87 protein-coding genes and 2 pseudogenes are annotated in these 98,021 nt (G+C 73.5%); 56 read left to right on the forward strand and 33 right to left on the reverse strand.

The genetic code is table 11. The features are described 5' to 3' along the window. The first annotated feature begins 190 nt into the window (after positions 1-190). Positions 191-1,219 carry an aminotransferase class V-fold PLP-dependent enzyme gene (locus AB7F12_RS22945; RefSeq protein ID WP_428502365.1) on the forward strand — a complete coding sequence of 343 codons (1,029 nt, stop codon included), beginning with the start codon at positions 191-193 and terminating at the stop codon, positions 1,217-1,219. Here the strand turns inward: AB7F12_RS22945 and AB7F12_RS22950 are convergent. Both AB7F12_RS22950 and AB7F12_RS22955 read right to left on the reverse strand, forming a co-directional pair. After that, positions 1,216-1,686, reverse strand: a complete 471-nt coding sequence (locus tag AB7F12_RS22950) for a ferritin-like domain-containing protein (protein ID WP_428502366.1) — start codon at positions 1,684-1,686, stop codon at positions 1,216-1,218. The genes AB7F12_RS22945 and AB7F12_RS22950 overlap by 4 nt on opposite strands. Beyond that, complete coding sequence (locus tag AB7F12_RS22955) at positions 1,683-2,186, reverse strand: hypothetical protein (RefSeq protein ID WP_428502367.1); 504 nt, start codon at positions 2,184-2,186, stop codon at positions 1,683-1,685. The genes AB7F12_RS22950 and AB7F12_RS22955 overlap by 4 nt, the downstream gene beginning before the upstream one ends. Positions 2,187-2,336: 150 nt before the next feature. Here AB7F12_RS22955 and rimP point away from each other — a divergent pair, with 150 nt between their 5' ends. From rimP to AB7F12_RS22995, 8 genes are all read left to right on the forward strand, one after another. Continuing rightward, complete coding sequence (rimP, locus tag AB7F12_RS22960; protein WP_428502368.1) at positions 2,337-2,867, forward strand: ribosome maturation factor RimP; 531 nt, start codon at positions 2,337-2,339, stop codon at positions 2,865-2,867. Next, entirely contained in the window at positions 2,864-3,910 is a 1,047-nt protein-coding gene (gene nusA, locus AB7F12_RS22965; protein WP_428502369.1) for a transcription termination factor NusA, read from the forward strand. The genes rimP and nusA overlap by 4 nt, the downstream gene beginning before the upstream one ends. A 149-nt stretch (positions 3,911-4,059) precedes the next feature. Further along, positions 4,060-4,293: a YlxR family protein gene (locus AB7F12_RS22970; RefSeq protein ID WP_428502370.1), complete on the forward strand. Its 234-nt coding sequence runs from the start codon at positions 4,060-4,062 to the stop codon at positions 4,291-4,293. 93 nt (positions 4,294-4,386) lie between these two features. Next, entirely contained in the window at positions 4,387-7,422 is a 3,036-nt protein-coding gene (gene infB / locus AB7F12_RS22975) for a translation initiation factor IF-2 (protein ID WP_428516846.1), read from the forward strand. 55 nt (positions 7,423-7,477) lie between these two features. Further along, positions 7,478-7,774: a DUF503 domain-containing protein gene (locus AB7F12_RS22980; protein WP_428502372.1), complete on the forward strand. Its 297-nt coding sequence runs from the start codon at positions 7,478-7,480 to the stop codon at positions 7,772-7,774. Positions 7,775-7,819: 45 nt separating this feature from the next. Beyond that, positions 7,820-8,269, forward strand: a complete 450-nt coding sequence (gene rbfA / locus AB7F12_RS22985; RefSeq protein ID WP_428502373.1) for a 30S ribosome-binding factor RbfA — start codon at positions 7,820-7,822, stop codon at positions 8,267-8,269. Beyond that, on the forward strand, positions 8,269-9,267 hold the full coding sequence (locus AB7F12_RS22990) for a DHH family phosphoesterase (protein WP_428502374.1): 999 nt from the start codon (positions 8,269-8,271) through the stop codon (positions 9,265-9,267). The genes rbfA and AB7F12_RS22990 overlap by 1 nt, the downstream gene beginning before the upstream one ends. Further along, complete coding sequence (locus tag AB7F12_RS22995) at positions 9,264-10,613, forward strand: MATE family efflux transporter (RefSeq protein WP_428517993.1); 1,350 nt, start codon at positions 9,264-9,266, stop codon at positions 10,611-10,613. The genes AB7F12_RS22990 and AB7F12_RS22995 overlap by 4 nt, the downstream gene beginning before the upstream one ends. Before the next feature lie 232 nt (positions 10,614-10,845). Here the strand turns inward: AB7F12_RS22995 and AB7F12_RS23000 are convergent, their stop codons facing one another. Continuing rightward, positions 10,846-12,411 carry an ATP-binding protein gene (locus AB7F12_RS23000; protein ID WP_428500830.1) on the reverse strand — a complete coding sequence of 522 codons (1,566 nt, stop codon included), beginning with the start codon at positions 12,409-12,411 and terminating at the stop codon, positions 10,846-10,848. 34 nt (positions 12,412-12,445) lie between these two features. Beyond that, complete coding sequence (locus AB7F12_RS23005) at positions 12,446-13,888, reverse strand: cation:dicarboxylate symporter family transporter (RefSeq protein ID WP_428500831.1); 1,443 nt, start codon at positions 13,886-13,888, stop codon at positions 12,446-12,448. Between the two features lie 131 nt (positions 13,889-14,019). On the opposite strand from AB7F12_RS23005, the gene AB7F12_RS23010 reads away from it, so the two are divergent. The 9 genes from AB7F12_RS23010 (at position 14,020) to dapB (ending at position 22,957) form a co-directional block, all read left to right on the forward strand. After that, the gene (locus tag AB7F12_RS23010) at positions 14,020-14,679 is read left to right on the forward strand and encodes a response regulator transcription factor (protein WP_428500832.1); all 660 of its coding nucleotides are present in this window, start codon (positions 14,020-14,022) and stop codon (positions 14,677-14,679) included. Between the two features lie 25 nt (positions 14,680-14,704). Next, positions 14,705-15,643 carry a tRNA pseudouridine(55) synthase TruB gene (gene truB, locus AB7F12_RS23015; RefSeq protein ID WP_428500833.1) on the forward strand — a complete coding sequence of 313 codons (939 nt, stop codon included), beginning with the start codon at positions 14,705-14,707 and terminating at the stop codon, positions 15,641-15,643. 10 nt (positions 15,644-15,653) lie between these two features. Further along, positions 15,654-16,580, forward strand: coding sequence for a bifunctional riboflavin kinase/FAD synthetase (locus AB7F12_RS23020; RefSeq protein ID WP_428500834.1), 927 nt, complete (start codon positions 15,654-15,656; stop codon positions 16,578-16,580). A gap of 59 nt (positions 16,581-16,639) precedes the next feature. Beyond that, positions 16,640-17,308: a hypothetical protein gene (locus tag AB7F12_RS23025; protein ID WP_428500835.1), complete on the forward strand. Its 669-nt coding sequence runs from the start codon at positions 16,640-16,642 to the stop codon at positions 17,306-17,308. A 189-nt stretch (positions 17,309-17,497) separates the two neighbouring features. Continuing rightward, positions 17,498-17,767 (forward strand): 30S ribosomal protein S15, encoded by a 270-nt coding sequence (rpsO, locus tag AB7F12_RS23030; protein ID WP_147114551.1) that lies wholly within the window; start codon positions 17,498-17,500, stop codon positions 17,765-17,767. A gap of 272 nt (positions 17,768-18,039) precedes the next feature. After that, on the forward strand, positions 18,040-20,283 hold the full coding sequence (locus AB7F12_RS23035) for a polyribonucleotide nucleotidyltransferase (protein WP_428500836.1): 2,244 nt from the start codon (positions 18,040-18,042) through the stop codon (positions 20,281-20,283). Further along, positions 20,280-21,617, forward strand: coding sequence for a M16 family metallopeptidase (locus tag AB7F12_RS23040; protein ID WP_428500837.1), 1,338 nt, complete (start codon positions 20,280-20,282; stop codon positions 21,615-21,617). The genes AB7F12_RS23035 and AB7F12_RS23040 overlap by 4 nt, the downstream gene beginning before the upstream one ends. 93 nt (positions 21,618-21,710) lie before the next feature. Next, a complete protein-coding gene (locus AB7F12_RS23045) occupies positions 21,711-22,184 on the forward strand; it encodes a DUF456 domain-containing protein (RefSeq protein WP_428500838.1) in 474 nt (157 codons plus the stop codon). Beyond that, a complete protein-coding gene (dapB, locus tag AB7F12_RS23050; RefSeq protein ID WP_428500839.1) occupies positions 22,157-22,957 on the forward strand; it encodes a 4-hydroxy-tetrahydrodipicolinate reductase in 801 nt (266 codons plus the stop codon). Before AB7F12_RS23045 ends, dapB begins: the two co-directional genes overlap by 28 nt. Before the next feature lie 46 nt (positions 22,958-23,003). On the opposite strand, the gene AB7F12_RS23055 is transcribed toward dapB, so the two are convergent. Then, positions 23,004-23,597 (reverse strand): N-acetyltransferase family protein, encoded by a 594-nt coding sequence (locus AB7F12_RS23055; RefSeq protein WP_428500840.1) that lies wholly within the window; start codon positions 23,595-23,597, stop codon positions 23,004-23,006. 95 nt (positions 23,598-23,692) lie between these two features. Between AB7F12_RS23055 and AB7F12_RS23060 the strand changes: the two genes are divergently transcribed. Beyond that, a complete protein-coding gene (locus AB7F12_RS23060) occupies positions 23,693-24,655 on the forward strand; it encodes an EamA family transporter (RefSeq protein WP_428500841.1) in 963 nt (320 codons plus the stop codon). A gap of 41 nt (positions 24,656-24,696) precedes the next feature. Further along, a complete protein-coding gene (locus tag AB7F12_RS23065; RefSeq protein WP_428500842.1) occupies positions 24,697-25,938 on the forward strand; it encodes a winged helix-turn-helix domain-containing protein in 1,242 nt (413 codons plus the stop codon). A 109-nt stretch (positions 25,939-26,047) separates the two neighbouring features. Here AB7F12_RS23065 and AB7F12_RS23070 read toward each other — a convergent pair whose 3' ends face one another. Together AB7F12_RS23070 and AB7F12_RS23075 are read right to left on the reverse strand one after the other, a co-directional pair. Next, positions 26,048-27,049 carry a DUF4097 family beta strand repeat-containing protein gene (locus AB7F12_RS23070; protein ID WP_428500843.1) on the reverse strand — a complete coding sequence of 334 codons (1,002 nt, stop codon included), beginning with the start codon at positions 27,047-27,049 and terminating at the stop codon, positions 26,048-26,050. Positions 27,050-27,054: 5 nt separating this feature from the next. Continuing rightward, positions 27,055-27,621 carry a toxin-antitoxin system HicB family antitoxin gene (locus AB7F12_RS23075; RefSeq protein WP_428500844.1) on the reverse strand — a complete coding sequence of 189 codons (567 nt, stop codon included), beginning with the start codon at positions 27,619-27,621 and terminating at the stop codon, positions 27,055-27,057. A gap of 139 nt (positions 27,622-27,760) precedes the next feature. Between AB7F12_RS23075 and thyX the strand changes: the two genes are divergently transcribed. The 4 genes from thyX to AB7F12_RS23095 all read left to right on the forward strand — a co-directional run bounded on the left by thyX (position 27,761) and on the right by AB7F12_RS23095 (position 32,258). Then, complete coding sequence (gene thyX / locus AB7F12_RS23080) at positions 27,761-28,513, forward strand: FAD-dependent thymidylate synthase (RefSeq protein WP_428500845.1); 753 nt, start codon at positions 27,761-27,763, stop codon at positions 28,511-28,513. Positions 28,514-28,774: 261 nt separating this feature from the next. Next, positions 28,775-29,401, forward strand: a complete 627-nt coding sequence (locus AB7F12_RS23085; protein ID WP_428500846.1) for a TIGR03085 family metal-binding protein — start codon at positions 28,775-28,777, stop codon at positions 29,399-29,401. Between the two features lie 80 nt (positions 29,402-29,481). Next, positions 29,482-30,480, forward strand: a complete 999-nt coding sequence (gene dapA, locus AB7F12_RS23090; RefSeq protein ID WP_428500847.1) for a 4-hydroxy-tetrahydrodipicolinate synthase — start codon at positions 29,482-29,484, stop codon at positions 30,478-30,480. A 110-nt stretch (positions 30,481-30,590) separates the two neighbouring features. Further along, positions 30,591-32,258, forward strand: coding sequence for a ribonuclease J (locus tag AB7F12_RS23095; protein WP_428500851.1), 1,668 nt, complete (start codon positions 30,591-30,593; stop codon positions 32,256-32,258). A 138-nt stretch (positions 32,259-32,396) separates the two neighbouring features. Here the strand turns inward: AB7F12_RS23095 and AB7F12_RS23100 are convergent, their stop codons facing one another. From AB7F12_RS23100 to AB7F12_RS23115, 4 genes are read right to left on the reverse strand one after another with little or no spacing between them, the layout of a single operon-like run. After that, complete coding sequence (locus AB7F12_RS23100) at positions 32,397-33,017, reverse strand: isochorismatase family protein (protein WP_428500848.1); 621 nt, start codon at positions 33,015-33,017, stop codon at positions 32,397-32,399. Continuing rightward, positions 33,014-34,912, reverse strand: a complete 1,899-nt coding sequence (locus AB7F12_RS23105; protein ID WP_428500849.1) for a hydantoinase B/oxoprolinase family protein — start codon at positions 34,910-34,912, stop codon at positions 33,014-33,016. The genes AB7F12_RS23100 and AB7F12_RS23105 overlap by 4 nt, the downstream gene beginning before the upstream one ends. 6 nt (positions 34,913-34,918) lie before the next feature. Beyond that, complete coding sequence (locus tag AB7F12_RS23110; protein WP_428516852.1) at positions 34,919-36,964, reverse strand: hydantoinase/oxoprolinase family protein; 2,046 nt, start codon at positions 36,962-36,964, stop codon at positions 34,919-34,921. Continuing rightward, entirely contained in the window at positions 36,961-37,662 is a 702-nt protein-coding gene (locus AB7F12_RS23115) for a GntR family transcriptional regulator (RefSeq protein ID WP_428499070.1), read from the reverse strand. The genes AB7F12_RS23110 and AB7F12_RS23115 overlap by 4 nt, the downstream gene beginning before the upstream one ends. 123 nt (positions 37,663-37,785) lie before the next feature. Here AB7F12_RS23115 and AB7F12_RS23120 point away from each other — a divergent pair, with 123 nt between their 5' ends. Further along, positions 37,786-38,688: an isocitrate lyase/PEP mutase family protein gene (locus AB7F12_RS23120; protein WP_428499069.1), complete on the forward strand. Its 903-nt coding sequence runs from the start codon at positions 37,786-37,788 to the stop codon at positions 38,686-38,688. 90 nt (positions 38,689-38,778) lie between these two features. On the opposite strand, the gene AB7F12_RS23125 is transcribed toward AB7F12_RS23120, so the two are convergent. Genes AB7F12_RS23125 through fdxA form a run of 4 tightly spaced genes read right to left on the reverse strand, consistent with a single transcriptional unit; the run spans position 38,779 to position 40,619 of the window. Next, positions 38,779-39,147 (reverse strand): cupin, encoded by a 369-nt coding sequence (locus AB7F12_RS23125; RefSeq protein ID WP_428499068.1) that lies wholly within the window; start codon positions 39,145-39,147, stop codon positions 38,779-38,781. Positions 39,148-39,175: 28 nt separating this feature from the next. Then, positions 39,176-39,601, reverse strand: coding sequence for a hypothetical protein (locus AB7F12_RS23130; RefSeq protein ID WP_428499067.1), 426 nt, complete (start codon positions 39,599-39,601; stop codon positions 39,176-39,178). After that, positions 39,601-40,281: a helix-turn-helix transcriptional regulator gene (locus AB7F12_RS23135; protein ID WP_428499066.1), complete on the reverse strand. Its 681-nt coding sequence runs from the start codon at positions 40,279-40,281 to the stop codon at positions 39,601-39,603. Before AB7F12_RS23135 ends, AB7F12_RS23130 begins: the two co-directional genes overlap by 1 nt. Further along, positions 40,278-40,619 carry a ferredoxin gene (gene fdxA / locus AB7F12_RS23140; protein ID WP_428499065.1) on the reverse strand — a complete coding sequence of 114 codons (342 nt, stop codon included), beginning with the start codon at positions 40,617-40,619 and terminating at the stop codon, positions 40,278-40,280. Before fdxA ends, AB7F12_RS23135 begins: the two co-directional genes overlap by 4 nt. 42 nt (positions 40,620-40,661) lie before the next feature. Here fdxA and AB7F12_RS23145 point away from each other — a divergent pair, with 42 nt between their 5' ends. The 3 genes from AB7F12_RS23145 to AB7F12_RS23155 all read left to right on the forward strand — a co-directional run bounded on the left by AB7F12_RS23145 (position 40,662) and on the right by AB7F12_RS23155 (position 44,911). Next, a complete protein-coding gene (locus AB7F12_RS23145; RefSeq protein WP_428499064.1) occupies positions 40,662-41,279 on the forward strand; it encodes a DUF2249 domain-containing protein in 618 nt (205 codons plus the stop codon). Positions 41,280-41,351: 72 nt separating this feature from the next. Next, complete coding sequence (locus AB7F12_RS23150) at positions 41,352-43,883, forward strand: DNA translocase FtsK (RefSeq protein WP_428499063.1); 2,532 nt, start codon at positions 41,352-41,354, stop codon at positions 43,881-43,883. 155 nt (positions 43,884-44,038) lie between these two features. Beyond that, positions 44,039-44,911, forward strand: coding sequence for a YceI family protein (locus AB7F12_RS23155; protein WP_428499062.1), 873 nt, complete (start codon positions 44,039-44,041; stop codon positions 44,909-44,911). On the opposite strand, the gene AB7F12_RS23160 is transcribed toward AB7F12_RS23155, so the two are convergent. The 3 genes from AB7F12_RS23160 to AB7F12_RS23170 form a co-directional block, all read right to left on the reverse strand. Then, positions 44,899-45,372: a tRNA (cytidine(34)-2'-O)-methyltransferase gene (locus AB7F12_RS23160; protein ID WP_428499061.1), complete on the reverse strand. Its 474-nt coding sequence runs from the start codon at positions 45,370-45,372 to the stop codon at positions 44,899-44,901. The two genes, AB7F12_RS23155 and AB7F12_RS23160, sit on opposite strands and share 13 nt — an antisense overlap. 86 nt (positions 45,373-45,458) lie before the next feature. Next, positions 45,459-46,268: a helix-turn-helix domain-containing protein gene (locus AB7F12_RS23165; protein ID WP_428499060.1), complete on the reverse strand. Its 810-nt coding sequence runs from the start codon at positions 46,266-46,268 to the stop codon at positions 45,459-45,461. 9 nt (positions 46,269-46,277) lie between these two features. Continuing rightward, positions 46,278-46,778: an amino-acid N-acetyltransferase gene (locus tag AB7F12_RS23170; protein WP_428499059.1), complete on the reverse strand. Its 501-nt coding sequence runs from the start codon at positions 46,776-46,778 to the stop codon at positions 46,278-46,280. A gap of 44 nt (positions 46,779-46,822) precedes the next feature. On the opposite strand from AB7F12_RS23170, the gene rimO reads away from it, so the two are divergent. The 4 genes from rimO to AB7F12_RS23190 all read left to right on the forward strand — a co-directional run bounded on the left by rimO (position 46,823) and on the right by AB7F12_RS23190 (position 50,648). Beyond that, positions 46,823-48,310: a 30S ribosomal protein S12 methylthiotransferase RimO gene (rimO, locus tag AB7F12_RS23175; protein ID WP_428499058.1), complete on the forward strand. Its 1,488-nt coding sequence runs from the start codon at positions 46,823-46,825 to the stop codon at positions 48,308-48,310. A gap of 13 nt (positions 48,311-48,323) precedes the next feature. Continuing rightward, entirely contained in the window at positions 48,324-48,944 is a 621-nt protein-coding gene (gene pgsA / locus AB7F12_RS23180; RefSeq protein ID WP_428499057.1) for a CDP-diacylglycerol--glycerol-3-phosphate 3-phosphatidyltransferase, read from the forward strand. 207 nt (positions 48,945-49,151) lie between these two features. After that, complete coding sequence (locus AB7F12_RS23185; RefSeq protein ID WP_428499056.1) at positions 49,152-49,523, forward strand: helix-turn-helix domain-containing protein; 372 nt, start codon at positions 49,152-49,154, stop codon at positions 49,521-49,523. Between the two features lie 306 nt (positions 49,524-49,829). After that, complete coding sequence (locus AB7F12_RS23190; RefSeq protein ID WP_428516854.1) at positions 49,830-50,648, forward strand: PspA/IM30 family protein; 819 nt, start codon at positions 49,830-49,832, stop codon at positions 50,646-50,648. Positions 50,649-50,703: 55 nt separating this feature from the next. Here AB7F12_RS23190 and AB7F12_RS23195 read toward each other — a convergent pair whose 3' ends face one another. Continuing rightward, positions 50,704-51,561, reverse strand: coding sequence for a DNA-formamidopyrimidine glycosylase family protein (locus AB7F12_RS23195; protein ID WP_428499055.1), 858 nt, complete (start codon positions 51,559-51,561; stop codon positions 50,704-50,706). Between the two features lie 284 nt (positions 51,562-51,845). Between AB7F12_RS23195 and AB7F12_RS23200 the strand changes: the two genes are divergently transcribed. From AB7F12_RS23200 to AB7F12_RS23230, 7 genes are all read left to right on the forward strand, one after another. Next, complete coding sequence (locus AB7F12_RS23200; protein ID WP_428499054.1) at positions 51,846-52,754, forward strand: ABC transporter ATP-binding protein; 909 nt, start codon at positions 51,846-51,848, stop codon at positions 52,752-52,754. Continuing rightward, the gene (locus tag AB7F12_RS23205) at positions 52,751-53,539 is read left to right on the forward strand and encodes an ABC transporter permease (RefSeq protein WP_428499052.1); all 789 of its coding nucleotides are present in this window, start codon (positions 52,751-52,753) and stop codon (positions 53,537-53,539) included. The genes AB7F12_RS23200 and AB7F12_RS23205 overlap by 4 nt, the downstream gene beginning before the upstream one ends. An 8-nt stretch (positions 53,540-53,547) precedes the next feature. Next, positions 53,548-54,813 (forward strand): sensor histidine kinase, encoded by a 1,266-nt coding sequence (locus AB7F12_RS23210; RefSeq protein ID WP_428499051.1) that lies wholly within the window; start codon positions 53,548-53,550, stop codon positions 54,811-54,813. Beyond that, positions 54,810-55,445, forward strand: a complete 636-nt coding sequence (locus AB7F12_RS23215) for a response regulator (RefSeq protein WP_428499050.1) — start codon at positions 54,810-54,812, stop codon at positions 55,443-55,445. Before AB7F12_RS23210 ends, AB7F12_RS23215 begins: the two co-directional genes overlap by 4 nt. A gap of 23 nt (positions 55,446-55,468) precedes the next feature. Beyond that, positions 55,469-55,780, forward strand: a complete 312-nt coding sequence (locus AB7F12_RS23220; RefSeq protein WP_428499049.1) for a DUF6412 domain-containing protein — start codon at positions 55,469-55,471, stop codon at positions 55,778-55,780. Between the two features lie 109 nt (positions 55,781-55,889). Beyond that, the gene (gene yidC / locus AB7F12_RS23225) at positions 55,890-56,948 is read left to right on the forward strand and encodes a membrane protein insertase YidC (protein ID WP_428499048.1); all 1,059 of its coding nucleotides are present in this window, start codon (positions 55,890-55,892) and stop codon (positions 56,946-56,948) included. Positions 56,949-57,103: 155 nt separating this feature from the next. Then, positions 57,104-57,592 carry a hypothetical protein gene (locus AB7F12_RS23230; protein WP_428499047.1) on the forward strand — a complete coding sequence of 163 codons (489 nt, stop codon included), beginning with the start codon at positions 57,104-57,106 and terminating at the stop codon, positions 57,590-57,592. Positions 57,593-57,633: 41 nt separating this feature from the next. Here AB7F12_RS23230 and AB7F12_RS23235 read toward each other — a convergent pair whose 3' ends face one another. The 5 genes from AB7F12_RS23235 to AB7F12_RS23255 form a co-directional block, all read right to left on the reverse strand. Then, positions 57,634-59,604 (reverse strand): acetoacetate--CoA ligase, encoded by a 1,971-nt coding sequence (locus tag AB7F12_RS23235; protein ID WP_428499046.1) that lies wholly within the window; start codon positions 59,602-59,604, stop codon positions 57,634-57,636. Between the two features lie 31 nt (positions 59,605-59,635). Then, positions 59,636-60,607 carry a hypothetical protein gene (locus tag AB7F12_RS23240; protein ID WP_428499045.1) on the reverse strand — a complete coding sequence of 324 codons (972 nt, stop codon included), beginning with the start codon at positions 60,605-60,607 and terminating at the stop codon, positions 59,636-59,638. Positions 60,608-60,914: 307 nt separating this feature from the next. Next, on the reverse strand, positions 60,915-65,756 hold the full coding sequence (locus AB7F12_RS23245) for an ATP-dependent helicase (protein WP_428499044.1): 4,842 nt from the start codon (positions 65,754-65,756) through the stop codon (positions 60,915-60,917). An 83-nt stretch (positions 65,757-65,839) separates the two neighbouring features. After that, complete coding sequence (locus AB7F12_RS23250) at positions 65,840-65,974, reverse strand: hypothetical protein (RefSeq protein WP_428499043.1); 135 nt, start codon at positions 65,972-65,974, stop codon at positions 65,840-65,842. A 10-nt stretch (positions 65,975-65,984) separates the two neighbouring features. Beyond that, on the reverse strand, positions 65,985-67,340 hold the full coding sequence (locus AB7F12_RS23255) for a CoA transferase (protein ID WP_428499042.1): 1,356 nt from the start codon (positions 67,338-67,340) through the stop codon (positions 65,985-65,987). 38 nt (positions 67,341-67,378) lie between these two features. On the opposite strand from AB7F12_RS23255, the gene AB7F12_RS23260 reads away from it, so the two are divergent. The 3 genes from AB7F12_RS23260 to recX all read left to right on the forward strand — a co-directional run bounded on the left by AB7F12_RS23260 (position 67,379) and on the right by recX (position 69,988). After that, positions 67,379-67,573 carry a DUF3046 domain-containing protein gene (locus AB7F12_RS23260; protein WP_428499041.1) on the forward strand — a complete coding sequence of 65 codons (195 nt, stop codon included), beginning with the start codon at positions 67,379-67,381 and terminating at the stop codon, positions 67,571-67,573. Positions 67,574-67,880: 307 nt separating this feature from the next. Continuing rightward, a complete protein-coding gene (gene recA, locus AB7F12_RS23265; protein WP_098957836.1) occupies positions 67,881-68,924 on the forward strand; it encodes a recombinase RecA in 1,044 nt (347 codons plus the stop codon). A 5-nt stretch (positions 68,925-68,929) separates the two neighbouring features. Then, positions 68,930-69,988, forward strand: coding sequence for a recombination regulator RecX (gene recX / locus AB7F12_RS23270; protein WP_428499040.1), 1,059 nt, complete (start codon positions 68,930-68,932; stop codon positions 69,986-69,988). Between the two features lie 94 nt (positions 69,989-70,082). Here the strand turns inward: recX and AB7F12_RS23275 are convergent, their stop codons facing one another. Continuing rightward, positions 70,083-71,051: a LysR family transcriptional regulator gene (locus tag AB7F12_RS23275; protein ID WP_428499039.1), complete on the reverse strand. Its 969-nt coding sequence runs from the start codon at positions 71,049-71,051 to the stop codon at positions 70,083-70,085. Between the two features lie 77 nt (positions 71,052-71,128). Between AB7F12_RS23275 and AB7F12_RS23280 the strand changes: the two genes are divergently transcribed. The 6 genes and pseudogenes from AB7F12_RS23280 (at position 71,129) to AB7F12_RS23305 (ending at position 78,333) form a co-directional block, all read left to right on the forward strand. Further along, positions 71,129-71,866 carry a succinate dehydrogenase cytochrome b subunit gene (locus tag AB7F12_RS23280; RefSeq protein WP_428499038.1) on the forward strand — a complete coding sequence of 246 codons (738 nt, stop codon included), beginning with the start codon at positions 71,129-71,131 and terminating at the stop codon, positions 71,864-71,866. An 11-nt stretch (positions 71,867-71,877) separates the two neighbouring features. Further along, on the forward strand, positions 71,878-73,824 hold the full coding sequence (locus tag AB7F12_RS23285; protein ID WP_428499037.1) for a fumarate reductase/succinate dehydrogenase flavoprotein subunit: 1,947 nt from the start codon (positions 71,878-71,880) through the stop codon (positions 73,822-73,824). Further along, complete coding sequence (locus tag AB7F12_RS23290) at positions 73,821-74,576, forward strand: succinate dehydrogenase/fumarate reductase iron-sulfur subunit (protein WP_428499036.1); 756 nt, start codon at positions 73,821-73,823, stop codon at positions 74,574-74,576. Before AB7F12_RS23285 ends, AB7F12_RS23290 begins: the two co-directional genes overlap by 4 nt. Before the next feature lie 244 nt (positions 74,577-74,820). Next, on the forward strand, positions 74,821-75,627 hold the full coding sequence (locus AB7F12_RS23295; protein WP_428499035.1) for a hypothetical protein: 807 nt from the start codon (positions 74,821-74,823) through the stop codon (positions 75,625-75,627). Positions 75,628-75,632: 5 nt separating this feature from the next. After that, positions 75,633-77,564, forward strand: a complete 1,932-nt coding sequence (locus AB7F12_RS23300; RefSeq protein WP_428499034.1) for a fumarate reductase/succinate dehydrogenase flavoprotein subunit — start codon at positions 75,633-75,635, stop codon at positions 77,562-77,564. Further along, positions 77,561-78,333: pseudogene (locus AB7F12_RS23305) on the forward strand (succinate dehydrogenase/fumarate reductase iron-sulfur subunit). The gene AB7F12_RS23300 and the pseudogene AB7F12_RS23305 overlap by 4 nt, the downstream one beginning before the upstream one ends. 49 nt (positions 78,334-78,382) lie before the next feature. Here AB7F12_RS23305 and AB7F12_RS23310 read toward each other — a convergent pair. Beyond that, positions 78,383-78,727 (reverse strand): hypothetical protein, encoded by a 345-nt coding sequence (locus AB7F12_RS23310; RefSeq protein WP_428499033.1) that lies wholly within the window; start codon positions 78,725-78,727, stop codon positions 78,383-78,385. Between the two features lie 95 nt (positions 78,728-78,822). Here AB7F12_RS23310 and AB7F12_RS23315 point away from each other — a divergent pair, with 95 nt between their 5' ends. From AB7F12_RS23315 to AB7F12_RS23325, 3 genes are all read left to right on the forward strand, one after another. Beyond that, positions 78,823-79,548, forward strand: coding sequence for a hypothetical protein (locus AB7F12_RS23315; RefSeq protein ID WP_428499032.1), 726 nt, complete (start codon positions 78,823-78,825; stop codon positions 79,546-79,548). A gap of 15 nt (positions 79,549-79,563) precedes the next feature. After that, positions 79,564-79,875 carry a hypothetical protein gene (locus AB7F12_RS23320; RefSeq protein WP_428499031.1) on the forward strand — a complete coding sequence of 104 codons (312 nt, stop codon included), beginning with the start codon at positions 79,564-79,566 and terminating at the stop codon, positions 79,873-79,875. Between the two features lie 222 nt (positions 79,876-80,097). Then, positions 80,098-82,056, forward strand: a complete 1,959-nt coding sequence (locus tag AB7F12_RS23325) for a prolyl oligopeptidase family serine peptidase (protein ID WP_428499030.1) — start codon at positions 80,098-80,100, stop codon at positions 82,054-82,056. Positions 82,057-82,174: 118 nt separating this feature from the next. On the opposite strand, the gene AB7F12_RS23330 is transcribed toward AB7F12_RS23325, so the two are convergent. Further along, on the reverse strand, positions 82,175-83,062 hold the full coding sequence (locus AB7F12_RS23330) for a MerR family transcriptional regulator (RefSeq protein ID WP_428501808.1): 888 nt from the start codon (positions 83,060-83,062) through the stop codon (positions 82,175-82,177). A gap of 69 nt (positions 83,063-83,131) precedes the next feature. Between AB7F12_RS23330 and AB7F12_RS23335 the strand changes: the two genes are divergently transcribed. The 3 genes from AB7F12_RS23335 (at position 83,132) to AB7F12_RS23345 (ending at position 88,204) form a co-directional block, all read left to right on the forward strand. After that, complete coding sequence (locus AB7F12_RS23335) at positions 83,132-83,839, forward strand: M50 family metallopeptidase (protein ID WP_428501809.1); 708 nt, start codon at positions 83,132-83,134, stop codon at positions 83,837-83,839. Positions 83,840-83,858: 19 nt separating this feature from the next. After that, on the forward strand, positions 83,859-84,284 hold the full coding sequence (locus tag AB7F12_RS23340; protein WP_428501810.1) for a nitroreductase/quinone reductase family protein: 426 nt from the start codon (positions 83,859-83,861) through the stop codon (positions 84,282-84,284). An 83-nt stretch (positions 84,285-84,367) separates the two neighbouring features. Further along, entirely contained in the window at positions 84,368-88,204 is a 3,837-nt protein-coding gene (locus tag AB7F12_RS23345) for an efflux RND transporter permease subunit (protein WP_428501811.1), read from the forward strand. A gap of 452 nt (positions 88,205-88,656) precedes the next feature. Here the strand turns inward: AB7F12_RS23345 and ppdK are convergent, their stop codons facing one another. After that, positions 88,657-91,389 carry a pyruvate, phosphate dikinase gene (gene ppdK / locus AB7F12_RS23350; RefSeq protein ID WP_428501812.1) on the reverse strand — a complete coding sequence of 911 codons (2,733 nt, stop codon included), beginning with the start codon at positions 91,387-91,389 and terminating at the stop codon, positions 88,657-88,659. Between the two features lie 333 nt (positions 91,390-91,722). After that, entirely contained in the window at positions 91,723-93,165 is a 1,443-nt protein-coding gene (locus AB7F12_RS23355; protein ID WP_428501813.1) for a protein adenylyltransferase SelO, read from the reverse strand. A 55-nt stretch (positions 93,166-93,220) separates the two neighbouring features. On the opposite strand from AB7F12_RS23355, the gene AB7F12_RS23360 reads away from it, so the two are divergent. Continuing rightward, entirely contained in the window at positions 93,221-93,910 is a 690-nt protein-coding gene (locus AB7F12_RS23360) for a TMEM175 family protein (protein WP_428501815.1), read from the forward strand. 29 nt (positions 93,911-93,939) lie between these two features. Here AB7F12_RS23360 and AB7F12_RS23365 read toward each other — a convergent pair whose 3' ends face one another. Next, complete coding sequence (locus AB7F12_RS23365) at positions 93,940-94,656, reverse strand: hypothetical protein (RefSeq protein WP_428516856.1); 717 nt, start codon at positions 94,654-94,656, stop codon at positions 93,940-93,942. A gap of 155 nt (positions 94,657-94,811) precedes the next feature. After that, positions 94,812-96,233 (reverse strand): type I glutamate--ammonia ligase, encoded by a 1,422-nt coding sequence (glnA, locus tag AB7F12_RS23370; RefSeq protein WP_428501819.1) that lies wholly within the window; start codon positions 96,231-96,233, stop codon positions 94,812-94,814. Positions 96,234-96,429: 196 nt separating this feature from the next. Here glnA and AB7F12_RS23375 point away from each other — a divergent pair, with 196 nt between their 5' ends. Beyond that, positions 96,430-96,903 (forward strand): RDD family protein, encoded by a 474-nt coding sequence (locus tag AB7F12_RS23375; RefSeq protein ID WP_428501817.1) that lies wholly within the window; start codon positions 96,430-96,432, stop codon positions 96,901-96,903. A 23-nt stretch (positions 96,904-96,926) separates the two neighbouring features. Here the strand turns inward: AB7F12_RS23375 and AB7F12_RS23380 are convergent, their stop codons facing one another. Beyond that, on the reverse strand, positions 96,927-97,661 hold the full coding sequence (locus AB7F12_RS23380; protein ID WP_428501818.1) for a DUF4191 domain-containing protein: 735 nt from the start codon (positions 97,659-97,661) through the stop codon (positions 96,927-96,929). Between the two features lie 17 nt (positions 97,662-97,678). After that, positions 97,679-98,021, reverse strand: a pseudogene (locus AB7F12_RS23385) (lipoyl synthase); the annotation flags it as partial.

The following is a 98,021-nucleotide window of genomic DNA, read 5'->3' on the forward strand; positions in this document are numbered from 1 at the left end:
TCGCGGCGGAGCTCAACGGCCGACCGCGGGAGACGTTGGGCTGGGACAGCCCAGCCCAACGTCTCGCTACCGTGTTGCCCACACCGAACTAACAGCAGTGTTGCCACGACCCCACGAATCCACCTCGATCGCGCCACTGTGCCGTTCGTGCAACCCGGGGCGCGCGACGGTGGGCGGTAGCGTCGGGCGGGTGCGTACCGCATTCGGTGAGAACTTCGACGTCCCCGACGGCTACCTCAACTCCGCGAGTGTCGGCATCCCGCCGGTGCGGGTGACCGAGGCGGTGCTGGAGTCGGTGCGGCGCTGGGGGAGCGGGCGCTACTCGCCGCCGGAGTTCGACGCTCCCGTCGCGACGGCGCGGGCCGCGTTCGCCGACCTCGTCGGGGTCGGCGCCGACCGGGTCGCGATCGGCGCGGCGGTGTCACAGCTGCTCGGTCCGATCGCGGCGGCCGTGCCGGACGGCGCGTCGGTCGTCGTCGCCCAGGGGGAGTTCACGAGCGTCTCGTTCCCGTTCGCGATGCAGGCCGGGCGCGGGGTCACGGTCACCGAGGTGCCGCCGGACCGGCTGGTCGAGCGGGCCGCGGAGGCCGACGTCGTCGCGGTCAGCGTCGTGCAGTCGGCCGACGGCCGGATCGCCGACCTCGACGGCCTGCGCGAGGTGCAGCAGCGCCACGGCACCCTCGTCGTGCTCGACGTCACCCAGGCCGCGGGCTGGCTGCCGCTGTCGCTGGCGTGGGCCGACGTCGTCGCCGGCGGCGGGTACAAGTGGCTGCTGGCGCCGCGTGGCACGGCGTGGATGGCGTTGCGGCCCGAGGTGGAGGCGGTGCCGCACCTCGCGGGCTGGTACGCGAGCGAGGACCCGTGGAAGGGCGTGTACGGGCTGCCGCCGAACCTGGCGCCGGACGCGCGGGCGTTCGACGTCTCGCCCGCGTGGACGTGCCAGGTCGGAGCTGCGGGGACGTTGCCGTGGCTGGCCGGGCTCGACATGGCGGCGGTCCACTCGCACTGCGCCGGGCTGGCCGACGCGTTGCGGATGGCCGTCGGGACGGCGCCCACCGGGTCGGCGATCGTGAGCGTGGGTGCGCCGGGCGCGATCGACCGGCTCACCGCGGCCGGGGTGACCGCGTCGGCCCGCGCGGGCGGGGCCCGGCTGGCGTTCGGGCTCTACAACACCGCCGACGACCTGGACCGCGCCGTCGACGCGCTGGCCAGGGCCTAGGTGCGGCCGGGGAACGTCGGCACCACGGGCGTCAGCCCGGCCGAGGTCCGCCACCGCGTGCACCGGGCCGTGCCCGCGACCAGTGCCTCGAGGGCCGCGGCGCGCAGCGGCGTGTCGGAGGTGCGTTCCAGCAGCGACCGCCACGCCGCGAGCGTGTCGGTCTCGGCGACGACGGCGAGCTGCTGGGCGGTGGGGGAGCCGGTGACCGGCGTCGGCGGCTTGTACGACGGGAGCGCCGACACCGGGCGGGCGCCGACGTCGCTGAGGGTCTGCTCGATCAGCCCGCGCAGCCTGCGGTGGGCGTCGGAGTCCTCGCGGGCCCGTTGGGCCAGGTCGGTCGGCAGGTAGGCGACGACGAGGGAGTACGCCCACAGCGCCGCGTGCTCGGTCTCGAGGACGTCCTGCAGGGCGTCGATGGAGGTCTGGTCGATCGAGGTCCGCTGCTGGGCCGGCACGGTTCCGCTCACGACAGCACCTGCATCCACGCGGCGCAGCTGGCCGCGACCTCGGCGACCAGCCCCACCCGCGCCGCCGGGAGGGTCGCGACGAGCGCGCCCGCGTCGTTGGCCGACTTCTTCAGCGCGGCGACCACCGCCGCCGTGGTGGGGTCGGCGGCCGGCGCCGTCGAGGTTCCGGGCGTGGCGGGGCCGGGGCTGCCGCCGGCCAGCCGGGCGACCTCGGCCTCCAGCGCCGCGGCGTGGTCGGTGCGGGCCTGCCGCACGGGGGTGAGGCGGTCGGTCAGGGCGGGTGTCGCCGCGATGACGGCTCCGATCAGCTCGGCGTCGTCGCGGGCGGCGCGGGCCTGCGCGATCAACGGGTCGGGCCCGCTCGCGCCGGACGCGCCGTCGCAGGCCGACAGTGCCGCACCCGCGACCGGCGCGAGCGCGGCGAGGGCGAACAGCCGCCGCCGGGTCAGCCGGACCGGCCGGGCCGGGACGGGCGGTGATACCAGGCCGCGGGGACTCACGGCGGGCCATCCTGCCAGGCCGCCCCCGACAGCCCTCGCGATACCCTTGGCGGCCCGACCGGCATGGCGCGGTCACCGAGCGCAGGCCCGTCCCGGCCGAGCGTCGCCCGCCCCGGCCGAGTCCCCCGATCACGTCAGGAGTTGTCCCGAATGCCCACCCCCGACCAGGTCGGCCGGCAGCTGCACGAGGTGCTGGAGCCGATCGTCGCCGGCGCCGGACTGGAGCTCGACGAGCTCGACGTCCGCGCGACGGGCCGGCGGCACACGGTCAAGGTCGTCGTCGACTCCGCCGACGACACCGCGGGGGTGAGCCTCGACGTCATCGCGAAGCTCAGCCGCGCCGCCTCCGCGGAGCTCGACCAGCACGAGCATCTCATCGGCGGCTCGTACACCCTGGAGGTCACCTCCCCGGGCATCGACCGGCCGCTGACGCTGCCGCGGCACTGGCGCAAGGCCTACCTGCGCCTGGTCGAGGTCACGCTCGCCGACGGTGGCAAGCTCACGGGTCGCGTCGGCGACGCGGGCGAGGACGAGGTCGCGCTGCTCGTCGACGGCGCGGTGCGGTCGTTGGCCTACGCCGAGGTGGCGAAGGCGCTGGTGCAGGTGGAGTTCAAGCAGGCGCCCGACGCCGAGGTCGAGAAGCTCGGCGGGCGTGTGGAGCGGACGGAGGACGAGGTATGAACGTCGACATCGCCGCCCTGCGCGCGATCGAGCGTGACAAGGACATCCCGTTCGACATGGTGATCGAGGCCATCGAGACGGCGCTGCTCACCGCGTACAGGCACACCGAGGGTCACGAGGCGCGCGCGCGGATCGACATCGACCGCAAGTCCGGCCTGGTCCGGGTCATGGCCCAGGAGCTGGGCGAGGACGGCACGGTCGACCGCGAGTGGGACGACACCCCCGAGGGCTTCGGGCGGATCGCGGCCACGACCGCCCGGCAGGTCATCGTGCAGCGCCTGCGTGACGCCGAGCACGAGCGCACCTTCGGCGAGTTCTCCGCGAAGGAGGGCGAGATCATCACCGGCGAGGTGCAGGCCGACTCGCGCGCCAACGCGCGTGGTGTGGTCGTCGTCTCGCTGTCGGGTTCGCAGACCGAGGGTGTGCTGCCCCAGACCGAGCAGGTCCCCGGGGAGCGCTACCAGCACGGCGACCGGATCAAGTGTTTCGTGCTCGGTGTGACCCGCGGCGCGCGTGGCACGCAGATCACGCTCAGCCGCACGCACCCCAACCTCGTCCGCAAGCTGTTCGCGCTCGAGGTCCCGGAGCTGGTCGACGGGTCGGTGGAGATCGTCGCCGTCGCCCGCGAGGCCGGGCACCGCACCAAGATCGCCGTCCGCTCGACGGTGCCGGGGGTGAACCCGAAGGGCGCGTGCATCGGTCCGATGGGCGCGCGGGTGCGCGGGGTCATGAGCGAGCTCGCCGGCGAGAAGATCGACATCATCGACTGGTCGGACGATCCCGCGACGTTCGTGGGCAACGCGTTGTCCCCGTCGAAGGTGGTGTCGGTCACGGTGATCGACGCGAAGACCCGCACCGCACGCGTCGTCGTTCCCGACTTCCAGCTGTCGCTCGCGATCGGCAAGGAAGGACAGAACGCCCGGTTGGCGGCCCGGCTGACGGGGTGGCGCATCGACATCCGCAGCGACGCCGACCCCCGCAACGTCACCGACGACGAGACCGCCGAGGTAGCCGGGGCCACGGGTACGGAGTCGGTCGGCTGATCGGCGACGCGCTACACTCGCAACCGGCCAGCTGCCAGGGGCCGACTCCCGATCGTCCGGCTGCCGGATCCGGTGCTCGCGCCGAACCGGTACGGACATGCGTCGGGTGCCGGTCCAAGGCGCAGGCCTGTGGTCTGTTGCGTGTCACCGTGGTCGACGGGGTTCTCACCCCTGACCCCCGGCGGCGGCTACCGGGCCGAGGTGCCTGGCTGCACCTCGATCCGGAGTGCCTCGACCGCGCCGAGCGTCGTTCGGCGTTCCCGCGTGCGCTACGCGTACCGGGTCCGCTGGACACCGCTGCGGTGCGGTTCCACCTCCAGGCCCACGGGGCACGGGAAACTCCCGCGCTCGACACACCAGGAAGCAAGGTCGACCCGTCATGAGCCAGTCGTGAAGATCGCACCATGAACGTGCTTCGACACTAGGTTCGAGGTCGAGCGGATCCTGCCGCCCGGCCTCCGGAATAGAGGAGTGCAGTGGCAGGCAAGGCCCGTGTACACGAGCTCGCGAAAGAGCTCGGTCTCAGCAGTAAGCAGGTCCTGAGCAAGCTTCAGGAGCTGGGCGAGTACGTGAAGTCCCCGTCGTCGACCGTCGAGGCCCCGGTGGCGCGCAAGCTGCGCGACTCGGTCTCCGGCGGTGGCGGCCGTCGTGGTGTCCCCGGCGGCGGCGGTTCACGTCCGCGCCCCGCGTCCCCGGCCCCGGCCGGTGGCGCCCCCACGCCGGGCCCGCGCCCCGGTCCCGGCCCGCGCCCGGGTCCGCCCGCGCCGCGTCCCGCTGCAGCCGAGCCGGCTGCCCCCGCGGCGTCCGCTCCGGCCGCCGCAGCCGCGGCCGAGGCTCCGTCGCGACCCGCCGCACCCGGACCCCGTCCGGGTCCGCGCCCCGGTCCGCGTCAGCAGCCGGCCGCCGCCGAGTCGGCCCCGGCCGAGTCGGCTCCCGCCGAGGCGCCCTCGCGCCCGGCCGCGCCGGCGGAGCAGCCCTCGGGCCCGCGTCCCGGCCCGCGCCGCCAGGAGGCCCCCGCGCAGCAGCAGCCCGCTGCCGCCGCGGCCACCGAGGGTGCGACGGTCCCGCCGCGCCCGCAGGCGCCCAAGCCCGGCCCGCGTACCCCGCGAGTCGGCAACAACCCGTTCGGTGTCGGCTCCGGCGCCCCGCCGCGCCCGGCCACGCCGCGCCCCGGCCCGCCCCCGCAGCAGGGTGGCGGCTCGGCCCCCGGTCAGGGCGGCGCCCGTCCGGGTGCTCCCGGCCAGGGCGGTCCGCGTCCCGGCCCGCGGCCCGGTGGTGAGGCCGGTCGTGGTGGGCCCCGCCCGCCGACGCCCGGCAACATGCCCCCGCGCCCGAACCCGGGCATGATGCCCGCCCGTCCGGCCGCGCCGCGGCCCGGCGCGGGTGGTCGTGGTGGCCCCGGCGGCGGTCGTCCCGGTGGTCCGGGTGGCGGTCGTGGTGGCCCCGGTGGCGGCGGTCGTCCCGGTGGTGGCGGCGGTGGCTTCCGTCCCGGTGGCGGTGGCCCCGGCGGCGGTGGCGGCGGTGCCCCGGCCGGTGGTGGCTTCCGCGGTCGTCCCGGTGGCGGCGGTGGCGGTGCCCGTGGCCGCGGCGGTGCCGCGGGTGCGTTCGGTCGTCCCGGCGGTCCGGCCCGCAAGGGTCGCAAGTCGAAGCGGCAGAAGCGCCAGGAGTACGACGCCATGCAGGCCCCCTCGGTCGGCGGCGTCCGCCTTCCGAAGGGCTCCGGCGAGACGATCCGGCTGGCGCGCGGCGCCTCGCTGACCGACTTCGCCGACAAGATCAACGCCAACCCGGCGTCGCTGGTCCAGGTGCTGTTCCACCTGGGCGAGATGGTCACCGCCACGCAGTCGGTGTCCGACGAGGTGCTGGAGCTGCTCGGCACCGAGATGAACTACGTGGTGCAGGTCGTCAGCCCGGAGGAGGAGGACCGCGAGCTGCTCGACAGCTTCTCGATCTCCTACGGCGAGGACGAGGGCGGCGAGGACGACCTCGAGGTCCGGCCGCCGGTCGTGACCGTCATGGGTCACGTCGACCACGGTAAGACCCGACTGCTCGACACGATCCGCAAGACCAACGTCATCGAGACCGAGGCCGGCGGCATCACCCAGCACATCGGCGCCTACCAGGTGGCCACCGAGCTCGAGGGCAACGAGCGGCTCATCACCTTCATCGACACCCCGGGTCACGAGGCGTTCACCGCCATGCGTGCCCGTGGTGCCAAGTCGACGGACATCGCGGTCATCGTGGTCGCCGCCGACGACGGCGTGATGCCGCAGACGGTGGAGGCGATCAACCACGCCCAGGCGGCCGACGTGCCGATCGTGGTCGCGGTGAACAAGATCGACAAGGAGGGGGCCAACCCCGCCAAGATCCGCCAGCAGCTCACCGAGTACGGGCTGGTCGCCGAGGAGTACGGCGGCGACACGATGTTCGTCGACATCTCGGCGCGGCAGAACATCAACATCGAGCAGCTGCTCGAGGCGATCCTGCTCACCGCCGACGCCGCGCTCGACCTGCGGGCCAACCCGAACATGGACGCGCAGGGCGTCACGATCGAGGGTCACCTCGACCGTGGCCGCGGTCCCGTCGCCACCGTGCTGGTCCAGCGCGGCACGCTGCGGGTCGGCGACTCGATCGTCGCGGGCGACGCCTCCGGACGCGTCCGGCGGATGGTCGACGAGTACGGCGAGGACATCGACGAGGCCTACCCGTCGCGTCCGGTCCAGGTCATCGGTCTGACGTCGGTCCCCGGCGCGGGCGACACGTTCCTCGTCGTCGACGAGGACCGGGTGGCCCGCCAGATCGCCGACCGGCGCCGCGCCCGTGAGCGCAACGCCGAGCTCGCCAGCCGCCGCAAGCGCGTCAGCCTCGAGGACCTCGATGCCGCGCTGAAGGAGACCAGCCAGCTCAACCTGATCATCAAGGGTGACAACTCGGGTACCGTCGAGGCCCTCGAGGACGCGCTCATGAAGATCGAGGTGGGCGACGAGGTCGAGCTCCGCGTCATCCACCGCGGCGTCGGTGGCATCACCGAGGGCGACATCAACCTCGCGATCGCCGACAACGTCATCGTCCTGGGCTTCAACGTCCGGGCCGAGGGCAAGGCGACCGAGCTGGCCAACCGCGAGGGCGTGGAGATCCGGTACTACACCGTGATCTACCAGGCCATCGAGGAGATCGAGGCCGCGCTCAAGGGCATGCTCAAGCCGGAGTTCGAGGAGGTCGAGCTCGGCCGCGCCGAGGTGCGCGAGGTCTTCAAGTCCTCGCGCGTCGGCACGATCGCCGGTTGCCTCGTGATGTCCGGCGAGATCCGCCGCAACGCCCGCGGGCGGCTGCTGCGCGACAACGTCGTCATCGCGGAGAACCTGCCGATCAGCTCGCTGCGGCGGTTCAAGGACGACGTGGTCGAGGTCCGCGAGGGCTTCGAGTGCGGTTTCACGCTCGGCAACTACAGCGACATCAAGGTCGGCGACGTCGTCGAGACCTTCGAGATGCGCGAGAAGCCGAGGGTCTGACCCGCTTCACCGGCGGCGGCTCCTTCCGGAGCCGCCGCCGGTGCGGGTCGTACGCATGTACGTCGGAGCGCTGGAGCTCGACGTCCTGCTCGGGGACGTCCACTCCCTCAAGGAGAAGCGGTCGGTCGTGAGGCCGATCGTCGCCGAGCTGCGCCGCAGGTTCGAGGTCGCCGCCGCCGAGGCCGGCGACCAGGACCTGCACAGGCGGGCACTGGTCGGGGTCGCGTGCGTCGCGGCCGACCACGCCCACGTCGTGGACGTGCTCGAGCGCTGCGAACGGCTCGTCGCGTCCCGGCCGGAGATCGAACTGCTGTCGGCCCGCACCCGCATCATGGGGCCGGAGGACGAATGAGGTCGCGCGCCGGTGCGCGCGGCACGAGGTGAGGAGACCGGAGAGATGGTCGACCAGGCCCGCGCACGGCGGCTCGCCAAGCGCATCTCCCAGATCGTCGCGCACGAGCTGGAGCACGAGATCAAGGACCCGCGGCTCGCGATGGTGACGATCACCGATGCCCGGGTGACCGGTGACCTGCGGGAGGCGACCGTCTTCTACACCGTGCTGGGCAGCAGCGTCGACGAGGACCCCGACGTCACCGGCGCCGCCGCCGCGCTGGCCAGCGCCACCGGGGTGCTGCGCTCCAAGGTGGGCCAGCAGACCGGTGTCCGGCACACCCCGAGCCTCGCGTTCGTCCTCGACGTCGTGCCCGACGAGGCCCGCCGCATGGAGGAGCTGCTCGCGCGTACCCGGGCGTCCGACGAAGAGGTCGCCCGGCTCGCCGCCGGCGCGACGCCGGCCGGCGAGGCGGACCCGTACCGGGCGCCCCGCGCCGACGACGACGAGGCCTGATGACGGCCACGGCCGGACCGCCGGCGACGGAGGTGGCGTCGGCCGTGTCGGCCGCGGCCGCGCTGCTGGCGACGGCCCGTGACGTCACGCTCGTCGCACACGTCCAGCCCGACGCCGACTCACTGGGCAGCGCACTCGCGCTGGGCGTCGTGCTGGCGCGGCGCGGTGCCCGGGTACGGGTGTCGTTCGCGTCGCCCGCGCACCCGCCGGAGTCGCTGCGCCCGCTCGACGCCCTCGGGCTGCTCGTCGCGCCCGAGGAGGTGCCCGCCGAGCCGGAGCTGCTGGTGATGTGCGACACGGCGGCCCCGGAGCGGCTCGGGTCGCTGCTCGACCGGCTCGCGGCGGCCGGGTCGTCGGTGCTCATCGACCATCACGCCTCGAACCCCGGGTTCGGCGACGTCCGCATCCTCGACCCGGCGGCAGAGGCCACGGTGGTGCTCGTGCACCGGCTGCTCGCCGAGATGGGTGCGCCGATCGACAGCGTCGTCGCCACGTGTCTGTACGCCGGGCTGGTCACCGACACCGTCGGCTTCCGCACCGCGGGCCCCGCGGCGCACCGGATGGCGGCCGAGCTGCTCGAGGCGGGTGTCGACGTCGAGGCCGTGCTGCGGCCCATCAACGGTGACCATCCGTTCGGCTGGCTCGACGCCCTGGCCGGTGTGCTGCACGGCGCACGGCTCGACGTGTCCGCGGCCGGTGGGCGCGGCGTCGTCTCGGCCGTCGTTGCGGCGGAGCTGATGCAGCGATACCGCGTCGAGGAGGTCGACGGCGTCGTCGACCAGCTGCGGGCCACGTCGGAGGCCGACGTCGCCGCCGTGCTGAAGCAGGTGGGGCCGCGCCGCTGGTCGGTGTCGATGCGGTCGCGCACCGTCGACGTGGCGGCCGCCGCCGTGCGCCTCGGCGGGGGCGGGCATCCGCGTGCAGCGGGTGTGACCCTCGACGGGGACCCGGACGGCGTCCTCGATCTCCTGCGCGCCGCGCTCACCGACGCGGGATGAGCGGGCCCGCGCACCGGGTCCCCCCACGCGAGATCGTCAGGCTCGCGCTGCCCGCCCTGCCGGTGCTGGCCGCCGAGCCGCTGTACGTGCTGGTCGACACCGCGGTGGTGGGCAGCCTCGGCGCGCTGCCACTGGCCGGGCTCGCCGTCGCCGGGGTGATGTTCGCGCAGGTGACCAGCCAGCTGACGTTCCTGTCCTACGGGACGACGGCGCGCGCGGCCCGGCTGCACGGCGCGGGCAGACGCTCGGCCGCCGTGGGGGAGGGCGTGCAGGCGACGTGGCTGGCGCTGGCCGTCGGCCTGGTCGTGCTCGTCGTGGGGCAGCTGGTCGCGGCGCCGGTGGCGGGTGCGCTCGGCGGGTCCGACGAGATCGCCGACGCCGCGGTGTCGTGGCTGCGGATCGCGCTGTTCGGGGCGCCGCTGGTGCTGGTGACGTTGGCGGGGAACGGGTGGATGCGCGGCGTCCACGACACGGCCCGGCCGATGCGCTACGTCCTGGCGGGCAACGGGCTCTCCGCGATCGTCTGCCCGATGCTCGTGCACGGCGTCGGTGGCTGGGCGGGCTGGGGGCTCGAGGGCTCGGCGGTCGCCAACGTCGGTGCGCAGGTCGTCGTCGCCGGGCTGTTCCTGGTGGCGCTGCTGCGGGAGCGGGCCGCCGCCCCCGCCGACGATCCGGTGTCGCTGCGCCCGCACTGGTCGCTGATCCGTGCCCAGCTCGGGCTGGGCCGTGACCTGGTGCTGCGCAGCCTCGCCTTCCAGGCGTGCTTCCTGTCGGCGACGGCCGTCGCCGCCCGGTTCGGCGCCCCGTCGGTCGCGGCGCACCAGATCGTGCTGCAGCTGTGGGTGTTCCAGGCACTCACCCTCGACGCCGTGGCGATCGCCGCGCAGGCGCTGATCGGGTCGGCGCTGGGCGCCGGGGGCGTGGACCGGGCCAGGGCCGTGGCCGGGCAGATCGCCCGCTACGGCACTGTCATCGGGTGCCTGTGCGGGGTCGTGTTCGCGGGGCTGTTCTTCGTGCTGCCGGGGGTGTTCACGCAGGACGCGGCGGTGCTCGCGGTCGTGCCGGTGGCCTGGTGGTTCTTCGTCGCGCTGCAACCCGTCGGCGGGCTGGTGTTCGCCCTCGACGGTGTGCTGCTCGGCGCCGGTGACGCGGCGTTCCTGCGGACGACGACGCTGCTCTCGGCGGCGCTGGGGTTCCTGCCGCTGATCTGGCTGTCGCTGGTGTTCGGCTGGGGGTTGGCAGGGATCTGGGCGGGGCTCGCGCTGTTCATGCTGGGCCGGTTGGTGGCGGTGACGACGCGGACCCGCTCGGGCCGCTGGGCCGTCGCGGGCGCTGTCCGCCCGTGAGGGCAGCGGGCGCGGTCCGCCCGTGAGAGCAGCCGGCGCGGTCCGCCGGTGAACCCGCGTGCCCGACGTCCGGCGTGTCGTGAGAGCGGTCCGGCCGCGCTGGTGACACGTTCGCAGTCCGGCGTGTCGTGGGAGTGCGACGACAGCGCTGGTGACACGTCCGCAGTCCGGGGTGTCGTGGGAGTGCGACGACAGCGCTGGTGACACGCCCGCCGGTGGGGGACAGGCGTGCTCAGGGCCGTGGCAGGTGGACGCGCATGCAGGTGCCCGGGTCGGCGTCGGCGACGTCGACGGTGCCGCCCAGGCGCGCCACGACCCGCGCGACCAGCGCCAGCCCGATCCCGCGGGGACGCCCCGGCTCGGCGCGCTTGGTCGACCAGCCGCGGGTGAACACCTCGGTCCGGGCGGACTCCGGGATGCCGGGGCCGGTGTCGCGCACCTCGATCGTCCGGCCCGCGGCGTCGTCGGCGAGGGTGACGGCGATCCGGCGCTGCCCGGCGGGGACGGCGTCGAGGGCGTTGTCCAGCAGGTTGCCCAGGATCGTCAGCAGGTCCTCGGGCGTCCACGGGCCGGGTTCGGTGTCGTCGTCGACGTGCAGGTCGACGCCGCGGTCGGTGGCGGCCCAGCCCTTGTCGGCCAGCACGGCGGCGAGGACCGGGTCGCCGACGGTGACGTCGTCGACCGGGCCCCGCGCGCCGCGGACAGCGGCGGAGCCGGCCTGCAGGGCGTCGTCGGTGCTGCCGAGCTGGACGAGCGTCAGGACCGTCTGCATGCGGTTGGCGAACTCGTGGGCCTGTCCGGCCATGGCCTCGGCACGGCCGCGGGCGTCGTCGCGTTCGCGGACGGCAGCGGCCAGCTCGGTGCGGTCGCGCAGGGTCACCACGGCTGTCCCGGCACCGGCGGCGGGCCCGGCGGGGGTGCGGTTGACCAGCAGCACGCGTTCCCCGGCGAGGGCGAGGGCGTCGCGGACCTCACCGTGCTGGCCGACGATCTCGCGCACCGCCGGGTCGACGCCCAGCTCGGCCAGTCCCCGTCCCTCCAGGGGCCCGGGCGGAAGCCCGAGCAGAGCGCGGGCCTCGGCGTTGACGACGACCACCCGCCCCTCGGGGTCGACGACCAGCAGCCCTTCACGCACGGCATGCAGGACGGCGTCGTGGTGGGCGTAGGCGGCGGCGATCTCCTCCGGCTCCAGGCCGAGGGTCTGCCGGCGCACCCGCCGGGCCAGCACCCAGGCCAGTGCGGCGCCGAGCACCGCGGCACCGGCGGCCGTCCCGATGATCGCGGGCAGCCAGGCGACGACCTGGTCGCCGATGCGCGTCGTGAGCTGGCCGACGGCGACCAGCCCCAGGACCTGCCCGTCCGTGGCCCGGACCGGCACGACCGAGCGCACCGACGGCCCCAGCGTGCCGACGTAGGTCTCGCTGACGGTGCCACCCGCCGCGGCGGGGGCGATGGTGCCGATGTAGCGCTCGCCGATGCGGGCGGGGTCGGCGTGGGAGTACCGGATGCCGTCGAGGGTCATGACGACGACGAACGCGGTGCCCGTCCGCAGCTGGATCTGCTGAGTCAGCGGCTGCAGGGTGGCGGAGGGGTCGGGTGCCGACAGCGCGGCGACGACCGCCGGGTCGACGGCCGTCGCCTGTGCGGTGGCGAGGGTGAGGGCGGCGGCGCCGTCGTCGGCGGCCGCGCGGGCCCCCCACACGCCCAGTCCGGCCAGCCCGCCGACCGTGAGCAGCACCGTCACGACCTGGAGGACCAGCAGCTGGCGGACCAGCCGGGACCCGCGACGTCGGCGCATCAGCCGATCCTCGCAGCGGTCCCGGCCCGGCGGGTCAGCGTGTCCCGCTGCCGACGGCCGCCCTGTCCGGGGCGTCGGCGGTGTCGTTCTCGAGCGGGGCCCTGTCCTGGTCGGACTCGTCGCGGGCGCCGCCACCGTGGTGGTACTCCATGTCCGCGGCCACCAGGGACGGGTCGGCGAGCACGGCGCGCAGCCGGTCGCGGTCGAGCTCGTTCTGCCAGCGGGCGATGACGAGCGTCGCCACCACGTTGCCGATGCAGTTGGTGACGGCGCGGCCCTCGCTCATGACGCGGTCGATGCCGATGATGACGGCGATGCCGATGGCGATCGCCTCGGGGGTGAAGAACTCCCCGCCGAAGGCCTGCAGCGACGCCGCCAGCGTCACGAGCCCGGCGCCGGTGATGCCGGCCGCACCCTTGGACGTCAGCACCATGAGCAGCGCGAGGCCGATCTGCGCGCCGATCGGGAGGGACTCGTTGCCCGCCTGGATGATGAACAGCGCGCCCAGGGTCAGGTAGATGCAGGTGCCGTCGAGGTTGAACGAGTAGCCGGTCGGGATGACGAGGCCGACGGTCTGGCGCGACGCACCGGCCGACTCCAGCTTGGTGAGCAGCCGGGGCAGCACCGACTCCGACGAGGAGGTGCCGAGGATGATCAGCAGCTCGTCCTTGACGAGCCGGATGACCTTGAGGATCGAGAAGCCGGCCCACGCCGACACGGCGCCGAGGACGACGAACACGAAGATCGCGCACGTCGCCCAGAACGTGACCATCAGCAGGCCCAGGTTGGCCAGCGACGCCGACCCGAACACGGCGACCGTGTAGGCCATGCCACCGAACGCGGCGAGCGGCGCCAGCCACATGATCAGCTTGATGATGCCGAAGATCACCTTCGACAGCGCCTCGACGCCGCCGACGAGCCGCTTGCGCAGCGGCGCGGCCAGCGCGCTGATCGCGCACGCCGTCAGGATCGCCAGTACGAGGACCTGCAGGACCTTGTTGTCGACGAACGGGCCCAGGAAGCTCTTGGGCAGCAGGTCGTTGGTCAGGAACGCGATGAACCCGGAGTCGGTCCTGCCCTGCTGGATCTGGCCGGCGGCCTGGTCGAGCTGGGCCTGCGTCGGCTCACCGGTGAAACCCACCCCCGGCTTCACGACGTTCGCCGCGATCAGGCCGAGCGTCAGCGCGACGATCGTCGCCAGCAGGAAGTAGCCCAGCGCACGCAGCGCGAGCCCGCCGGCGCGGGCCAGGTTGCCCAGCGACGCGATGCCCACGATCACCGTGCAGAAGATCACCGGGCCGACGATCACCTTGATGAGCTGGATGAACGCGTCGGCCAGCCACTTGGTCTCCTTCGCCGCGGCGGGCGCGACGATGCCGAGGACGATCCCGGCGACGATGCCCACGATCACCCAGAACCAGAGCTGTGTGTAGAAGCGTCTGCGGGGCGGGGCCGCCTGTGTCGCTGCCTCTGTCATGCCGTCCTCCTCGACGTCGGTGGCTGGAAGGTAGGAATGTGACGCGCACCATGTCGACGACCGCGGTGCCATGATTGAGCAGTTCTTGAGGTTCGGCAGGACGGGACGAGGCGGGCGGAAGGCGGCGAAAGGTGCGGGCACTGCTCGTCGAGGACGACGAGGTCGCCGGGGACGCCCTGCGGCGGGCCCTGGTGGGCGCCGGGTTCCGGGTGCGGCACGTGACCAGCGGCGCCGAGGCGCTCTCGGCCGTCGGTGACGACGAGCCCGACGTCGTCCTGCTCGACATGGGCCTGCCCGACCGCGACGGCCTCGGCGCGTGCCGCGGCATCCGGGAGGTCTCCCGGGTGCCGATCATCGCCGTCACCGGCCGCGGCGCCGTCGAGGCCCGCGTCAGCGGCCTGCGCAGCGGCGCCGACGACTACATCGTCAAGCCGTTCCTGCTCGAGGAGCTGTTGGCGCGCATCGACGCCGTGCTGCGCCGCAGCCGCGGGCTCGGGGTGGCTCCCGCGGTGCGGGCGGGTGACGTCGAGATCGACCTGGCGCGCCGCGAGGTGCTCGTCGGCGGGGAGTCGGTGGCGTTGGCGCGCAAGGAGTTCGACCTGCTCGCGGCGCTGGCGCGGCGGGAGGGCGCCGTCGTCGACAGGGCCGCGCTCGTCGACGAGGTGTGGGGTGGGCCCGGTCCGGGCCTGGAACGCACGCTGGAGGCTCACGTCGCGACCCTGCGCGCCAAGCTCGGCCGTCCGGACGCCGTGCGCACCGTGCGTGGGGTGGGGTACCGGCTCGGCGTCTGAGCGGCACCGGGAAGGATTGCCCGCCGTGCCGTCTCCCGGACTCGTGATCGTCGACAAGCCCGCGGGGCTCACCTCGCACGACGTGGTGGCCCGGCTGCGCCGCATCCTGCGCACGCGCAAGATCGGCCATGCCGGGACGCTCGACCCCATGGCCACCGGGGTGCTCGTCTGCGGGGTGGACCGCGGCACGAAGCTGCTCGGTCATCTCGCGCTCGACACGAAGGCCTACACGGCCACGATCCGCCTGGGTGGCTCCACGACCACCGACGACGCCGAGGGCGAGCCCACCGGCGGTGCCGACGCCGCCGCCGTCGCCGAGGACGCGATCCGCGCCGGGATGGCCGTCCTGACCGGTGCGATCGAGCAGGTCCCGAGCTCGGTCAGCGCCGTGAAGATCGACGGCAAGCGCGCCTACGCCCGCGTCCGCGCCGGGGAGGACGTCGTCATCCCGGCGCGGTCGGTCACGGTGTCGGAGTTCTCCCTCGACGCGCTGCGCCGCGGTGACGCGGTGACCGATCTCGACGTGACCGTCTCCTGCTCCTCGGGTACCTACGTCCGGGCCCTGGCCCGTGACCTCGGCGCCGGGCTCGGCGTCGGCGGGCACCTGACGGCGTTGCGGCGCACCAGGGTCGGGCCGTTCACGCTCGCCCACGCCCGCACCCTCGAAGCCCTGGAGGACGACCCGGCGCTCTCGCTCGGCCTCGACGCCGCCGTCGCCACCGCCTTCCCGCGCCGCGACGCCGACGCCGCCACCGCCGCCGACCTGTCCCACGGGCGTCCGCTGCCCGTCGCGGGCATCGACGGCACCTACGGCGTGTTCGCCCCCGACGGGCACGCCGTCGGTCTCGTCGCCGAACGCGACGGCGCCGCACGCCCCGTCGTCGTCCTGGCCCCGGCGGGAAGCGGAGCACCGGCCGGAGGCGGAGCACCGGCCGGGAGCGTGCCCGCACCGGAGGGCCCGTAGGCTTCGGGCCGTGCAGCGCTGGCGGGGCCTGGAAGCGGTGCCGACCGGCTGGGGCCGCAGTGTCGTGACCATCGGCATCTTCGACGGCGTCCACCGGGGACACCAGAAACTGATCGACCGTGCGGTCGCGCTCGGGCGCGACCGCGGCCTGCCCACGGTGCTGGTCACCTTCGACCCGCACCCGTCGGAGCTGGTGCGGCCGGGCAGTCACCCGGCGCGGCTCACCAGCCTCGCGCGCCGCGCCGACCTGATCGGGGGCCTCGGGGTCGACGCGTTCTGCGTGCTGCCGTTCACCGCCGAGCTGTCCCGGCGCACGCCCGCCGAGTTCGTGCACGAGGTCCTCGTCGACCGGTTGCACGCCGCCGTGGTCGTCGTCGGGGACAACTTCACGTTCGGGTACAAGGCCGAGGGCGACGTCGCGATGCTCGCCGACCTGGGGCGGCGGTTCGGCTTCACCGTCGAGGGCCTCGACCTCGTCAGCGACGACTCCGTGACCCTGTCGTCGACGTTCGTGCGGGCCTGCATCGACGCCGGTGACGTCGAGACGGCCGCCGCGGTGCTGGGCAGGCCGCACCGGATCGACGGGGTCGTCGTGCACGGGGACCGGCGCGGCCGCGAGCTCGGCTTCCCGACGGCCAACGTCGCCTCCCCGCCCTGGACGGCGCTGCCCGCCGACGGCGTCTACGCCGGGCGGTTCGTCATCGGCGAGCGGTCGCTGCCGGCGGCGGTGTCCGTCGGCACCAACCCGACGTTCTCCGGGCGGCAGCGCACCGTCGAGGCGTACGTGCTCGACGTCGACGAGGACTTCTACGGCCACGAGGTTTCGGTCGAGTTCACCCACCGCCTGCGCGGCATGGAGCGCTACGACGGCATCGAGGCCCTGGTCGAGCAGATGCATCGCGACGTCGCGCGCACCCGGGAGCTGCTGGGGTCCTGATCCGGGGGAGTTGTGCGAAACGGCCGCGAGCCGGGGCGCGCGCTGTCACCATCCCGATCATGACCGACGAACGATCCGAGGCCGAGCGCGTCGCCGCCGCGCGGGAACGGCAGCGCGAGCTCTACGGCGCGCCCGTGGGGGAGCGGGTCCGGCGGATCACCGGGGGCCTGGGCATCACGCAGGGCCGCCTCGCCCGCGCCCTCGGGCTCAGCCCCGCGATGCTGAGCCAGCTGGTGAGCGGGCGGCGGGTCAAGATCGGTGACCCGGCGGTGCTCGGCAGGCTGATGCTGCTCGACTCCCGGGTGCCGCCCGTGCCGCCGCCCACCGCGGTCGTCGACGCCCTGCTCGCCGACGTCGGGGCGGCGCGACCCGCGTGGTCGGCTCCGGGGCCCGGCGGCGCCGCGAAACCCGAGGCGTGCGGGGCCGCGGGCCGCGTCGGTGGCCGGCGGAGCGGATCGGCGCGCACCGCCTCCCCGGACGGCGTCGACGTCGGTGGCCGGGTCGGCGCGCTGCGCCCCTGCCCGACCGTCGCGGTCGGGGACGACGGTGCGGTCGCCGTCACGCCCGCGGGGATCGGGATCATGGCCGCGGGGCCGCGACACGTCGCGGCCGACGCGCTGCGTTCGGTGGCCGGGGCGGCCCGGCTCGTCGCTGCCGCGGCGCTGCTCGACCCGGCCTTCCCGGAGCTGGCCGACGTCCTGCGCATCGCGGCGGTGCAGGCCCGCTGACCAGCGCGCACGGCCGGGGTGACCGCCGTCGCTCCGCGGTGGGGTCGGGGGCGGCGGCACCGTCCGCACTGGTAACCTTGCTCGTCGGGTGCGGCTGTGGTTCGTGGCGGCCGACCCGGACCTCCCCGCCGCCGGTCGTCTCCGACCGGGCGAGCACCCTCACGGACAGAACACCGAGGAGTACCACCCGTGGCTCTCGCCGCAGCAGAGAAGAAGACGATCCTCGACGCCTACGGCGTGCACGAGGGTGACACCGGTTCGCCCGAGGCGCAGGTCGCGCTGCTGACCAAGCGGATCAGCGACCTGACCGAGCACCTCAAGCAGCACAAGCACGACCACCACTCGCGCCGCGGCCTGCTGCTCATGGTCGGCCGTCGCCGCCGGCTGCTGAAGTACCTGGCGTCGGTCGACGTCGCGCGCTACCGCTCGCTCATCGAGCGCCTGGGCCTGCGCCGCTGACCCACGTCCGTCCGGGGTCGCACGGCCCCGGACGGACCGGCGGTTCCCACGGAACCGCCCCCACAACTGAACCCGTTGCGCACCCGCGCAGCACGACAACGCACCACGCCATCGCGCCCAGGACGTATCCGCCGGTCCTCGGTAGTGGCTCCCGGACCCGCCCCGACCCGTTCGGGAGGGCGTCCCCGGGGGCTTCGATCGAAGACCGGCTCCGCCGAGGATCGCCCGCGTCGTGGTGGACAGGTGCCGCCCACGAGGAGACACCCCACTTCATGACCGATCCCATCACCGATGACGTCCACGAGACCACGGCCGTCATCGACAACGGGTCCTTCGGGACCCGCACCGTCCGGTTCGAGACCGGCCGGCTCGCCCGGCAGGCCGCCGGCTCCGTCGTCGCCTATCTCGACGACGAGACCATGCTGCTGTCGGCCACCACGGCCTCGAAGCAGCCGAAGGACCAGTTCGACTTCTTCCCGCTGACGGTCGACGTCGAAGAGCGCATGTACGCGATCGGCAAGATCCCGGGCTCGTTCTTCCGTCGTGAGGGCCGCCCGGGCACCGACGCGATCCTCACCTGCCGGCTCATCGACCGGCCGCTGCGCCCGTCGTTCGTCGACGGCCTGCGCAACGAGATCCAGATCGTCGTCACCGTGATGTCGCTCGACCCGCGCGACCCGTACGACGCGCTGGCCATCAACGCCGCCTCGGCGTCGACCCAGCTCGCCGGCCTGCCCTTCTCGGGCCCGATCGGCGGCGTCCGCGTCGCCCTGATCGACGGCCAGTGGATCGCGTTCCCGCAGTACGAGGACCTGCAGCGCGCCGTGTTCGACATGGTCGTCGCGGGCCGCATCGTCGGCGACGACGTCGCGATCATGATGGTGGAGGCCGAGGCCACCACCGAGACGAACGGCCTCGTCGCGGCCGGCGCCCAGGCGCCGACCGAGCAGATCGTCGCGCAGGGCCTGGAGGCGGCCAAGCCGTTCATCCGCAGCCTGTGCGTCGCGCAGCAGCAGCTGGCCGACGTCGCGGCCAAGCCGACCGGTGCGTTCCCGACGTTCCCGGCCTACCAGCCCGACGCGTTCGAGGCCGTCGAGGCCGCCGCGGGCGCCGACCTGGCCGCCGCGCTGACCATCGCCGGCAAGCAGGAGCGCGAGTCGAAGCTCGACGAGGTGAAGGCCGGCGTGCTGGCCTCGCTGGCCGAGAAGTTCGAGGGTCGCGAGAAGGAGCTCGGCGCCGCGTTCCGGTCGCTGAACAAGAAGCTCGTGCGCCGTCGCATCCTCACCGACCAGGTGCGCATCGACGGTCGTGGCCTCACCGACATCCGGCCGCTCTCGGCCGAGGTCGAGGTCGTCCCGCGGGCCCACGGCTCGGCGCTGTTCGAGCGCGGCGAGACCCAGATCATGGGTGTCACCACGCTGAACATGCTGCGCATGGAGCAGCAGATCGACTCGCTGGGGCCGGAGACGCACAAGCGCTACCTGCACCACTACAACTTCCCGCCGTACTCGACCGGTGAGACGGGCCGGGTCGGCTCGCCCAAGCGTCGCGAGATCGGCCACGGTGCCCTCGCCGAGCGCGCCCTGCTGCCGGTGCTGCCGACGCGCGAGGAGTTCCCCTACGCCATCCGCCAGGTCTCGGAGGCGCTGGGCTCGAACGGGTCCACGTCGATGGGGTCGGTCTGTGCCTCGACGATGTCGCTGCTCAACGCGGGTGTGCCGCTGAAGGCGGCGGTCGCGGGCATCGCGATGGGCCTGGTGTCCGACGAGGTCGACGGCAAGGCCACCTACGTGGCCCTGACCGACATCCTCGGCGCGGAGGACGCGTTCGGCGACATGGACTTCAAGGTCGCCGGCACCGCGGAGTTCGTCACCGCGCTGCAGCTCGACACCAAGCTCGACGGCATCCCCTCGGAGGTGCTGGCGGCCGCGCTGAACCAGGCGCGCGACGCCCGGCTCACCATCCTCGAGGTGATCAACGAGGCGATCGACGGCCCCGACGAGATGAGCCGCTACGCCCCGCGCGTCGTGGCCATCAAGGTCCCGGTCGACAAGATCGGCGAGGTCATCGGCCCGAAGGGCAAGATGATCAACTCGATCACCGAGCAGACCGGTGCCGACATCTCGATCGAGGACGACGGCACGATCTACGTCGGCGCCTCCGACGGCGACTCGGCCGAGGCCGCGATCGGCATGATCAACGCCATCGCCAACCCGCAGCTGCCGAAGATCGGCGAGCGTTTCCTGGGCACGGTCGTCAAGACCGCCGCCTTCGGCGCGTTCGTCTCGCTGGTGCCCGGCAAGGACGGCCTCGTCCACATCTCGAAGCTGGGCAACGGCAAGCGCATCGGCAAGGTCGAGGACGTCTGCAAGGTGGGCGACAAGCTGCGCGTCGAGGTCACCGACATCGACAACCGCGGCAAGATCAGCCTGGTCCCGGTGGCGGACGACGCGGCCCCGGCCGCGGACGCCCCCGCCGAGGGCGAGCCCGTCGCCGCGGCCGCCGAGGCCGAGTGACGACAACGGTTCGGACGCCGGGGGCGGGTGCGGATGCACCCGCCCCCGGCGTCTTACGGTCGGAGCTCCCCGGTGGCATCCGGCTCGTGACCGAGTCGGTGCCCGGGGTGCGGTCGGTGTCGCTGGGCATCTGGATCGGCATCGGTTCGCGCGACGAGACACCCGAACAGGCCGGCGCCGCCCATTTCCTCGAGCACCTGCTGTTCAAGGGCACGCAGCGGCGCAGCGCGTCGGGGATCGCGGAGGAGATCGACGCCGTCGGCGGCGAGCTCAACGCGTTCACCGCCAAGGAGCACACCTGTTACTACGCCCACGTCCTCGACAGCGACGTGGCGCTCGGGATCGACCTGCTGGCCGACGTCGTCACCGACGCCCGGCTGGCGCACGCGGACACCGAGCTCGAACGCGGCGTCGTGCTCGAGGAGATCGCGATGCGCGACGACGACCCCGAGGACCTGCTCGGCGAGCTGTTCGACGAGGCGCTGTTCGGTGACCACCCGTTGGGGCTGCCGATCGTCGGGTCCGAGGAGTCGGTCCGCGGCATGAGCCGCGAGACGCTGCACACGTTCTGGCGCAGCGAGTACACGACGCCCCGGATGGTCGTCGCCGCGGCGGGGAACCTGTCGCACCCGGCGCTGGAGGACCTGGCCGCGGCGGCCCTGTCCGCGGCGGCGTCGCGGACGGGTGAGGACGCGGCCCCGGTGCCGCCGCGCCGCGGCGGCACGCGTCCCGTCGCGGGCGGCTCCCTGGCGCTGCACAGCGACGACACCGAGCAGGCCCACCTGCTGCTCGGTGTCCCCGGCATCGACCGGCACGACCCCCGCAGGCGCGCTCTCGCGGTGCTCAACGCCGCGCTGGGCGGCGGGCTGTCGTCGCGGCTGTTCCAGCAGGTCCGCGAGCAGCGTGGGCTGGCGTACTCGGTGTACTCGTCGACGGCGTCCTACGCCGACGCGGGCAGCCTCTCCGTCTACGCCGGGTGCGCCCCGGAACGACTCGGGGAGGTCGCGGGGGTCGTGCGCGACGTGCTCGCCGACGTCGCCCGCGACGGGCTGAGCACCGCCGAGCTGGTCCGGGCGCAGGGTTCGCTGCGCGGGGGGCTGGTGCTGGGCAGCGAGGACACGCCGTCGCGGATGAACCGCATCGGCCGCTCCGAGCTCGACCACGGCCGCCAGCGCAGCCTCACCGAGAGCCTCGACGGCATCGCCGCCGTGACCGCCGACGAGGTCGCCGCCGTCGCCCGGGACCTGCTGTCGCAGCCGCTCACCGCGGCGGTCGTCGGCCCGTTCGACGAGATCGAGGACCTCCCCGCGGCCCTGCGGGAGCTCTCCGGCTGACGTCGGTTCGCGGCGGCCCGCGCGTCGTGCGACAAATCGGTCGTGAATGGCGATAGTCGCCGTGGCGACTGTCGCCACTCACAGGGGGTGCGGATGACCGCGGTACTGGCGGGCGTGATCATCGCGATCGGGCTGATCGGGATCGTGTCGCTGATCCTGCCCGGACTGATCGTCGTGCTGGCCGGCGTCGCGGTGTGGGCGATCCCGCGCGGCGACGCCGTGGGCTGGTGGGTGCTCGGCATCGCGGGCGCGCTCGTCGTCGTCGGGACCGTCGCCAAGTACCTGCTGCCGGGCAGGCAGCTCAAGGATGCGGGCGTGCCGGGGCGGACGCTGATGGTCGGCGCGGGCCTGGGCGTGGTCGGCTTCTTCGTCGTCCCCGTGATCGGGCTGTTCCTCGGGTTCGTCCTCGGGGTGTGGCTCGCCGAGGTGGTCCGGCTGCCCGACCGCGGCCAGGCGTGGGCGTCGGCCAGGCACGCCCTGAAGGCCGTCGGGTTCAGCATGATCATCGAGCTCGCGGCGGGCCTGCTGGCCACGGCGGTATGGATCGTCGGCCTCGTCGTGGGGTGACCTACGCTGCTCCGGTGACGAACGAGCTGATCCGGGTCGGGGTACTGGGCGCGAAGGGCCGCATGGGGTCCGAGGTGTGCCGCACGGTCGAGGGGGCGCCCGACACCGAACTGGTCGTCGCCCTCGACGACGGCGACGCGCTCACCCGCCTCGTTGACGTGGGCGCCCAGGTCGTCGTCGACTTCACCCAGCCCGCCGTCGTCATGGGCAACGTCGAGTTCTGTGTGCGCCACGGGATCGCCGCCGTCGTCGGCACCAGCGGGTTCGACGAGGCCCGCTTCGAGACGGTCCGCGGCTGGCTGGCCGACGCGCCGTCCTCCTCGGTGCTGGTGGCGCCGAACTTCGGGGTCGGCGCGGTGCTGTCGATGCAGTTCGCGCGGCAGGCGGCCCGCTTCTTCGAGTCCGTCGAGATCATCGAACTGCACCACGCCAACAAGGTCGACGCCCCCTCCGGTACCGCCGCGCGCACCGCGACCCTGATCGCGCAGGCCCGCGCCGAGGCCGGGTCGGGGCCCGTGCCCGACGCCACCACCACCGCGCTCGACGGTGCCCGCGGCGCCGACGTCGACGGCATCCGCGTGCACTCGGTGCGGATGCCTGGCTTGGTCGCCCACCAGGAGGTCGTGCTCGGCAGCGCCGACGGCGAGATCCTGACGATCCGCCACGACTCGATGAACCGCACGTCGTTCATGCCGGGCGTGCTGCTCGGCATCCGCGAGGTCCGCTCGCGCCCCGGGCTGACGATCGGCCTCGAGCCGCTGCTCGGGCTGTGAGGGGCGTGCCGAGGACGCCTGCCCTGCCGCGTGGCGCCGCCGCCGGCTACGGGCCGACCACCTCGGCACCCGCCTCGCCGCTCAGGGCCAGGTCCAGGGGGCCGGCGACGCGGACCTCGCGGATCGAGCCGGCACCGGTGTCGAGGGTGCGGACCGCGCCGTCGGGAGCCCAGCGGGCGGTCGTGTAGAAGCGCAGCGACGCGGCGTCCGACTCCGGGACCCACGCCCGCCCGTGGTCGGCACCGCTGTCGCGCAACGCCTTCGCCGCGTGCGCCAGCAGCCGGCCGCCATGCCCGCGCCGCCCCCATCGCGGCTCCACGAGCAGCGTGCTGACCTCGGCGATCACGCCGCCCTCACCGCGGTAGCCGGCCGCGGCGCAGAACCCGACCGTCCACTCGCCCTCGGTGGCGACCAGCACGTGGAAGGTGTTGTCACCCGGCGAGCCGGCGGGCTTCTCGTCGGCCGCCGCCGCCGCCGCGACCGCGTCCGTCCACGCCTGCCGCGCCTCCGGACCGGTCAGCTGCGCCAGCGCCCCGTCGGGTACCAGGCCCGCGTACGCGGCCTGCCACGTCACCGACTGGATCCTGACGATCTCGTCGACGTCGGAGAGCTGTGCGGAGCGGACCGCGGCGATGGCCATGGCGCATGAATACCCGGGCCCGCCGGGCCCGATGAGGCCGGGGTCACCGGTACCGGCCTCGCGCCGGACTGCTTCGCTATGGCAACGTCCGACCGGTGAGCAGCGTCGAGGCCGATCCCGCGACGGCACGGCGTGGCGACCGGCCCGGTGCCGCGTGGATCGCGATGGTCGTCGTCTACGTCGTGTGGGGATCGACCTACCTCGGCAACAAGATCGTCATCGTCCACGTCCCGCCCCTGCTCACGGGCGGTTTCCGGTTCCTCGTCGGCGGCGTCGCCATGACCGTGCTGCTGCTGGTGTGGCGCGGGCCGTCCGCTTTCCGCCTGACCCGGGCCCAGTTCCTCACGTGCGCGCTCACCGGCCTGCTGCTGCCGGCGTGGGGCAACGGGCTGGTCACGCTCGGCCAGCAGAACGTGTCGTCGGGGCTCGCGGCGCTGCTGATCGCGTCGGTACCGCTGTGGATCGTGCTGCTGCGCAGGATGACCGGCGACAAGCCCCGGCCCGCGACGTTCCTCGGCGTCGCCATCGGCATCGTCGGGCTGGCGGTGCTGCTGCTGGCCGGGTCGTCGGCGGGGTCCGCGGGCACGTCCGGCAACGCCTGGTGGGGGCCCTGGGTCGTGCTCCTCGCGGGGCTCGGCTGGGCCGTCGGCACCTTCTCGGCGACGAAGATGGCCACGCCGACCAACCCGCTCACCCTCGTCGCCGTCCAGATGACGATCGGTGGTCTGATCCTGCTGACCGTCGGGTTCGGCAAGGGGGACCGCCTCGACGTCGGCTCACTCCCGGCCGCCACCTGGTGGGCCTGGGCGTATATGGCGCTGATCGCGTCCTGCCTCGGTTTCAGCGCGTTCGCCTACACACTCGACCGCCTCCCGGTGTCGACGGTCGCCACCTACGCCTACGTCAACCCCGTCATCGCGGTGCTGCTCGGCGTCGTCGTCGCGGGGGAGCGGTTCAGCCCGCTGCAGGTCGTCGGCGGGCTGATTGTCGTCGCGGCGGTCGTGCTCGTCGTCGCCGCGGAACGCAGACCCCCCGTGGAGGCGCCGCCGCCGACCTGAGGCCGCCGGTTCCTGTCGGTGGCGGGTGGCAACATGCGGGCGTGGTCGAGAGAACACGTGAGATCGGTGCCGACGTCGCGCGCCGCACCGTGCTCGCCGCCCAGGGGTTCGCCGACGGGCGCCCCACCGGCCCGGTGACGCGGCGGCACCTGCAGCGCGTCCTCGGCCGGCTGCACCTGCTGCAGCTCGACTCGGTCAACGTGGCCGTCCGCGCGCACTACATGCCGCTGTTCGCGCGCCTCGGCGCCTACCCGCGCGAACTGGTCGACGACGCGGCCTGGTCGCACTCCTCGCGGCGCCCACGGTTGCTCGCCGAGTACTGGGCGCACGAGGCGTGCCTGCTGCCCGTCGAGGACTGGCCGCTGCTGCTCTCGGGTGCCAAACGCCGCAGCTGGTGGAGGCACTACGGCCCGCTCGTCGAACGCGAACCGCAGCTGGTCGCCGACGTGCTCGCCGCCGTCAAGGAGCTCGGCGCGGTCGGCGCGGGCACGCTGGAGAACGCGCTCCGTGGCCGGTCCACGCCGCGCCCGCCCGGTGCGACCTGGTGGGAACGGTCCGACGTCAAACGCATCTGCGAGTACCTCTTCGGCGTCGGCGAGCTCACCACCGGTACCCGCGTCCACTTCCGGCGCCTCTACGACCTGCCCGAACGCGTCCTGCCCGCAGCGGTCCTCGGCGCGCCCCCCGTGCCGGAGGACGAGGCGGCGCGCCGGCTCGTGCGCAAGGCCGTCGCCGCCCTCGGCATCGCCACCGAACCGGAGCTGCGCGACTACTACCGGCTCGGCCCCGCCCGCAACAGCCGCGCCCTCGCCGAGCTCGTCGAGGCCGGCGAGGTCGAGCGCGTCGGCGTCCGCGGCTGGAAGCGGCCCGCCTTCCGCGACCCGGCCGCGCGGGCGCCGCGGCAGGTCACCGGGCGCGCGTTGCTCTGCCCGTTCGACCCGCTGATCTGGGAACGCGCCCGCGCCGAACGCATCTTCGGGTTCCGCTACCGGATCGAGATCTACGTGCCCGAGCCCGAACGGGAGTACGGCTACTACGTCTTCCCGTTCCTGCTCGACGGGCAGCTGGTGGCGCGCGTCGACCTCAAGTCCGACCGGGCCACCGCGACGTTGCGGGTCAAGGGCGCCTTCGTCGAGGAGGGCGTCGACGAGACCCGGGTCGCCGCCGAGCTCGCCGCCGAGCTGCGGGTCATGGCCGACTGGCTGGGCCTCACCGACCTCGACGTGGGGGAGCGGGGTGGGCTGGCGCCGGCACTCGACCGGGAGGTCCGCGCCGCGCGGTGACCGCCCCCGACGGCCGCGGACGTGCGAGAACCCGGCCGCTGCTCCCCCGAGAGCGACCGGGTTCCCACCGGTGAGCCGGGTCCCCCACCCGGCGGTGTCCTCCTCGCGGTCAGACCGTGGCGGCCGCCGCGCGTGTCACCACGACGTCACCCGTCCCGGCCCGGCCGTGGATGCGCAGCGCCGGGGCCTGCTGCGGGGCCACCCCGCCGACCTCCAGCTCGCTGTGCGCCCGCCCCGTCCCCGACGACAGGTCCAGCTCGGCCGCGACACCGGAGTGCACGCCGATCCGCATGCCGCCCGACCCCGTGGTCAGGTCGAGCGACCCCGCCACCGCGTCGGCGACGCGGACCTCGCCCGAGCCGGTGCGGACACCCAGGTCGCCCGTCACCTCGCCGAGCTCGACGTCGCCGCTGCCCGACTTGACCTGGCTCGGCCCGCCCAGCGACGCGACCGTGATGCGACCCGACCCGGTCCGCACCTTCGCCCGCCCCGCGACGGGCCCCAGGTCGACGTCGCCGGACCCGGTGGTGACGTCGACGTCGCCGCCGGTCTCCTCCAGCCGGACGTCGCCGGACCCGGTGCGTACCGCGCCCCAGCCGGCCCGGCCGGTCACGGAGACGTCACCCGCGCCCGTCCGGACGGCGTGCCGCGACGCCACCGGCGCCCGCACCGTCACCGCGAGCGGGATCATCCGCAGCGGCATGTCCTGCGGGGAGCGCACCACCAGCCGGCGTGACGTCTCCGACCAGCGGATCTCGGTCGCCGCCACCGCCTGGGCGGCCAGCTCCTCGGTGCCGCCGTCGAACGGCGGCACGCCTGCGGGGAAACCGCCCTGCATCCGGTCGAACCCGCCACGGCTGGTCGCCGTGCCGATCCAGTTGACCAGGCCCGCGATGCCGTTGGTCCAGGTGTTGCCGGCCTGTGGCTCGTGCCGGACCTCGACCCACACCTGGTCGGTGTCGGACAGCTCGACCCGGACGGAACCGATGTCGACGGTCAGCTCCAGCTCGGCGGGACCGGCCGCGGGCCAGTGCTCGGCACGGCTGAGCTGCTGCGCGTCGGTCTCCGGTGCGTTCTTCGTGAGGTCGGGGGTCTCGTTCTCGTCACTCATCGTCGTCACCCCTGCACCCAGCCGCGGACGCGGCGCCCGTCGTCGGGGCGGCCGCCTCGGCCACGCCCCCCGCGATCGCCGCGGTCGCCCCGGTCCCAGCCGCCCCGGTCCCAGTTCCCGCGGCCCCAGTCGTTGCGGCCCGACAGCGCACCCTGCACCGCCTGGGCCACCCAGGAGTTGAGCGAGACGCCCTGTGCCGCCGCGGCCTGCTCGGCCTGGCCCTTGATCTGCTCGACGAGCCGCAGCGTGATGCGGCTGATGTCGCCCGCGTCGCCGCCGAGCGGCGGCATCGACGGGGCGGGCTCGGGCTCCGGCTCGTGGGCGTGGTCGTCGTCGCCGGTGACGACGACGCGCACGTCGCGGCCGTCGAGGCGCACCTCGACGACCCGGTCGCCCAGCGACGCGGTGACCTCGGCGGCCAGGTCGGACAGGGCGTTCATGACGGCCAGCCGAGCGGCCGGCTCGATCGCCGCGCCGAGCAGGGCGGCGGTGCGCCGGGTCTGCTCGTCGCCGGCGGCCGCGGCGGAGGACAGGTCCTCCCGCAGCTGCGCTACGTACTGACTGACATCCATGACACCACTATGGCGTCATCATGGCGTCACTGCAACACAATCATGACTGCAGCGACTCCTCCTGCGGCAACGTGCGGGACCGGCGGAACGTCCCCGGGGCGTCGACCGGGGTGCCGGTGGGCCCGGTTAGGCTTCCGTCATGCCGGAAATCGTGCGCCTGGGCGTCCAGCTCGTCGCGAAGACGGAGTTCCTCCCGCCGTCCGACGTCCCGTGGAGTACCGATGCCGACGGCGGGCAGGCGCTCGCCGAGTTCGCCGGACGCGCCTGCTACCAGTCGTGGGCCAAGCCCAACCCCGCCACCGCCACCAACGCGGGCTACCTGCGGCACATCCTCGAGGTCGGTCACCTGTCGGTGCTCGAGCACGGCACCGTCAGCTTCTACCTCACCGGCATCTCCCGGTCGCTCACCCACGAGCTGATCCGGCACCGCCACTTCTCCTACTCGCAGCTCTCGCAGCGCTACGTGCCCGAGCGCGACGCCGCGATGGTCGAGCCCGATGCGATCAGCGACGACCCCGAGCTGCACGCCATGTTCGAGAAGGCCGCGCAGGACGCCGTCCAGGCCTACACCGACCTGCTCGCGGGCCTGGAGAAGCGTTTCGCCGACGTCCCCAACGCCACGCTGCGACGCAAGCAGGCCCGGCAGGCCGCCCGCTCGATCCTGCCCAACGCCACCGAGACCCGCATCGTCGTCACCGGCAACTACCGCGCCTGGCGGCACTTCGTCGCCATGCGCGCCTCCGAGCACGCCGACGTCGAGATCCGCGAGCTGGCCGTCGAGTGCCTGCGCCAGCTGCAGCGCGAGGTCCCCAACGTGTTCAACGACTTCGAGATCCAGAAGCTCGACGACGGCTCCGAGATCGCCTCGAGCCCCTTCGTCACCGAGGGCTGACCGCGGCCCGGCACCGGCTCGGCCCCGGGCCGGGTCCCGTCGGCGCGCGCCCGGCCCCGCCGGTCGTCGCGAGGGTTCTCCCGTCGACGCCGGGGCTGCAGGTGCGGTGGTGACCCGGCAGACCGCGTGGCGTGTCGCAGACCCGCGCGGCGATGGGACGCTGCCCGTCGAGCCCGGAGGCAGGGGTGGCGTCGTCCATGCGGACCACCCGACATCAGCCCGGGCGGTGCGACGGGCCGTGGGCGGCTAGGTTCGGTGCTCGTGAGCCTCGCGACCACCGAACGAGCAGCATTGTGCGACGAACTGGACCGGTCGGGCCCGGACCGGCCGACGTTGTGCGAGGGCTGGACGACACGTGACCTGTTGGCGCACCTGCTGGTGCGGGAGCGGCAGCCGTGGGCGGCGCCCGGGATCCTGGTGTCGGCGCTGGCACCGATCACGGACCGGGCGATGAACGGGTACGCCGACACACCGTGGCAGGAGATGATCTCGGACCTGCGTGAGGGCCCGCCTGCGTGGTCGCCCTACCGGGTGGGGAAGGTCGACGAGTTCGCGAACGGCGCGGAGTTCTTCGTCCACCACGAGGACGTGCGCCGGGGCGAGCCGGGTTGGGAGCCGCGGCCCCCGGACGAGGCGCGCGATGCGGCGTTGTGGACGTTGCTGGGCCGGATGGGCCGGTTGCTGTTCCGGCGCAGCCCGGTGGGTGTGGTGGTGCGCGGGGCGGACGGCGCCGTGCAGGTGGTGCGGACGGGCCCCGGGATGGTGACGATCGTCGGCGAGCCGGCGGAGCTCGTGCTGCACGCGTTCGGCCGGGAGGCGTGCCGCGTCGAGCTGGAGGGTGCGGCGGCCGACCTGGACGGCTACCGGAAGTCCGGCAGGGGACTGTGAGGACGGCGCTGCTGTGACCGGCGGCGCACGGAGCCGGTCGGCGGCCCGGATCTGCACGCACGCAGGTACGGTCATGACCCATGACCCCAGCTCCGTCGCGGCCACCGGGCCGCCCGTTCGGCCAGGTGCTGACAGCCATGCTCACCCCGTTCGACTCCGACGGGGCGTTGGACCTGGGGAAAGCCGAGGAGCTGGCGTCGCACCTCGTCGACCTGGGCAACGACGGCCTGGTGGTCAACGGGACGACCGGTGAGGGACCGACCACGTCGGACGAGGAGAAGTCGGAGCTGGTCCGTGCGGTGGTGAGCGCGGTGGGCGACCGGGCGGTCGTCGTCGCGGGTGCGGGGACCTACGACACCCGGCACAGCGTGCAGCTGGCCCGGGATGCGGAGAAGGCGGGCGCGCACGGTCTCCTGGTGGTGACGCCGTACTACTCGCGGCCGCCGCAGTCGGGGCTGATCGCGCACTTCACGACGGTCGCGGACGCCACCGAGCTGCCCGTGATGCTCTACGACATCCCGCCCCGCAGCGTCATCCCGATCGAGCTGGAGACGCTGCAGAAGCTGTCGGAGCACCCGCGGATCGTGGCGGTGAAGGACGCCCGCAACGACCTGCGCGTCGGTACCGAGGTGCTGGCCACGACGACGTTGGCCTACTACTCCGGCGACGACCCGGTGAACCTGCCGTGGCTGTCGGTGGGGGCGGTGGGCTTCGTGTCGGTGATCGGACACGTGGTCGCCGACCGGTTGCGCGCGATGCTGGATGCCTACGAGGCCGGTGCCCACGACCGGGCCCGGGCGTTGCACTACGCGACGCTGCCGGTGATCCGGGCGATGGGCCGCGTCGGCGGGGTGGTGTTCGCGAAGACGGCGCTGAAGCTGCGGGGTATCGACGTCGGCGATCCGCGGCTGCCGCTGCCCCCGGCCACCGACGAGCAGGTCGCGGCGATCGTCGTCGACCTGACGGCGGCGGGGATCGCGCTCGACCCGGAGTCGGTGGGCGAGCAGAGCCACCGCGGTTACGGCGCGCTCGGCGCGCGGGCGACCGTCGATCTCGGCGCGGAGGTTGCATACCGGTGACGCGTCCTCCTGCCCGGCCCGACCGCCGGCCCGACCGCCGTTCCCGCTCGAACCGCCGCGACCGTCCGGCGCCGCCGCCGCCGGACGTGGAGAACACGGCCGAGTTGCCGATGCATCCGCCGGGCCCGCTGGCCGAGGGTGGGCTGCGGGTGTTCGCCATGGGCGGCATCAGCGAGATCGGCCGCAACATGACGGTCCTGGAGTACGGCGGGCGCCTGCTCGTCGTCGACTGCGGGGTGCTGTTCCCCGCGGAGGACTCGCCGGGTGTCGACCTGATCCTGCCGGACTTCCGCGCGATCGAGGAGCGCCTCGACGACATCGACGCGCTGGTGCTCACCCACGGCCACGAGGATCACATCGGGGCGGTGCCGTTCCTGTTGCGGCAGAAGCCGGACCTGCTGGTGGTGGGCTCGCGGTTCACGCTGGCGCTGGTGGCGGCCAAGTGCAAGGAGCACCGGCTGACGCCGCACCTGCTGGAGGTCGCGGAGGGCGCGCGGTTGCGGCACGGTCAGTGGGACTGCGAGTACTTCGCGGTGAACCACTCGATCCCCGACGCGCTGGCCGTCGCGGTGCGCACGCCCGCGGGGCTGTTGCTGCACACCGGCGACATCAAGCTCGACCAGCTGCCGCTGGACAACCGGCTGACCGACCTGGCGGGGTTCTCCCGGCTGGGCGACGAGGGTGTCGACATGTTCCTGGTCGACTCCACGAACGCCGACGTCCCCGGGTTCGTGACGCCCGAGCGCGAGATCGGCCCGGTGATCGAGGGCGTCTTCCACCAGGCGTCGTCGCGGATCATCGTGGCGTGCTTCGCCTCGCACGTGCACCGGGTGCAGCAGGTGCTGGATGCGGCGGCCAAGCACGGGCGCCGGGTGTGCCTGGTGGGCCGGTCGATGGTGCGCAACATGGGCATCGCGGGTGAGCTCGACCTGCTGGAGGTGCCCGACGGTCTGCTGGTCGATCTCGACGACGCGATGCAGCTGCCCGACGACCAGCTCGTGCTGGTGTCCACGGGATCGCAGGGGGAGCCGCTGTCGGCGTTGTCGCGCATGGCGCGCGGTGACCACCGCTCGGTGCGCATCCGCCCCGAGGACACGATCATTCTGGCCAGCTCGCTGATCCCGGGCAACGAGACCGCCGTCTTCGGGGTGATCAACGGCCTGACCCGCCTGGGTGCGACGGTGATCCATCAGGGCAACGCGAAGGTGCACGTGTCGGGGCACTCCCCGGCCGGTGAGCTGCTGTTCCTCTACAACGCGGTGCGTCCGTCGAACGTCATGCCGGTGCACGGCGAGTGGCGGCACCTGCGGGCGAACCGCCGGCTCGCGGTGCAGACGGGGGTGCCGGAGGACCGCGTGGTGCTGGCCGAGAACGGGGTCGTCGTCGACCTGGTCGACGGCATCGCCTCCATCGCGGGCCGTGTCGAGGTGGGCCGGGTGTACGTCGACGGGTTGTCGGTCGGCGACATCGGCGAGTCCACGTTGTCGGATCGGCTGACCCTGGGCGAGGGTGGGTTCATCCAGATCAGCATCGCCGTCGACGCGCGCACGGGCCGGGCGGTGGCGCCGCCGACCGTGTCGGGCCGCGGGTTCTCCGACGACCCGAAGGCGCTCGACGTGGTGTTGCCGTTGATCGAGGACGAGCTGTCGCGCACCGAGAACGAGGGCATCACCGACCCGCACCGGATCGCGCAGGCGGTGCGCCGGGTCGTCGGCAAGTGGGTGGGCGAGACGTACCGCCGCCGCCCGATGATCGTGCCGACGGTCATCGCGGTGTGACGTGGTCGGTGTGACGTGGTCGGTCTCCCGCGCCGAGCGGTGACCGGCCGACCGGGCACACCCCGCCGTTGTCGCCCCGGGAGGTCGTGAGACCGCCCGGGGCGACGCGCGCGGGTCGGCCCGGGGCCGCCGGTCCGCTCAGCGGCCGCGCAGCCGCGCCACCGCCTCGGCGACCTCGACGACGTCGGCGTACTTCGCGTCGAGGTCGGCGAGGTTCGCCGCGTGCAGGGCCGCGGTGCGGTCGGCGCACGCCGCGCCGACCACCATCGGGGCGAACCCGTGGGTGAGCGCGTCGGTGGCCGTGGCCCGCACACACCCCGACGTCGACACGCCGCACACCACGACGGTGTCGGCGCGACGGGCGTGCAGGGTCGCCGCCGCCGAGGTGCCGGCGAACGCCGACGCGTACTGCTTCGTCACGACCACCTCGCCCGCCGCGGGCGACAGCGGCGCGGCGATCGCGCCCCAGTCGCCGTCGGCGCCGTCGGCGAACGCGGCGAGCGCGGGCACCTTGCGCACGAACAGGCCGCCGTCGGACAGGTCCGCGGCGTAGCGCACCTGCGTCCACACCACCGGCCGCCCGCCGGTGCGCGCCGCCTCGACCAGCTCGGCACACGCCGCCAGCGCCGGACCGGGCTCCGGCAGCGCGAACGGGCCGTCGGCCTCGGTGTAGGCCCGGACCATGTCGACGACGACCAGCGCCGGCGAGGTGCCCCAGCCGACCCGGCCGGAGAACGCGGTGCCGTGCGGCCCGGTCACGCCCGCGCGTCCGCCGTCGCCCACTGCGGACGCTTCGGCGCCGGGAGCCCGGTCTCGGCCTCGCAGCGCTCCAGCAGCTCCTCGATGGGCGGGCCCATGTCGAAGACCGGCAGCTCCGCAGGCCGACCCGCGCGCAGCTCGTCGCGCAGGGTGGCGGTCGCGGCGGCGTCGACGGTCCCGTCGTCGGCGAGCACGACGCCGTAGCGGCGCGCACCGGTAGCGGTCACCAGCCCGCGGCGCACCTCCAGCGCCACCAGCGCGGGGTCGCGCTCCAGCGGGTCGCCCCATCCGCCGCCGCCCCAGGTGACGAAGTGCAGCACGTCGCCGGGGAACACCGGGACGTCGTGGACCTTCGAGGGCAGCACCTCGCGGGTGCCGTCGGCGCGGTCGATCCACTTGGTGCCGCGGGCGCCGGGGGTGCCGCCGTTGACCCCCCACGGGTAGGTGAGCCAGCGGTCGTCGTGGATGGCGATGGTGCCGGGCTCGGCGAACGCGTAGGCGACGTCGACGCCGTTGCCGCCGCGGTGCAGCCCGGCGCCGCCGGTGTCGGCGACGGTCTCCCAGCGCTCGATCCGCAGCGGGTAGTAGGACTCCAGGTACTCGCACGGGATGTTGACGAAGCTGGGCCACAGCGAGTGGCCGTCGGGGCCGTCGCCGAGGGGGCGGCCGGGGATGCCACCGAAACCGATGGAGTACAGCTGGAACCACTCGCCGGCGCGCTCGCCCGTCGAGTAGTGCCCCGAGTACATGAAGTGCGGCGACGAGGAGAAGCCCGCGGCGTTGAGCAGCGCCGGGTTGGTCTGTCCGAGCAGGCCGCCGAACAGGTCGAACACCCGGCCGATGCCGTGGTTGCGGCCGTTGAGCGAGGCCGGGTGCTTGGGCTTCCAGTACGAGCCGTCGGGGATGGTGACGTCGACGAGCGGGTAGAAGCCGTCGTTCCACAGGATCTGCGGGTCGGCGACCGTGATCATGTAGATGCCGAAGAACATCCGGGTGAGGTTCTCGTTGATGTAGTAGTTCACCGGGCCCGCGGCCTGCGGGCTGGACCCGGTGAAGTCCAGGTGCACCTTGTCCCCGTGGCGGGTCAGCGAGAGCGTGAGCTCGTAGGGGCCGTAGCCGACGCCGTCGTCGCAGATGTAGTCGGTGAACGACAGCGTCCGGCCCTCCTCGAACACCGTGGCCAGCAGCACCTTCATGGCGTCGTAGTTGCGCTGCAGCAGGGCGTCGAGCGCCGACAGGTAGACCGCGGTCCCGAACCGCTCGCACATCTCGACGACGCGGCGGCTCGCGGTGCGGCAGGCCGCGACGAGGCCGTTGAGGTCGGCGCGGTTCCAGTCGGGCATGCGGACCTGGTTGAGGATGATCCGCAGCGCGTCCTCGTTGAGGACGCCCTTCGAGTACAGCTTGAAGGGCGGGATGACCACGCCCTCCTCGTAGATGGTGCGGGCGTCGGTGGGCATCGAGCACGGTGTCTTGCCGCCGACGTCGGACATGTGCCCGAACATCGAGGCCCAGCCCACGACGCGCCCCTCGTGGAAGACCGGCGTCACCACCAGCCAGTCGTTGGCGTGGCTGATCGCCGCGCCGCACGCGTACGGGTCGGAGGTGAGCAGGACGTCGCCCTCCTCGACGGTGTCGTCGAACCCGTCGAGGAAGTCGGGGATGGACAGGCCGAACTGGCCGACGACCATCTTGCCGCTGGGGTCGGCGATCAGCGGGAACTCGTCGTGCTGTTCGCGGATGCCCGGGGACAGGGCGGTGCGGAACAGCACCTCGTCCATCTCGTAGCGGGCGTTGCGCAGGCCGTTCTCGATCAGGTCGAGCGTGATCGGGTCGACGGCGTCGGCGGGGATCTTCTCGACGGTGCCGGTGGCGGTCTCGACGATGCGTGCCATGTGTGCTCAGCCCTCTCGCACGGGGTTGATCAAGAGGCTGCCCGAGGGGTGCACGGTGGCGTCGTGGCCGGGCAGCACGAGGGTGGTGGAGTCCATCTCGGTGACGATCGCGGGCCCGCTGACGACGTGGCCTGCCCGCAGCGTGGCCCGGTCGTAGACGTGGGCGTCGACGGTCGCGCCGGAGATGTGGATCGGGTGGGTGTCGATCGGTGTGGGTGGGCCGTCGGCCGCCGCCAGCTCGGTCGCGGCGACGCCGGGGCGCGGACCCGAGACCGTGGCGCGCGCGTTGACGAGCTCGTGGTCGGTGGTGAGCAGGAAGGAGAACAGCCGCTGGTGCTCGGCGTCGAACGCCGTGGCCAGGGCGGTGAGCGCGTCGTCGCCGAGGTCGGTGACCTCGACCGGGATCTCGAAACCCTGGCCGTGGTAGCGCACGTCCACCTGGTAGGCGACGGTCTGGTCGGCATCGGGCACGCCCTGCTCGGCGAGCCGTTTCCCGGCCTCGCCACCCAGCTCGCGCAGGATCGCGGCGAGGTCGGCGGCGGTGAGGTCGCCGAAGCGGCGCAGGACGGTGCGGGCCGACTCGCTGCGCGCGGACGTCGTGGCGTCGCCGAGCGCGCACAGCACGCCCGGTGACGGCGGCACGATCACCGGCCAGGCCCCGGTGAGCTTGCCCAGCGCGTTGGCGTGCAACGGGCCGGCGCCGCCGAACGCGACGAGCGCGAAGTCGCGCGGGTCGAAGCCCTGCTGCACGGAGACCAGCCGCAGACCGCCGAGCATGTTCTCGTTGACGATGTCGACGATGCCCGCGGCGGCGGCCTCCACCGACAGGCCCATGGCGTCGGCGACGGTGCCGACGGCGGTGCGGGCGGCGTCGACGTCGAGGGTGATCTCGCCCCCGGCCAGCGTGGCGGGCAGGTAGCCGAGGACGACGTTGGCGTCGGTGACGGTGGGCTCGGTGCCGCCCTTGCCGTAGGCGGCCGGGCCGGGCGCGGCGCCGGCGGACTGCGGGCCGACCCGCAGCGCCCTGGTCAGCTGCGGGACGTGGGCGATGGAGCCGCCGCCCGCGCCGACCGTGCGCACGTCGACGCTGGACGCGCGGACGGTGAGGTCGCCGACCTTGGTCTCGCGGCCGATCCGCGGCGCGAGCCCCTGGACGAGCGCGACGTCGGTCGACGTGCCGCCCATGTCGAAGGTGATGAGGTCGGAGTAGCCGCACTGCTCGGCGACCCACACCGCACCGGTGACCCCGCCCGCCGGTCCGGACAGCAGCATGGTGACCGGTGAGGACTCGGCGGCCTCGGCCGAGGAGAGCCCGCCGTCGCTGCGCAGGATGGCCAGCTCGCCGGCCACGCCGCCCTCGCGCAGCTTGCCCGAGAGTGTCTCGACGTAGCGCTTGACCTGCGGCTGGACGTAGCCGTTGGCGACCGTGGTGACGGTGCGCTCGTACTCGCGCAGCTCGGGCAGCACGTCGCTGGACAGCGACACCGGCACGCCCGGCAGCACCTCGGCCGCGATCTCGGCGATCCGGCGCTCGTGCGTGGGGTCGGCGAAGGAGTTGATCAGCGAGACGGCCAGGGCCTCGATCCCGTTGCCCCGCAACGAGGCGAGCCGGGCGCGGACGTCGTCCTCGTCGAGGGGGCGGACGACCGAGCCATCGCTGGCGACGCGCTCGTCGACCTCGACGGTGTTCTCCAGGGCGGCCAGCGGCTCCGGCTTGGGCCAGATGATCCAGCCGGCGAGCCCGCCGGGCACGTACGAGCGGGCGATCTGCAGGACCTGGCGGAACCCGCGTGTGGTGACGAGCCCGACGGTCGCGCCCTTGCCCTCCAGGATCGCGTTCGTCGCGACGGTCGTCCCGTGCAGCACCTGGCCGACGTCGGCCAGTGCGATGCCGGCCTCGGCGCACACCTTGCCGATCCCGTTCAGCACGCCGACGGCCTGGTCGGACGGGGTGGAGGCGGTCTTGGCCCGCCAGGTCGTGCCACTGAGCTCGTCGACGAGCAGCACGTCGGTGAACGTGCCCCCGACGTCGACCCCGAGTCGGTAGGTCATCGCGTGTCCTCCTGTGGTTGTCGGGCGGCGTGTGCGGCGACGTCCCGGGCGGCGCGCACCATGACGGCCCGGGCGTTGCGGATGTGGGCGGCCATGATCGACTCGGCCCAGTCGGGGTCCTCGGCGCGCATGGCGGCGACGATCTCGAGGTGGTGGCCGAGGCTGCGACGCAGCGACGCGGCGTCGTAGGTGTGGAAGTTGCGCAGCACGATCGGTGAGCGCACGGCCCCGGCCAGGGCGACGGCGAGCGCGGGTGCGGCGGCGATCGTCACCAGCTGCTCGTGGAAGTCGCGGTTGAGCGGGACGAGCGAGTCGAGGTCCTGGCCGGGCCCGGGGGAGCCGACGACGACCATCCGGTCGGCCATCGCGGCGAGGTCGTCGATCTCGGCCGTCGTGGCCGCGGCTGCCGCCAGGTTGGTGAGCCGCGGCTCGATGGTGAACCGCAGGTTGAACACGTCGGCCAGCTCCTCGGCGGTCCAGCTGGTGACCCGCGAGCCGCGGTTGGGCGTGGTCTCGACGAGGCCCTCGGCGGCCAGTCGCGACAGTGCCTCACGGATCGGCGTGCGGCTCACCCCGAGGCGTTCGGCGAGCTCGGCCTCGCCGAGGCGGTCGCCGGGGGCGAAGTCCCCACGCAGGATCAGCTCGCGCACCGCCGCGGCGGCGCGACCTGCCGATGTGGATGTGCCGGCGCGGCCCACAGTTCCCCTCTCGTCGCCAGATTGTGTGCAAGGTATGGCTTGCGAGGGTCCTTGTCTACGGTCTGTTGCCTGTAATGCATGCAAGAATGGGTCCGGCTCTGCCACCGACCCCGAGGAGACACCGTGTCCGCTCCCGACCCGGCCGGTCCGCCGCGGCCCGCAGCCCGGCTCCGCGCCCTGCTGGCCGCAACCCGCACCGACGGCCCCCTCGTCGTGCCCGGCGCCTACGACGCCCTGTCCGCGCGGCTCGTCGGCCAGGCCGGCTTCGACGCCGTCTACATGACGGGGTTCGGCACGTCCGCCGCGCTGCTGGGCGGACCCGACGTCGGCCTGCTCACGGGAACCGAGATGGTCGACAACGCCCGGCGGATCGCCGCGGCCGTCGACGTCCCGGTGATCGCCGACGCCGACACCGGCTACGGCAACGCGCTCAACGTGCACCGCACCGTCACGCTCTACGAGCAGGCGGGTGTCGCGGGAATCCAGCTCGAGGACCAGGTGACACCCAAGAGGTGTGGGCACATGAGCGGCAAGCAGGTCGTGCCGTTGCCGGAGATGCTCGGCAAGCTCCGCGCCGCCGTCGACGCCCGCCGCGATCCCGACACGGTGATCATCGCCCGCACCGACGCGGTCGCCGTCGACGGTGTCGACGCGGCGATCGAGCGCGCGCACGCGTTCCGGGAGGCGGGCGCGGACCTGCTGTTCGTCGAGGCGCCGACGACCGAGGGCGACATCGAGCGGATCGCGTCCGCGCTCAGCGGGACGGCCCCGCTGCTGTTCAACTGGGCCGAGGGCGGCCGGACCCCGCCGCTAGGGCTGGACCGCATCGCCGAGCTCGGCTTCTCCGTCGTGCTCTGCCCGATCGGCACGCTGCTCGCGGCGACGGCCGGCATCCGTGCGCTGCTGGCGACCCTGCGCCGGGACGGCACGCCGGTCGACGCGCTGGCCGGGCTCCCCACGTTCGACGAGTTCACCGACCTCGTCGGCCTGCCCGAGGTCCGGGCGGCCGAGCAGCGTTACGCCTGAGCCGGCCCGTCGCGCCGGGGCGGGGTCAGGGGCGGCGGGTCCCGCGGCGGCGCCGGGCGCGGGGTGCCGGCGGCCGCCGGCTGCGGCGGCTCAGGTGCCGCGGACGGCGACGGTCAGCAGCACCACCGAGTCCTCGACGGCCAGCAGGTCGTGCCGCTCGGCCGGGACGACGAGCAGGTCGCCCGCCGCGGCGCCGACGGCGCCGGCAGGGCTGCGGAGCTCGACCCGGCCGCGCAGCACGTGCAGGGTCGCCTCGCCGGGGCTGTCGTGCTCGGCGAGGCCCTGACCTGCGGCGAGGGCGAGCAGCGACTGGCGCAGCGTGGCCCCGTGCCCGCCGACCACGGTGTGGGCGCTGCGCCCGCTCGACGCCGCCCGGGCCGCGTCGAGGTGGGTGTCGGTCAGCGCGCCGAGGGCGACGGGTCCGGGGGTGTCGGCGGTGCGGGGCTCGGGGGTGTGCACGGTGTCCTCCGGGTGCTGGTCGGGACGGTCAGGTGGTGAACAGTGCGACGCCGGTGACCACCAGGGCGGCGACCTTGACGATCTCCAGCGCGACGTAGCCGAGGTGCCCGCGCGACCGCGGCGCCTCACCGCCGGCGAGCACGGCGTCCGACCGGCGCGTCAGGCGCGGCCGGACGACGCCGAGCTGTGCGAGCAGCGCGACGATCGCGACCGCGCCCGCGACGACGGCCGTGGCCGGCGGCGCACCGAGCGCGGCGACCACGACGAGGGCCAGTGCCAGGACGATCTCGACCGTGTTGAGCGCGCGGAACACGAGGCGGCCGATCCCGAGGCCGATGCGGACGGTGACGTCGGGGGCGCGGAACTTCAGCGGCGCCTCGAGGAACGAGATCGCCAGCACCATGCCGAGCCAGACGAAGGTCACCGCGACGGCGACGGCGGGTCCTGCGGGCATCAGCGGACGTCCTCTCGGTGGTCGCTCCCGGTACCGGACGGGGAGCCGGTCAGGTGGGCCAGGCAGAGGTCGGGGCCGGCGAACGGTTCGAGCCGCTCGACGGAGACGGGGGCGGCGAGCGTGGTCATCGCTCCCTGCATGAGCCCGAGGTGCAGGGAGCAGACGACCTGCGCGTCGGTGGTCGCGAGCTCCAGGAACGGGCAGTGCCGCAGGGCGACCCGGCCGTCGTCGGGGCCGGGGGCGGGCCACTGCGGGGCGAAGCCCAGCTCGTCGAGCAGGGACACGAGCGCGCGCACCCCGTCGGGACCGGACCGGGCCGGGGGCCCGTCGGCCAGCCGGGCCCCCCAGGCGCGCCCGGCGGTGACCGCGGCGGCGGCGGGGTCGGGTCCGGTGGCGAGGCTCCCGACGAGCGCTGCGGCGAGCAGCCGGTAGTTGCGCGGACCGGCCGGGTCCATCCCGGGACGGGCCCGGAAGAGCAGGGGCGGGCGGCCCGGGCCGGCCGGGGCGATCGGCGCGCGTTCGGCCCGTCCGGCGTCGACGAGCGTGTCGAGGTGGAACCGGACCGTGTTCGGGTGGACGCCCAGCCGGGTGGCGATGTCGGCGACGCCCAGCGGCTCGGGCGAGTCGCGCAGGACGCCGAGGACGTCCTCGCGGCGGCCGGGACCGCGCTCGCCGTTCACGTGGTGCGCGGCCGGCCGGCCACCAGCGGGGTGTCGACGCCGACGGGACCGAGCTTCGCCGCCCCGCCCGGGCTGCCGAGTGGGGCGTCCCGGCCGGGCAGGGGCTGGGCGAAGAACCGGGCGTTGTCGGCCTGGTGCTCCTGCAGGGACTCAGGGAGGTCGTCCTCGTAGTAGATCGCCTCGACCGGGCAGACCGGCTCGCAGGCGCCGCAGTCGACGCACTCGTCGGGATGGATGTAGAGGGCGCGCCCGCCCTCGTAGATGCAGTCGACCGGGCACTCGTCCACGCAGGCCCGGTCGAGGACGTCGACGCAGGGGAGTCCGATCACGTAGGCCATGCCACCTAGTTTACACAATCCGGTCTTGTATAAACTAGGCCCATGACCGCGACCGAGCTCGACGTCCGCCCGCTCCGCAAGCCCGACAAGCACCCGACGATCTTCCGGACCTACGACGCACTCGCCGTCGGCGAGTCGTTCGTCCTGGTCAACAACCACGATCCGAAGCACCTGCGCGACGAGTTCGACGCCGACCTGCCCGGTGGCCACGGCTGGGAGTACGTCGAGCGCGGCCCGGTCTGGAAGGTCCGGATCAGCAAGCTCGCCGCCACCCCGTTGCCGCGCATCGTCGGTGACCTCGCCGGCGGGAGCCGGGACGCCGATGCCGCGGGGGTCGAGTGGAAGCTGGCGATGCGCGAGCGCGACCTGGACTCCAACATCGTCCGGCTCGCACCCGACGCCGAGATCGGCGAGCACGCCGGTCCCGACCTCGACGTCCTGCTCGTCGTCCTCGACGGCAGCGGGCTGCTCGTCACCGAACGCGGCGACCTCCTCCTGGAGGCCGGCGCGATGGTGTGGCTGCCCCGTCGGTCGCGCCGCCGGTTCCGGGCGGGAACCGACGGGCTGCGCTACCTGACCGTGCACGGCAGGCGGCAGGCGCTCGTGCTCGACCCCGCGCCGCCGCGGGTGGGCTCGGAGGCGGCACCGGCCCGTCCGTGACCGGGATTGCAGCCGCCCCGCGGGGTGCGTCGCAACCTCGTCGGCGGCCCGGTTCCGGTTACGGTGTCGGACATGGCAGGACGTGCATCGACCGGTGGTGCCCGCGGAACGACGCGGGCGGCCGCGGGGTCGGGCCGTACCTCCTCGGGAGCCTCGCGCTCGCGCGGCACGTCCCCGGCGCGTAGACCGGCGACGTCGCGCAAGCCACCGGCGAAGAAGAGCCCCGACCTGATCGACAAGGGCATCGACGCGGTCGGCCGCGGGGTCGTGAAGCTGGGGAGGTCGGCGGGCAAGGCCGCCGGGCGGACCCGCGAGATCGACCCCGCGCACCGTCGCGACGGCCTGGGCGTCGGGTTCGTCGTGCTCGCCGTCATCGCCGCCGCCGGGATCTGGTGGGGCGCGGGCGGCCCGGTCGGGCGCGGCTTCTCCGCCGCGGTCGGCGCGGTGTTCGGGACGCCCGGCGTGCTGCTGCCGCTGCTGCTGGTGGTCGTGGGCATCGTGCTGATGACCACCGAGGCCAACCCGGAGTCGCGGCCGCGGGTCGCGGTCGGCACGCTGTTGATGGTCCTGGGCGTGTTGGGGCTGGTGCACCTGTTCTCGGGCGCACCCGCGGAGCCGGGCCTGTGGTCGGGCGCCGGCGGCGGCCTGGGATATCTGGCCGGGGCCCCGCTGGCCGGCGGGCTGAGCGCGTTCGTCGCCGTCCCGGTGCTGGTGCTGCTCGCCGGCTACGGCTTCCTGGTGCTCACCGGGACACCGGTGCGCGAGCTGCCCGACCGGGTGCGCCGGCTGCTGGGCAGGCCGGTCGACGACGACATCGAGGACGAGGTCGACGAGAACGACCAGGCCCACGACGAGCAGGCCGGGCAGGAGCCCGCTCCCGCACGGCTGCGGCGCCCGTCCCGTCGCCGCCAGAGCGCCGCCGACGCCTACGCCGACGACGACGTCCCCCCGCCGCCGGAGCCTCCCGTCGAGGAGCCCGAACCCGTCGCGGAGAAGCCGGCGCGGGCGCCGCGCAAGCCGGTCCGCGTCATCGAGCCCGTGTCCGAGCCGGACAACCCGCCGACGGGCGAGCAGATGTCGCTCGCGATCCGCGAGCCGATCGGCGAGACCGCCTACACCCTCCCGCCACCGGACATGCTGCCCACCGGCCCGGTGCCGAAGACGCGCAGCAGCGCGAACGACGCCATGATCGAGGCGATCACCGGCGTGCTCGACCAGTTCAACGTCGACGCACAGGTCACCGGCTTCACCCGCGGCCCGACCGTCACGCGCTACGAGATCGAGCTCGGCCCCGCGGTGAAGGTCGAGAAGATCACCCAGCTCACCCGCAACATCGCCTACGCCGTCGCCACCGACAACGTGCGGCTGCTCGCCCCGATCCCGGGCAAGTCGGCCGTCGGCATCGAGGTGCCCAACACCGACCGCGAGATGGTCCGCCTCGGCGACGTGCTGCGCTCGGCCAACGCACGCAACGAGCAGCACCCCATGGTCATCGGCCTCGGCAAGGACATCGAGGGCCACTTCCTCTGCGCGAACCTGGCGAAGATGCCGCACCTGCTGGTCGCGGGCTCCACGGGTTCGGGCAAGTCGAGCTTCGTCAACTCGATGCTCGTCTCGCTGCTGTCCCGGGCCACGCCCGAGGAGGTGCGGATGATCCTCATCGACCCGAAGATGGTCGAGCTGACGCCCTACGAGGGCATCCCGCACCTGATCACGCCCATCATCACCCAGCCCAAGAAGGCGGCCTCCGCGCTGACCTGGCTGGTCGAGGAGATGGAGCAGCGCTACCAGGACATGCAGGCGAACAAGGTCCGCCACGTCGACGACTTCAACCGCAAGGTCCGCTCCGGCGAGATCACCGCGCCGCCGGGCTCGGAGCGGGAGTACCGGCCCTACCCCTACATCCTCTGCATCGTCGACGAGCTGGCCGACCTCATGATGACCGCCCCGCGCGACGTCGAGGACGCGGTCGTGCGCATCACCCAGAAGGCGCGGGCCGCGGGCATCCACCTGGTGCTGGCGACGCAGCGGCCGTCGGTCGACGTCGTCACCGGCCTGATCAAGACGAACGTGCCGTCGCGGCTGGCGTTCGCGACGTCGTCGCTGACCGACAGCCGGGTCATCCTCGACCAGCCGGGCGCCGAGAAGCTCATCGGCATGGGCGACGGGCTGTACCTGCCGATGGGGGCGGGCAAGCCGGTCCGCATGCAGGGCGCCTACGTGTCCGACGAGGAGATCTCCGACATCGTCGGGTTCACCAAGGACCAGGCCGAGCCCAGCTACACCGAGGGCGTCACCGCGCAGAAGGCCGGCGAGAAGAAGGAAATCGACGCCGACATCGGCGACGACCTCGAGCTGCTCGTGCAGGCCACCGAGCTGATCGTGACGTCGCAGTTCGGGTCGACGTCGATGTTGCAGCGCAAGCTCCGCGTCGGCTTCGCCAAGGCCGGTCGCCTCATGGACCTGCTGGAGACGCGCGGTGTCGTCGGCCCCTCCGAGGGGTCGAAGGCGCGCGACGTGCTGATCAAGCCCGACGAGCTGGAGAACGTCATCTGGCTGATGCGTGGGGGCGGTCCCGGCCCGGACGACGAGATCGACGAATGAGGCACTGACACGTTCGTGTCGTGCGATCACTCTCGGTCACTCTGTGTCGTCAAGGTGTGGGATCTCGCACGATTCGACAGGTGCGTGGCTACCCGTCGTGTCATCGTTGAGCCCGTTGCGCGGACAAGGTCCGCCGTTCGGGCGAAAGGGTGTCGATGTTCGGTTTCAAGCGTCGGGGGGCTGCATCCGGGCGGGGCGGGGGCCGCAGTGCGCTCGTACCGATCCCGCTCACGGGCGGCCTGCTGAGCGGGCAGGTCCGCGACGAGGAAGGCAGACCCGTCCCGGGTGCGGAGGTCTCGGTGCTCGACCGGTCCAACCGCCGGGTCGCCCACTCCGACAGCGACCCGTTCGGCTGCTTCACCGCCGCCGTCGCCCCCGGTGACTACCGGGTCCGCGCCGAGTACGGCGGGTTCCAGAGCGTGGCCGCCTCGGTGGTCGTCGACTGGGGAAGGCATGCCGAGCTCGGTGACATCACGATGGTCCCCGACCCCAGTCTCGAACCACCCGCTCCCGGTGTCTACGAGATCGACTCCGACCACTCCGCGGTCCGCTTCGTCGCCCGCCACATCGCCCTGTCGAAGGTCTACGGGCGGTTCAACGACTTCCGCGGAACCATCCACATCGAGGACCCGTTCGAGGACTCGATCGTCGAGGTCGTGATCGACGCGGCGAGCGTCGACACCAACGTCGAGGCCCGCGACGCGCACCTGCGCTCCGCCGACTTCCTCGACGTCGAGCGCTTCCCGCAGCTGCGCTTCACCAGCACCCGGTTCACCCGCCGCGCGGGCAACAACTGGCTCGTCGATGGTGAGCTGACGCTGCACGGCCTCACCAGCGACGTGCAGCTCGACACGACGTTCCTCGGCGTCCAGGAGTGGAACGGGATGCGCGCCGGCGTTCTGGCCACCACCGAGCTGCACCGCGAGCACTTCACCCTCAACTGGCAGCAGGTGCTCTCGCGCGGCGTGCCCGTCGTGGGCTCGACGATCGCGATCGAGCTCGACGTCCAGGCGGTCTACAAGGGCTGAACCGCACCCGCGAACCCCGTTCGCCGCCAGGCCTCGTACACCGCGACGGAGACGGCGTTGGCGAGGTTCAGCGACCGTGACCCCGCCACCATCGGCAGCCGCACCCGGTGGGTGACGTGCGGCGAGTCCTGGACCTCGGCAGGCAGCCCGGTGGACTCGCGGCCGAACAGCAGCACGTCGCCGCGTTCGTAGCCGACCTCGGTGTGATGGACGGCGCCGGTCGTGGTGAAGGCGTGCACCCGCGCGGGCAGCAGCGCGGCCCACGCGGCGCCGAGGTCGCGGTGCACCCGGACGTCGGCCAGCTCGTGGTAGTCGAGCCCGGCGCGGCGGACGTGGCGGGCGTCGAGGGAGAAGCCCAGCGGCTCGACCAGGTGCAGCTGCGCGCCGGTGTTGGCCGCGAGCCGGATGACCGCCCCGGTGTTCTGCGGGATCTCGGGGGTCAGCAGCACGATCCGGAACACGAACCGATCCTGGACCCGCCGCGGGCGCGGCGCGCGCCCGGGGTCGCCGAGCCGCGACCCGGGACGCCCGGCAGGGCCCCGCCGCCTCACGGGCGTTCGGCGAGCCACCGCGTCGCGGTCACGCCGGCCAGGTCGCGGAAGTCGCGGGCCAGGTGCGGCTGGTCGGCGTAGCCGCAGGTGGCGGCCACGTCGGCGAGGGTGGGCCGGCGCCGCGAGCGCAGCAGGTCGCAGGCCCGTTCGAACCGGATCACCCGGGCCGCCGCCTTCGGCCCGACGCCCAGCTCGGCGGTGAACCGGTTCGCCAGGTGCCGGCGGCTCCAGCCGACCTCGCCGGCCAGCTCCCCGATCCGGGTCGTCCCGCCCGAGGCGACCAGCAGGTCCCAGGCGCGGCCCACCTCCGGCGCGGGCGCGGTGCCGCGCTCGTCGCCCGCGGCGGCCAGCCGGGCCAGCGCCCCGTCGAGCAGCGCGAACCGGGCCGCCCACGTGGGCTCCCCGGCCAGCCGCTCCAGCAGCCGGCCCGCGCGCGCCCCGAGCAGCGCCCGCAGGTCGACGACGTCACCGGCCAGCGCCGCCGCCGGCACCCCGAACAGCATCCGGGCCCCACGCCAGGTCAGCCGCAGCTGGACACCGGTCTGCGCGGGGCCCTGCGCCAGCACGGCCGGCCGGTCGTGCAGGCCGGCGACCAGCACGTCGAACCGGCCGGGCCCGCGTCCGGGGCCGGGCATCTCCAGCACCTCGACGTCGCCCTCGAGGCAGAACAGGAACGTCAGGTGCGCGCCCGGCACCCCCTGGTGCGTCCCCGGCGGCGTGGCCGACATCCGGTAGCCCGAGACGAGGTCGACGAACGGTCGCAGGGCAGGGGGCGGTCGTCGCCAGACCAGCTCGTCGCCCGCCATTGCCGCAGGTTATTGCAGGTTGAGCAGCATCCGCACGTTACCGAGGGTGTTCGGCTTGACGTGCGCGAGGTCGAGGAACTCGGCGACGCCGGTGTCGTAGGAGCGCAGCATCGCGGCGAACACGTCGGGTGAGACGGGCGTGCCGTCGATCTCGGCGAACCCGTGGCGGCCGAAGAAGTGCTTCTCGAAGGTCAGCACGAACAGCCGCTTGAGACCCAGCTCGCGGGCGTTGTCGATGAGCGCCGCGACGATCGCGTGCCCCACGCCGCGACCCAGGGTCGTCGGGTCGACGGCGACGGTGCGGATCTCGCCCAGGTCCTCCCACAGGACGTGCAACGCCCCGCAGCCGACCACCTTCCCGTCGACCTCCGCGACCAGGAACTCCTGCACCGCCTCGTACAGGGTGATGATCTCCTTGGCCAGCAGCACGCGGCCCGCGTAACCGTCGACGAGGGACTTGATCATCGTCACGTCGGCGGTCCTGGCCCGCCGTACGAGCACGTCTCCCACGACGGGTCAGAATAGATCAATGGGCCCGGGATACCCTGTGGTACGTGCCGACGCCCCCACCACCCGAGTCCGCCCCGCGGCGTGCTGCCCTGCTGACCCTGGGCTGTGCCCGTAACGAGGTCGACTCCGAGGAGCTCGCCGGCCGGCTGGCCGGCAGCGGGTGGGAGCTCGTCGAGGCCGACCCGTCCGGCGGTGGCCCCGCCCCCGACGTCATCGTCGTCAACACCTGCGGGTTCGTCGAGCAGGCCAAGAAGGACTCGATCGACACGGTCCTGTCGGCGTCCGACGTCGCCCGCGCCACCGGCGCCAAGGTCGTCGCCGTCGGCTGCCTGGCCGAGCGCTACGGCGCCGAACTGGCCGAGAGCCTCCCCGAGGCCGACGCGGTCCTCGGCTTCGACTCCTACCCCGACCTGGCCGAACGCCTCGGCGACGTGCTGGGCGGGCACACCCCCGCCCCGCACGTCCCGGTCGACCGGCGCACCCTGCTGCCGCTGACGCCGGCGGCCCGCCCGACGGCCGCCGTCGACGTGTCGGTGCCCGGCCACGAGTGGGTCCCCGACCTGTCGCGCGTGCGGCTGTCCGACGGCCCCGTCGCCAACCTCAAGCTCGCCTCCGGCTGCGACCGGCGCTGCGCGTTCTGCGCGATCCCGTCGTTCCGCGGCGCGTTCGTGTCCCGCCCGCCCGCCGACGTGCTCGCCGAGGCCGGGTGGCTCGCTCAGCAGGGCGTCCGTGAGCTCGTCCTGGTCAGCGAGAACTCCACGTCCTACGGCAAGGACCTCCCCGGCGGCACCCGCGCCCTGGTGGACCTGCTGCCGCGGCTCGCGGCCGTCCCGGGCATCGACCGGGTCCGCGCCTCCTACCTGCAGCCCGCCGAGATGCGCCCCGACCTCATCGAGACCATCGCCCGTACGCCCGGCATCGCGCCCTACTTCGACCTGTCGTTCCAGCACGGGTCGGCCGCGATCCTGCGCCGGATGCGCCGCTTCGGCGGCCGCACCGACTTCCTCGAGCTGTGCGAGCGCATCCGCGTCCTCGCGCCCGAGGCCGGCATCCGCAGCAACGTCATCGTCGGCTTCCCGGGCGAGACCGAGGACGATCTGGCCGAGCTCGAGGCGTTCCTCACCGGCGCGCGGCTCGACGCGGTCGGCGTGTTCGGCTACTCCGACGAGGAGGGCACGGAGGCCGCGGGCTACGACGCCAAGATCGACCCCGACGAGGTCCAGGCGCGGGTCTCCCGCATCTCCTCGCTGGTCGACGAGCTGGTCGTGCAGCGCGCCGAGGACCGCGTCGGCAGCGAGGTCGTGGTGTTGGTCGAGCAGGCCGAGGACGACGACTTCGAGTGCACCGGCCGGGCCGCCCACCAGGCCCCCGAGGTCGACGGCGAGTGCGTCCTGGAGCGCGGCTCGGGTCTGGAGGCGGGCGAGCTGGTGCGCTGCGTGGTCGTCGACACCGAGGGCGCCGACCTCGTGGTGTCGCCCCGCGAGGTCCTCCCCGGCGGTCGCGCCGGGCTCGCCGCGGCGGCGTCCGCGTGACGCGAGGCCCGCGATGAACAGCCCGCCGGCGAGCGCGTCGTCGCCGCCGGTGCTCAACATCGCCAACGTCCTCACCGTCGTCCGGCTGCTGCTCGTCCCCGTCTTCCTCGTCGCGCTCTTCGTCGACGACGGGCACTCCGTGGCGTGGCGGCTCGTCGCCGCGGGGGTGTTCGCCGTCGCCGCGATCACCGACCGGCTCGACGGCCAGCTCGCCCGCAGCCGCGGCCTGGTCACCGACTTCGGCGCGGTGGCCGACCCCATCGCCGACAAGGCGCTCACCGGCGCCGCGTGGGTCGGGTTGTCGCTGCTCGCCCTGATGCCGTGGTGGGTGACGATCGTCATCATCGGCCGCGAGGTCGCGATCACGCTGCTGCGGTTCTGGGTCATCCGGCACGGGGTGATCGCCGCGAGCCGCGGCGGCAAGGCCAAGACGTTCGTGCAGAGCCTCGCGATCGGGCTGTACGTGCTGCCGCTGGAGGAGCTGCTCGGCCCGTCGAGCACCCTCACCGGCCTGCGCTGGGCCGTCCTCGGGCTCGCACTGGTGCTCACGGTCGTCACCGGCGCCGACTACGTCGTGCGGGCGGTCAAGCTGCGCCGGGCGGCCCGCACCGCCGTGCACGACGAGGTGCCCTGACCCCGGGTTCGCGCCCCGGCACCGGCGTCCCTCGGCCGGGCGGTGTTCGCCCTCGGCGGACACGTCCGACCGGCTCGGCAGGCGACGTGGAACGCCCCCAGTCGGTACGGTGAGGCCACCGGGTCGTCCGCGGCCCGGGCGTGATGCCGCCGGCCCGCCCGTTCGGGCGCCCGGCGGGTCGCGGCACGTGTGGACGAGGAGGGTCGCATGGCTGTGCTGCTGCGTGAGGCGATCGGCGGCAGCCTCCGGCGTGCCCGGACCGCGCGCCGCCGGACGCTGCGCGAGGTGTCCCGGCAGGCCAGGGTCAGCCTCGGCTACCTGTCCGAGGTCGAGCGCGGTGTCAAGGAGGCCTCCAGCGAGCTGCTGGCCTCCATCTGCGAGGCCCTCGACATCTCACTGCCCGACCTGCTCACCGCCGCCGCCGAGGAGATGACGCTCTCGATGCGGCCGCAGATGATCGTGCCGATCGGGCAACGCCATGCCGACCTGCGCATCGCGGGGGCGGGCTCGTCGATCGTCGGCCCGCAGCCCGTCGCGGCCCCGGCGTCGCCGGTCGCGAGCGTCAGCGCCGCCGCCTGATCCGTCCCGCGGATCGTCGCCACGGCGCCACGGGACCCGTCCGTGGACGCCGACCTCCCTGTGCGCCTACCGGATCGGTGCTGGTGGCGTGTGCCGGTGTCCGGCCTCCGGGATGTCCCGGTATTGGGTAACCTGGCCCCCGGGTCGCCCCGACGGCGGCCTCCGGACGATCCCCGATATCGTCGTCCCGCGCTGGCACATCTGTCCTGCGCGGTGCCACGATGGGGGCCGCAGCGCGCACCGGGACAGATGTCCGGAACGGCGCGGTGACTGATCGGTGTCGCACTCGGAGGTAAGGCGGAGCAGATGGCCAACGGTTTCGCGAAGGCCTGGAACTACCTGATGGCGCTGTTCTCGTCGAAGGTCGACGAGTACGCCGACCCGAAGGTGCAGATCCAGCAGGCCATCGAGGACGCCCAGCGTCAGCATCAGGCTCTCTCGCAGCAGGCGGCGGCCGTCATCGGCAACCAGCGCCAGCTCGAGATGAAGCTCAACAGGCAGCTGGGGGAGATCGAGAAGCTGCAGGCCTCGGCGCGGCAGGCGCTCGTCCTGGCCGACCAGGCGCGGGCGAGTGGCGACGAGCAGAAGGCCGGGCAGTACGAGCAGTCCGCCCAGGCTTTCGCCACACAGCTGGTCACGGCCGAGCAGTCGGTCGAGGACCTCAAGACGTTGCACGACCAGTCGATCGGTGCGGCGCAGCAGGCCAAGACGGCCGTCGAGCGCAACTCGATGATGTTGCAGCAGAAGATCGCCGAGCGCACCAAGCTGCTCAGCCAGCTCGAGCAGGCGAAGATGCAGGAGCAGGCCGCGGCGTCGCTGCGGCAGATGAGCGAGCTCTCCGCGCCGGGCAACACGCCGTCGCTGGAAGAGGTCCGCGAGAAGATCGAGCGCCGCTACGCCAACGCACTGGGGTCCGCGGAGCTCGCGCAGAACTCGGTGCAGGGCCGCATGCTCGAGGTGCAGCAGTCCACCGTGGACATGGCCGGGGCCAGCCGCCTCGAGCAGATCCGCGCGTCGCTGCACGGCACCCCGGTGGCGGGCGAGGTCACCTCGGGGCAGACCGCCCCGGCGCCGGCCCAGCCGCAGGCGGGCCCGTCGATCCAGAAGCAGTCCGGCACCACCTGACCGTCACCTGCGTACAGCGCCCGCTCCGGTCCGCCGGGGCGGGCGCTGTCGTGTGTCAGTACCTGCGCGACGCCCCGGGACCCGTGCGGCGGCGCGACGGCCGGGGCGCCGGTGCCGGAGCGGGGCCCGGCTGGCAGCGCGGGCACCAGTACGCGATGCGCGCGTAGACGCCGTCGCCCTGGTTCGCGGTCCGGATGCGGGTGCCGCAGCGCCGGCACTCCCGCCCGCCGCGTTCGAACACCCAGTGCGCCTCGCCCATCCGTGTCGACCCCGTCGTCGTCTGCTCCGGGCGGTCGGCGTTGGCCAGCAACAGCTTGCGCGACAACGTGATCACCTCGACCGGGTCGGCCAGGTCGCGGACCCTGGTCCACGGCGAGACCCCCAGCAGGAAACACACCTCGGTCTTGTACAGGTTGCCGACGCCGGCCATCACCCGCTGCTCCAGCAGCACCAGCCCGACCTCGTGGTCGGCGCGGGAGGTGAAGCGGCGCAACGCCTCCGCCGCCAGCTCGTCGTCCCATGCGGGGTCGAGCAGGTCGGGGCCCAGGTGCCCGACGAGCCGGTCCTCGTCGTCGGTGGGCAGCAGTTCGAGATCGTGCAGTGCGAAGCCGACCGCGACCCGCTCCTCGGTGCCCAGCACCGCGCGGGCCTCGTGGTCGGGACGGCGCCAGCGCATCCCCGGCCGGTACAGGTGCCAGGAGCCGTCCATCCGGAAGTGGCTGTGCAGACTGGTGCCGTCGTCGAAGCGGGTGAACAGGTGCTTGCCGACGCTCTTCACACCGGTGACCGTCAGGCCGGCCAGGTCGTACTCCGCCCAGCGCGGGTGGCGGAGCTCGCCGCGCAGCAGCAGCCTGCCGGCGAGCGCGGCATGCAGCCGCTTCCCGGCGAGGAAGACGGTGTCGCCCTCGGGCACGCCTGCGACGGTATCCCGCCGCGCCGCCCCGCGCCTGCCGCCCGACCCCGTCGCGCGCAACCCCACTGCTGTTCCGCGGCCGTACGCCGGCAGTGAGGTTGCGCGCCGCACGTCGGCCGCAACCTCACCGCTGCTCCCCGCCCGGTCGACGACCGTGAGGTTGCGCGCGGATCCTGGCGGGCGCGTGGTCAACCGATCGGTTGACGGGGCACTCCACCGCGCCGGGGCCGGGACACAGCCGCGCGTCCGATCCGCCGGGGCCGCCGCCACGACACCCTCGATACATGACGGTCATCGAGGTCAACGGCCTGCAGAAGCGCTACGGCGAGCACGTCGCCGTGGCCGACGTGTCCTTCGGGGTGCAGGAGGGGGAGATCTTCGGCGTCCTGGGCCCGAACGGGGCCGGCAAGACGACGACGGTCGAGTGCATCGAGGGCCTGCGGGTCCCCGACGGCGGCACGATCCGCGTCCTCGGGCTCGACCCGCAGCGTGACGTCGTCGCGCTGCGCCAGGTACTCGGCGTCCAGCTGCAGGACAGCAAGCTCCCCGAGCGGATGACCGTCGCCGAGGCCGTCGCCCTCTACTCCTCGTTCTACGACGATCCCGCCGACGGCGACGCGCTCGTCGAACGGCTCGGCCTGACACGCCGGCGCGACACCCGCTTCGGCAAGCTCTCCGGCGGCCAGCAACAGCGGCTCGCGATCGTGCTCGCGCTGCTCGGCAAGCCGCGCGTCGCCGTCCTCGACGAGCTGACGACAGGGCTGGACCCGCAGTCGCGCAGGCACACCTGGGAGCTCGTCGAACAGATCCGCGACGACGGCGTCACCGTCGTCCTCGTCACGCACTTCATGGAGGAGGCCGAGCGGCTCTGCGACCGGATCGCGCTGATCGACGCGGGGCGGGTCGTCGCCATCGACACCCCGTCCGGTCTGGTGCAACGCACCCAGGCACCGCAGGTGATCCGGTTCCGGCCGTCCGAGCCCGTCGACGAGGACATGCTGCGCGCACTGCCCGACGTCAGTTCCGTCGTCACCCACCGCGACGGGCGGGTCGAGATCACCGGCACCGGCGACGTCCTCGCCGCCGTCACCACCGCACTCGCGCACGAGCGGATCATCGCCGCGGAGCTGCGCGTCACCCAGCCACGCCTCGACGACGCGTTCGTCGCCCTCACGGGGGAGGGAACCCGATGACCACCACCATGGTGCCGACGACCGCACGACGGCGGACCCGCGGCCCGTTCGCGGGACTGCGCGCCCTCACGCTGTCGGAGTCGCGGCTGTTCGCCCGCGACCGCGTCGGCGCCTTCTTCACCCTCGCGTTCCCGACGGTCCTGCTCCTCGTGCTGGGGCTGATCCCGTCGTTCAAGGAACCCCTCACACCCGGCGGCCCGCGGCTCATCGACGTCTACACCCCGATCATCGTCGCCATGGTGCTGTCGACGTCGGCGGTGCAGGGGCTGCCCGCCGTCGTCGCGACCTACCGCGAGCAGGGGGTGCTGCGCCGCATGCGGACCACCCCGGTCCGCCCGCAGACCCTGCTGCTCGCGATCATGGCCACGATGATGGGCGTCACCCTGGTGTCGACGGTCCTGGTACTGGTCGTCGCCCGGCTGGCGTTCGGGGTGCCGCTGCCGCAGTCGCCGCTCGGCTACATGGTGGCGCTGCTGTTCACCGGTGCCGCCGTCTACGGGCTGGGGCTGCTGGTCGCCGCCGTCGCGCCGAGCGGGCGCGCCGGCAACGCCATCGGCACCGTGCTGTTCTTCCCGCTGATGTTCTTCGGCGGGCTGTGGCTGCCCCGCGACGTCATGCCCGAGATGCTGCGCACCATCAGCGACTACACCCCCCTCGGTGCGGGCGCGGGCGCACTGCAGGCCGCCGCGGCCGGGTCGTGGCCGCAGCTGCTGCACCTGGCGGTCCTCGCCGGCTGGGCGGTGCTCACCGCGGCGCTCGCGACTAGGTTCTTCCGCTGGGAGTAGGGGGCGCGATGACGACGCGGGAGCAGGACCGGCTCGACGCCGTCGAGGAGCGGGTGGACAACTTCATCGACCGCTTCGCGGCGGTGATCGGCCTCGCCATCGGCCTGATCCTCACCGCGGTCGCGCTCAGCGGCGAGACCGCGGGCACGTGGGCCTGGACGGGCTCGCTCAGCGCGGTCGCCCTCGTCTGGATCTGGCTGTTCTCGGTCCGCGAACCCATCCCCGCCCGGACCCCGTGGATCGGCGCCGTCTACGTCGTCGGGCTCATCGTCCTGATGGCCGTGCTGACCTGGATCTCGCCGTTCTTCGCGTTCATGACGATCGGTGCCTACGGGCACGCCGCCTGCTACCTGCACGGTCCCTGGCGGTTCCCGGCCATCGCCGCCGCCGCGGCCTGCGCGGCGTTCTCCCAGATGGGCGGCAGGCTCGCGCTGCCGTGGAGTCCCGGCTGGTGGTGGGGAATGCTCGCGCTGCTCATCGGCAACTCCCTGATCGCGGGCGGCTTCGTCTGGTTCTCCACCATGAGCGGGCAGCAGACCGAACGCCGCAAGAAGATGATCACCGACCTGGGACGCGCCAACGCCGAGCTGGAGGCCGCGCTCGCGGAGAACGTCCAGCTGCACGCGCAGCTCGTCGTCCGCGCCCGCGAGGCCGGGGTGCAGGACGAACGGACCCGGATGGCACGCGAGATCCACGACACCATCGCGCAGGGCCTCACCGGCATCGTCACCCAGCTCGAAGCCGCCGACGCCGCCACCACCGACGCCGACGTGCGCGAACGGGTGCGCATCGCCCGCGGCCTGGCCCGGGAGAGCCTCACCGAGGCCCGCCGCTCCGTCGACGCACTGCGCCCCGAACCGCTGGAGCACGCACAGCTGCCCGAGGCGCTCGGCGACCTCGTCGACCGCTGGTCGCAGACCACCGGCATCCGGGTCCGCCGCGACACCACCGGACCGACGCGACCGCTGCTGCCCGAGGTGGAGGTCGCGCTGTTCCGGGTCGCGCAGGAGGCGCTCGCCAACGTCGCCAAGCACTCCGACGCGACGACCGTCGGCATCACCCTGTCCTACATGGACGACGTGGTGGTCCTCGACGTCCGCGACGACGGCCGCGGCTTCGACCTGCCCGACCGCGCGGGCGGCGGCTTCGGGCTCACCGCGATGGAACAACGCGTGCACCGGGTCTCGGGCACACTCACCGTGGAGAGCGCCCCCGGCGAGGGGACCGCCCTGAGTGCGAGCGTGCCGGCGATCCCTGCGGAGGTCTGCCCATGAACCCGATCCGGGTTCTCATCGTCGACGACCACCCCGTCGTCCGCGACGGGCTGCGGGGGGTGCTCACCGCCGAGGCGGACCTCGCCGTCGTCGGGGAGGCCGGCAACGGTGCCGAGGCACTCGCCCGGCTCGCCGCGTTCGACGAACCCGTCGACGTCGTCCTCATGGACCTGCGGATGCCGGTGATGGGCGGCGTCGAGGCCATCAGACAGCTACGCCGCAACGGCGCGGGCCCACGCGTCCTCGTCCTCACCACATTCGACACCGACCGCGACGTCCTCCCCGCCATCGAAGCGGGCGCCACCGGCTACCTGCTCAAGGACACCCCCCGCGAGGAACTGCTGCGCGCCGTCCGCGCCGCCCACCGCGGAGAGGCCGTGCTCTCACCCGCCGTCGCCGGCCGGCTCATGGGGCAGGTCCGCAGACCCGCCGAGGAAGCCCTGTCCGCCCGCGAGCTGGAGGTGCTGCAGCTCGTCGCGGGCGGGGCCACCAACCGCGAGGCGGCCCGCAGACTGTTCATCAGCGAGGCGACGATCAAGACCCACCTGCTGCACATCTACGCCAAGCTCGACGTCCGCGACCGTGCCAGCGCGGTGTCCGCCGCCTACCGGCGGGGGCTGTTGACGCCCTGACGGCCCGCACGTCCGGTACCGTCGTGGACGGCGAGGGGGTGACGATGCGCGGCGAGCAGATGGTGCAGGCAGTCGTCCTGCTCGTCCTCGGCTGCGCGCTGGTCGCCGGTGAGCCGGGCGTCGTCATCGGTGTCCTCGGTGCCGCACTGTGGGCGTGGGGCATGGCGCGGCACGCCTCCGCCGTCCTGCGCATCGCCGCCGCACCGCTGCACGCCGTCACCGCCCGCGCCCTGCGCCAGTCCCGATCACGCTGCGCGCCACCGCGCCAGGAGGACCCGGACGCCGCCGGGCACACCAGGGCACGAGCCCCGTCAGGACCGCTCCCGGCGGTCTGACCCCTCTCCGGAGCGACCGCCGGGACACCCCTGTCCCATTCCGACGGTCCTCCTGGAGCTCCTCCGTGTCCTCGACCGGTCACGCGCGCGTCCCGAACGGGGCGGCGCCGTGCTGAACTTCCTCTACTACCCCGTCTCCGCCGTCATGTGGTTCTGGCACCAGGCGTTCGCGCTGGTCCTCGGCCCGTCCAGCGGGTTCGCCTGGGCGTTGTCGGTCGTCTTCCTGGTACTGACCCTGCGCGCCGTCATGATCAAACCGTTCCTGTCGCAGGTGCGGTCCGGGCGGCGGATGCGCGTCATCGCCCCGCAGCTCGCCGACATCCGCAAACGTCACGCCGGCGACAAGCAGAAGATGATGGAGGAGACCCAGAAGCTCCAACGCGAGCACGGCGTCTCCACCCTCGGCGGCTGCCTGCCGCTGCTCATCCAGATGCCGGTGTTCCTCGCGCTGCTGCACGTGCTGCGCTACTTCAACCGGCCCGGCCTCACGTTCGAGCAGAACGCCGCCATCGGCAACTACGTCTTCGGCCCTGACGAGGTCCGCTCCTTCCTGGAGGCCCGGCTGTTCGGGGCGCCGCTGTCGTCCTGGGTGTCCATGCCGCAGTCGCTGCTCGACTCCTTCGGCGCCCACGTCGACCGCTGGGAGGTGCTGGTCGTCGCGGTGCCGCTGATGCTGCTCGCGGCCGTCGCCACCCACATCACGGCGCGGGGGTCGCAACGTCAGCAGCTGGCTGCCCGGACCACCGTCCCCGAGCCCGGCACCCAGGCCGCACAGATGGCCGGGTTCATGAAGCTGACGCCGTGGATCTTCCCGCTCGGCGTGCTCCTCGGCGGGCTGTTCTTCACGTTCCCGATCGCGATCCTGCTGTACTGGCTGACGAACAACTGCTGGACGATGGTGCAGCAGCATCTCGTCCACAAGGCGATGGACCGCGAGGACGCGCGGCTCGCCGAACAACGCGCCACCGTCGCCGCCGACACCGCGCCACGACCGGGCGCCCGGCCCGCGGCCCCCGGACGCACACCCGGCGCCAAGCCCGTCCCGGCCCGCCGCGGTGGGGCGGTGCAGGTGCCGGCGGGTGCCGCGTCGCGCCGGCCGGGCGGGACGTCGGGGAAGGCGGCCGCGGGGCGCCGCAGACCCGGCAGCCGCAAGGGTGGGCGGCACTGAGCTACCCACCCTCCCCGTGCTCCTTCTGTGTGCCGTCCGGGGCGGGCGGTGCCGTCCGGGGCGGGGCGGGCCGTCTCGTGCGGGGCCGGCCGTTCGTTCGGGGGCGGGGCCGGGTGGGCGTCGGCGGAATCGGTGGCGGGCATAGGGTCGGGGACGTGCCGGTGTCTGTGCGAGGTTCTGTCCGTCCCCGGCTGCGCCTGCTGTCGGGGCTGCTCGCCGTCGTCGCCGCGCTCACCGCCGCCGGGTGCGCAGCGAGCCCGCAGAACTCGACGACCGCGGCCCAGGCCGCGCGCGACTCCTCGCCCACCGCGCAGCGCGAGGACGTCGTCGACAAGCTCACCGTGTTCGCCAAGGACGAGTGCGCCACCCAGGACGGAGCGCAGGTCTACCCGCAGTGCGCGCGGTTCGTCCGGGAGGTCGCCAACGCGACCGTCGCCGCCCGCGCCGCCGCCCACGGCCCCACCGAACAAGCCGCGGTCACCGCGGCGGCGGACGCCGTCGACGGCTCGGTGGACCGGCTCACCCGGGGCGGCTGCCTGCTCCCGCCCGGCCAGGGCCCGGCATCGGACCCGGCGGTCTGCGGGCCCGCGCTCACGTCGCTGCAGGACGGGCTGCGCGGGCTGCGGGCGGCGTTCGCCACCTGACGCCCGCGCCGCGCCGACCTGCGCGAGACCTGGCCGGCGGGTCAGGTGCGGGCCGCGTCCCGGTAGGCCGCGACGGCGTCGAAGTCGCTCACCGCGTCCGCGCTGATGACCTCGCCAGGTTCCTTCCCGAGCAGCACCTGCTTGATCGGCTTCTCCAGCTTCTTGCCCGTCAACGTCCGCGGCACCGCCGGGACGGCCGCGATCAGGTCGGGCGTGTGCCGCGGCGACAGCTCCGCCCGCAACGTGGCGCGGATCCGCCCGCGCAGCGAGTCGTCCAGCTCCGCCCCGTCGCGCAGCACCACGAACAGCATCAGGTTCCCCGACGTCGCGCCCGTCGGGTCCTCGAGGTGCACGACGAGACTGTCCGCGATCTCCGGCAGGTCCTCGACGACCGAGTAGAACTCCGCCGTCCCCAGCCGCACCCCGCCACGGTTCAGCGTCGCATCGGACCGGCCCGTCACCACGAAGCTGCGGTACCGCGTGCGGACCACCCAGTCCCCGTGGCGCCACACCCCCGGAAAGGTGTCGAAGTAGGCCTCGCGGTAGCGCACGTCGCCGGGGTCGTCCCAGAACCGCACCGGCATCGACGGCATCGGCGCCCGCACCACCAGCTCGCCCAGCGCGTCGACGATCTCCTTGCCGTCGGGGTCGAACGCCGTCACGTCCACACCCAGGCACGGCCCCGAGATCTCGCCCCGGTACACCGGCTGCCACGGCCCACCGCCGACGAACGCGCTGCACACGTCCGTCCCGCCACTGATCGAGTTGGTCAGCAGATCGTCGCCGAACTGCTCGGCGATCCAGTCGAACGCCTCCGCGGGCAGCGGCGCGCCCGTCACGCCGATCTGGCGCAGGTTGCCGGCGCTGCCGCCGAGCAGCTCGGTCGGCCGGACCCCCTCGGCGCGGCACGCCATCAGGTAGCCGGGGCTCGTCCCGAGCAGCGACGCACCCGTCTCGGCGACGATCCGCCACTGCGCCTGCAGGTCCGGGTACAGCGGGTTGCCGTCGAGCAGCACCAGCGAGCCGCCGACGAGCATGGCCGAGATCGTGATGTTCCACATCGCCCAGGCCGTCGTCGTGAACCAGAGCACGCGGTCGCCCGGACGGGTGTCGAGATGCAGCGCGTGCAGCTTCAGGTGCTCGAGCAGGATGCCGCCGTGGGAGTGGACGATGACCTTGGGCAGGCCCGTCGTCCCCGACGAGAACAACACGTAGAGCGGCTGGTCGAACGGCACCGGCTCGAACTCGAGAGGCCCCGGTTCGGCCAGCAGCTCGTCCCACGACATCGCGTCCGGCACCTCGACCGGCCCGAACGGCACCGCGACGACATGCCGCACGCTCGGCAGCCCGGCCCGGATCGCCGCGACGTCCCGGCTCTTGTCGATCGCCTTCGCGCCGTGGGTGTAACCACCGACCGTCAGCAGCACCGTCGGCTCGACCTGCGCGAACCGGTCGACCACCGACCGCGACCCGAACTCGGGTGCGCACGAGGCCCACGTCGCCCCCAGGCTCGCCGCCGCCAGGAACGCCACCAGCGCCTCGGGGATGTTGGGCAGATACGCGACGACCCGGTCGCCCGCCCGCACCCCGAGCCGCCGCAGCCCGGCGCGGGCCCGGCCGACCTGCTCGGCCAGCTCCGCGAACGTCAGCTCCACCGGCTCCCGGGTCTGGGACCGGGCGATGATCGCCACCTGGTCGTCGACCTCACCGGACAGGGCGTGGCGCAGCATGTGGCGCGCGTAGTTGACCGTCGAGCCCGGGAACCACTGTGCCCCCGGCATCTCCGACGACCCCAGCACCCGCTCGTGGTCGCCGTCGACGGCGAAGTGGTCCCAGATCGACTCCCAGAAGTCCTCCGGCTCCGCCACCGACCACTCCCAGAGGGCGTCGTAGTCGTCGAACCGCAGACCCCGCTCCGCGGCGAGCCACCCCACGTAGCGACCGATCCCGGTCGTGTCGAGGACATCCGCGGCAGGGCGGCGCATGAGGGGACCGTCGGCGTCGTCGCGCATGGCCCGATCATCCGACGCCGCAGCCGCCGTGTCACCCCGGGCGCGCCCGCACGAGCACCGCGTCCCGCCCGGGGCACGTCGCGACCAGGGCCCGGCCGTCCGGCGTCTCCGCGATCCCGCCCGGACCGCACCCCAGCGGCACCGTCGTCACCCGGACACGGCCGCGGACGTCGATCTCCGCGATGTCGGTCGCCGTCGTGCCGACGACGTAGGCGCGTGCCCCGTCCGCCGACATCCGCAGCTGCGATGCCCCCTCCGCCGCACCCAGGGTCGCCAGCAGCCGGGACGACCGCGGATCGATCACGTACAGCTCGCGGCGGACCGCGTCGAGCGCCAGCAACGTCGACTCGTCCGGCGTCACCCCCACCTTGATCGGGTTCCCCCTCGTCACGGCGCTCGGCGGCAACCGGACCTGGCCCGCCACGACACCGTCCGGGGTCAGCACCGCGATCGTCCGGCCCGCCGACAACGCGACGTACACGTGGGCACCCGCCGCGACCACGTCGCTGGGCGAGGCACCCACCGGACGGGCAACCGCCCTCCCCGACACCAGGTCCACCACCGTGAGCGACCCACCACGCCCGCTCGCCACGTACGCGCGGGAGTCGTCCGGCGCGACCGCCACCGCGACCGGGTCGTCCGCCGAGATGCGCGCGGAGACCGCCATCGACCGCAGATCGATCTCGGTGACTGCCCCCGCCGACCGGGAGAACGCGAACAACCGCGCACCCCGATGGTCGATGGCGAGCGAGTCGGTGAACGGGGCATCGACAGGCAGCCGCTCCCGCCCGCTCGTCGTGTCCAGGGCCCGGACCACCCCGTCGGCCTGGTCGACGACGTAGACCAGGCCCCCGTCCGGGGACAACACCAGGTCGCCGGGGGAGTGGATGTCGAAGGTCCGGTCGCCCGACCCCACCCCGGTGCACCCCGACACGGTCAGGACGAGCAGGACGGCGACGACCGCGAGCCCCTGCGCGGCGACGCTCGACGGCCGGCGGGTCATCCCGACACTCCCGGAACGCGGTGCGACGCGACACCGCGCCGGACACCCAGGATGCTGCGGTCCGGGCGCCCCGACAAGACCCGGGCTCCGGCCACCCGCACCCCGGACCGCCGGGTCGCCCCGGCGCCGTCCGCGGCGGCCGCCGACGCCACCCCGACCGATCGCGGACAGCGGCGTCGGGCGGTCGGCGTCGGCGGCCGGCACCGGACCGGGGCGCGGGACTCGGGGCAGCCGGACCCGGGGCAGCCGGACCCGGGGCAGTGCGCTCGGCGGCGCGGGGGGTGACCGGCGCCGGGGTCCGCGCGGTTCAGGCGCGCAGGCGCAGACCCTTCGGGGTCACCCGGAAGCCCGCCTCGGTGAGGACGTCGGTCAGGTCCGATGCCAGCGACCCCACCCCGTCGGCCTTCTCGACGGCCAAGGACCCCAGCCAGCCCTCGTGCACCGCGCCGGCCAGCGCGTCCGCGCCGGCGCGCAGCTCGGCGCGGTCGTCGGTGAACGACAGCAACGACCGGCCACCGCGTTCGACGTAGAGCGCGGGCGCCCCGTCGACGAGGACCACGAGCGCCCCCGCTTTCCGGCCGGGACGGTGCGCCGACTCGCCGACCGTCGACGGCCAGTCGAGCGCGGCACCGTAGGGCTGCGCGGGATCCGCGGCGGCCAGCACGACCGCCGACGGTCCGGAGGGTTCCGGCCGCCCGCGGCCGGCGAACTGCGCGGGCCCGCCACGACGGCCCGTCCCCGGCCCACCCGGAGCATCGGGAGCCGACAGGAAATCGTCGAACCCGTCGCCGGTCGGGTCGCCCGCGAGGTCGGGCGCGGCCGCGCCCGCGGACGGGGCCGCCGAGCCGTCGGGACGCGACAGCGCCCGCAGCCGGTCGATCGCGCCCGGCACGGCGAACTGCGCCGCCCCGAGCCCGTCGACGACGTACCCGCGCCGGCAGCGCCCCGAGTCCTCCATCGCGCGGAGCACCCGGTAGACCGCGGCGAACCCCCCCTTACCGCGTTCGGTGGACAGCGCACCGCGGGTGAGGACGCCGTGCCGTTCGAGGTAGGCCTCGGCGCGGGCGTGGGCGCGGCGGGTGGAGTCGGTCTCGCGGCCCGCCGCCAGCGCCCAGCGACCGCCCACGGACGGCGGCCCCCCGCGCGTCGGCATCGCGGGACGGCCGGCGCGGAGCTGGGCGTAGCGGCCGCGGGGTGCCTGGCGGCGTTGCTTGTGCGCGCCACCCCGGCCGCCGGACAACTTGGCGCGCAACGGGCCGAGGGTGTCGTTGGTCAGCAGTCCCGCCCACACGAGGTCCCAGATCGCGGTGCCGACGGCGTCGTCGGTGGGGGCCTGTTCGCCCTGGTCGAGCAGGGTGCGGGCCGCGGTGTCGGCGAGGCCGCGGAAGAACAGCGCCGCGCCGGGATGGGCAGGCAGCGCGGTGGCGTCGGGCGGCATGCCGAGCGCGCCGAGGACCGCCCGGTGCAGTGGCGTGGCCGCGACGTCGGGTTCGGGCTCGGGCAGCAGCAGGTCGGCGACGTCGGCGGGGGCGACCGCGAGCCAGCCGTCGGAACCGGCCAGGGTCCCGCAGCCGGTCCAGGTGACCTCACCGGCGGCGGTGAGCTCGTCGAGCAGCGCGGGGGAGTAGCCGGGCAGCCGGGCGGGCAGGATCAGCGACTCCAGCGCGCTCGCGGGCAGCGGCGCCCCCGCCAGCTGCTCGACGACGCCCATGACGTCCTCGGGTCCGGGCGCGCCGCGGAACCGTCCACGGCGGCCGGGGGCTGCGGTCGCGGCGCGCACGCCCTGCCACGCCGGCAGGAACCGGCCGAGCGCCCGCTGCTCGACGGGCTCCACCTCCGACCGCAGCCGCGCGAGCGAGGCCCGTCGCAGCCGGCGCAGGACCTCGGCGTCGCAGTACTCGATGCCGTCGGCGCCCGGGCGCAGCTCGCCGCGGACCAGCCGCCCGGTGCCGGTGAGCCGGTCGAGCACCCCGGCCACGACGGCGACGCCCAGCCCGAACCGGGCCGCGACGTCGGAGGGCGGGAACGGTCCGTGCGAGCGGGCGTAGCGGATCACCAGGTCGCCCAACGGGTCCGGGACGGGTTCGGTGAACGTCTCGGGCACACCGACGGGCAGCGCGGCGCCGAGCGCGTCGCGGACGCGGCCGGCGTCCTCGATCGCGAGCCAGCGCTGCTCGCCGGCGATGCGGACCCGGATGGCCCGGCGTGCGGCCTCCAGCTCGGCGAGCCAGGCGGGTTGCACGCCGCGGGCGGCGGCCTCGGCCTCGGTGAGGTCGCCCAGGAACCGCAGCAGGTCGGCGGCACCCTCGGCGTCGCGGGCGTGCCGGTCCTCGGCGGTGCGCTGCAGCGAGGCCTCGACCTCGGCGAGCACCTCCGGGTCGAGCAGCTCGCGGATCGCTTCCGACCCCAGCAGCTCGGCGAGCAGCGTCGAGTCCAGCGACAGTGCCGCGGCCCGGCGTTCGGCGAGCGGGGCGTCGGACTCGTAGAGGAACATCCCGACGTAGCCGAACAGCAGGCTGCGGGCGAACGGCGAGGGCTGCGACGTGGCCACCTCGACGACCTTCACCTTGCGGGACCCGACGTCGGCCATCAGCTCACGCAGGCCGGGGAGGTCGTAGACGTCCTGCACGCACTCGCGCATCGCCTCGAGGGTGATCGGGAACTGCTCGTACTTCCCGGCGACCGACAGCAGCTGCGCCGACTTCTGCCGCTGCTGCCACAGCGGGCTGCGCCGCCGGGGGTCGCGGCGCGGCAGCAGCAGCGCACGGGCCGCGCACTCGCGGAACCGGGACGCGTACAGCGAGGACCCGCCCAGCTCGCCGACGACGATCTGCTCCACCTCGGCCGGGTCGAGCAGCACGTCCTCCGCCGCGGGGACGACCTCGGAGCCGTTGTCGTCGACGGCGTCGGGCAGGCGCAGGACGATCCCGTCGTCGGCGCCCGCGGCGCTGACCTCGACGCCGCGCCGCTCCCGCATCCGGGCCGCGATGGCGAGCGCCCACGGCCCGTTGACCTGGGCGCCGAAGGGGGAGTGGACGACGAGGCGCCAGTCGCCCAGCTCGTCGCGGAAGCGCTCGACGAGGATGGTCCGGTCGGACGGGACGTGGCGGGTGGAGTCGCGCTGTTCGTGCAGGTAGGCCAGCAGGTTGTCGATGGCCCACTCGTCGAGACCCGCGGCGGCGGCGCGTTCGCGGGCCTGCTCGTCGGGCAGGCCCGCCATCTCGCGGACGAACGCCCCGACGGCGCGGCCCAGCTCCAGCGGCCGCCCGATCGACTCGCCCTTCCAGAACGGCATCCGCGCCGGCTCGCCGGGCGCGGGCGTGACGATCACGCGGTCGTGGGTGATGTCCTCGACCCGCCAGCTCGACGTGCCGAGCAGGAACGTGTCGCCGACGCGGGACTCGTAGACCATCTCCTCGTCGAGCTCGCCGACCCGGGACCCCGCGCCGTCGGCCCCGCCGGGGGTCATGACGGTGAACAGGCCCCGGTCGGGGATCGTGCCGCCGGAGGTGACGGCGAGACGCTGGGCGCCGGGGCGCCCGGCGAGCTCGTCGGTGACGCGGTCCCAGGTGATGCGGGCGCGCAGCTCGCCGAACTCCTCGGACGGGTACCGGCCGGCCAGCATGTCGAGGACGGAGTGCAGCGCCGAGTCGGGCAGCGCGGCGAACGGCGCGGCCCGGCGGACGACGGCCGCGAGGTCGGACAGCGTCCACGTCTCCATGGCGACCATGGCCACGATCTGCTGGGCGAGCACGTCGAGCGGGTTGCGCGGGTAGCGCATCGACTCGATCGCGCCGCTCGCCATCCGCTCGGCGACGACGGCGCACGACACGAGGTCGCCCCGGTACTTGGGGAACACGACGCCGCGCGACACCGCCCCGACCTGGTGGCCGGCCCGGCCGACGCGCTGCAGCCCCGACGCGACGCTGGGCGGTGCCTCGACCTGGACGACGAGGTCGACCGCGCCCATGTCGATGCCCAGCTCCAGGCTGGACGTGGCGACGACGCAGGGCAGGAGCCCGCTCTTGAGCTCCTCCTCGACCTGGGTGCGCTGCTCGCGGGACATGGAGCCGTGGTGGGCGCGCGCGACCGTCGGCGGGGCGCCGCCGCCGATCCCGGACTGCCCGATCGCCTCAGCAGGGAACGCGATCTCGTCGAGGTCCACAGCCTCGTCGGCCGCGGCCTCCTCGGCGGCCAGCTCGTTGAGCCGGGACGTGAGCCGCTCGGCGAGGCGTCGGGAGTTGGAGAACACGATCGTCGACCGGTGTTCGCGGACCAGCTCCAGCAGCCGCCGCTCCACCGCGGGCCAGATCGACGGTCTGCGCGCGGTGCCCGCGGCCGAGCCGATGACCTCCTCGTCGGCACTGCCGGGCGCGGGCTGCTCGTCGAGCGCCGCGAGGTCGGGCACCGGGACCTGCACCGCGACCTCGATCGTCTTCGGGGTCCTCGGCTGCACGATCTCGACCGGCCGCGCGCCCGCCAGGAACGTGGACACCTCGTCGAGCGGGCGCACCGTGGCCGACAGCCCGATCCGCTGCGCGGGACCGTTGCCCTGGCGGATGAGCAGCTCGTCGAGACGTTCCAGCGACAGCGCCATGTGCGCGCCACGCTTGGTGCCCGCGACCGCGTGCACCTCGTCGATCACCACGGTCTGCACACCGAGCAGCGACTCCCGCGCCGCCGAGGTGAGGATCAGGAACAGCGACTCGGGGGTGGTGACCAGCACGTCGGGCGGGGTGCGGCCGAACCGGCGGCGCTCCTCGGCCGGGGTGTCGCCGGTGCGCATGCCGACCGTGACGTCGGGGACCGGCAGGCCCATCCGCTGCGCGGCCTGCCGGATACCGGTGAGCGGCGAGCGGAGGTTGCGCTGCACGTCGACGGCGAGGGCCTTGAGGGGGGAGACGTAGAGGATGCGGCAGCGCCGCCGCGGGTCCTCCGGGACCGGCTCGGTGGCCAGCCTGTCGAGCGCCCAGAGGAACGCGGCGAGGGTCTTGCCGGAACCGGTCGGCGCGACGACCAGTGCGTTGCGACCTGCCTGCGCCGCCGCCCAGGCGCCCTCCTGGGCGGCTGTGGGCGCGGCGAAGGCACCCGTGAACCAGTCACGGGTGGCGGGCGAGAAACCGTCGAGCGCGCTCACAGCCACCATCATGCGACCCGGCACCGACAATTCGCCTGTCGGCGGTGAACAGCACCGGTGTGACACCGGGCCGGCGGAGCGCCGACAGGGCGTACTCAGCGCTTGCGCTGCTGGATCCACCAGCGCAGCAGCATCACCAACGACGCCAGGAGCGCCAGCAGCACGATCACCTGCCCGACCGTCGAGGACATGCCGGTCGGGTCGCCCTGGGCGATCGTCGAGACGGACACACCGGACAGGTTACGACCGTCCCGTGCCGGCCGGCCACGACGCGGGCGCCGCACCGTAGGCGGGAGCGGGCGCGGGCCAGCGCAGGGTCGCCCCGTCGACGGTGCCCGGCGGCGAGGCGAGCGTCAGCACCCCGTCGGGCGCCGCGACGTCCTCGGTCCACGGGGCCGCGTCCACCTCGTCGGCGACGGCGGGCTCCGCGCTGCACGGCAACGACTGCAGCCACGACGCCGTCGCCGCCAGCGCCAGCTGTACGTGGCGCGTCCCGCCGTCGCGGCGCTGCTGCGACAGCGCGAGGAGCGTGGCCGCCGCTCCCAGGTAGCCGGTCGCGTGGTCGAGGACCTGCGCGGGCAGCGCCCCCGGCAGGCTCGCCGGGTCCGGATCGCGCCGCTCGGTCTCCGCGATACCGCAGGCCGCCTGGACGAGGCTGTCGAACCCGCGCCGGTCCGCCCACGGCCCGGCCCCGCCCCACGCCGACAGCGTCACGACGACCAACCCCGGGAACCGTTCGGCCAACGTCTGCGGGGCCAGCCCGAACCGGTCGAGTGCATGCGGCCGGTACCCGCTGACGACGACGTCCGCGCCCGCGAGCAGGGCGTCCAGCTGTTCCCCGCCGGTGGCCAGGTCGAGCAGCGCACTGTGCTTGCCCGGCAACGTCTCCCACGCCTGCGCGGGCAGCTCGGGCCGGTCGGGCGCGTCGAGCCGGACCACCTCGGCGCCGTGCGCCGCGAGCGTGCGGGTGGCGACGGGACCCGCGATCACCCGCGTCAGGTCCAGCACCCGCGGCCGCCGGGCCGGCCGGGGCGCGGCGTCGCCGAGGACCCGGGTCCCGACGAGTGGCAGCGCGGCCGCGGCCACCCCGGCCGGGGTCGCCTGCCACCGCTGCCGGGTGCGGACGGCCGCCGCCACACCGCCGTTGTCGTGCACCGCCGTCTCCAGCTCCTCGGCGTGCCGGTGCCGGGCCGCGGCGGCGACGTCACCGGGGCCGGCGCCCTCGGGCAGGTCCAGCACCCGACGGGCCGCCGCGCGGTGCCACGGGTAGTTGGCGTGCAGCCGCAGCCAGCCGTCGGCGGTGCGGTGGAAGGCCGACAGCGGGTCGAACGGATCGCCCGGGCCCGCCCCGTCGCGGCGCAGGTACCGCTCGGACCGCATGGCGACGGCCAACTGCCGCGTGTCGATGCCGACCGCGCGACCCCCGCCGTCCGCCGTCGCCGCGAGCAGCGCGGCCCCCACGACCGCCGCGGCGACGTCGGTGACCGGGAACCGCGAGGTCAGTGTGACGGGTGGCCCGGTGATGGTCAGCCTCCGCGGCTCCCCGGCCGCGCCGCCGAGGAGGTCCCACACCTGTCGGGTCAGCTCGTCGCGCACCGCTCCAGGCTGACACATGTGACCGGTACCCTCGCCGCGTGCGACTGAGTCACTTCCGGGAGTTGATGGAGGGGGAGTTCGGCGTCGTGCGTGCGGGGTCGCTGGCCAAGGACCACGTGTTCGCCGAGCTCGGTGGCCGCACGGTCGAGGAGGCCATCGAGGCCGGGATCGACCCCAAGCGGGTGTGGCGCGTGGTGTGCGAGGCCTACGACGTACCCGCGGAGCGTCGCTGACCGGTCGTTTCCCCCTCGGCTGCCGCGCTGCTCGACCCGTGGCGCTCCCGTCGACCGTGGTGCCCTCGTCGGCGGGTGGCGCACCGCTCGGCGCGGCACGACAGCCGATCGGCGTGTCGGACCCGAACTCGAACACCTGTTCGTATAGCCTCCGTCCACAACGCCCCCGGTTGTCCACAGCGGGGACGCGCACGCCGGAACTGTCGGTCGGACCCAATACGGTTCTTCCGTGGCTCCCCGCAAGACATCGGCCAAGACGCCGGACCGATCCCGCACCGACAGCGCATCAGCGAGGTGGCAGACCGAGATGACCGCACCCGACCGCGAGAAGGCCCTCGAGCTCGCCCTCGCCCAGATCGAGAAGAACCACGGCAAGGGCTCCGTGATGCGCCTGGGCGACGACACGCGTCCGCCCATCGGCGTGATCCCCACCGGCTCCATCGCGCTCGACGTGGCGCTCGGGGTGGGTGGTTTCCCTCGTGGCCGCGTCGTGGAGATCTACGGCCCGGAGTCCAGCGGTAAGACCACGGTCGCGCTGCACGCGGTGGCCAGTGCCCAGGCTGCCGGCGGCATCGCCGCCTTCATCGACGCCGAGCACGCTCTCGACCCGGAGTACGCCAAGGCGCTGGGTGTCGACACCGACGCGCTGCTGGTCTCCCAGCCCGACACCGGCGAGCAGGCGCTCGAGATCGCCGACATGCTGATCCGCTCCGGCGCGCTCGACATCATCGTGATCGACTCGGTGGCCGCGCTCGTGCCACGGGCCGAGATCGAGGGCGAGATGGGTGACAGCCACGTCGGTCTGCAGGCCCGGCTGATGAGCCAGGCGCTGCGCAAGATCACCGGTGCCCTCAGCAACTCGGGCACCACGATGATCTTCATCAACCAGCTGCGCGAGAAGATCGGCGTCATGTTCGGCTCGCCGGAGACCACGACCGGTGGCAAGGCGCTGAAGTTCTACGCCTCCGTGCGTCTCGACATCCGCCGTATCGAGACCCTGAAGGACGGCACCGACATGGTCGGCAGCCGGACCCGGGTCAAGGTCGTCAAGAACAAGGTGGCGCCGCCCTTCAAGCAGGCCGAGTTCGACGTGCTCTACGGCGTCGGCATCAGCCGCGAGGGCTCCTTGATCGACGTGGGTGTCGAGCAGGGGATCATCCGCAAGTCGGGTGCCTGGTACACCTACGAGGGCGACCAGATGGGGCAGGGCAAGGAGAACGCCCGCAAGTTCCTCAAGGAGAACCCCGACATCGCCGCCGAGGTCGAGAAGCGCATCAAGGAGAAGCTCGGCATCGGCGCGGTGCTCGACGCCGAGGCGGTCGAGCCGCTCCCGGCGCCGGTCGACTTCTGATCAGGGTGCCCGACTCGCACGACCCCGACGAGTTCGACCAGCCCGAGGATCGCACCGGCCCGCGCCGTGTGATCGCGGTCGCCGGCTTCGACTTCGACACCGACCCGGATGTCGACGACGACGGCGGCACAGGCGCCGGTCCGAAGGTCGGTGCGGTCGGCTTCGCGACCCTCCGCGACGAGGAGCCGGGCTCGGCGGAGTGCGACGTCCGCGTGGCCGCGCTGTCGGCGTCGTCGACCGGGACCGGCGCATCACGTGGCGTCCGACAGGTCGCCGACCTGAGCGCGGACCGCCCGACCGGGGGTGCGGCCGGCGACGACGATGCACCGGTCGTCGTCCGGGCCGCCGACCTGGCCCGGCCGGGTGGCCGCCCGGACGAACGTCGGGTGCGGCGCGCACGGGTCCCCGTACCGGTCGTCGACGATCCTGTCCGGGAACCGGGGGACCAGGGGGCGGACGCAGGGCGGACCGTGAGTGGGCGGCGCCCGGGGCGCGATGGACGCTCGGGTGGACGCCCGGGGGAGCGCAACCGCCGCAGCGGGCCACCCGAACCGCCCGCCGATCCCGTGGCCGCGGCCAGGACGATCTGCCTGCGCCAGCTGGAGACCCGGTCCCGGACGCGACAGGAACTGGCCGAGACGCTACGGCGCAAGGGAATCCCCGACGACGCCGCCGCACAGGTCCTCGAACGTTTCGGCGAGGTCGGCCTGATCGACGACAAGGCCTTCGCCGATCAGTGGGTCCGGTCCCGGCACACCCACAGCGGCCTGGGCCGCCGCGCGATCGCCGTCGAACTGCGCCGCAAGGGCGTCGACTCCGAGGCGGCGGGGGAGGCCCTCGCCGAGATCGACGACGCCTCCGAGGAGGCCCGCGCCCGAGCCCTGGTCGATCGCAAGCTCCGTACCCGCGGTGGCGTCCCTGACGAGGCCATGGCCCGCCGGCTGCTGGGGATGTTGGCGCGCAAGGGCTATCCGGCGGGGATCGCGTACCGCGTCGTCAAGGAGGCCGTCGCAGAGCACGCGGCGGAGCTGGCCGACCAGATCCCCGACGGCGACGACTCCTGACCGCACCAGCCCGGTGCGCGGCGGTGCCCGCCCCGTTCGGTGGCGACTCGTGCCGCCCCGAGCCGCCGCCGGGGGGCGTTGCGGAGGCCCGGCCTCAGGGGCCGTGCCGGCGCTCGGCGTCGCGGGCCGGGGCGCGGTGCAGGACCTGGACGTCGGTGCTCAGGTCGCCGATCGTCTCGGCCTCGGCCAGGAACCCGAGCAGGGTGTCCTGGAACGCCTGCACGGCGGGGGTGGGGGAGACGTCGGTGCGGCGGGTCAGGGCGACGGTCCGGTAGAGCGGCGGGGTGAGGGCGGTGCGGCGCAGCCGTGGCCGGCCGGCGAACACGAGGTCGGGCACCACGGCGACGCCGGTCCCGGTCTCGACGAGCCGCAGTACCGCGTCCATCTCCCCGCCCTCGACGGCGAACCGCGGTTCCACCCCGGCGTCGGCGTACGCGCGCAGGGTGACCTCGCGCAGGTCGTAGCCGCGCCGGAACATGACGAGCGCGCGCCGGGACAGCTCGGTGACCGACATCGTGCCGCGGCCCGAGAGGGGCGGCTCGGAGCGCGGGGAGGCGACGGAGAGCCGCTCGCGCAGCAACGGGGTGACCTCGAGCGAGGGATCGAGGCCCTGGCGGGGGACGACGAGGACGGCGACGTCGAGCTCGCCGCGTTCGAGGCCGCTCACGAGCAGCTGGGAGCCGTTCTCGGAGAGCTGGATCGACAGGTCGGGGTAGCGGTCGTGGAAGACGGGGATGGCGTCGGCGAGGACGCCGATGCACAGCGATGGGGTGGCGCCGACGCGGACGCGGCCGCGGCGCAGCCCGACGACCTCGGCGACGGCGGCGCGGGCGTTGTCGGCGTCGGCGACCATGCGCCGGGCGAGTGGGAGAACGGCCTCGCCCGCGGGGGTGAGGGTCAGCGGGCCCTGGGAGCGGTTGACGAGGAGGGCGCCGAGGCTCTCCTCGAGCGCTCGGAGCTGGCGCGACAGTGTGGGTTGGGCGACACCCATCCGATCCGCCGCACGAGTGAAGCTGCGCACGTCGGCGAGGGCGATGAAGTACGCGAGCTGCTGCAGCGTCACGGGTATACCCTACGTGCATCGGTTTCGATGTTTTCATGCATTGGACCTTTGACGGGTATGGGACGTCCACTGGACCCGTGACGACGACTGCCGACCGGTCCACCTCCGCGGGGGCCACCCCCGCGAGGCGGCCGGTTCCCGTGCGCCGCCGCCGGCGAGTGCCGTCGGTGGTCCTCAAGTACGTGATGGCGGCCTCCGGGGCCGCGATGCTGCTCTACCTCGTGCTCCACATGATCGGCAACCTGAAGATCTTCTTCGGCGCCGACCCCCTCGACTCCTACTCGGCCTGGCTGCGGACGCTGCTCGAGCCCGCGGTGCCCTACAGCGGCGTGCTGTGGGCGATCCGCGTGATCCTGACGGTCGCGCTCGTGGCGCACGTCGCCTCGGCGATCGTGCTGGCGCGCCGGGCCCGCGCGGCCCGCCCGGTCCGCTACGTCCACCGCCCGCCGGTGCAGGGCAGCTACGCGGCCCGGACGATGCGCTGGGGCGGCGTGATCATCGCGCTGTTCGTCGTCTACCACGTGCTGGACCTGACGACGGGCACGCTCAACCCGAACGGCGTGCACGGCGAGGTCTACGCCAACGTCGCGGCGAACTTCGACCCGTCGCGCTGGTACGTGACGCTGTTCTACGCCCTCGCCGTGCTCACGGTCGGCGTCCACGTCCGGCACGGGCTGTGGAGCGGGCTGCAGACGTTCGGCCGCTCCAGCGCCGTGACCCAGCGGGCACTCAAGACGTTCGCGCTGGTGTTCGCGGTCGTGCTGGTCGTCGGGTTCCTGTCGGTGCCGTTCGCCGTGACGTTCGGCCTGGTCTGAGGAAGGACACCATGACCACCTACTCGGACTTCACCGTCGGCGACCCGGTCGCCGACCGCGCCGCCCCCGACGGCCCCATCGAGACCCGCTGGGAGCGCCGCCGCTTCGGCGTGAAGCTGGTCAACCCGGCCAACAAGCGCAAGATGCACGTGATCGTCGTCGGGACGGGGCTGGCGGGCGGGTCGGCGTCGGCGACGCTGGCCGAGCTCGGCTACCGGGTCAGCTCGTTCTGCTACCAGGACAGCCCGCGGCGGGCGCATTCGATCGCCGCGCAGGGCGGCATCAACGCGGCGAAGAACTACCGCAACGACGGCGACAGCGTCCACCGGCTGTTCTACGACACGGTGAAGGGCGGTGACTTCCGCGCGCGGGAGTCCAACGTCCACCGGCTCGCCGAGATCAGCCGCCAGATCATCGACCAGTGCGTCGCGCAGGGCGTCCCGTTCGCCCGTGAGTACGGCGGCCTGCTCGACAACCGCTCGTTCGGTGGGGCACAGGTCTCCCGGACGTTCTACGCCCGCGGGCAGACGGGCCAGCAGCTGCTGCTGGGCGCCTACCAGGCGCTGGAGCGCCAGGTCGACGCCGGCGGGGTCACCATGTACCCGCGGCACGAGATGCTGGAGCTGATCGTCGTCGACGGGCACGCCCGCGGCATCGTGGCGCGCGACCTGATCACCGGCGAGACCCGCAGCCACCTGGCCGACGCCGTGGTGCTGGCCTCCGGCGGCTACGGCAACGTCTTCTTCCTCTCGACGAACGCCAAGGGCTGCAACGTCACCGCCTCGTGGCGGGCGCACCGCAAGGGCGCGCTGTTCGCCAACCCGTGCTTCACCCAGATCCATCCGACGTGCATCCCCGTGAGCGGCGACCACCAGTCGAAGCTGACGCTGATGTCGGAGTCGCTGCGCAACGACGGCCGCGTCTGGGTGCCGGCCCGCAAGGGCGACGACCGCGATCCGAACCTGATCCCGGAGGCGGAGCGCGACTACTTCCTGGAGCGTCAGTACCCGGCGTTCGGCAACCTGGTGCCGCGCGACATCGCCTCGCGCGCGGCGAAGAACGTGTGCGACGAGGGCCGCGGCGTCGGCCCGGGCGGGCTCGGGGTGTTCCTCGACTTCGCCGAGGTCATCGGCCGGCTCGGGCGCCCGGCGGTCGAGGCGAAGTACGGGAACCTCTTCCAGATGTACCAGCGCATCACCGGTGAGGACCCCTACGAGGTCCCGATGCGCATCTACCCGGCCGTGCACTACACGATGGGCGGGCTGTGGGTCGACTACGACCTGCAGTCGACGATCCCCGGCCTGTTCGTCGTCGGCGAGGCGAACTTCTCCGACCACGGCGCCAACCGGCTCGGCGCGTCAGCGCTGATGCAGGGTCTGGCCGACGGCTACTTCGTGCTGCCCTCGACGATCGGCGACTACCTGGCGACGTCGGACCACGACCCCGTCGACCCCGACCATCCGGCGGTGCGGGCGGCCGAGGACGACGTGGCGCAACGGATCGACACGCTGCTGTCGATCAAGGGGGCGCGCACCGTCGACTCCTTCCACCGCGAGCTCGGCCACGTCATGTGGGAGCACTGCGGCATGGAGCGCACCGAGGCGGGCCTGCGCAAGGCGCTGGACCGGATCCCGGAGCTGCGCAGGGAGTTCTGGGAGACGGTCATGGTGCCGGGCACGGGCGTCGAGCTCAACCAGAGCCTCGAACGGGCCGGGCGCGTCGGCGACTTCTTCGAGCTCGCCGAGCTCATGTGCCTGGACGCGTTGCACCGCAACGAGTCGTGCGGCGGCCACTTCCGTGCGGAGAGCCAGACCCCCGACGGCGAGGCCGCCCGTGACGACGAGAACTTCTCCTACGCCGCGGCGTGGGAGTTCACCGGCCGCGGTGAGGCGCCGGTCCTGCACAAGGAGGACCTGACGTTCGAGTACGTGGCCCCCACCCAGCGGAGCTACAAGTGAGGCTTCATCTGAAGGTCTGGCGTCAGCACGACGCCGACGACCGCGGCGCGATGCGAACCTACGACGTCGACGACGCGTCGCCGGACATGTCGTTCCTGGAGCTGCTCGACGTCCTCAACGAGAAGCTGACCGTCGAGGGCGAGGAGCCGGTCGCGTTCGACCACGACTGCCGCGAGGGCATCTGCGGCGCGTGCAGCATGGTCATCGACGGCCGGCCGCACGGCCCGGAGAAGGCCACCACGACCTGCCAGCTGCACCTGCGGCACTTCGCCGACGGCGACACCATCACGGTGGAGCCGTTCCGGGCCGGGGCGTTCCCCGTCGTGAAGGACCTCGTCGTCGACCGGGGCGCGTTCGACCGGATCATCGCCGCCGGCGGCTACATCTCGGCACCGACGGGCTCGGCCCCCGACGCCCACGCCGTGCCGGTGCCCAAGGACCAGGCCGACCGCGCCTTCACCGCGGCGGCCTGCATCGGGTGCGGCGCCTGCGTCGCGGCCTGCCCCAACGGCTCGGGCTCGCTGTTCCTCGGCGCCAAGATCACCCACCTCGGCGAGCTGCCGCAGGGCCGGCCCGAGCGCAACAGCCGGGTGCTCGCGATGGTCGATGAGCACGACGCGGCGGGCTTCGGCGGCTGCACGAACACCGGCGAGTGCGCGGTCGCGTGCCCGAAGGAGATCCCGCTCGACGTCATCTCCCAGCTGAACCGTGACTACCTCGCGGCCCGGCGGGCACGGAGGCGCAGCGCCTGACCGCGAGCGGCGCAGGGCGCCGCACGACGAGAGCCCGGACCCTCCGGAGGGGCCGGGCCACTCGGCGTTCCCGGTGATCACCCCCAACGGTGTGACCCGTGTCTCGACCTGCGGAGTTCCGTCGGCCCGACGACGCGACCGGACTCCCGACGTCGTAGGCTCCGGCAAATCCAACAGCCCCGGCGTCGAGGCAGATCTCTGGTCAGAGTCAGCGACGACGCCTGGAACAGATGAGGATCCCGACGTGTCATCCACCACGGACGCGTCCACCGGTAGGGCGCAGATCAGCGAACGCACGCTGCGCACCGACCGGTGGTGGCTGCCCCCCCTGCTCAACGTCGCCGGGCTCGGCGCCTGGGTCATCTACGCGACGGTCCGCGCGTTCATGCAGGCCGACTACTTCACGGCCGATCAGAACTACAGCTATCTGACGCCGTTCTACTCCCCGTGCTTCTCCGTGGGCTGCTACCCGGAGGCCTCGCACTTCGGGCAGTTCCTCCCGGACGTGTGGTGGCTGCCCTACGCCGCGGTCTCGCTGCCGTTCCTGCTGCTCTTCCGGCTCACCTGCTACTACTACCGGAAGGCCTACTACCGCGCCTTCTACCTGTCGCCGCCCGCGTGCGCGGTGGCCGAGCCGCACAAGAAGTACAGCGGTGAGACGCGGTTCCCGCTGCTGGCGCAGAACCTGCACCGGTACTTCTTCTACATCGCCGCCCTCATCTCGGTGGTGAACACCTACGACGCCGTCGTCGCGTTCATCAACAAGGACGGCAGCTTCGGGTTCGGGCTGGGCAACATCATCCTGGTGGCCAACATCGTGCTGCTCTGGCTGTACACGATCTCCTGCCACTCCTGCCGCAGCATCATCGGCGGCCGGCTCAACCACTTCAGCAAGCACCCGGTGCGCTACAAGCTGTGGGGCAAGGTCTCGATCCTGAACGGCAAGCACATGCAGCTCGCCTGGACGACGCTGGCCAGCCTGGCGCTGACCGACTTCTACATCATGGCCGTGTCCGCCGGTTGGTGGGGCGACCCCCGGATCGTGGGGTGACCGAAATGACTGACGTGACTGCACAGGACAAGAGCGTCGAGGTACACGACTACGACGTCGTCGTCATCGGTGCCGGTGGCGCCGGGCTGCGCGCCGCGATCGAGGCCCGGGCGCAGGGCAAGCGGACCGCGATCATCTCCAAGTCGCTGTTCGGCAAGGCCCACACGGTCATGGCCGAGGGCGGCTGCGCCGCCGCGATGGGCAACGCCAACCCGAACGACAACTGGCGCGTCCACTTCGGCGACACGATGCGCGGCGGCAAGTTCCTCAACAACTGGCGCATGGCCGAGCTGCACGCCAAGGAGGCCCCGGACCGCGTCTGGGAGCTGGAGACCTACGGCGCGCTGTTCGACCGCACCAAGGACGGCAAGATCAGCCAGCGCAACTTCGGCGGGCACACCTACCCGCGGCTGGCGCACGTCGGTGACCGCACCGGCCTGGAGCTGATCCGCACCCTGCAGCAGAAGATCGTCTCCCTGCAGCAGGAGGACTTCAAGGCCACGGGCGACTACGAGGCCAACATCCGGGTCTTCCACGAGACGACGATCACCGACCTCTTCAAGGCCGGCGGCGCCATCGCGGGCTGCTTCGGCTACTTCCGCTCGACGGGCAACTTCGTCCGCTTCAACGCGCCCGCGATCGTGCTGGCCACGGGCGGCGTCGGCAAGAGCTACTCGGTGACGTCCAACTCCTGGGAGTACACCGGCGACGGCCACGCCCTGGCCCTGCGCGCCGGCGCGACCCTGATCAACATGGAGTTCCTGCAGTTCCACCCGACGGGCATGGTCTGGCCGCCGTCGGTCAAGGGAATCCTGGTCACGGAGTCGGTGCGCGGTGACGGTGGCGTCCTGCGCAACTCCGAGGGCAAGCGGTTCATGTTCGACTACATCGCCGACGTCTTCAAGGACCTGTACGCGACGACGGAGGAGGAGGCGGACCGCTGGTACACCGACCCGGACAACAACCGTCGTCCCCCGGAGCTGCTGCCCCGTGACGAGGTCGCCCGCGCGATCAACTCCGAGGTCAAGGCCGGTCGCGGCACCCCGCACGGCGGCGTGTTCCTCGACGTCTCCACCCGGCTCAAGGCCGAGGAGATCCTCAAGCGGCTCCCGTCGATGCACCACCAGTTCAAGGAGCTGGCCGACGTCGACATCACCAAGGAGCCCATGGAGGTCGGACCGACCTGCCACTACGTGATGGGTGGCGTCGAGGTCGACCCCGACACGGGCATGTCCCGCGTGCCGGGCCTGTTCGCCGCGGGGGAGTGCTCCGGCGGCATGCACGGCTCCAACCGGCTCGGCGGCAACTCGCTGTCGGACCTGCTGGTGTTCGGCCGCCGCTGCGGCCTGGGCGCCTCGGAGTACGTCGACGGGCTCGCCGGGGCACGCCACGCGGTCCTCGACGCCGACGCCGACGCCGCCGTCGACCGGGCGCTGCTGCCGTTCTCCTCGGCCGCCGAGGGCGGGGAGAACCCGTTCGTCGTGCACCTGGAGCTGCAGAAGACGATGCACGAGCTCGTCGGCATCATCCGCAAGGCCGACGAGATGGAGATGGCCCTCAAGAAGCTCGAGGACATCGCCACCCGCACGCGCACCGTCGTCGTCCAGGGCGACCGCAAGTTCAACCCGAACTGGCACCTCGCCCTCGACCTGCGCAACATGCTGCTCGTCTCGATGTGCGTGGCGAAGGCGGCCCTGGAGCGTCAGGAGAGCCGTGGCGGGCACACCCGCGACGACTTCCCGGTCATGGACTCCGAGTGGCGCCACGTCCTGCTGGTGCTCTCGGCACTGGGTGAGGACAACGTCGAGATGGTCCGCAAGGAGCAGATCCCGTTGCGGCCCGACCTGCTCGACGTCTTCGAGATGGACGAGCTGAAGAAGTACTTCACCGGCGAGGAGCTCGGCGGGCACCGGGCGGACCAGGGAGAGCGAGCATGAGCTACTGGGCGCACTTCCGCGTATGGCGGGGTGACTCCGAGAAGGGTGAGCTCGTCGACTACCCGGCGGAGGTGAACGAGGGCGAGGTCGTCCTCGACATCATCCACCGGCTCCAGCAGACCGAGGCCCAGGACCTGGCGGTCCGCTGGAACTGCAAGGCCGGCAAGTGCGGCTCCTGCAGCATGGAGATCAACGGCCGCCCGCGCCTGGCCTGCATGACCCGGATGAACACGTTCGCCGAGAACGAGGTCGTCACGGTCACGCCGCTGCGGACGTTCCCGGTGATCCGGGACCTCGTCACCGACGTGTCGTTCAACTACACGAAGGCCCGCGAGATCCCCAGCTTCTCCCCGCCCGAGGGCGTGGAGCCGGGTGAGTACCGCATGCAGCAGGTCGACGTCGAGCGGAGCCAGGAGTTCCGCAAGTGCATCGAGTGCTACCTGTGCCAGAACACCTGCCACGTCGTGCGCGACCACGAGGAGAACAAGGAGGCCTTCGCCGGGCCCCGCTACCTCATGCGCATCGCCGAGCTGGACATGCACCCGCTCGACTCGGCCGACCGGCAGAAGGCGGCGCAGGAGGAGCACGGCCTGGGGATGTGCAACATCACCAAGTGCTGCACCGAGGTCTGCCCCGAGCACATCAAGATCACCGACAACGCGTTGATCCCGCTCAAGGAGCGCGTCGTCGACCGCAAGTACACGACCCGGTGGTCTGGCTGGGCAACAAGCTGTTCCGTCGCGGCGAGGCGGCGAACAAGAACCGCTGACCGTTCCGGGGGTCGGCGGTCGCCTGCGCGGCCGCCGCCCCCCGGCAGGTCAGCCCCCGCCGAGCGACCGGCGGATCTCGTCGAGCTTCGCCTTGGCCTTCTTGTCGCGCTCGGCCTCCTGCTCGGCGATCGAACGCCCGGCCGCGGTCTCGCCCGCGAGCTCCGCGGTCCCCAGCGACGTCGCCCAGCGGCCCTCGATCTTGTCACGCACGTGGTCGAGGGTGGGGACACCGCGGTCGGTGTAGCCGCCGGCGTTCTCGATCCCGGGGACGGGCGCGCCCGGCTCCGGGACGGCCGGGGTGATCGCCCCCGCGGCGCCGCCGGCGGGTTCGTCGACGATCTCCGCGTCCACGGTGTCCGCGGGCTGCTCGTCACGGTTCGGGTCGTTGCTCATCACTGACTCCCGGGTGCCGACGGTCCGTGCCCGCCACGCTACGGGTTCGGCGTGCCGCGCGTCGGCCGCCCGGCCTGTCCTGGCACAGTTCGACCATGACGACCACGGGGCCCCGCGCCACCTGGTCGCGACGCCTGCTCACGGGCGCCGCGGCACTGGCCGTCGTGTGCGCGTTCGCCGCCACGACCGCTCTCGTCGCCGAACGCAACCTCGCCTCCGCCGCCTCCGCGTTGTTGCTGGCCCTCGTCGCGGGTGCCGCGGCGGGGACGTCGGCGGTGTCGGTGTCCGACGCCCGGGCACCGGGCATGACCCGCTGGATCGCCGTCGGCGTGGTGTTCGGGGCGGGGACCGCCGCGCTGGTCCTCGGTGGCGTCGGCGCGCTGCTGGGCGTGGTCGTGCCCGACGTCGCGGCGGAGACCGTCGTCGGCGTCGTGGCGCTCGCCGTCGTGCTGCGGGAGGCCGGCGTCCTGCGGTTGCCGTTGCCCGCCAACCCGTTGCGCATCCCCAAGGACGTCCCCGACGACGACGAGTGGGGCGAGGCCCGCACCGGGTTCGCGGTCGCCACCCTCATGCGGGGCGGGGCCGCGGCACGCCTGACCTCGGGGCTGCCGTACCTGCTCGCCGTCGCGCTGCTGCTCGTCGTGCCGTTCGGGATGGCGTTCGTCGTGGCCGCCGGGTACGCGGTCGGCACGATCGCCGGGACCGCCGCCCGCCCCGCCGGCCGTGTCCTCGTCCCTGCCGCCGGGGTGCGGCTGCTGCTCGCGCTCGTGTGCGCGGTGGCGGTCGGGGTGTCGATGACGATCTCGATCGGCGCGTCCTGACCGGTGGCCGTCCGGGTGCGTGAGCTCGTCGTGGTCCACGACGTGAGCTGCCCGCGGTGCTCGCGCATCGCGCACGAGCTGCCCGGTTGCGTGACCGTGACGGTACGGGTCCGGTCCTGCGCCGAGCCGCGGCTCGCGGAGATCTACCCGAACCTGCCCGCGCGGGTCGCCGGCTGCGGGCGACCCGCGATCGGGGTGGTCCGGATCGACGGCTCGGTGCGGTGGTGGACGGGCCTGACGGGCGTGCTCGGGGTGCTCCCGGTCCTGAAGCCGGGCGCCGGTCCCCGCGCCGTCGCCCTGCTGCGGGAGGCCGCCCGCGGCCGCTGACCCGGCCCGCCGCCGGGAGCCGGCCGCAACCTGACGGTCGCCCCGAGCGGCCGCGGCAGCAGTGGGGTTGCGCGCGGTCCTCCGGTCGCGGCCGGCGGTCGTCGCCGGGTGCGGCCCGCGCCGGCGAGGGTGCGGCGGCGAGGGTGCGGCGGCGAGGGTGCGGCGGCGAGGGTGCGGCGGGCCGTGCACGCGGGGCGGGCCGTGTCCATCCACAATGACGCGGTGACCGCCCCCGCGCCCTTCGGCTCCTGGCCGACCCCCCTCACGTCGGAACTCGTGGTGGCCGCCGCCGTGCGCCTCGGCGAGGTCAGGGTCGACCCCGCCGACCCCGGCTCCGGCACCGTCTGGTGGGCCGAAGGCCGCCCCGCCGAGGGCGGCCGTACCCAGATCGTGCGCCGCGACCCCGACGGCACCCGCACCGACCTCCTCCCCGAGGGCTACGACGCCCGCACCGCCGTCCACGAGTACGGCGGCGCCGCGTGGTGGGTGCACGGCGGCACCGTGTGGTTCACCAACTGGGCCGACCAACGGCTCCACCGGCTCCGCGGCGAGGACGGACCCGTCGCGGTCAGCCCCGAGCCGCAGGCGCCGCGCGGCGACCGGTGGGCCGACGGCGAGCTCGGCCCCGACGGCGCGCTCGTGCTGGTCCGCGAGCACCACGCCGTCGGCGCCGGCCCCGCACAGGTCCGCAACGAGATCGCGCGCCTGGCCGGCGACGGCACCGTCGAGGTGCTCGTCAGCGGTCCCGACTTCGTCACCTCACCCCGCCTCGACGCGGCCGGCGCGCGACTGGCCTGGGTGTCGTGGGACCACCCGTCGATGCCGTGGGACGACACCGTCCTCACCGTGCGCGACCTCGCCACCGGCGCCGACACCGTCGTCGCCGGCGGGCCGGGGGAGTCGGTCTCGGAGCCGCGCTGGCAGACCGACGGTTCGCTGCTGTTCGTCTCCGACCGCACCGGCTGGTGGAGCCTCTACCGGTGGACCCCCGCCGACGGCGTCACCGCGGTCCTGGTCGACGAGGCCGAGATCGGTGTCCCCGGCTGGACGCTGGGCACGTCGCGGCACGTCACGCTGGCCGACGGGCGGATCGTCGTCGCCGCGCGCCGCGACGGCTACGACCGGCTCCTCGTCCGCTCGACCGACGGCGCCGTGCAGGCACTCGACCTTCCGCTGTCCACGGCCGGGTCGTTGCAGGCCGCGGGCCCCGACCAGGTCGTGCTCGTCGCCGGCAGCCCGACCCGGGAGGCGTCGGTCTGGCGGGTCACGCTCGGCAATGGCCGACCGGAGGTACTGCGTCCCGCGCGCGACCTCGGTGTCGACGAGGGCTACCTGTCCGTTCCGGAGCCCATCGAGTTCCCCTCGACCGACGGCGACGGCGTGCCCCGCACCGCCCACGCCCTGTTCTACCCGCCCGCCAGCGCCACCCACCGCGGCCGCGACGGCGAGCTGCCGCCGCTGCTCGTCGTCATCCACGGCGGGCCCACCGCGTCGGCGTCGCCGGTGCTGTCGGTCGGCGTCCAGTACTGGACGAGCCGCGGGTTCGCGGTCGTCGACGTCGACTACGGCGGCTCCACCGGCTACGGCCGCGCCTACCGCGACCTGTTGAAGGGCGCCTGGGGGATCGTCGACGTCGCCGACTGCATCGCCGCCGCCCGCTGGCTGGGTGAGCAGGGCCGCGTCGACCCGCAGCGGCTCGCGATCCGCGGTGGGTCGGCGGGCGGCTACACGACGCTCGCCGCCCTGGCCCGCGACGACACCCCCTTCGCCGCGGGTGCCGACCACTTCGGTGTCGCCGACCTCGAGGCGCTGGCCGCCGACACCCACAAGTTCGAGAGCCGCTACCTCGACGGCCTGGTCGGCCGGTACCCGCAGGAGCGCGACGTGTACGTCGAGCGCTCACCGATCCACCATGTCGAGCGGTTCACGAAGCCGCTGATCGTCCTGCAGGGCAGCGAGGACGCGATCGTGCCGCCCAACCAGTCGCAGGCGATCGTCGACGCGCTGCGGTCGCGGCGGGTGCCCGTGGCGTACCTGCTGTTCGAGGGTGAGCAGCACGGGTTCCGGCGCGGTGAGAACATCCGCCGCGCGATGGATGCCGAACTGAGCTTCTACGGCCAGGTCCTGGGCTTCGACCTGCCTGCCGGTGAGGGCATCGAGCCGGTCGAGATCGAGCGCTGACCCTGCCACCCGCCGCGCCGCGCCGCGTGGTCCGGGCCCGTGGTGATCGCCGAAAGCGGGACATGGACGTCGCTGGTGACGGTCATGTCCCGCGGCCGGCGAGCACTCCGCGGCGCGACTACCGCTCGCAGCGGAGGGCTGCGACGAACCAGTCGAAGGCCGGGACGGCGGGCTCGCGGGCGGGCCAGCCGTTGAGTACGCCGAGCAGCGCCCAGTAGCGCTCGACGCGGGCGTCGGTGAAGGTCGCGACGCGGTCGGCCAGCTCGGTGCGGGCGGCGGCGTCGAGGTCGCCGACACCCACCTGCGCGAGGACCTGCGCCGCCGCGGGGCTGCCCGGTTCGATGCCGGCGGCGAGGGCGGCGCCGCAGTGCTCGACGACCAGGGCGGCGTCCGGTGCGGCGTCGACCGGGGTCGCGGCGACCGCCATCTCGCGCACCCGGGCGCGGAAGGACTCGTCGCCGACCAGCTCGGCCAGCTCCACCCAGGCCTCGACCTGCTCGGTGGTCGGCTCGTCGGGCAGCGACGCGGGCAGGCTGCGCATGGCCCCGGCGATCCCGGCGCCGGGGGCGGCGGGGTCGGTGCCGTCGAAGGTGGCGTCGACGAACTCGTCGATCATCTGCTGTCGCTGGGCGGCGGACAGCCGGGCCAGGTCGTTCATGAGTGCGGTCTCCCTCTCGGTGCGTGCGCCGCGGGCCAGCAGCGTGCAGACGGCACGCTGGACCCGCAGGGCGCGGATGTGGTCGTCGATGGCGCGGACATGGGCGGCGGCGACCTCGTCGACGGTGCGGCTGCGGTCGAGGACGGCGCGGACGGCGTCGAGGCCCATCCCGAGCTCGCGCAGGGTCCGGACCAGGTCGAGCCGGGCCACGGCAGCGGCGTCGTAGCGCCGGTAGCCGCCCGCGGTGCGGTCGGTCTCGGGCAGGACTCCTTCGTCGGACCAGAAGCGGATGGTCCGGGTGGGCACGCCGGATCGGCGGGCGAGCTGTCCGATGGTCAGGCCGGTCATGTCCCCCACCCTGAACCTTCCAGCAGGTGGAAGGTCAAGGCTCTTATCCGGCTTTGCCACACTGGCGGCGTGGCCACCGATCCGTTCTCCGTCGTCACGGCGGGCGTACAGACGGCACTCGACCGCCCGGAGGTGCTGGTCCCGGGTCTGGTCGCGCTGGCGGTCGTGGTGTGGACTCTGACGTGGCGGCTCACCCGCACCGTCGTGACGATCGCGCACGAGGGCGGGCACGCGCTCCTGGCCGTCGTGACCGGGCGGGGTCTGACCGGTATCCGGCTGCACGCCGACACCTCCGGGGTCACGCACTCGACGGGCCGGGGCAGCGGGCCGGGCGTGGTGCTGATGTTCCTGGGCGGCTACCCGGCGCCGCCGCTGCTGGGCCTGGCCGGCGCGCTCGCGGTCGCGGCAGGGCACGCGGACGTCGCGCTGTGGGTGGCGACGGGTCTGCTGCTGGTGACGCTCGTCCACATCCGCAACGCGTTCGGGATCCTCGCCGTGCTGGCGACGGGAGGGGCCACCGCGGCGGTGGCGTACGCGGCCCCACCGGACCTGCGGACGGCGTTCGCGACGGCGGTGGTGTGGTTCCTGCTCATCGGCGGGCTGCGGGCGGTGGGGGAGCTGCAGCGGGGCCGCCGGACGGGTAGGCGGGGCAATTCGGACGCCGACCAGCTCGCCCGGCTGACAGGGGTGTCGGGCGGAATATGGGCCGCGCTGTTCTGGTTGCTCGCGGCGGTGGCGTTGATCGTCGCCGTATGGGTTCTGCTGCTGCGCAGCTGACGCGAGTGAAGGGACGTTGATGGACTTCAACGCCAAGGTCATCGAGGAGTTCCGCGCCAACGACGGCAAGGTCGGCCCGCCGTTCGAGGGCGCGCCGATGGTGCTCGTGCACCACCTGGGGGCGAAGTCCGGTGCCGAGCGCGTCACGCCGCTGGTGTACCTGCCCGACGGCGACCGGATCGCGATCTTCGCCTCGGCCGCGGGCGCCCCGAACCACCCGGCCTGGTACCACAACCTCAAGGCCAACCCCCGCGTGACGGTCGACGTGGGCGACGGCAAGGGGCACGTCGAGACGTGGACGGCGCAGGCGGACGAGGTCACCGGCACCGAGCGCGACGACCTCTACGCCCGCCAGGCGGCGATCATGCCGGGCTTCGCCGAGTACGAGGTGAAGACCGAGGGCATCCGCACCATCCCGGTGATCACGCTCACCCGGGCCGCCTGAACCCGGCCCCCGACCTGCGACGCTCAGCGAACCCTCAGGACCTGGCTGCAGGACGCGCCGCCACGTTCGCTTGAATCGTCGCCATGTCGTGGCTCGCGCGTCTGAGTCTGGCCAACCGCGCGGTCGTCGGTCTGGTCACGGTCCTGGTCATCGGTTTCGGTCTGTTCGCGACGACGTCGCTGCGCCAGGAGCTGTTCCCGTCGCTCGACGCGCCCGTCGCGACCATCCTGACGCCGTACCCGGGTGCGTCGCCCGACGTCGTCGAGCAGCAGGTCACCAGCCCGATCGAGGCCGCCGTCGCCGGTGTCGACGGCGTGGAGGACAGCCGGTCGACGTCGACGGGCGGGTCGTCGGTGGTCACGCTCGACCTGGCCTACGGCACCGACCTGTCGACGCTCACCGCCTCGTTGCAGCGGGCCGTGCAGGGTGTGCAGCTGCCGTCGGGGGTGACCTCGAACGTCGTCACGGGCAGCACCGACGACATCCCGGTGCTGGTGCTGGCCGTGTCGTCGAACCTGGGTGCCGACCGGGTCGCCGCCGTCCTGCGCGACCAGGTGCGGCCGCAGCTCGCGGGCATCGACGGGGTGTCGGGGGTGACGCTGTCGGGCGTCGCCGACCCGCAGATCACGGTCACCGTGGACGCGGCGGCGGCCGCGGCGCGCGGGGTGTCGCTCGCGAGCCTGACGTCGCTGCTGCAGACCAACGGGGTGCGCATCCCGGCCGGGCAGCTGAGCCCGGACAGCAACCCGACGACGGTCGAGGTCGGCGGACCCATCACGTCGGTCGACGACCTGCGCAACCTGTACGTGACGCCGGGCGCATCGGCTGCCGCCGGTGGTGCGCGTCCGGGAGCGCCTGCCGCTCCCGCCGTCCCGGCCGCGGGTGCGCCCGTGCGGCTCGGCGACATCGCCACCGTCGCCCAGGCCGCCGCGCCCGCCACCGGCTACACCCGCACCAACGGCGAGGCCAGCATCGGCCTGTCGGTCACGAAGGCGCCCGACGCCAACACCGTCGACGTGTCGGCCGCGGTCCACGACGCCATCCCGTCGATCATCGACGCGCTCGGCGGCCCCGCCCAGAACGCCCAGGTCACGACGGTGTTCGACCAGGCACCGTTCATCTCCAGCTCCATCGAGGACCTCACCACCGAAGGCCTGCTGGGCCTGCTGTTCGCGATCCTGGTGATCCTCGGGTTCCTGCTGTCGGTGCGCGCCACGCTCGTGACGGCGGTGTCGATCCCGCTGTCGGTGCTCGTCGCGATGATCGTCCTCGACCTCACCGGCGAGACCCTGAACATCCTCACCCTCGGCGCCCTGACCATCGCGATCGGCCGCGTCGTCGACGACTCGATCGTCGTCATCGAGAACATCACCAGACACGTGGCCCGGGGCGGGCCGCGCAGGCCCGCGATCGTCACCGCCGTGAAGGAGGTCGCGGGCGCGATCACGGCCTCGACGATCACGACGGTCGCGGTGTTCGCGCCGATCGGGCTCGTCGGCGGCCAGGTCGGGGAGCTGTTCCGGCCCTTCGCCGTGACGGTCACCGCCGCCCTGCTGGCGTCGCTGCTCGTGTCGCTCACCCTCGTCCCGGTGCTGGCGTCGGCGGTGCTGAAGGTGCGCCCGCCCACGCCCGGCGAGGAGCCGGCGCACGACGACGACAGCCCGATCACCAACCCGACACGGCTGCAGCGCGGCTACATGCCCGTGCTGCGCGGCGCGCTGCGCCGGCCCGTCGTGTCGATCCTCGTCGCCGTCCTGATCCTCGCCGGCACGTTCGCACTGGTCCCCGGCCTGCGCACCGACTTCCTCGGCGACTCCGGCGGCAACACCGTCTCCATCAGCCAGGAGCTGCCGCCCGGCACCGGTCTGCCGGCCGCCGACGCCGCCGCGAAGCAGGTCGAGGGCGTCCTGCGCGACACCCCCGGCGTCGCGACCTACCAGGTCACCGTCGGCACACCCGGTGGCGCGCAAGGCCTCGGCCGTCCCGGCGCCGGCGGCGGCGCGACCCGCTTCTCCGTCACCCTCACCGACGACGCCGACTCCACCGCCGTCACCGACGACCTCCGCGCCCGGCTCGACTCCCTCGGCGGGCCCGACACGGTCGGCACCCTGACCGTGCAGGGCGGCCAGGGCGGGTTCGGCTCCGGCCAGCTGCAGGTCACCGTCCGTGCCGAGGACCCCGCCGTCCTGCAGACCGCCGCCGGGCAGGTCGAGCAGGCCGTCGCCGCCATCCCCGGCGCCGCCGACGTCCGCAACAACCTCGCCGCCGCCCAGCCGTCGATCCGGGTCACCGTCGACCGGCAGAAGGCCGCCGCCGCGGGGCTCACCGAGGCCGCGGTCGGCCAGCTCGTCGCGGCGTCGTTGCGCGGCACCACGATCGGCACCGTCACCGTCGACGGGGTGCAGCAGGACGTCGTCGTCCGCTCCGGCACCGCGCCTGCCGACCTCGCCGCGCTGCAGGCCCTCCCGATCGCCGGGCCGCTGCGCCTGTCCGACGTCGCGACGGTCGCCGAGGTCCGCACCGCGCCGAGCATCAGCCACACCGACGGCTCCCGCAGCGCCCAGATCACCGCCCGCCCGGCCGCCGACGACCTCGGCGCCGTCACCCGCGACCTGCGCGCCACCCTCGACGGCCTGCAGCTGCCCGCCGGCGCGAACGCGGAGATCGGCGGGGTGTCGACGCAGCAGTCCGACGCGTTCACCCAGCTCGGGATCGCGCTGCTCGTCGCGATCGCCGTCGTCTACCTGGTCATGGTCCTGACGTTCGGCAGCCTGCTGCAGCCACTGATCCTGCTCATCTCGATCCCGTTCGCCGCCACCGGCGCGCTCGGCCTGCTGCGGGCGACGAACACCCCGCTGGGTGTGCCCGCGCTGATCGGCATGCTCATGCTCGTCGGGATCGTCGTCACCAACGCGATCGTGCTCATCGACCTGGTCAACCAGCGCCGCCGCGCCGGGGTGCCGCTGCGCGAGGCGATCCTCGACGGCGCGGGACAGCGGCTCCGGCCCATCCTGATGACGGCCGTGGCCACCGTGTTCGCGCTGCTGCCGATGGCTCTCGGGCTCACCGGCGGCGGGGTGTTCATCTCCCAGCCGCTCGCGATCGTCGTCATCGGCGGGCTGATCAGCTCCACCCTGCTGACGCTCGTCCTCGTCCCGGTGCTGTACTCGCTGGTGGAACGCTTCCGTGACCGGCTCCGCCGACGCCGCGCCGTCCCGGCCGACCCCGTGCCGGCGGACCTCACGCCGGCCGCCGCCGGTGTGCCGGCCGCCGCGGCGCTCGCCGCCGCGGGCCCCGAGGGGGCCGCGGCCTCCGGGCCCGCCGCGGGTCCCGAGCCCGCTGCCGTTCCCGTGCCGCGCGAGTCGCCGTGGACCGAGCCCGAGACGACCCCGCTGCCCGTCGGCCCCGGCGTGCACGGCCGCGTCGGTGACCGCTCCGGGCGGGCCCTGCGCGGCGTCGAGGTCTCCCTGTTCGACATCGGCGGCGAGCTCGTCACCAGCACGCAGACCGCCCCCGACGGGACCTACCGCATCGACGTCGAGGCCGGTGGTGAGTACGTCGTCGCCGCCCGGTCCGGCGAGCGCGAACCCGTCGCCGAGCTCGTCACCGTCAACGGTGGGCCCGCCTGGTACGACCTCACCGTCGACGGGCCGGCCGCCGTCACCGGCGTCGTCCGGGACCCGGGCGGGCAGGGGGTCCTCGCCACGGTGACGCTGGTCGACGACCGCGGCGAGGTCGTCGCCGCCGGCCGTACCGATGCCGCGGGCCGCTACGAGCTGCGCGACGTCGCAGCGGGGGAGTACCACCTGCTGGTCGCCGCGGCGGGCGCGTCGGCCACGACCCGGATCACGGTCCCGGCCACCGGCTCCGTCGCCACGGAGATCGACATGCCCCCCGCCCCGGTCGGCAGCCCGGGCTGACAGCGCTCCCGGCCCCCGCCGCCGCCGAACGTGTCGTGAGGGCGGCGCCACCGCGCCCGTGACACGGCGGATGGCGGGGACCCGTGCGCGCACGACGGGCGTGGGCCCGTGCGGCCGGTACCTCCTCGCGAACGTGTCGTAGGTGTCCCCCGGTCGCGCTGACGACACGTTCGCCGGTGGCCGGCTCGCCGAGCGTGTTCTCAGCGTCCGGCGCCCGCGCCCAGAGCACGGTCGAGCGCCTGGCGCGTCCTGCGGCTCGCGCCCCAGCGCGCCGCCCCGCGCGGCGCCGGCCCCCGCGCCGCCCCGCGCGGCGCCGGCCCCCGCGCCGCGTCGCCGCCCGTGCCGTGCCGCCGCCCGTGCCGCGTCGCCGCGCGCGACCGCGCGCAACCCCACTGCTGCGATTCAGGCCGGGGGCAGCAGTGAGGTTGCGCGCGGGGTGGGGCTCGGGGTGGTTACAGCTCGCCGCCCACGGTGTCGTCGACCAGCGCCGCCCGACCGGCCTCCAGGCGCGCGACCGGCACCCGGAACGGTGAGCAGGACACGTAGTCGACGCCCGCGTAGTGGAAGAAGTGCACCGAGTCGGGGTCGCCGCCGTGCTCCCCGCAGACGCCGAGCTTGATCCCCGGCCGGGTCTCGCGGCCCCTCTCGACGGCCGTCTTGATCAGGGCGCCGACGCCGTCACGGTCGAGCGACTCGAACGGCGACACCGTGAAGACGCCCTTCTCCAGGTAGGCGGCGAAGATCGCGGCCTCGACGTCGTCACGGGAGAACCCCCACGTCGTCTGGGTGAGGTCGTTGGTGCCGAAGGAGAAGAACTCCGCCGACTCCGCGATCCGCTTCGCCGTCAACGCCGCGCGGGGCAGCTCGATCATGGTGCCGATCGGGATGTCGAGGCGGACTCCCGCAGCCTCCTGGATCTCGGCGATGATCCCGTCGATCTCGTCGCGGATCAGGTGCAGCTCCATGACCGAGCCGACCAGCGGCACCATGATCTCGACGCGCGGCTTCCCGCCCGCGAGCGCCCGTTCCGCGGCGGCCTCGGTGATGGCACGGACCTGCATGGCGTAGAGGCCGGGGACGAGCAGCCCGAGGCGGACGCCGCGGCGGCCGAGCATCGGGTTGGACTCGTGGAGCCGCTCGACGGCGGCGAGGAGCTTCTCGTCGACCTCGGACACGCCCTCGCCGGTGGCCTTCGCGACGGCGATCTTGACGGCGAGCTCGGTGCGGTCGGGCAGGAACTCGTGCAGGGGCGGGTCGAGGAGGCGGATCGTCGTCGGCAACCCGTCCATGGCCTCGAGGATCTCGACGAAGTCGGCCCGCTGCAGGGGCAGGAGTTCGGCGAGAGCGGCGTCGCGGGAGGTGGCGTCGTCGGCGAGGACGAGGCGCTCGATGAGGACGCGGCGGTCGCCGAGGAACATGTGCTCGGTCCGGCACAGGCCGATGCCCTGCGCGCCGAGCGACCGGGCGCGGGTGGCGTCCTCGGCGTTGTCGGCGTTGGCGCGCACCGCGAGCCGGCGGGTGCGGTCGGCGTGGCGGAGCAGCCGATCGACGGCGCGGACGAGGTCGGCGGCCTCCTCGTCGACACCTTCGAGGGCGGCCTCGAGGCCGCTCTCCAGGTAGGTGACGACGGGCGACGGGACGACGGGCAGTTCGCCCGCGAACACCTCACCGGTGGAGCCGTCGATGGACAGCAGCTCGCCCTCGCCGACGGTGGTGCCGTTGACGCGCAGCACCTTGTTCTCGGCGTCGACGTCGATCTCCTCGGCGCCGCACACACAGGTACGGCCCATGCCGCGGGCGACGACGGCGGCGTGGCTGGTCTTGCCGCCGCGGCTGGTGAGGACGCCGGTGGCGGCGATCATGCCCTCGAGGTCGTCGGGGTTGGTCTCGCGCCGCACCAGCAGCACGCGGCGGCCCTCGGCGGCCCGGGCGACGGCGGTGGCGGAGTCGAACACGACCTCGCCGACGGCGGCGCCCGGCGAGGCGGCCATGGCCTTGGTGAGCAGCGTGCGGGGGGCGTCGGCGTCGAACTGCGGGAACATGAGCTGCGCGAGCTGGTGGCCGGTGACGCGGGTGAGTGCCTCGTCGCGGGTGATGAGCTGCTCGTCGACGAGCTGGGTGGCGATGCGGAACGCCGCGCCCGCGGTGCGCTTGCCGACGCGCGTCTGCAGCATCCACAGCTTGCCGCGCTCGACGGTGAACTCGATGTCGCACAGGTCGCGGTAGTGGGTCTCCAGCCGCCGCATGATGCGGGTGAGCTCGGCGTGCGACGCGGGGTCGAGCCGGGCGAAGTCCTCCAGCGACAGGGTGTTGCGGATGCCGGCGACGACGTCCTCACCCTGGGCGTTGACGAGGTAGTCGCCGTACACGCCCTGTTTGCCGGTGGCGGGGTCGCGGGTGAAGCAGACGCCGGTGCCGGAGTCCTCGCCCATGTTCCCGAAGACCATGGCGCAGATGTTGACGGCGGTGCCGAGGTCGTGGGGGATGCGCTCGCGGCGGCGGTAGATGCGGGCGCGGTCGGTGTTCCACGAGTCGAACACGGCGCGCATCGCGAGGTCGAGCTGTTCGCGGGGGTCCTGGGGGAACTCGCGGCCGGTGGCGTCGAAGACGATCTGCTTGAAGTCCTCGACGAGCCCCTGCAGCGCGACGGGGGTGAGCTCGACGTCGGTGGTGACGCCCTCGCGCTTCTTGACGGCGTCGAGCCGGTCCTCGAAGCGCTCCGAGGGGATGTCGAGCACGGTCCGGCCGAACATCTGGATGAGCCGCCGGTAGGAGTCCCAGGCGAAGCGTTCGTCCTTCGCGGCCTCGACCAGTCCCTTCACGGAGTAGTCGTTGAGGCCGACGTTGAGGACGGTCTCCATCATGCCGGGCATCGAGACCTTCGCGCCCGAGCGCACCGAGACGAGCAGCGGGTCCTGGACGTCACCGAGGCGCCGGCCCAGGCCGTCCTCGAGGCGGCGCAACGCCATGGTCACCTGGACGCGCAGTGACTGCGGCTCCTCGCCGCGGTCGAGGTAGTGCCGGCAGGCCTCCGTGGTGATGGTGAAACCGGGCGGGACCGGGAGCCCGAGCCGGGTCATCTCGGCCAGGTTCGCACCCTTGCCGCCGAGGAGATCGGTCTGGGTACGGTCGCCGTCGGCGAAGTCGTACACCAGCTGGGCGCGGTCGCGCATCGCCGCTGTCATGGCTCCCCCAAAAGGGCGTTGTGGGTCGGTTTTCCGGCCCACGGGCGGCGGGGGCTCGGGAACGAAGTAGAACCGACGTCGTCGCACAACTCAACACCGCCACCGCGGTGTCGGGACATGGTCGTCTCAACTCTGCGACACCTTCAGGACGTCCTGGTGTCGCCGCCACGTCGTCTCGTCGCTGGTGACGGCGTCGCGGCCGGCGCCGTGCCGTGGGCCGGAGCGTGGGCCGGCCCGCGGGTGTGCCCGATCAGGGGAATGACGAACGCCACGATCTTGATCGATTCCACTCCCGGGCCCGGATCGATCCAGGTCAGCGGCCGGTCCGGCGCCTCACGTCCCGCAGTAGGTCACGTGGGGGATCGCGTCCTCGGGCGGGGGCCCGGCGAGGTCGCTCCGGTCGGCGCGCTCGGCGTACGGGGACGAGACCGCGTCGAGCAACCGCCGGAACGGCGCCAGGTCCCCGCGCTCGGCGGCGCGCAGTGCGGGCTCGACATGATGGTTGCGCGGGATGTACACGGGGTTGACCCGGTCCATGGCCGCCGCGACGGCGTCCCGGTCGGCGGGCAGCAGCGCGTCGCGACGGGCCGCCCACACGTCGAAGGAGTCGCGGTCGAGGAACAGGTCGCGCGCCGTGCCCGCGGCGAGCGCCCGGAAGAACGAGGTGAGGTCGACACGTCCGGCGTGCAGCAACGTCATCAGGTCGGTGCCCAGCTCCAGGTCGGGCTCCGGGAGACCGAGCTTCGCGGCCATCCCCTCGGCCCAGCGCCGCGCGTACACGTCCGGGAACGCGGCCAGGACCTCGTTGAGGGCGGCGCCCGCGGCGTCGAGGTCGTCGCCCAGCAACGGCACGAGCGCCTCGCCCAGCCGCGCCAGGTTCCACTGCACGATCGCGGGCTGGTTGCCGTAGGCGTAGCGGCCGCGCGCGTCGATCGAGCTGAACGTCGTCGCCGGGTCGACCCGGTCCATGAACGCGCAGGGACCGTAGTCGATCGTCTCGCCGGAGATCGTCGTGTTGTCGGTGTTCATGACGCCGTGGACGAAGCCCACGAGCATCCACCGCGCCACCAGGTCGGCCTGGGCCGCGCACACCCGGCGGAACAGCTCCAGGTACGGGTGCGGCGCGTCGGCGGCCTCCGGGTGGTGGCGGGCGACGGCATGGTCGGCGAGGGCGCGCAGCACGTCGCGGTCACCGGCGGCAGCGGCGTACTGGAAGGTGCCCACCCGGAGGTGGCTGCCCGCGACCCGGCACAGCACCGCACCCGGCAGCAGCCGCTCCCGCTGCACCTGCACCCCGGTGGCGACCACGGCCAGCGCCCGGGTCGTCGGGATGCCCAGGGCGTGCATCGCCTCGCCCATCAGGTACTCCAGCAGCATCGGGCCGACGACCGCGAGCCCGTCGCCACCCCGGGCGAACGGTGTGCGACCCGACCCCTTGAGGTGCAGGTCCCGGCGGCGGCCGTGGACGTCGACGACGTCGCCCAGCAGCAGGGCCCGCCCGTCGCCGAGGCGCGGCTGGTACATGCCGAACTGGTGGCCCGCGTAGACCTGCGCGACGGGCGTCACGCTCTCGGGCAACCCCTGGCCGACGAGGAACCGCACACCGTCGGGCTCGCGCAGCGCGGCCGGGTCGGCCCCCAGCTCGGCGGCCAGGTCCTCGTTGAGCACCAGCAGCTCCGGCGCCGGCGCGTCGGCCGCGGACCACGGCACCGACATGCCGGGCACCTCGCGGGCGTAGGTGGCGTCGAGCGGGAACAGGGTGCGCGCAGTGGTCACTCCACGAGCGTACGAGCCGTGTCGGGCTCGCCGTCGGTGTCGACGATCGGCCAGGATGCGGACGCCGGTCGAGCAGGGGGGTGCGATGAGCGGTGACGACCCGGCCACGACCGCCGAGCGGGAGGACGACGAGCCCGGCGAGGGTGCCGTCGAACCCGCGGGCGTGGGGCGGCTGCTGGCGTTCAGTGACGGGGTCTTCTCGATCGCGTTCACGATCCTCGTCCTCGACATCGCGGTCCCCGACGACCTGACCCCGGCCGGTCTACGGGCCGCCGTGGCCGGCCAGGTGCCGCAGCTGCTGTCGGCGGTGCTGAGCTTCGCGGTGATCGGCCGGTTCTGGATATCGCACCACGACATGCTCCGGCGGGTCCGTGGCGCCGACGGCGGGCTGCTCGTCGTCAACATCGCGCTGCTCGCGGCCGTGGCGCTCATCCCGTTCACGACGTCGCTGCTCGCCGAGTACGGCGACCTCGTCGAACCGACGGTCTACTACGCGGGGATGGTCGCGATCAGCGCGGCCCTGCAGCTGCTGATGCTCTGGTGGCTCACCCGCCGCGGCCTGTTCCTGCCGGGGACGCCACACTCACACATCCAGGAGGCCGTAGGCGGGCTGGGCGGCACGGTCGTGGCGTTCGTCGTCTCGATCCCGGTCGCATTCCTCTCGACGACGGCGGCGCAGCTGTGCTGGCTGCTCGCGTTCGTCCCGGTGACCTCGCTGCTCCGTCGCCTGCGCCCGGCCCGCTGAGCGGGGCCGGGCGCAGGCGGGCGGAGCCGTCAGGCCGCGTCGACGGCCACGGCGCCGGTGACCGTGTCGACCGAGACCGTGCGGGTGGCGGCCGGGTCGTTCACGACCCCTACACCGACGGCGCCCGTCACGCTGTCCCCGGACACGCGGTAGGCCCCCGGGGGGACGACGATCCGGACCGCGCCGGCCACGGTCTCGGCGCGGACCTCGCCGGGCGGGGTGACGAAGGCGGCGTGCACCGACCCGGCGACGGTCGTCGCGGAGAAGCGGGGCGTGTCGAGCCCGGCGGCGTCGACCGCGCCGTCCACGGTCCGGACGTTCACGACGGTCCCGGCCGGGACGGTGACGCTGTGCTCGACCTCGCAGCCGATGTTGAAGTCCGGGCAGTCCGACCGCAGCGTCAGCACACCGTTCACGACGGCGCCGGTGACCACGGGCTCGTCGCCGGGGGCGAAGTGCCGTACGGCGGTGGCGAAGACGTCACGGCCGTCGGCGGGGCGCAGCGTCACCGGGCCCTCGTCGGCGTCGACGACGATCTCGCGGACGCCGGGGAACGTGCGGGTGGTGGTGTCGGAGGTCAACGAGCGGGCGGTGGACACCCCCACCGCGATCGCTCCCGCCGTGACGCCGCCGACCACCACGACCACGGCGCCGAGGACGATCGCGATCCAGGCGCCGCGCGACAGCCGTCTCGGCGGCCGTGGTGCGGGGGCGGGCTGGGGCTCGGGTGGGCGCGTCGTCGTCATGCGACGAGAGTCCGCCGCCGCGGCGCCGCCCGGCACCGGGCGACCCCCGCTGGCGGTGCAGGGTTTTCCCTGGTCGGTGCCGCGCGCTCACACGAGGACGGCCCGGCACCCCGTCCTGGGGGTGCCGGGCCGTGGCTCAGCGGGTCAGATGCCGATCAGACGTCGTAGTACATGGCGAACTCGTACGGGTGCGGGCGCAGCCGCAGCGGGTCGATCTCGTTCTCCCGCTTGAAGGCGATCCACGTCTCGATCAGGTCGGAGGTGAACACGCCACCCTCGAGCAGGTAGTCGTGGTCGGCCTCGAGCCGGTCGATGACCGCGTCCAGGCTGGCGGGCACCTGCGCGATGTCCTTGGCCTCCTCGGGCGGCAGCTCGTAGAGGTCCTTGTCGATCGGCGCCGGCGGCTCCATCTTGTTCTTGATGCCGTCGAGGCCGGCCATCAGCATCGCCGAGAAGGCCAGGTACGGGTTGCCCGACGAGTCGGGGCAGCGGAACTCGATGCGCTTGGCCTTCGGGTTGTTGCCCGAGAGCGGGATGCGGATGCAGGCCGAGCGGTTGCGGGCCGAGTAGACCAGGTTGACCGGGGCCTCGAAGCCGGGGACGAGCCGGTGGTAGGAGTTCACCGTCGGGTTGGTGAACGCCAGCAGCGACGGGGCGTGGTGCAGCAGGCCGCCGATGTAGTAACGCGCGATGTCGGACAGGCCGCCGTAGCCGGACTCGTCGTGGAACAGCGGCGCGCCGTCCTTCCACAGCGACTGGTGCACGTGCATGCCGGACCCGTTGTCGCCGAAGAGCGGCTTGGGCATGAAGGTCGCGGTCTTGCCCTGCTGCCACGCGACGTTCTTCACGATGTACTTGAACAGCATGACGTCGTCGGCGGCCGACAGCAGCGTGTCGAACTTGTAGTTGATCTCCGCCTGGCCGGCGGTGCCGACCTCGTGGTGCTCGCGCTCCACGTCGAAGCCCATGGCGGTCATCGTCGAGACGATGTCGGCGCGCAGGTCGGCGTAGTGGTCGACCGGCGGCACGGGGAAGTAGCCGCCCTTGTAGTTGACCTTGTAGCCGAGGTTGCCGCCCTCCTCCTCACGACCGGTGTTCCACCAGCCCTCGGCGGAGTCGATGTGGTGGTAGGTCTCGTGCGCGCTCGAGTTGAAGCGGATCGAGTCGAAGACGTAGAACTCGGCCTCGGGCGCCATGTAGGCGGTGTCCGCGATGCCCGAGGCGGTCAGGTACTCCTGCGCCTTGCGGGCGACGTTGCGCGGGTCCCGGCTGTAGGGCTCGCCCGTGATCGGGTCGTGCACGAAGAAGTTGATGTTCAGCGTCTTGTGCTTGCGGAACGGGTCGAGCCGCGCCGTCGTGGAGTCCGGGAACAGCGCCATGTCGGACTCGTTGATGGCCTGGAAGCCGCGCACGGACGAACCGTCGAAGGCGGCGCCGTCCTGGAGGAGATCGGCCGCCGTGTGGGACGGGACGGTGAGGTGCTGCATGACGCCGGGCAGGTCGCAGAACCTGATGTCGACGTACTCGACCTTCTCGTCCGAGATGTACTTGAGTACCTCTTCGGAGTTGCTGAACACGCTCACTCGCTCCTTCGGATGGGGCTCGGGGATCCGGCGAGTCCGCGATGACCCGCGTGTGTCGACGTGGTGACGCCGACCGAATTCGTCGACGACGCTATGGCGGCGGTGTTGCCCGGTCGTCACCCTCGCGTTTCACCGAGGTTAACGGCCGGACCTGGGACTGACCTCACATCGCCCGCCTAGGCTAGGGGGCATGAGCCGTTGGATCGACTCCTGGATGCCGGGTTCACCCACCGGATCCGGGTCCGCCGGGGAGCAGACGCACCCGGGTGAGAAGTTCGGGCTTCCCGAGTCCGGGCCGGGCTCGGTGGCCGGGTTCTGGCGCCGGTTCGGTGGCGTCACGATCGACTGGCTGCTCGGGTACCTGGTGGCGTTGCTGTTCGCGGGCGCCGACTCGTTCGGCCGCGGGTCGACGTTCGGCTGGACGATCTGGCTGGTGTGGTTCGGCATCAGCGCCCTGGCCGTCGCGGTGTTCGGGTCGACGCCGGGCATGCTCGCGCTGGGCATGCGGGCGGCCCCGGTCGACGGGCGGGCCGTCGTCGGGGTGCCGCGCGCGGTGGTGCGCACCCTGCTGCTGGGGCTGGTGGTCCCGCCCCTGGTGCGCGACGACGACGGCCGTGGCTGGCACGACCGTGCGGGCGCGACCATCGTCATCAGGACCCGCTGAGCGCAGGTCCTCCCCGCCGGCCGTCAGCGGCGCCGGACCGTGCGCTGCACGCTGCGGATCTTGGCGCCCTGCGGCATCGGCCCCTTGGGCATCGCCGCCGTCCCGGTGCGGGAGCCGAGCGCGGCCAGCCGCGTCTCCAACGAGTCCATCTGCTTGCGCTGGATGTTGCGCGGCAGCTTGCGCATGTGGACGTGCAGCTTCGACAGCGGGACCTGGCCCTCGTCGTTGCCGACGACGATGTCGTAGATCGGGACGTTGCCGACGACGCGCGCGGTGCGCTTCTTCTCCTGCGCGAGCAGCGACTTCACGCGGTGCGGCGCACCCTCGGCGACGAGGACGACCCCGGGCAGGCCGATGACCCGGTGCACGGCGTCGAGGTGGGTGGTCCCGGCGATGCTGGTGGTCACACGCCACTGGCCGCGCAGGTTGTCCAGCGCCCAGCCCGCGGCGCCGGGCTGCCCGTCGGCCTTGGTGTAGACGGTCTTCTGCACCCGGCGGCCGAAGATGCTGACGGCCGCGAGCGCGCCGACGGCGACGCCCAGCGGCAGCGTGAACCACTGCAGGCCCCAGAACAGGCCGATGAGGAAGCCCAGCCCTCCGCCGAGGAGGACGCAGCCGACCATCAGCGGGATCAGCAGCTTGTCCTCGCGGCGCTGCATCTTGAACGCCTCGAAGATCTGGGAACGTCGCTGCTTGGACGCCGCGCGACGGGCGCGCTTCGCCTCTGCTTTCGCTGCCTTGTCGGGCTTGTCGGCCATGGGCCCCAGGATACGGGTCAGCTGCGTGCGAGCAGGGACCGAGCCTCCTGCGATGCGGCGCCCTCGGCGGCGAGGTGGGCCAGCGCGGGGGTCAGCTCCTCACCCCGGGCGGTGACGGTCTGGGCGTAGAGCCGGCCGGCCCGGTAGGACGAGCGCACCAGCGGTCCGGCCATTACCCCGGCGAACCCGATCGCCTCGGCCATGTCGGAGTGCGCGACGAACTCTTCCGGCTTGACCCAGCGTTCCACGGGGTGGTGGCGGGGGGAGGGGCGCAGGTACTGGGTGATCGTGATGATCTCGCAGCCCGCCTGGTGCAGGTCCTGGAGTGCGGCGGTGACCTCGTCGGGGGTCTCGCCCATG

Origin of the sequence: Pseudonocardia sp. (genome assembly GCF_050250275.1) — a bacterium.
In the GTDB taxonomy this organism is placed as follows: domain Bacteria; phylum Actinomycetota; class Actinomycetes; order Mycobacteriales; family Pseudonocardiaceae; genus Pseudonocardia.

Coding starts and splice junctions, on each gene's coding strand:
- AB7F12_RS23000 (WP_428500830.1), bottom strand. CDS start 12,411: ATGCGCCGACGTCGCGGGTCCCGGCTGGTCCGCCAGCTGCTGGTCCTC.
- AB7F12_RS23345 (WP_428501811.1), top strand. CDS start 84,368: ATGTCGTGGCTCGCGCGTCTGAGTCTGGCCAACCGCGCGGTCGTCGGT.
- AB7F12_RS23130 (WP_428499067.1), bottom strand. CDS start 39,601: ATGCCCGCAGGACCCGCCGTCGCCGTCGCGGTGACCTTCGTCTGGCTC.
- AB7F12_RS23045 (WP_428500838.1), top strand. CDS start 21,711: ATGACCGCGGTACTGGCGGGCGTGATCATCGCGATCGGGCTGATCGGG.
- AB7F12_RS23025 (WP_428500835.1), top strand. CDS start 16,640: ATGACCGACGAACGATCCGAGGCCGAGCGCGTCGCCGCCGCGCGGGAA.
- AB7F12_RS23110 (WP_428516852.1), bottom strand. CDS start 36,964: ATGACCTACCGACTCGGGGTCGACGTCGGGGGCACGTTCACCGACGTG.
- AB7F12_RS22990 (WP_428502374.1), top strand. CDS start 8,269: ATGACGGCCACGGCCGGACCGCCGGCGACGGAGGTGGCGTCGGCCGTG.
- AB7F12_RS23035 (WP_428500836.1), top strand. CDS start 18,040: ATGACCGATCCCATCACCGATGACGTCCACGAGACCACGGCCGTCATC.
- AB7F12_RS23330 (WP_428501808.1), bottom strand. CDS start 83,062: ATGACCGGCCTGACCATCGGACAGCTCGCCCGCCGATCCGGCGTGCCC.
- dapB (WP_428500839.1), top strand. CDS start 22,157: ATGGATCGTCGGCCTCGTCGTGGGGTGACCTACGCTGCTCCGGTGACG.
- AB7F12_RS23240 (WP_428499045.1), bottom strand. CDS start 60,607: ATGACCCGCCGGCCGTCGAGCGTCGCCGCGCAGGGGCTCGCGGTCGTC.
- AB7F12_RS23105 (WP_428500849.1), bottom strand. CDS start 34,912: ATGGCACGCATCGTCGAGACCGCCACCGGCACCGTCGAGAAGATCCCC.
- AB7F12_RS23075 (WP_428500844.1), bottom strand. CDS start 27,621: ATGGATGTCAGTCAGTACGTAGCGCAGCTGCGGGAGGACCTGTCCTCC.
- AB7F12_RS23310 (WP_428499033.1), bottom strand. CDS start 78,727: ATGAGCAACGACCCGAACCGTGACGAGCAGCCCGCGGACACCGTGGAC.
- AB7F12_RS23300 (WP_428499034.1), top strand. CDS start 75,633: ATGACTGACGTGACTGCACAGGACAAGAGCGTCGAGGTACACGACTAC.
- AB7F12_RS23380 (WP_428501818.1), bottom strand. CDS start 97,661: ATGGCCGACAAGCCCGACAAGGCAGCGAAAGCAGAGGCGAAGCGCGCC.
- AB7F12_RS23005 (WP_428500831.1), bottom strand. CDS start 13,888: ATGACAGAGGCAGCGACACAGGCGGCCCCGCCCCGCAGACGCTTCTAC.
- AB7F12_RS23145 (WP_428499064.1), top strand. CDS start 40,662: ATGACCGCGACCGAGCTCGACGTCCGCCCGCTCCGCAAGCCCGACAAG.
- pgsA (WP_428499057.1), top strand. CDS start 48,324: ATGAACAGCCCGCCGGCGAGCGCGTCGTCGCCGCCGGTGCTCAACATC.
- AB7F12_RS22995 (WP_428517993.1), top strand. CDS start 9,264: ATGAGCGGGCCCGCGCACCGGGTCCCCCCACGCGAGATCGTCAGGCTC.
- recA (WP_098957836.1), top strand. CDS start 67,881: ATGACCGCACCCGACCGCGAGAAGGCCCTCGAGCTCGCCCTCGCCCAG.
- AB7F12_RS23340 (WP_428501810.1), top strand. CDS start 83,859: ATGGACTTCAACGCCAAGGTCATCGAGGAGTTCCGCGCCAACGACGGC.
- AB7F12_RS23215 (WP_428499050.1), top strand. CDS start 54,810: ATGAACCCGATCCGGGTTCTCATCGTCGACGACCACCCCGTCGTCCGC.
- dapA (WP_428500847.1), top strand. CDS start 29,482: ATGACCCCAGCTCCGTCGCGGCCACCGGGCCGCCCGTTCGGCCAGGTG.
- thyX (WP_428500845.1), top strand. CDS start 27,761: ATGCCGGAAATCGTGCGCCTGGGCGTCCAGCTCGTCGCGAAGACGGAG.
- AB7F12_RS23365 (WP_428516856.1), bottom strand. CDS start 94,656: ATGACGACGACGCGCCCACCCGAGCCCCAGCCCGCCCCCGCACCACGG.
- AB7F12_RS23190 (WP_428516854.1), top strand. CDS start 49,830: ATGGCCAACGGTTTCGCGAAGGCCTGGAACTACCTGATGGCGCTGTTC.
- AB7F12_RS23165 (WP_428499060.1), bottom strand. CDS start 46,268: ATGGCGGGCGACGAGCTGGTCTGGCGACGACCGCCCCCTGCCCTGCGA.
- AB7F12_RS23200 (WP_428499054.1), top strand. CDS start 51,846: ATGACGGTCATCGAGGTCAACGGCCTGCAGAAGCGCTACGGCGAGCAC.
- AB7F12_RS23235 (WP_428499046.1), bottom strand. CDS start 59,604: ATGCGCGACGACGCCGACGGTCCCCTCATGCGCCGCCCTGCCGCGGAT.
- AB7F12_RS23360 (WP_428501815.1), top strand. CDS start 93,221: ATGCGGACGCCGGTCGAGCAGGGGGGTGCGATGAGCGGTGACGACCCG.
- AB7F12_RS23095 (WP_428500851.1), top strand. CDS start 30,591: ATGCATCCGCCGGGCCCGCTGGCCGAGGGTGGGCTGCGGGTGTTCGCC.
- AB7F12_RS23210 (WP_428499051.1), top strand. CDS start 53,548: ATGACGACGCGGGAGCAGGACCGGCTCGACGCCGTCGAGGAGCGGGTG.
- rimP (WP_428502368.1), top strand. CDS start 2,337: ATGCCCACCCCCGACCAGGTCGGCCGGCAGCTGCACGAGGTGCTGGAG.
- AB7F12_RS23055 (WP_428500840.1), bottom strand. CDS start 23,597: ATGGCCATCGCCGCGGTCCGCTCCGCACAGCTCTCCGACGTCGACGAG.
- AB7F12_RS23285 (WP_428499037.1), top strand. CDS start 71,878: ATGACCACCTACTCGGACTTCACCGTCGGCGACCCGGTCGCCGACCGC.
- AB7F12_RS23245 (WP_428499044.1), bottom strand. CDS start 65,756: ATGATGGTGGCTGTGAGCGCGCTCGACGGTTTCTCGCCCGCCACCCGT.
- AB7F12_RS22980 (WP_428502372.1), top strand. CDS start 7,478: ATGTACGTCGGAGCGCTGGAGCTCGACGTCCTGCTCGGGGACGTCCAC.
- nusA (WP_428502369.1), top strand. CDS start 2,864: ATGAACGTCGACATCGCCGCCCTGCGCGCGATCGAGCGTGACAAGGAC.
- AB7F12_RS23070 (WP_428500843.1), bottom strand. CDS start 27,049: ATGAGTGACGAGAACGAGACCCCCGACCTCACGAAGAACGCACCGGAG.
- AB7F12_RS23375 (WP_428501817.1), top strand. CDS start 96,430: ATGAGCCGTTGGATCGACTCCTGGATGCCGGGTTCACCCACCGGATCC.
- AB7F12_RS23150 (WP_428499063.1), top strand. CDS start 41,352: ATGGCAGGACGTGCATCGACCGGTGGTGCCCGCGGAACGACGCGGGCG.
- AB7F12_RS23185 (WP_428499056.1), top strand. CDS start 49,152: ATGGCTGTGCTGCTGCGTGAGGCGATCGGCGGCAGCCTCCGGCGTGCC.
- AB7F12_RS23205 (WP_428499052.1), top strand. CDS start 52,751: ATGACCACCACCATGGTGCCGACGACCGCACGACGGCGGACCCGCGGC.
- AB7F12_RS23155 (WP_428499062.1), top strand. CDS start 44,039: ATGTTCGGTTTCAAGCGTCGGGGGGCTGCATCCGGGCGGGGCGGGGGC.
- ppdK (WP_428501812.1), bottom strand. CDS start 91,389: ATGACAGCGGCGATGCGCGACCGCGCCCAGCTGGTGTACGACTTCGCC.
- AB7F12_RS23315 (WP_428499032.1), top strand. CDS start 78,823: ATGACGACCACGGGGCCCCGCGCCACCTGGTCGCGACGCCTGCTCACG.
- rbfA (WP_428502373.1), top strand. CDS start 7,820: ATGGTCGACCAGGCCCGCGCACGGCGGCTCGCCAAGCGCATCTCCCAG.
- fdxA (WP_428499065.1), bottom strand. CDS start 40,619: ATGGCCTACGTGATCGGACTCCCCTGCGTCGACGTCCTCGACCGGGCC.